General features: G+C 43.7%; 102 protein-coding genes, 3 tRNA genes, 6 pseudogenes and 1 riboswitch. Of the genes and pseudogenes, 61 read left to right on the forward strand and 50 right to left on the reverse strand.

The features are described 5' to 3' along the window. Positions 1 to 458: 458 nt before the first annotated feature. From MiSe_RS01745 to MiSe_RS01755, 3 genes are all read right to left on the reverse strand, one after another. Positions 459 to 833 (reverse strand): DUF1257 domain-containing protein, encoded by a 375-nt coding sequence (locus MiSe_RS01745; RefSeq protein WP_226573508.1) that lies wholly within the window; start codon positions 831 to 833, stop codon positions 459 to 461. A gap of 233 nt (positions 834 to 1,066) precedes the next feature. After that, a complete protein-coding gene (locus MiSe_RS01750; protein ID WP_226573511.1) occupies positions 1,067 to 1,480 on the reverse strand; it encodes a DUF1257 domain-containing protein in 414 nt (137 codons plus the stop codon). Positions 1,481 to 1,682: 202 nt separating this feature from the next. After that, a complete protein-coding gene (locus MiSe_RS01755) occupies positions 1,683 to 3,287 on the reverse strand; it encodes a Ycf46 family AAA ATPase (RefSeq protein ID WP_226573513.1) in 1,605 nt (534 codons plus the stop codon). Positions 3,288 to 3,438: 151 nt separating this feature from the next. On the opposite strand from MiSe_RS01755, the gene MiSe_RS01760 reads away from it, so the two are divergent. The 5 genes from MiSe_RS01760 to MiSe_RS01780 all read left to right on the forward strand — a co-directional run bounded on the left by MiSe_RS01760 (position 3,439) and on the right by MiSe_RS01780 (position 6,912). Next, positions 3,439 to 4,605 carry a cysteine desulfurase family protein gene (locus MiSe_RS01760; RefSeq protein ID WP_226573535.1) on the forward strand — a complete coding sequence of 389 codons (1,167 nt, stop codon included), beginning with the start codon at positions 3,439 to 3,441 and terminating at the stop codon, positions 4,603 to 4,605. A 24-nt stretch (positions 4,606 to 4,629) separates the two neighbouring features. Continuing rightward, positions 4,630 to 5,310, forward strand: a complete 681-nt coding sequence (locus tag MiSe_RS01765) for a Uma2 family endonuclease (RefSeq protein WP_226573538.1) — start codon at positions 4,630 to 4,632, stop codon at positions 5,308 to 5,310. Positions 5,311 to 5,428: 118 nt separating this feature from the next. After that, a complete protein-coding gene (locus MiSe_RS01770) occupies positions 5,429 to 6,172 on the forward strand; it encodes a DUF1995 family protein (protein ID WP_226573541.1) in 744 nt (247 codons plus the stop codon). A gap of 100 nt (positions 6,173 to 6,272) precedes the next feature. Further along, positions 6,273 to 6,500: a hypothetical protein gene (locus MiSe_RS01775; RefSeq protein ID WP_226573544.1), complete on the forward strand. Its 228-nt coding sequence runs from the start codon at positions 6,273 to 6,275 to the stop codon at positions 6,498 to 6,500. Further along, on the forward strand, positions 6,493 to 6,912 hold the full coding sequence (locus tag MiSe_RS01780) for an aspartyl protease family protein (RefSeq protein ID WP_226573547.1): 420 nt from the start codon (positions 6,493 to 6,495) through the stop codon (positions 6,910 to 6,912). The genes MiSe_RS01775 and MiSe_RS01780 overlap by 8 nt, the downstream gene beginning before the upstream one ends. Before the next feature lie 380 nt (positions 6,913 to 7,292). Here MiSe_RS01780 and MiSe_RS01785 read toward each other — a convergent pair whose 3' ends face one another. Beyond that, positions 7,293 to 7,694, reverse strand: a complete 402-nt coding sequence (locus tag MiSe_RS01785) for a helix-turn-helix domain-containing protein (protein WP_226573549.1) — start codon at positions 7,692 to 7,694, stop codon at positions 7,293 to 7,295. A gap of 247 nt (positions 7,695 to 7,941) precedes the next feature. After that, positions 7,942 to 9,342, reverse strand: a complete 1,401-nt coding sequence (gene gor / locus MiSe_RS01790) for a glutathione-disulfide reductase (RefSeq protein WP_226573553.1) — start codon at positions 9,340 to 9,342, stop codon at positions 7,942 to 7,944. Positions 9,343 to 9,525: 183 nt separating this feature from the next. Between gor and MiSe_RS01795 the strand changes: the two genes are divergently transcribed. Continuing rightward, positions 9,526 to 11,013 (forward strand): mechanosensitive ion channel family protein, encoded by a 1,488-nt coding sequence (locus tag MiSe_RS01795; RefSeq protein WP_226573567.1) that lies wholly within the window; start codon positions 9,526 to 9,528, stop codon positions 11,011 to 11,013. A gap of 399 nt (positions 11,014 to 11,412) precedes the next feature. On the opposite strand, the gene MiSe_RS01800 is transcribed toward MiSe_RS01795, so the two are convergent. Continuing rightward, entirely contained in the window at positions 11,413 to 12,669 is a 1,257-nt protein-coding gene (locus MiSe_RS01800) for a cation:proton antiporter (RefSeq protein ID WP_226573570.1), read from the reverse strand. A gap of 139 nt (positions 12,670 to 12,808) precedes the next feature. On the opposite strand from MiSe_RS01800, the gene MiSe_RS01805 reads away from it, so the two are divergent. Together MiSe_RS01805 and MiSe_RS01810 are read left to right on the forward strand one after the other, a co-directional pair. Continuing rightward, the gene (locus tag MiSe_RS01805; protein ID WP_226573966.1) at positions 12,809 to 14,185 is read left to right on the forward strand and encodes a cytochrome P450; all 1,377 of its coding nucleotides are present in this window, start codon (positions 12,809 to 12,811) and stop codon (positions 14,183 to 14,185) included. Positions 14,186 to 14,822: 637 nt separating this feature from the next. After that, entirely contained in the window at positions 14,823 to 15,494 is a 672-nt protein-coding gene (locus tag MiSe_RS01810; protein WP_226573573.1) for a PEP-CTERM sorting domain-containing protein, read from the forward strand. 171 nt (positions 15,495 to 15,665) lie between these two features. Here MiSe_RS01810 and MiSe_RS01815 read toward each other — a convergent pair whose 3' ends face one another. Beyond that, positions 15,666 to 16,487, reverse strand: coding sequence for a Uma2 family endonuclease (locus tag MiSe_RS01815; protein ID WP_226573574.1), 822 nt, complete (start codon positions 16,485 to 16,487; stop codon positions 15,666 to 15,668). 194 nt (positions 16,488 to 16,681) lie between these two features. Between MiSe_RS01815 and MiSe_RS50740 the strand changes: the two genes are divergently transcribed. After that, complete coding sequence (locus MiSe_RS50740; RefSeq protein ID WP_264196277.1) at positions 16,682 to 16,813, forward strand: hypothetical protein; 132 nt, start codon at positions 16,682 to 16,684, stop codon at positions 16,811 to 16,813. Between the two features lie 62 nt (positions 16,814 to 16,875). Here the strand turns inward: MiSe_RS50740 and MiSe_RS01820 are convergent, their stop codons facing one another. From MiSe_RS01820 to MiSe_RS01830, 3 genes are all read right to left on the reverse strand, one after another. Beyond that, positions 16,876 to 18,225, reverse strand: coding sequence for a (Fe-S)-binding protein (locus MiSe_RS01820; protein ID WP_226573577.1), 1,350 nt, complete (start codon positions 18,223 to 18,225; stop codon positions 16,876 to 16,878). A gap of 81 nt (positions 18,226 to 18,306) precedes the next feature. Further along, on the reverse strand, positions 18,307 to 19,620 hold the full coding sequence (locus MiSe_RS01825) for an FAD-binding oxidoreductase (RefSeq protein ID WP_226573579.1): 1,314 nt from the start codon (positions 19,618 to 19,620) through the stop codon (positions 18,307 to 18,309). 2 nt (positions 19,621 to 19,622) lie between these two features. Next, positions 19,623 to 20,276 (reverse strand): HD domain-containing protein, encoded by a 654-nt coding sequence (locus MiSe_RS01830; RefSeq protein WP_226573583.1) that lies wholly within the window; start codon positions 20,274 to 20,276, stop codon positions 19,623 to 19,625. Between the two features lie 64 nt (positions 20,277 to 20,340). Here MiSe_RS01830 and msrA point away from each other — a divergent pair, with 64 nt between their 5' ends. After that, a complete protein-coding gene (msrA, locus tag MiSe_RS01835; protein ID WP_226573586.1) occupies positions 20,341 to 20,811 on the forward strand; it encodes a peptide-methionine (S)-S-oxide reductase MsrA in 471 nt (156 codons plus the stop codon). Positions 20,812 to 20,900: 89 nt separating this feature from the next. Next, on the forward strand, positions 20,901 to 22,088 hold the full coding sequence (locus tag MiSe_RS01840) for an MFS transporter (RefSeq protein ID WP_226573589.1): 1,188 nt from the start codon (positions 20,901 to 20,903) through the stop codon (positions 22,086 to 22,088). Between the two features lie 600 nt (positions 22,089 to 22,688). On the opposite strand, the gene MiSe_RS01845 is transcribed toward MiSe_RS01840, so the two are convergent. The 3 genes and pseudogenes from MiSe_RS01845 to MiSe_RS01855 form a co-directional block, all read right to left on the reverse strand. Continuing rightward, a complete protein-coding gene (locus tag MiSe_RS01845) occupies positions 22,689 to 24,011 on the reverse strand; it encodes an RNA-guided endonuclease InsQ/TnpB family protein (protein ID WP_226573604.1) in 1,323 nt (440 codons plus the stop codon). Then, positions 23,992 to 24,591, reverse strand: a pseudogene (locus tag MiSe_RS01850) (IS607 family transposase). Before MiSe_RS01850 ends, MiSe_RS01845 begins: the two are co-directional and overlap by 20 nt. A 35-nt stretch (positions 24,592 to 24,626) precedes the next feature. After that, positions 24,627 to 24,869 carry a hypothetical protein gene (locus MiSe_RS01855; RefSeq protein WP_226573605.1) on the reverse strand — a complete coding sequence of 81 codons (243 nt, stop codon included), beginning with the start codon at positions 24,867 to 24,869 and terminating at the stop codon, positions 24,627 to 24,629. 225 nt (positions 24,870 to 25,094) lie between these two features. On the opposite strand from MiSe_RS01855, the gene MiSe_RS01860 reads away from it, so the two are divergent. Further along, on the forward strand, positions 25,095 to 25,316 hold the full coding sequence (locus MiSe_RS01860; protein WP_264196279.1) for a helix-turn-helix domain-containing protein: 222 nt from the start codon (positions 25,095 to 25,097) through the stop codon (positions 25,314 to 25,316). A 179-nt stretch (positions 25,317 to 25,495) separates the two neighbouring features. Then, positions 25,496 to 26,104, forward strand: coding sequence for a cytochrome b N-terminal domain-containing protein (locus tag MiSe_RS01865; protein ID WP_226573627.1), 609 nt, complete (start codon positions 25,496 to 25,498; stop codon positions 26,102 to 26,104). Between the two features lie 94 nt (positions 26,105 to 26,198). Here MiSe_RS01865 and MiSe_RS01870 read toward each other — a convergent pair whose 3' ends face one another. Next, a complete protein-coding gene (locus tag MiSe_RS01870; protein WP_226573630.1) occupies positions 26,199 to 26,339 on the reverse strand; it encodes a hypothetical protein in 141 nt (46 codons plus the stop codon). A gap of 37 nt (positions 26,340 to 26,376) precedes the next feature. Further along, a riboswitch (Glutamine riboswitch) is annotated at positions 26,377 to 26,448 on the reverse strand. Positions 26,449 to 26,699: 251 nt separating this feature from the next. Between MiSe_RS01870 and smpB the strand changes: the two genes are divergently transcribed. The 3 genes from smpB (at position 26,700) to MiSe_RS01885 (ending at position 29,327) form a co-directional block, all read left to right on the forward strand. Then, entirely contained in the window at positions 26,700 to 27,167 is a 468-nt protein-coding gene (gene smpB, locus MiSe_RS01875) for an SsrA-binding protein SmpB (RefSeq protein ID WP_226573633.1), read from the forward strand. A gap of 458 nt (positions 27,168 to 27,625) precedes the next feature. Beyond that, complete coding sequence (locus MiSe_RS01880; RefSeq protein ID WP_226573635.1) at positions 27,626 to 28,381, forward strand: PPC domain-containing protein; 756 nt, start codon at positions 27,626 to 27,628, stop codon at positions 28,379 to 28,381. Positions 28,382 to 28,601: 220 nt separating this feature from the next. Then, a complete protein-coding gene (locus MiSe_RS01885; protein ID WP_226573638.1) occupies positions 28,602 to 29,327 on the forward strand; it encodes a peptidylprolyl isomerase in 726 nt (241 codons plus the stop codon). Between the two features lie 336 nt (positions 29,328 to 29,663). Here the strand turns inward: MiSe_RS01885 and MiSe_RS01890 are convergent, their stop codons facing one another. The 4 genes and pseudogenes from MiSe_RS01890 to MiSe_RS01905 all read right to left on the reverse strand — a co-directional run bounded on the left by MiSe_RS01890 (position 29,664) and on the right by MiSe_RS01905 (position 34,125). Then, positions 29,664 to 31,064 (reverse strand): IctB family putative bicarbonate transporter, encoded by a 1,401-nt coding sequence (locus MiSe_RS01890; protein ID WP_226573641.1) that lies wholly within the window; start codon positions 31,062 to 31,064, stop codon positions 29,664 to 29,666. Between the two features lie 146 nt (positions 31,065 to 31,210). Then, positions 31,211 to 32,701, reverse strand: coding sequence for a GAF domain-containing sensor histidine kinase (locus tag MiSe_RS01895; protein ID WP_444980450.1), 1,491 nt, complete (start codon positions 32,699 to 32,701; stop codon positions 31,211 to 31,213). Positions 32,702 to 32,847: 146 nt separating this feature from the next. Next, a pseudogene (locus MiSe_RS01900) lies at positions 32,848 to 33,384 on the reverse strand (GUN4 domain-containing protein); the annotation flags it as partial. Between the two features lie 252 nt (positions 33,385 to 33,636). Next, positions 33,637 to 34,125 carry an adenylyltransferase/cytidyltransferase family protein gene (locus tag MiSe_RS01905; protein ID WP_226573969.1) on the reverse strand — a complete coding sequence of 163 codons (489 nt, stop codon included), beginning with the start codon at positions 34,123 to 34,125 and terminating at the stop codon, positions 33,637 to 33,639. Between the two features lie 190 nt (positions 34,126 to 34,315). Between MiSe_RS01905 and MiSe_RS01910 the strand changes: the two genes are divergently transcribed. After that, complete coding sequence (locus tag MiSe_RS01910; protein ID WP_226573647.1) at positions 34,316 to 35,749, forward strand: NADP-dependent isocitrate dehydrogenase; 1,434 nt, start codon at positions 34,316 to 34,318, stop codon at positions 35,747 to 35,749. A 251-nt stretch (positions 35,750 to 36,000) separates the two neighbouring features. Here MiSe_RS01910 and MiSe_RS01915 read toward each other — a convergent pair. The 6 genes and pseudogenes from MiSe_RS01915 to MiSe_RS01940 all read right to left on the reverse strand — a co-directional run. Continuing rightward, a pseudogene (locus MiSe_RS01915) lies at positions 36,001 to 36,198 on the reverse strand (helix-turn-helix domain-containing protein); the annotation flags it as partial. Positions 36,199 to 36,500: 302 nt separating this feature from the next. Further along, positions 36,501 to 36,857: pseudogene (locus MiSe_RS01920) on the reverse strand (RNA-guided endonuclease InsQ/TnpB family protein); the annotation flags it as partial. Between the two features lie 191 nt (positions 36,858 to 37,048). Continuing rightward, the gene (locus MiSe_RS01925) at positions 37,049 to 38,236 is read right to left on the reverse strand and encodes a hypothetical protein (protein WP_226573653.1); all 1,188 of its coding nucleotides are present in this window, start codon (positions 38,234 to 38,236) and stop codon (positions 37,049 to 37,051) included. 131 nt (positions 38,237 to 38,367) lie between these two features. Continuing rightward, positions 38,368 to 39,540 carry an LptF/LptG family permease gene (locus MiSe_RS01930; RefSeq protein ID WP_226573657.1) on the reverse strand — a complete coding sequence of 391 codons (1,173 nt, stop codon included), beginning with the start codon at positions 39,538 to 39,540 and terminating at the stop codon, positions 38,368 to 38,370. A gap of 27 nt (positions 39,541 to 39,567) precedes the next feature. Beyond that, positions 39,568 to 40,296, reverse strand: coding sequence for an LPS export ABC transporter ATP-binding protein (gene lptB / locus MiSe_RS01935; RefSeq protein ID WP_226573660.1), 729 nt, complete (start codon positions 40,294 to 40,296; stop codon positions 39,568 to 39,570). A gap of 132 nt (positions 40,297 to 40,428) precedes the next feature. Further along, entirely contained in the window at positions 40,429 to 40,929 is a 501-nt protein-coding gene (locus tag MiSe_RS01940) for an LptA/OstA family protein (protein ID WP_226573663.1), read from the reverse strand. Positions 40,930 to 41,324: 395 nt separating this feature from the next. On the opposite strand from MiSe_RS01940, the gene MiSe_RS01945 reads away from it, so the two are divergent. Together MiSe_RS01945 and MiSe_RS01950 are read left to right on the forward strand one after the other, a co-directional pair. Then, positions 41,325 to 41,537, forward strand: coding sequence for a hypothetical protein (locus MiSe_RS01945; RefSeq protein ID WP_226573666.1), 213 nt, complete (start codon positions 41,325 to 41,327; stop codon positions 41,535 to 41,537). Between the two features lie 326 nt (positions 41,538 to 41,863). Then, a complete protein-coding gene (locus tag MiSe_RS01950; protein WP_226573669.1) occupies positions 41,864 to 42,199 on the forward strand; it encodes a hypothetical protein in 336 nt (111 codons plus the stop codon). A gap of 27 nt (positions 42,200 to 42,226) precedes the next feature. Here MiSe_RS01950 and MiSe_RS01955 read toward each other — a convergent pair whose 3' ends face one another. Continuing rightward, positions 42,227 to 42,589, reverse strand: a complete 363-nt coding sequence (locus MiSe_RS01955; protein WP_226573680.1) for a DUF4189 domain-containing protein — start codon at positions 42,587 to 42,589, stop codon at positions 42,227 to 42,229. A gap of 153 nt (positions 42,590 to 42,742) precedes the next feature. Here MiSe_RS01955 and MiSe_RS01960 point away from each other — a divergent pair, with 153 nt between their 5' ends. The 9 genes from MiSe_RS01960 to MiSe_RS02000 all read left to right on the forward strand — a co-directional run bounded on the left by MiSe_RS01960 (position 42,743) and on the right by MiSe_RS02000 (position 48,194). Further along, entirely contained in the window at positions 42,743 to 42,895 is a 153-nt protein-coding gene (locus tag MiSe_RS01960; protein WP_226573683.1) for a hypothetical protein, read from the forward strand. A 198-nt stretch (positions 42,896 to 43,093) separates the two neighbouring features. Beyond that, complete coding sequence (locus MiSe_RS01965) at positions 43,094 to 43,468, forward strand: hypothetical protein (RefSeq protein WP_226573686.1); 375 nt, start codon at positions 43,094 to 43,096, stop codon at positions 43,466 to 43,468. A gap of 102 nt (positions 43,469 to 43,570) precedes the next feature. Next, positions 43,571 to 43,936 carry a hypothetical protein gene (locus MiSe_RS01970; RefSeq protein ID WP_226573690.1) on the forward strand — a complete coding sequence of 122 codons (366 nt, stop codon included), beginning with the start codon at positions 43,571 to 43,573 and terminating at the stop codon, positions 43,934 to 43,936. Between the two features lie 68 nt (positions 43,937 to 44,004). Beyond that, on the forward strand, positions 44,005 to 44,556 hold the full coding sequence (locus MiSe_RS01975) for an RNA 2'-phosphotransferase (RefSeq protein ID WP_226573693.1): 552 nt from the start codon (positions 44,005 to 44,007) through the stop codon (positions 44,554 to 44,556). Positions 44,557 to 44,589: 33 nt separating this feature from the next. Further along, positions 44,590 to 45,795 (forward strand): AAA family ATPase, encoded by a 1,206-nt coding sequence (locus tag MiSe_RS01980; protein WP_226573696.1) that lies wholly within the window; start codon positions 44,590 to 44,592, stop codon positions 45,793 to 45,795. Between the two features lie 36 nt (positions 45,796 to 45,831). Beyond that, a complete protein-coding gene (locus MiSe_RS01985; RefSeq protein ID WP_226573699.1) occupies positions 45,832 to 46,065 on the forward strand; it encodes a hypothetical protein in 234 nt (77 codons plus the stop codon). 4 nt (positions 46,066 to 46,069) lie between these two features. Beyond that, a complete protein-coding gene (locus tag MiSe_RS01990) occupies positions 46,070 to 46,567 on the forward strand; it encodes a GNAT family N-acetyltransferase (RefSeq protein ID WP_226573702.1) in 498 nt (165 codons plus the stop codon). Between the two features lie 43 nt (positions 46,568 to 46,610). After that, positions 46,611 to 47,462, forward strand: coding sequence for a hypothetical protein (locus tag MiSe_RS01995; RefSeq protein ID WP_226573704.1), 852 nt, complete (start codon positions 46,611 to 46,613; stop codon positions 47,460 to 47,462). Positions 47,463 to 47,558: 96 nt separating this feature from the next. Continuing rightward, positions 47,559 to 48,194: a ThiF family adenylyltransferase gene (locus tag MiSe_RS02000; protein WP_226573707.1), complete on the forward strand. Its 636-nt coding sequence runs from the start codon at positions 47,559 to 47,561 to the stop codon at positions 48,192 to 48,194. A 320-nt stretch (positions 48,195 to 48,514) separates the two neighbouring features. On the opposite strand, the gene rbp is transcribed toward MiSe_RS02000, so the two are convergent. Further along, positions 48,515 to 48,823: an RNA-binding regulator gene (gene rbp, locus MiSe_RS02005; RefSeq protein ID WP_226573710.1), complete on the reverse strand. Its 309-nt coding sequence runs from the start codon at positions 48,821 to 48,823 to the stop codon at positions 48,515 to 48,517. Positions 48,824 to 49,459: 636 nt separating this feature from the next. On the opposite strand from rbp, the gene typA reads away from it, so the two are divergent. The 9 genes from typA to MiSe_RS02050 all read left to right on the forward strand — a co-directional run bounded on the left by typA (position 49,460) and on the right by MiSe_RS02050 (position 61,038). Then, a complete protein-coding gene (gene typA / locus MiSe_RS02010; RefSeq protein WP_226573722.1) occupies positions 49,460 to 51,250 on the forward strand; it encodes a translational GTPase TypA in 1,791 nt (596 codons plus the stop codon). Positions 51,251 to 51,622: 372 nt separating this feature from the next. Continuing rightward, positions 51,623 to 52,657 (forward strand): glycosyltransferase family 2 protein, encoded by a 1,035-nt coding sequence (locus MiSe_RS02015; RefSeq protein WP_226573724.1) that lies wholly within the window; start codon positions 51,623 to 51,625, stop codon positions 52,655 to 52,657. A gap of 156 nt (positions 52,658 to 52,813) precedes the next feature. Continuing rightward, positions 52,814 to 54,265, forward strand: a complete 1,452-nt coding sequence (locus MiSe_RS02020; protein ID WP_226573972.1) for an NAD(P)/FAD-dependent oxidoreductase — start codon at positions 52,814 to 52,816, stop codon at positions 54,263 to 54,265. A 99-nt stretch (positions 54,266 to 54,364) separates the two neighbouring features. Next, a complete protein-coding gene (locus MiSe_RS02025; protein WP_226573736.1) occupies positions 54,365 to 55,543 on the forward strand; it encodes a glycosyltransferase family 2 protein in 1,179 nt (392 codons plus the stop codon). Positions 55,544 to 55,582: 39 nt separating this feature from the next. Beyond that, positions 55,583 to 56,407, forward strand: a complete 825-nt coding sequence (locus tag MiSe_RS02030) for an ABC transporter permease (RefSeq protein ID WP_226573739.1) — start codon at positions 55,583 to 55,585, stop codon at positions 56,405 to 56,407. Between the two features lie 14 nt (positions 56,408 to 56,421). Beyond that, positions 56,422 to 57,705, forward strand: coding sequence for an ABC transporter ATP-binding protein (locus tag MiSe_RS02035; protein ID WP_226573742.1), 1,284 nt, complete (start codon positions 56,422 to 56,424; stop codon positions 57,703 to 57,705). Between the two features lie 54 nt (positions 57,706 to 57,759). Then, positions 57,760 to 58,824, forward strand: coding sequence for an NAD-dependent epimerase/dehydratase family protein (locus MiSe_RS02040; RefSeq protein ID WP_226573746.1), 1,065 nt, complete (start codon positions 57,760 to 57,762; stop codon positions 58,822 to 58,824). Positions 58,825 to 58,885: 61 nt separating this feature from the next. Further along, complete coding sequence (locus MiSe_RS02045) at positions 58,886 to 59,302, forward strand: GtrA family protein (RefSeq protein ID WP_226573749.1); 417 nt, start codon at positions 58,886 to 58,888, stop codon at positions 59,300 to 59,302. 62 nt (positions 59,303 to 59,364) lie between these two features. Further along, positions 59,365 to 61,038 (forward strand): glycosyltransferase family protein, encoded by a 1,674-nt coding sequence (locus MiSe_RS02050; RefSeq protein WP_226573752.1) that lies wholly within the window; start codon positions 59,365 to 59,367, stop codon positions 61,036 to 61,038. Between the two features lie 211 nt (positions 61,039 to 61,249). Here MiSe_RS02050 and MiSe_RS02055 read toward each other — a convergent pair whose 3' ends face one another. Then, positions 61,250 to 62,833 carry a hypothetical protein gene (locus MiSe_RS02055; RefSeq protein WP_226573755.1) on the reverse strand — a complete coding sequence of 528 codons (1,584 nt, stop codon included), beginning with the start codon at positions 62,831 to 62,833 and terminating at the stop codon, positions 61,250 to 61,252. A gap of 290 nt (positions 62,834 to 63,123) precedes the next feature. On the opposite strand from MiSe_RS02055, the gene MiSe_RS02060 reads away from it, so the two are divergent. From MiSe_RS02060 to MiSe_RS02155, 20 genes are all read left to right on the forward strand, one after another. Then, positions 63,124 to 64,674 (forward strand): glycosyltransferase, encoded by a 1,551-nt coding sequence (locus MiSe_RS02060; RefSeq protein WP_226573758.1) that lies wholly within the window; start codon positions 63,124 to 63,126, stop codon positions 64,672 to 64,674. A gap of 83 nt (positions 64,675 to 64,757) precedes the next feature. Beyond that, positions 64,758 to 66,344: a glycosyltransferase family protein gene (locus tag MiSe_RS02065; RefSeq protein WP_226573760.1), complete on the forward strand. Its 1,587-nt coding sequence runs from the start codon at positions 64,758 to 64,760 to the stop codon at positions 66,342 to 66,344. 45 nt (positions 66,345 to 66,389) lie between these two features. Beyond that, the gene (locus tag MiSe_RS02070) at positions 66,390 to 67,400 is read left to right on the forward strand and encodes a glycosyltransferase family 2 protein (RefSeq protein ID WP_226573763.1); all 1,011 of its coding nucleotides are present in this window, start codon (positions 66,390 to 66,392) and stop codon (positions 67,398 to 67,400) included. A 42-nt stretch (positions 67,401 to 67,442) separates the two neighbouring features. Continuing rightward, positions 67,443 to 69,071, forward strand: a complete 1,629-nt coding sequence (locus tag MiSe_RS02075) for an ArnT family glycosyltransferase (protein WP_226573765.1) — start codon at positions 67,443 to 67,445, stop codon at positions 69,069 to 69,071. 61 nt (positions 69,072 to 69,132) lie between these two features. Further along, entirely contained in the window at positions 69,133 to 70,854 is a 1,722-nt protein-coding gene (locus MiSe_RS02080) for an ArnT family glycosyltransferase (RefSeq protein WP_226573768.1), read from the forward strand. A gap of 24 nt (positions 70,855 to 70,878) precedes the next feature. After that, on the forward strand, positions 70,879 to 71,910 hold the full coding sequence (locus tag MiSe_RS02085; protein ID WP_226573771.1) for a glycosyltransferase family 2 protein: 1,032 nt from the start codon (positions 70,879 to 70,881) through the stop codon (positions 71,908 to 71,910). Positions 71,911 to 71,926: 16 nt separating this feature from the next. Further along, a complete protein-coding gene (locus MiSe_RS02090; protein ID WP_226573773.1) occupies positions 71,927 to 73,294 on the forward strand; it encodes a glycosyltransferase family 4 protein in 1,368 nt (455 codons plus the stop codon). Between the two features lie 28 nt (positions 73,295 to 73,322). After that, positions 73,323 to 74,939, forward strand: coding sequence for a glycosyltransferase family 39 protein (locus MiSe_RS02095; RefSeq protein ID WP_226573776.1), 1,617 nt, complete (start codon positions 73,323 to 73,325; stop codon positions 74,937 to 74,939). Positions 74,940 to 75,020: 81 nt separating this feature from the next. Continuing rightward, positions 75,021 to 76,646, forward strand: coding sequence for a glycosyltransferase family 39 protein (locus MiSe_RS02100; protein ID WP_226573779.1), 1,626 nt, complete (start codon positions 75,021 to 75,023; stop codon positions 76,644 to 76,646). Positions 76,647 to 76,731: 85 nt separating this feature from the next. After that, positions 76,732 to 77,733, forward strand: a complete 1,002-nt coding sequence (locus MiSe_RS02105; RefSeq protein ID WP_226573782.1) for a glycosyltransferase family 2 protein — start codon at positions 76,732 to 76,734, stop codon at positions 77,731 to 77,733. A 17-nt stretch (positions 77,734 to 77,750) separates the two neighbouring features. Beyond that, the gene (locus MiSe_RS02110) at positions 77,751 to 78,677 is read left to right on the forward strand and encodes a glycosyltransferase family 2 protein (protein WP_226573786.1); all 927 of its coding nucleotides are present in this window, start codon (positions 77,751 to 77,753) and stop codon (positions 78,675 to 78,677) included. 33 nt (positions 78,678 to 78,710) lie between these two features. Next, a complete protein-coding gene (locus tag MiSe_RS02115) occupies positions 78,711 to 79,472 on the forward strand; it encodes a methyltransferase domain-containing protein (protein ID WP_226573789.1) in 762 nt (253 codons plus the stop codon). Beyond that, the gene (locus MiSe_RS02120; RefSeq protein WP_226573792.1) at positions 79,469 to 80,506 is read left to right on the forward strand and encodes a polysaccharide deacetylase family protein; all 1,038 of its coding nucleotides are present in this window, start codon (positions 79,469 to 79,471) and stop codon (positions 80,504 to 80,506) included. The genes MiSe_RS02115 and MiSe_RS02120 overlap by 4 nt, the downstream gene beginning before the upstream one ends. Further along, positions 80,499 to 81,494 (forward strand): glycosyltransferase family 2 protein, encoded by a 996-nt coding sequence (locus MiSe_RS02125; RefSeq protein ID WP_226573816.1) that lies wholly within the window; start codon positions 80,499 to 80,501, stop codon positions 81,492 to 81,494. The genes MiSe_RS02120 and MiSe_RS02125 overlap by 8 nt, the downstream gene beginning before the upstream one ends. Before the next feature lie 110 nt (positions 81,495 to 81,604). Continuing rightward, the gene (locus MiSe_RS02130) at positions 81,605 to 82,450 is read left to right on the forward strand and encodes a glycosyltransferase family 2 protein (protein ID WP_226573819.1); all 846 of its coding nucleotides are present in this window, start codon (positions 81,605 to 81,607) and stop codon (positions 82,448 to 82,450) included. A gap of 121 nt (positions 82,451 to 82,571) precedes the next feature. Beyond that, a complete protein-coding gene (locus MiSe_RS02135) occupies positions 82,572 to 83,789 on the forward strand; it encodes a glycosyltransferase family 4 protein (RefSeq protein ID WP_226573833.1) in 1,218 nt (405 codons plus the stop codon). A 6-nt stretch (positions 83,790 to 83,795) separates the two neighbouring features. Continuing rightward, a complete protein-coding gene (locus tag MiSe_RS02140; protein ID WP_226573836.1) occupies positions 83,796 to 84,914 on the forward strand; it encodes a glycosyltransferase family 2 protein in 1,119 nt (372 codons plus the stop codon). Between the two features lie 41 nt (positions 84,915 to 84,955). Further along, on the forward strand, positions 84,956 to 86,200 hold the full coding sequence (locus MiSe_RS02145) for a glycosyltransferase family 4 protein (protein ID WP_226573839.1): 1,245 nt from the start codon (positions 84,956 to 84,958) through the stop codon (positions 86,198 to 86,200). A gap of 194 nt (positions 86,201 to 86,394) precedes the next feature. Continuing rightward, positions 86,395 to 87,324 (forward strand): NAD-dependent epimerase/dehydratase family protein, encoded by a 930-nt coding sequence (locus MiSe_RS02150; protein WP_226573842.1) that lies wholly within the window; start codon positions 86,395 to 86,397, stop codon positions 87,322 to 87,324. Positions 87,325 to 87,727: 403 nt separating this feature from the next. Then, positions 87,728 to 89,371: a glycosyltransferase gene (locus tag MiSe_RS02155; protein WP_226573844.1), complete on the forward strand. Its 1,644-nt coding sequence runs from the start codon at positions 87,728 to 87,730 to the stop codon at positions 89,369 to 89,371. A 270-nt stretch (positions 89,372 to 89,641) separates the two neighbouring features. Here the strand turns inward: MiSe_RS02155 and MiSe_RS02160 are convergent, their stop codons facing one another. Both MiSe_RS02160 and MiSe_RS02165 read right to left on the reverse strand, forming a co-directional pair. Next, a complete protein-coding gene (locus MiSe_RS02160) occupies positions 89,642 to 91,435 on the reverse strand; it encodes a DUF8201 family protein (RefSeq protein WP_226573848.1) in 1,794 nt (597 codons plus the stop codon). A gap of 201 nt (positions 91,436 to 91,636) precedes the next feature. After that, a complete protein-coding gene (locus MiSe_RS02165) occupies positions 91,637 to 92,860 on the reverse strand; it encodes a type IV pilus twitching motility protein PilT (RefSeq protein WP_373872737.1) in 1,224 nt (407 codons plus the stop codon). Between the two features lie 221 nt (positions 92,861 to 93,081). Between MiSe_RS02165 and MiSe_RS02170 the strand changes: the two genes are divergently transcribed. The 4 genes and pseudogenes from MiSe_RS02170 to MiSe_RS02185 form a co-directional block, all read left to right on the forward strand. Next, complete coding sequence (locus MiSe_RS02170; protein WP_226573859.1) at positions 93,082 to 94,239, forward strand: DUF58 domain-containing protein; 1,158 nt, start codon at positions 93,082 to 93,084, stop codon at positions 94,237 to 94,239. A 266-nt stretch (positions 94,240 to 94,505) separates the two neighbouring features. Further along, positions 94,506 to 94,874: a ferredoxin thioredoxin reductase catalytic beta subunit gene (locus MiSe_RS02175; RefSeq protein ID WP_226573862.1), complete on the forward strand. Its 369-nt coding sequence runs from the start codon at positions 94,506 to 94,508 to the stop codon at positions 94,872 to 94,874. Between the two features lie 100 nt (positions 94,875 to 94,974). Continuing rightward, a complete protein-coding gene (locus MiSe_RS02180; protein WP_226573865.1) occupies positions 94,975 to 95,397 on the forward strand; it encodes a DUF309 domain-containing protein in 423 nt (140 codons plus the stop codon). A gap of 263 nt (positions 95,398 to 95,660) precedes the next feature. Beyond that, positions 95,661 to 95,840 (forward strand): annotated as a pseudogene (locus tag MiSe_RS02185) (IS701 family transposase); the annotation flags it as partial. Between the two features lie 194 nt (positions 95,841 to 96,034). On the opposite strand, the gene MiSe_RS02190 reads toward MiSe_RS02185, so the two are convergent. The 21 genes and pseudogenes from MiSe_RS02190 to MiSe_RS02290 form a co-directional block, all read right to left on the reverse strand. Then, complete coding sequence (locus tag MiSe_RS02190) at positions 96,035 to 96,187, reverse strand: hypothetical protein (RefSeq protein ID WP_226573879.1); 153 nt, start codon at positions 96,185 to 96,187, stop codon at positions 96,035 to 96,037. Between the two features lie 42 nt (positions 96,188 to 96,229). Next, entirely contained in the window at positions 96,230 to 96,628 is a 399-nt protein-coding gene (locus tag MiSe_RS02195; RefSeq protein WP_226573882.1) for a hypothetical protein, read from the reverse strand. Positions 96,629 to 96,667: 39 nt separating this feature from the next. Next, on the reverse strand, positions 96,668 to 97,438 hold the full coding sequence (locus MiSe_RS02200) for a hypothetical protein (RefSeq protein ID WP_226573884.1): 771 nt from the start codon (positions 97,436 to 97,438) through the stop codon (positions 96,668 to 96,670). A gap of 315 nt (positions 97,439 to 97,753) precedes the next feature. After that, entirely contained in the window at positions 97,754 to 98,359 is a 606-nt protein-coding gene (locus MiSe_RS02205; protein ID WP_226573888.1) for a translation elongation factor Ts, read from the reverse strand. A gap of 271 nt (positions 98,360 to 98,630) precedes the next feature. After that, entirely contained in the window at positions 98,631 to 98,882 is a 252-nt protein-coding gene (locus MiSe_RS02210) for a hypothetical protein (RefSeq protein ID WP_226573891.1), read from the reverse strand. After that, positions 98,879 to 99,337, reverse strand: a complete 459-nt coding sequence (locus tag MiSe_RS02215) for a DIP1984 family protein (protein WP_226573906.1) — start codon at positions 99,335 to 99,337, stop codon at positions 98,879 to 98,881. The genes MiSe_RS02210 and MiSe_RS02215 overlap by 4 nt, the downstream gene beginning before the upstream one ends. 189 nt (positions 99,338 to 99,526) lie before the next feature. Beyond that, entirely contained in the window at positions 99,527 to 100,960 is a 1,434-nt protein-coding gene (locus MiSe_RS02220; RefSeq protein ID WP_226573919.1) for a vWA domain-containing protein, read from the reverse strand. A gap of 504 nt (positions 100,961 to 101,464) precedes the next feature. Continuing rightward, positions 101,465 to 102,868, reverse strand: coding sequence for a serine hydrolase domain-containing protein (locus tag MiSe_RS02225; protein ID WP_226573922.1), 1,404 nt, complete (start codon positions 102,866 to 102,868; stop codon positions 101,465 to 101,467). Between the two features lie 229 nt (positions 102,869 to 103,097). After that, on the reverse strand, positions 103,098 to 103,565 hold the full coding sequence (locus MiSe_RS02230) for a hypothetical protein (RefSeq protein ID WP_226573925.1): 468 nt from the start codon (positions 103,563 to 103,565) through the stop codon (positions 103,098 to 103,100). Between the two features lie 21 nt (positions 103,566 to 103,586). Beyond that, positions 103,587 to 103,967 carry a 50S ribosomal protein L7/L12 gene (rplL, locus tag MiSe_RS02235; RefSeq protein ID WP_226573928.1) on the reverse strand — a complete coding sequence of 127 codons (381 nt, stop codon included), beginning with the start codon at positions 103,965 to 103,967 and terminating at the stop codon, positions 103,587 to 103,589. Positions 103,968 to 104,032: 65 nt separating this feature from the next. Further along, positions 104,033 to 104,106: transfer RNA gene (locus MiSe_RS02240), tRNA-Ser, on the reverse strand. A 31-nt stretch (positions 104,107 to 104,137) separates the two neighbouring features. Further along, entirely contained in the window at positions 104,138 to 104,935 is a 798-nt protein-coding gene (locus tag MiSe_RS02245; RefSeq protein WP_226573931.1) for a hypothetical protein, read from the reverse strand. A 234-nt stretch (positions 104,936 to 105,169) separates the two neighbouring features. Next, complete coding sequence (locus MiSe_RS02250) at positions 105,170 to 105,853, reverse strand: hypothetical protein (RefSeq protein WP_226573934.1); 684 nt, start codon at positions 105,851 to 105,853, stop codon at positions 105,170 to 105,172. Between the two features lie 654 nt (positions 105,854 to 106,507). After that, positions 106,508 to 106,579 (reverse strand) — tRNA-Ile (locus MiSe_RS02255). Between the two features lie 194 nt (positions 106,580 to 106,773). Then, positions 106,774 to 106,842: transfer RNA gene (locus MiSe_RS02260), tRNA-Leu, on the reverse strand. 119 nt (positions 106,843 to 106,961) lie between these two features. Beyond that, positions 106,962 to 107,162, reverse strand: coding sequence for a hypothetical protein (locus MiSe_RS02265; RefSeq protein ID WP_226573952.1), 201 nt, complete (start codon positions 107,160 to 107,162; stop codon positions 106,962 to 106,964). Positions 107,163 to 107,259: 97 nt separating this feature from the next. Next, a complete protein-coding gene (locus MiSe_RS02270) occupies positions 107,260 to 107,457 on the reverse strand; it encodes a hypothetical protein (RefSeq protein ID WP_226573955.1) in 198 nt (65 codons plus the stop codon). Positions 107,458 to 107,789: 332 nt separating this feature from the next. After that, on the reverse strand, positions 107,790 to 108,773 hold the full coding sequence (locus MiSe_RS02275) for a GNAT family N-acetyltransferase (RefSeq protein WP_226573958.1): 984 nt from the start codon (positions 108,771 to 108,773) through the stop codon (positions 107,790 to 107,792). 16 nt (positions 108,774 to 108,789) lie between these two features. Beyond that, complete coding sequence (locus MiSe_RS02280) at positions 108,790 to 109,749, reverse strand: GNAT family N-acetyltransferase (RefSeq protein ID WP_226573961.1); 960 nt, start codon at positions 109,747 to 109,749, stop codon at positions 108,790 to 108,792. Between the two features lie 595 nt (positions 109,750 to 110,344). Continuing rightward, positions 110,345 to 111,172, reverse strand: a complete 828-nt coding sequence (locus tag MiSe_RS02285) for a class I SAM-dependent methyltransferase (protein ID WP_226573964.1) — start codon at positions 111,170 to 111,172, stop codon at positions 110,345 to 110,347. 440 nt (positions 111,173 to 111,612) lie between these two features. Next, positions 111,613 to 112,553 (reverse strand): annotated as a pseudogene (locus tag MiSe_RS02290) (hypothetical protein); the annotation flags it as partial.

A 112,553-nucleotide genomic window follows, 5' to 3' on the forward strand; every position in this document is an offset into this window, starting at 1 on the left:
GATAACCTGTTTTGAATCGCACCCATGACAAGGGTGGAATTATTGAGGAGCCGGATGAGGTGAAAGTCTCACGTCCGGTTTTGAAGGAGAGGTAAGAGTGGTAACGCTCCTATCGACTCTAACTGGTCTAGTGACAGTTTCATCGTCTATCATTATCATGACACTCAATGCATTATCATTTGTGGAGGTTCGTGGAACAGTACGGCGGAGAGTTGCCGCAGTGCCTACACGCAACAGAGGGAGAGGGAGTGCTGGCCGATAAGGATGAATTCGGATGATCCCAGAAGCAGTAGTGACGGACTTCGCGTGTGTTTGAGTTCGGATATTTTGCCAACGATATATTAATAAGTTTAGTCTCCTTTAATTGACAGCCCTAGCTGCAATTGAAAATTTCCGATTTTAGATTTCAAATTTAATGCAAAAATTTCTTAAATTTGAAATCTAAAATCTGCAATTCTTTACACCCAACGCCCTACAACTACGCGCACGGTTCCATCTTCTAGGATTTCTTCGTCTTCGACGTTAAACCCCTGTTCTTGTACCGTCGCCATCAATGTTTTGTGAGCATACTTTTGGGAAATTGAATTAATAAATTCTTGCTGATTAATTCTCGCGCCCCAAAAATCTGCGACGATTTCATAGTTTTCACCTCGGCGGCGAAAGCCCAAGTCGTAACCATTTGTCTGACGAATGACATATTCTGCCTCAGTGGTATCGCCTTGATATCCGCGCACGAAGGTATTGCACTCGACTTTATGCCCCAATTCTTTTAAGACTTGGTGCAAGATTTCGCCGTTTTTGATTTGGACTTTAATTGTGGTGAAATGCGACATGGAATTCTCTCCTTAATTTGTTTCAGAAACCCGGTTTTTTGGAAAAACCGGGTTTCTTAATTCAGATCTTGCACCTTTCCACCAACCCGCCCGGAAATCAATTTCAAAGGCTTTTAGCGTAAGTCCATTAAAATGGACTGAAATAATTTACCAGTCCTCTTAAGAGGACTTTAGCTATTAGCCAGAGAATTTATCTCTGGCGGGTAAGCGGTTGGTTCAAGGTTTGAGTTAAACTACACCCAACGTCCTACAACTACCCGAATCGTACCATCTGCTAAAGTTTCTTCTTCTTCAATGGTAAACCCTTGGGCGGGTGCTGTTGCCATCAGCGTGTGATAGCCGTAGCGTTGGGTTAATTCGTTCACCCATTGCTGTCCATAATTGTAGGCGCGATCGTAGGAAGATATCACTGCTTCATAGGTGTCATCTTCTTGCTTTTTAAAGCCGATGTCGTTACTTGCTGCACCCAGGTATTTGCGGCGGATAATTACTTCTGCGGTTTCTGGGCGCAAGTCGTCTTGAAAGCCGTAAAGTCCTTGGGCTGTTTCGTGGATTTCAAGTTTATCTTTGAAGCCGATATCTTCTAGGGCTTTTACCAGGGCATTTAGATCGCGGATTTGGGTTTTGATTGCCGTAAAGTGAGACATAATTTTAATTCTCCTTTGCCACTATTGGTTCAATTGGTATCTTGCCGATCGCCCACAGCCTGAAGGCTGGGGCTACACAAGCGAAGCCTGCCTACGCAGGCTTTTGTAACTGTTAATTTTCCCAGTCCGCGCAGGCGGACTTTGTTTGTGTAGCCACAGCCTTTAGGCTTTTGGCTGTAAACAACAGGTGGAAGATGTGAGTTTAATCTACTTCTAATGGCCCGATTCCTTTTTGAATTGTGTATTGTTTTAATTCCTCCGCTAGGTGGGTATCTTTAGATGCTGTTCGCGCGCCTGCTTCGGCTGCCCATTGTTTCAATTCTTGGATTTGGTGACGCGCGATCGCAGCCAATGGCACTGTCTCTTCTATTGCCCGTAAAATATCCACGGTGCTGAAATCTTGCCTATTATTCCCAAACGCCCGATACATGGCATCGATTATTACCTGTTCAATTTCAGCCCCGCTGAATTCTTTGGCATTTCTGGCTAACAATCCTAATTCAAATTCCCGCAAACGACTGGGGCGCAAGCGCTGCAAGTGTACTTTAAATATATCTTGCCGTTCTGCTTCTGTAGGCAGATTTAAAAAGAATATTTCATCAAATCTCCCCTTTCTTAACAACTCCGCTGGCAATATTCGCACGTTGTTCGCCGTCGCAACAATAAATACCGGGCTATTCTTCTCCTGCATCCAGGTAATCAAACTACCAAAAACTCGGCGAGAAGTTCCCGAATCTCCATCATATCCGGCGGTGATATTTCCGAAGGCTTTATCAATTTCATCGATCCACAAGACACAGGGTGCTGTCGCTTCGCAAATTTGAATTAACTGGCGCACGCGGCTTTCGCTTTCCCCGACAATTCCGCCAAATAATCGCCCGGTATCTAAGCGCAATAAAGGCAACCTCCATTCGTGGGCAATTGTTTTAGCCGAAAGCGATTTCCCCGTGCCTTGAATTCCCACAAGTAACACGCCTTTAGGGTTAGGAATTCCGTACTTTCTCGCTTCTTCGGTAAATGCCTCTTGCCGCATCCGCACCCACTGTTTGAGATTGTCCAATCCACCCACTGTTTTGAGGGATTCTTTGGTGGTGAAAAACTCTAAGATTTCGGTTTGGCGAATCGCTTGCTTTTTCTCTTCCAAGATCAGGGCAATATCCCTATCGTCTACTTGTTGCTTCGCCGCCAAAGCTTTCGCCAAAACTCGACTAATTCTGGCGCGACTTAATCCCTGACATGCTTTAATTAACTGTTCTTTGGCTAACCCGCTAACTTTGAGTTTGCTGGGAACTACCAACAGGTTTATTAAGTAATCAATTTCCCGCACATCTGGTAAGGGGAAATCAATTACCGTCGTTTCTTCTCGCAATTCGGCGGGTAATTCTAAAACGTGCGAAGTGAGGATTAAAGTTTGACGCGAAGTCTTCAACCCCACCATCAAATTCCGCAACTCCCGGACAATCGGAGAATGCTTATCGCTGTAAGGATAATGCATTCTTAAATAAGGATGTAAATCCCGCAGCACAAAAATAGTAGAATCTTGCCCAGCGGCTTTAGCTATTCTCCCCAACGCCGCCATCACCGATCCTTTATCGGCACCGTTATCATCCCACCCGCGTACAATATCCCAAAATAATAATTTGCGCTGCTCCTGCTGTTCGGCAACCTGATACAATACTTCCTCAACCGGGTCTTCTTCCGCCGTCACAACGTACAGCAGCGGATAACGCGCCCGAATCATTAAATCTAGCTGTTGCACTAATGCCTGATGCGGTGTATTTTCAGGTGACTGCTGCTGTTTGTTCATTGTGCCTCTACGCGATCGCTACCCCGTACATCTGTTTTCTAGTATTATATTTATAGCATAATTGTAATATATACCATGGTGTACTATCACAGAGACAAGTAAGAGGGAAGATAGAAGAGGAAAATCCCTAGTCCCTAGCCCCTCAAAACCGATGCAAATTTACTTGGACTATAGCGCGACAACACCAACGCGTGAAGAAGCGATCGCAGCAATGCACGATGTCCTGACCCAACAGTGGGGCAATCCTTCCAGCTTACATGAGTGGGGAGGGCGGGCTGCAACCTTGTTGGAACAAGCGAGAATGCAAGTTGCTGGGTTAATTAACGCCCCCGCCGAGTCGATTATATTCACCTCTGGCGGGACGGAAGCGGATAATCTGGCAATAATGGGCGTGGCGCGATGTTACAGCCAACCCCAACATATAATTATCTCCAGCGTCGAGCATTCCGCCGTATCCGAACCCGCCCGCTTGCTGGAAAAATGGGGATGGCAAGTGACGCGATTACCTGTGGATAATTGGGGACGGGTCAATCCTTGCGATTTAGAAAATGCCTTGCAACCGAATACGGTTCTAGTTTCGATTATTTTTGGTCAAAGCGAAGTTGGAACGCTGCAACCGATTGAAGCGCTTTCAGAGATTGCACGTAGCAGATCGGTGTTATTTCATACCGACGCAGTGCAAGTAGCGGGACGGTTGCCCATCGACGTGCAACAGTTACCCGTGGATTTGCTTTCGCTTTCGAGTCATAAAATCTACGGCCCGCAAGGGTCGGGGGCGCTGTACGTGCGTCCAGGGGTGGAATTGGTGCCGTTGCTGGGTGGTGGGGGACAAGAAATGCGCTCGCGTTCGGGGACGCAAGCGGTGCCGAATATCGTCGGTTTTGGTGTCGCGGCGGAACTGGCGGCGGATATTGTAACAACGGAGACATTGAGGTTGATAGCGTTGCGCGATCGCTTCTTCGATCTCCTCGCCGATACACCCAGATTAATCCCCACGGGACACCGCTTGCACCGCTTACCCCATCACGTGAGTTTTTGCTTGCAAGACGCGGATGGGGAACAACTCAGCGGCAGAACGATTGTGCGTCAGATGAACTTAGCGGGAATTGGTATTAGTGCGGGTGCTGCTTGCAACAGTGGGAAACTCAATCCCAGTCCGATTTTGCTAGCAATGGGATACAATTCCAACGTGGCAAAAGGCGGAATTCGGATAACTTTGGGACGCCATACAGAAGCAGCAGATATTGACTGGACGGCGATGGTATTAAAGCAAGTTTTGGCAAGATTGATGCCAGAACCTGCCTTATCTAAAATTTAATCTAAAAAGCTGGGTAAAATTGCGATGACTACTTTTTACTCTACAGATATTTCCGATCGCCGCTATCCCAATAGGGATGGTAAATTAATGGCAGATAACACAGAACAGTATCGTTGGATTGTCATTATTAAAGAGAACTTGGAGATTCTCTTTGCTAGCGTTCCTAATGCTTTCATCGCCGGGGATTTGCTTTGGTATCCTGTCCGTTCTCAGTTAGTTTCCCCGGTAGCGCCCGATGTGATGGTAGTATTCGGTAGACCAAAAGGAAAACGAGGTTCCTATAAACAATGGCAAGAAGAGAATATCCCACCCCAAGTTGTGTTTGAAATCCTGTCTCCTAGCAACGATGCTGTGGAGATGGAACGCAAGTTAGAGTTTTACGATACCTACGGGGTGGAAGAGTATTATTTATACGATACAGAAAACTTTGAACTGGATGGATGGCAGCGACAAAATGGACATTTAGCTAAACTTTGGCAGTTGAATAATTGGGGTAGTCCTAGACTAGGAATTCGGTTTGATACGAGTGGGGGCGAGTTAGTAATTTATCGTCCCGATGGAGAGAGATTTTTGACTTCGGTGGAATTGGCACAACGGGTAAAAGAGGTTGAGTTGTTATTAGAACAAGAAAGACAAAGGGCAGAACAGATGGCGGCGTACTTGCGATCGCTAGGTGTCGATCCAGACAACTTGCCGTCAAATTGAAAGTTGTAATGTAGGTTGGTTAAAATTGCAAAAATTTACCGATTACCCTCGTGACCACGGTTCTGCCTGGAAACGCCATTACCCATTACCCTTATTAATGTAGACAGATAACAAAACAATGGCTGAATTACCTAAAACCCTAGAAGATGCGATCGCGCAATCGCGCGAAGCGACGAAAGCGGCACTTGCTGATGGATACACCCGTTTGTGCGTTGAATTGGTATTTCCCGAACTCAAAGCGATGCCGATAGCAGAACAATTCCTGCCAACTTTCGAGGGAATGCAACTCAAAGTATTCTTTCCCGATACAGGTGCTGCTGCCCTCGCGCGCCGCGATTGGAAACCTGAATCGTTTAAAATCGACGACATCGGCACTGGTAGAACCCCCATCGCCGAGAAATTGGCACCGGAAGATGAGGTATTCTTGCTAATCGAACCGAGTGCGGTAGAAGTAGGCGAAGTGGAAAAGCTGTGCAACGCCGCCGAAGGACGCCCCGTGGTGATGTTGCTTCCCCGCTTAGAAGATGCGGCAATTGTGGGGATTGGATATGCAGCAAGGCAATTGCGAGAACGGTTCATCAAAACCCTGCAATCTTGTTACTATATCCGCCCATTAGAAGGCGCTGCCGTATATCGCTGCTACCCCTCTCCTTGGCAAGTTTGGTTAGAAGTTGGCGACGATTATAAACTTATTGCCGAAGCGGATAAAAGACCCGCTGGCGAGGAATTAGATCGCATTTTATTCCAAGCAACTTCGCCAACTACCAGCGATACGAATACTAGCACAGGCGACGCACCGCCACCTAAGAAACCCGGAGTTTTCAAGAGTTTGCAGCGATTTTTACGCGCTTTGAGTAGTTGATAATTTGTGTGTGGCATGGTTCATCTGTGCCACGCGCATTTGTAATTATTGTGGTAATATAGTTGCATAGAGTACTGTCATTAAATACCCACATAATTTTATGGTTTTGACGGAATTACTGCCAATCCTGAAAGAACTATCCCGCGAAGATAAGCAGCGGGTTATAGATTTTTTATCCTCTGAAATTGCTGAAGAAGAAACTCTTAAGCAGCTAAAAAATGGAGGAAATTATGAAGTTTGGTCTCCTTATGACGCTTTTGAAGCTGCCCAGGTACTAGAAAAAATGTTGGAAGAACATCAGAAAACTCAGAATCCTAATAATGCTTAATGCACAAAGATTTCCTTTTGTTGAAAGACGCAACGAAGTCGGCGCAACAATCCGCGTACCGTACCTACCGATAACTTTGACCTATCAGAATCGTTCTTTAGAGGTGTCTGGATTGTTGGATACAGGGGCGAGTGTTAGCGTTTTGCCCTATGAAGTTGGGCTGCAATTGGGTGCTATTTGGGAGCAGCAAACAACATCTGTTATCTTAACTGGTAATCTGGCTCAATTTCCGGCGCGTGGGTTGCTTGTATCGGCTAAAGTTGGTGAATTTAATCCGGTTAATTTGGTTTTTGCTTGGTCACAGTCTAATGAAGTTCCATTACTTCTGGGACGGGTAAATTTTTTTTCTGAGTTTGATGTTTGTTTCTATGGATCTCAATTAACTTTTGAAGTTCGTCCCAAGCAAAATTGATCTAAGCAATTATTCCGTATATTTTGTAGCAGTTGGGGGATATGCGATCGCTCTCCCACTGCTCTGATACTTTTCTTTGCCATTAATATTGCACTTTGTTTGTGTATATAGTGCTGGAGAAGTCATTGTATTTCTGATTTCCAAATGCGGCGGTTATTGACCCCAGTATGATGACACAGCGCCATCGCTCCTAAAATCCTAAAAATTACGCAATGTGAAATAATGCTATTAAATACTCAACCAACAAGTAAATTTACGGGTATACAAATAAAACCCGCCTGCACGGGTTAAAAAAGTCCGCGTAGGCGGACTTGGTTTGTATAGCCCCAGGTTTCAAACTGGGGGCATTTTTTGGGTTAATTTACCTTAAGAGATCGCAGCTAAAACCTGGTCGGCGAAATCTGAAAAAACTCCGCTAATTTCCCGATTTCCTCATCAGTAATTTGACGTTCTCCATTGATAATTTCTAACACAATAGATTCACTTTCCCACATGGGTACTAAATCTTTTGGTTGAAGATTCGCTTCCTCTAGCAAAGCTTTGAGTAGTTCTACCCCCTTAAGACTAGGCATCGGTTCGTGTTGTTGTTCGTAATCATAAACAAGAATACCAAGTACCTTTAGATAGTCGCGGTCATCTTGTGTGAGCTTGCCTTTATCTAAAATAAAATTAATCTGGTTCTGGGTAGCAATTAGCTCAGCTTCATTTGTAATTGGACGCGGGGGAAAATTGGTAATTAACTCGATGTAGTAGTTACTAGGTATTTTCAAACCAGTCGTCATTTTTCCAGTTCTCCTTGTCGTATTTTGCATGAGTCAGGAAGGAGCGGATAAAACATTATCATTACTCGCATTTGTAAACCTTTGACTTCCCTGTCATCCCGCCCGGAAATAAATTTCAAAGGCTTTTAGCTAAAGTCGGTTAAAACCGACTAAAAACCTGGAAGAAAATCTTCAGTCCTCTTGAGAGGACTTGAGCTAAAAGCCCTTGGAATTTATTCCCTGGCGGGAAGGTGCATCAAGAGTCAATTTATCGCAAGGTTACAAACTCTTCTGCTGTGGAAGGATGAATTCCCACCGTGGCATCGAAGTCTTTTTTAGTTGCGCCCATTTTGACAGCAATCGCTATCCCTTGAATAATCTCCGCTGCATTATCACCCACCATGTGCGCGCCCAACACCCGGTCGGTATTTTTGTCAATAACTAACTTGACCATCACTTTCTCATCAGACCCCGTTAAACTGTGAAACATCGGACGAAAACGGGCGCGATAAATTTGCACGTCGTCTTCGCCGAATTTTTGTTTTGCTTCCCTTTCCGTCATCCCTACGGTAGCAGCTTCTGGTTGGGAAAACACCGCCGTCGGCACATCTTGGTGACTGAAAATTCGCGAGTTATTGCCAAATTCAGTATCGGCAAATGCGCGACCTTCCCCAATCGCAACCGGAGTTAAATTAATCCGATTTGTGCAATCTCCCACGGCGAAGATATTTGGTTGACTCGTGCGACTGTATTCGTCAACTTTAATCGCGCAGTTAACGCTGTATCCGTGGACCCGTGGCATATCTTCATCTTCGCAATTGACCGTCTCAACCCCCGCATTTTCTAAACCCAATCCGCCTAAAAGAGGGGCGCGACCGATGGCAATTAAAACCGCATCTACTGTTAATGTAGACTCGGTATCTTTGCCAATTTCAGAATATTTCAGCATCAAACCTTCTGGGGTTTTCTCAATGCCTTTAAGGGTCATATTGCAGACAATGTTAATTCCCCGGTGTTTCATGCCATCGAAAATGCCGATGCGGACATCTTCATCAAACCCTTTTAAGAATAGATCGCCGCGAATCAATTGCGTTACCTGGGTTCCCAGTCCGTGCATAATTCCAGCAAATTCGACGGCGATATAACCTGCACCCAAAACTGCGAGACGTTTCGGTTGTTGTTTTAACAGAAACATTTCGCGGGAAGTGAGGGCATATTCCATCCCCGGTAAATTTGGTTTGACGGCTTCACCTCCGACGGCAATTAAAATTTTATCGGCGGTGATTTTACGTCCATCAACTTCGACAGTATGAGGATCGACTAACGTGGCTCGATGGGGGAAGAGTTCGACGCCAGCTTTTTCTAGAAAACTGATATGTAGCTGACTTAAACGGTGGACTTCCTTATCTACCGAGGTTTGCAAATGTTCCCAGTTTAAATGGCTTTGCACTTCACTCCAACCATAGCCGACCGCATCGTGAAAAAGATGGGAGAATTTCGAGGCATAAACCAATAATTTTTTGGGTACGCAACCTCGGATGACGCAGGTACCGCCGACGAGATCTTGTTCAGCGATCGCTACCTTAGCACCATAAGACGCCGCCCGTTTGGAAGCTGCTAGCCCCCCAGAACCGGCACCTATCACAAAAAGGTCATAATCGTATGTCATAGCTGCAATTGCTCCCTTGTAGATTTGTTAGTTGTCAGTTCTAACCACCGATAGGTGACTGCCCAGTGGGGACTATTGTCTAATTCAGATGTTATGAGTTGTTTGAAACTACTTCGGTCACATAGAACTCAAACCATCTGGATCTTTATCCTTAGCTTCATTTTGACTTGCAATGCGAGTCTAATGCCGGTTTGGGCGCAAGCAAATTCTAGCGCTGCGATTACCGTCGATGGAAGAGTGCTGTTTAGAGTCAGCCGTCTGGAAGGTTTTGACGCCCAGCCGCGCGCCGATTATGCTAATGAAATCTTAAATCGGGCGGTACAATCCGGCGAGCCGGTGACGGTGCGGGTGGTGGAAATTAACGAGTTACCCGTCATACAGGTAAACGGGGTTAACTTGCTGACAGTTACGCGCAAAGACGCCCCAGAAGGGATGACGCGGGAAGAACAAGCGCAACAGTGGATCTCGCGCATTGAATTTGCGATTAAGTTAGCACAAGAACAAAGGCGTCCCGAATATATCCGCAAGGCAATTTTGCTTTCCGCTTTTTGCGTGGTGGGAGCGATCGCTCTTAGTTGGGCGAATGGCTGGATCTGGCGTAATTGGTTACCGAGGTTGATTCACTTGCGCCAAACAAACGCGCAACAGCTACTTGAATCGTTTTTGCCCTTAAGTCTTGCAGTTGTGCGCCTCTTTTTGTGGCTTATTACTGTCATCTACATCAGCCACCAATTTGCCCAAACGCGGCTCTGGAGTCGCAGAATAATCGATGTTTTATTTTTCAGTTTTGTTGAGCCGATTATTCCCTTGGGGAACAAGTCTTACTCGGTGATTCAACTCCTGATTTTACTGGGACTATTTGCCGGACTCCTGATTGTTTCTAGAGCGGCTACAAAGCTGCTGCGATCGCGCATTTTACTTTTCACCGGCATCAGTCGAGGCGCTCAAGAAACCATCGCCCTCATTGCTTGCTACACGCTAATTTTTATTGGAACTTTATTGCTGCTGCAACTATGGGGATTAGATTTAAGTTCCTTGAATATTTTTGCGGGTGTTTTGGGGGTAGGGATTGGTTTAGGCTTGCAAGGAATAGCCAAAGAATTCGTCAGCGGTTTAGCGATTATTTTTGAGCGTCACATCGAAGTCGGAGACTTTGTTAATGTAGGCGAATATATGGGAACAGTCGAGCGGATCGGCCTTCGCAGTACGCAAATTCGCACCCTCGATGAAGTTGCCATGATTGTACCAAATTCCCGCTTCTTAGAAAAAGAGTTTGTCAACTGGAATCACGGCAACTACGTATCGCGGATTAGATTACCCGTACCCGTTGCTTTTGGTGAGGATTTGAGTCAGGTAAGGGAGGCGTTGATTGATGCGGCAAAAGATTATCCCCATGTGGTATCGCAACCCGCACCCCGCGTATTTTTTATCGGATATGGTGAAAGTAGTTTAGAGTTTGAATTGCTAGTTTGGATCGCCGATCCGCGCCGACATCCGCAGATTAAGAGCGACTTGTATTTTCGGATTGATGGGATTTTGCGCGATCGCAACATTAAAATCCCTTTTCCCCAGCGAGATTTGCACTTTCGTAGCAGCTTACCAGTAGAACTTTCCCCTCAAACCGAAGCTGAGTTAAAGAACTGGCTCAACAATGGAAAGCGAGAGGGATAAAGATAGGGAAATCGAGCATCTGAATCATTAGTAGCGACACGGCATCCGAAAAACTTTGCGCTGGCGATAAAACTTTCTAAAGCCGTGTCCCTACAACTGGTAATTATATATTTCGATTCCTGTAGGGGTTGACGCAGAAACTCTAAATGTAGGGTGCGTTAGACGAGAGTACGGCACCAGCAATACCACATATATAGTATGGCTGCGTAAGTCCTGCCTAAATATAGCAGTTTGTGACTTGGTGGAATACAGCCCTTGGGGCTGAGTTTGTATAGCGGCAGCATTAATGCTGCCGCTATACAAACTCAGCCCGTCTACACGGGCTATTAACTTATGAAAAATCAAGTGTATTCTATCAAGTCACAATCCGCTATAAACCCGCCCCACCTTGATGCTGAATTATTTAGCCACGACATCAGGTTCAACTAATTTACTTTTCTCCCTCTCGATCAGCTTTTCATACCAATTCACGATCGGAGTAGAACTAATCCCGTGTATAACCACCGAAATCACAATCGTGATGTAGGTAATCCAAGCAATTTGTTCGCCCAATTGGTCTTTTAACCCATTGCCAAATGCATAGCAAAGATAATAGATAGAACCCACACCGCGAATGCCAAACCAACCATATAACCAGCGCGTAACCGGACGCAATCTCGCGCCAATTGTACTAATCCAAGCACCCACCGGGCGGATGACAAAAATTAACAACATAGCGACTAAAAGTGCTTCACCCGCGTGAGCAACAATTGCAGGCCATCGCAGGATCGATCCTAATAGTAAAATTGTCCCAACTTCCAGAAGTTTTTCCAGTTGCTCGATAAATTCAAGCTGAGAATGCCTCTTTTCTGGGTCGCGATAACTGCGCTGCGCCACAATTCCAGCGACAAAAACCGCCAAGAAACCATAGCCGTTGACAATTTCGGTTAAGGAATAAGTTAACAAAATAATACTGAGGGCAACAAAATCCTCCATTAACTCATCGACAGTTTCAATTTTTTGCATTCGCTTGTCAATCCAAACAACCGCCTTTGCTACCACAATTCCCATCACCAAACCTGCGGCGATAGCCCAAATTAAATCAACCGCAACCCATTGTTTAAACCAGTTATCCCAGTTGCTATCTTTGAGCGAGTAAATCCCAAAATAAACAAACGGAAACGCCAGGGCATCATTTAACCCACCTTCCGACGTTAAACCAAAGCGCAACTCATCCCTATCTTCTACATGGGATATCTGAACTTCCGAAGCCAAAACCGGGTCTGTAGGGGCGAGAATAGCGCCCAATAAAATAGCTGTTCCCCAATCCATTCTTAACAGCCAATGGCCCACAGCAGCGATACCAAAAATTGAAATTGGCATCAAAAATCCAATCAGCCGTACCGTAGAACGCCAAGCACCTAAATACAGATTGCGATTCATTTTTAAACCGCAACTGAATAAAGAGATCAGCACTACAAATTCCGTCACTCGCTCCAGAAACTGGGCGTCGGGGCGCAATTGGATCAATTTCACCCCATAAGGCCCCAAGAAAATACCAACCAGCAGATAAATGAGGGCAAAAGATAGCGGTAATCGGGCAATCCAGCCAGAACCTAACGTAACGATGAGCAACAGCAAGCCGATAACCAGCAGGTCAAGAATGTATATATCCATAGCGATTCGTCTTTTTCCTTTGACTTTACTAAGCTTGCCCTCCTCCTCCTACTCCCCTGAAGACAGATTTCTTGACATTCGGATGCATGTAAGCCCTCTTTCTGCTACCTTGGTTAGATAATGCATGAAAAAAAACATTATGCAACGACCTGATGGGCCAAAAACACCGAAATTGCTCAACACTCTCCAAGCAATTGTTCGCCCCCTCGAATCTTTAGAAGCAAATGCTCGCCAATACGGCGACATCTTTGCCAGCAAGTTTATTGGCTTCCAAAACGTTGTAGTAGTAAGCAACCCACAGGCTATCTCTGAAATTTTTACCGCCGATTCAAAACAGTTTGATTCGGGTAAAGGTAACAAAATGTTGCTCCCCCTATTAGGGGAATATTCTATGATTTTGCATGACGGAGATTATCACCAACGTCAGCGACGGCTGTTACTACCCCCATTCCACGGAGAACGAATGCGGGCTTACGGTAATCTAATCTGTGATATAGCCGATCAAGTAATCAGCCAAAAGACGATAGACGAACATTTCTTAGCCCGTCGGGCGATGCAAGAAATTTCCCTGCGAGTTATTTTACGCGCCGTTTTTGGCGTTGATGAAGGCGAGCGTTTTGCACAACTCAAGCAACTGATTGGTTCGCTATTTGATATTTTTAGATATCCTTTGAGTGCCAGCTTTATTTTTTTACCAGCACTGCAACAAGATTTAGGTAAGTGGACTCCCTGGGGACGCTTTGTGGCACAAAAAAAGCAAATTAACGAACTGCTTGACGCCCTGATTCGCGAACGAAAAGCTGAAAATGACTCCTCTAGGGAAGATATTTTAAGCTTAATGTTATCGGCTCGCGATGAAGCAGGCGAACCAATGACCGATGAAGAATTACGCGATGAATTAATGACAACGATCTTTGCCGGACACGAAACGACAGCGACGGCTTTGGCATGGGCATTGTATTGGGTTCACTATTTACCAGAAGTCAAGAAAAAGCTGCTGCAAGAATTAGATACTCTGGATGAAAATACCGATCCGAGCGTTATTGCTAAACTGCCTTATCTCAACGCAGTTTGTTCTGAAACACTGCGAATTTACCCGGTTGGTTTGTTTACATTCGCTCGGATTGCTAAAGAACCCATAAAGATAATGGGCTATGAATTTCAGCCGGGAACGGTGCTATCACCCTGTATTTATTTGACTCACCATCGGGATGATTTATATCCCCAACCGAAGCAGTTTAAACCAGAACGTTTCTTAGAAAGACAATATTCCCCTTATGAGTTTTTCCCCTTTGGTGGCGGAAATCGTCGCTGTCTGGGGATGGCGTTGGCGCTGTTTGAAATGAAGTTGGTACTGGCAACAATTATGTCGCGGTATCAACTAGAACTTGCAGAAAATCGTCCCGTCAAACCTGTGCGTCGAGGCGTAACGATCGCACCTGCTGGCGGCGTGGGAATGGTAATGAAGGGACAGCGCCAAGCGAGTGCAAAAAGTTTGGTGAGTCAAGCGGGTTAACCTCTCCCCCTGGCGGGTGCGGTCACAAACTGTTGGCGATCAAAGCGACTTGGAAGACAAGGAGGGCAAGAGAGCTTTACAAATTCTTTATATAGTTCGTTTGGCCTTAAAATCGATGAAAGGCTTAACGAGTAAAGGATTTAGCCGCTTTAACCCAGGGAGCGGTTCGCCGTGCAATTGTAAATTTTTGATGAAGCTTACGTAAACACTGAAACAAGAGCCAGGTTTTCGTGTGAAAATTTTGCTGTAGGATTATTGAGCTATTAAGAGCGCTAGCGCTCTTAATAAGCTGCTACGGATTTAAATCGAATAAAGAGGCGGGCAAGATGCCCACCCCACCAGAAAAAGGTAAAATTTGGCTCTCAAATTAGGTGCCCAGCAGCTTAGTTTTGGATAAGGCGACACCCAATGTAGGGTATCTTCGCCTTCAAATATACAAAAACGCTCTCCGGTAATTGACGTAAAAGCAAGCTAATTTTTTCTACGTAAAAGTACGTATATGACTTGACGATACATCACAGATCTTGCGCTTAAATGGACGAGGCAAAATGCCCATCCTAGAGGAAATTGTGGGTGGGCGATAGGAACCGCTGCGTCTATTGGTGCAAGATCTGAGTTGATTTTTGCAGGATTTATCATGAAAAAACTCACAGCTTTTGCTTCAATAGCCGCGATCGCCACCATTTTGGGGCTATCCCCATCGGTCAGTGCGGTTAATTTGCTCGACGACCCCGGTTTTGAAGTTGAAGACCCCACTGTTTGGGAAATCAATGGGGGAGTTTACAGGGTTTCCGACTCACTATTCCTCCGTTCTGGCAACTTTGGTGCAGTAATTTCGGCAGATAATGGCAGCATCATACAGAATTTGATTGTTCCTGCTGCCAATCAACTCAAATTCGGTGCTTATGTCCGTTTGTTCACCGGGTATCCTGCTGGCAACTTTGACCAAACTCAGATTACGCTTGGGGTTGCTTCTGCCAACCGATTTCAGACTGCGGGTTTCGATCCAAATGCGCTGATTAATAGTTTTTCCTATAACTCCGATCTGCAACTTTATCAAACTGATTGGATCTTGTTAGAAAGCGTTCTCGATGTTGCCGATCTGGCAGGACAAACTGCCTTACTCAACATCAACTTCCAGAACACCACCGATACCAATACCTTTGTAGCAGTAGATGATGCTTTCGTCGAAACTGTGGAGGAACCTTCCACATCGGTTCCCGAACCCTCTTCGGTGCTGGGTTTGCTGGCGCTGGGTGGTTTTGCTGCTGCGTCCTTGCGTAAACAAAAGCTTGTTACTAAGGAGTAGATAGAAGGCAAAAAAATTGAACAGGGGCGGGCAAGATGCCCACCCCACAAGAGAGTGGTTTTTTTGTTTTAATCTTGAGTGCGATATGCCTCCCAACCGAAAGCGCGAACGCATTTTTTGGGGGGAAGGGATGCGAACGCGAGTGCGTGCCTTTGGCATATCGCTTCATCACTATTCTGCCTCTGGGTCAATCCCCATTGCTCGCAGGCGTTCTGCTAATTGTGCTGCTTTTCGCTCAGCTTGTTCGGCGCGTTGTCGTTCTTGTTCGGCACGTTGTTGTTCTTGTTCAGCGCGTTGTCGTTGTAGTGCAGCTTCTTCTTGACCTGTGAGCAACAAATTTCCTTCTAGATCCCACCAACGTAACCAAAGCTGTTCGGGATTGTTCAAAAATGTTCCTCGCCAAAGTCCTATTTCCACGTCTAGCAGTGGAATTGGATAGTGACCTCGTTCATTTGGTTGGAGTTTATGGTAAGTAAAATCGACCAAATGATAAACCTCTAACTTGTCATTTTTAATTTCATAGATTGCGTAGTAGGGAATGCGAATAATTTGCTGATAGACCCAAAATTTACCCGGTCTACCCCCGGCATTAACCAAAGCGGGAGTCAAAGGCGTAGCATCTCGTTCCTCATCACCATTTCCACTCGCTAATTCAATCGCAATTAACGGGGGCGTGTATTCGCGCCAAAACACATAAGAACGACGAATTTGACCTTCTAATCTAGGTGGTACTCCAGGGACATAAAACCAATCCGGTGCTTCCGCGCCTTTTTCCGGGGGATCGGTTTCTCGCCAATAAATACCGCAGTCCTGACCGATGCAATACTGTCCATCGGGATGCAGACGTTGCAACACTGGCGCAATCGAATCAGTCAGAATGATGCATTGAGGATGTTCTTGGAAATTTTTCACAAAAGTTCCATCCGACTCTGGTAGTTGCGTGTGATCGGGAAATGGAGGGGGTAGGTCGATTTTGGAAATTGTTTCAGTCATACCTTATAATTTCAGCGATTGATACTTACGATCTAATTTTGTCTAAAATTTTAACGATTGGGTGCGCTCGCAGCCAATTTCCCTAACTTCCTCCTAGCTTTAACCAACCAAAAATATCTCCCACAGTTAAATGCAATTGGGATACTATAAAAGTCTTGCGCCAACGTCTAAAACTAGGTTTTCCTTCGCGCCCGATGCCGATTGATACAATTGCTTTATCTCTCTCTGAGTGGTTATCGCAAAATGCTAATATCAAACTTAAAGGTGAAACGCTACAGATGATTCGTAAAACAAATCAACAACTTGCTAGCCCAGAGCCAAAATAATAAGCAGGTAGACATAAGTGAGATGGTGCGTTACGCTACCGCTAACGCACCCTACGATAAAACTACTGAAGCTTTATCCCCCGCATTGAATAATCCAACAATTCCATCGGGTGCATAATCGGAACTTGCCTACCTTGCAATTCCAAATGCTTGGTAATTTGCAACGTACAACCTGGATTTGCAGAGGCAATTAATTCTGCCCCAGTATTCAACAAATTCTCGACTTTCTGCTGTCCCAATTCTTCCGCAACTTCCGGTTGCAGCATGTTATAAACCCCTGCACTCCCACAACATAAAGCCGCATCAATCGGTTCCCTCAACGTCACTCCCGGAATTTGTCGTAACAATTGACGCGGTTGCACGCTAATCTTTTGTCCGTGTAATAAGTGACAAGCATCTTGATAAACCATTGTCAGGGGTTTATCTGATAAAGGCGATAACTTAGCCGTTAATCCCACTAGGGCTAAAAATTCTTGAGCATCTTTAACTTTCGCCGCGAATGCTTTAGCTTTTTCCCGATAATCTGGGTCATCTTCTAAGATGTGACCGTATTCTTTCAAAGTATGACCGCACCCCGCCGCATTGATGATTACGTAATCAACCCCCGTAGCTTCAAAACTATCAATCATCTGCCTAGCTAAAGCTTGAGCTTGTGCTTTTTGTCCTTGGTGTTCCGGCAAAGCAGCACAACAACCTTGCATTTTTGGCACGACAACTTCGCAACCATTCGCCGTTAAAACCCGCACCGTAGCATTATTAACCTTAGAAAAAAACAGCCGCTGCACGCACCCTAAAATTACCCCAACTCGATAGCGTTTCTTCCCTTCTGCCGGGATAACTTCCGGCAAAGGTTCATAAAAAGCATCGAGGGGAATGGTTGGCAGAATCGATTCCATTGCTGCCAACTGGGGAGATATTTTCTTAACTAATCCAGTTGCCCGAACTAACTTAGACAACCCCAACTTTTGATAAATTAACATTGGAGCTAACAAAACGCGCAAGCGATTCGGATAGGGAAACAAAGAAAAGATGAGTTTCCGATAAAACTTCTCCGGTAAACTGCGGGGATAATTCCGTTCAACTTGGGGACGAGTCGCCGCAATTAACTTATCGTACTGCACCCCAGAAGGACAAGTTGTAACACAAGCCAAACACCCCAAACAACTATCAAAATGTGGTGCCGTTCCTTCCCCAAGCGCCGCCTCCCCTTCATTAATTGCATCCATCAAATAAATCCGCCCTCTAGGCGAATCCATTTCCTTCCCAATCACCCGATAACTAGGACAAGTCGCAAGACAAAATCCACAATGAACGCAAGTATCAATCAACTTAGGATCTGGCGGACGATCCCCATCAAACCCACTCAAATTCTTATCCCCAGTAACCTTAACCTCATTCTCTGAAATTTGCATAGTCTCTTTCTTCCTCTTTCTTCGCGTCCTTTGCGTCTACCCTGCGGGAACCCGCTGCGCGTGTATCGCGGTTCAATCTCTCTAAATCCCACCCACAAAACGATGAGGACTAAAAATCCCTTCCGGATCGAATTGCTGCTTAATTTTCCGCATTAAATCCAAAGCATTGCCACTGTAACCCCAGACATCAATTTCCTGCTTAAAAGCAACAGGCGCTTCCAAGACGGTGAGGAAACCGCTGTGGGATTGACAATGCGATCGCATCCGACCCAGCACCTCCCCATCAGGGTTATCCAAGCGCAACACTCCCAACCCACTACCCGCGTGAATGAATGCGATCGCATCCCCAGAGGCAAGACTATCTACTAGGGTCAGAGTTGCGATCGCAGCTGTTGGTAACACTCCTATTTTGCAAGTAATTCTGCCATTTGTAGCAGATCCCTGCATTTGTTCTCCTAACTTCTGCCATAGATTAGACTCATCATTTCCCCCATAGGTACTACCTTTCAACCCCAGATGTTGACCCAGTTCCAAAATTCGGGCAGACTGTTCTTTAACACTCGCCTCTACACTTTGAAACCGAGTCACCAACGCCATTCCCTCACCCATTCCCAAGCGAGTCACTAACCCAGTTGATAGCAGATCAATTGCAGTGGTTGTTAAAGCAGAAGCGAGTAAAGTTTTAGCTGCCTGTGCAATATTATCTGCCGTACCCATTAACACCACCGTCTGCGATGCATCAGGTATAGGATAAACCCGAAACGTGACTTGAGAAATAATTCCCAAAGTGCCATAAGATCCGGTAAATAACTTCATCAAATCGTATCCGGCAACATTTTTTACAACTCGTCCCCCCGCTTTAGCAATTTCACCATCAAACCGCACAAAAGAAATTCCTAAAAGCATATCTCGCACCCCGCCATATCGCTGACGCAAAGAACCAGCATCCGCCGTCGCAACGATGCCGCCAAGGGTCGCATGTTGGGGATAAGCGGGGTCAAGGGCGAGAAATTGTCCTTCTTTGGCTAAAATTGCCTGAAGGTCGCCGAATTTCATCCCCGCTTCTGCGGTAACGGTTAAGTCGCCCACGGCGTGTTCTACCAGTCGGTTTAGTCCCGTGGTACTGACAACGAGATCGATATTCTTGGCGACACCCCCCCAACCTAGTTTGCTACCGTTTCCTGTGGGTAAAATCTGCCAGCGCTTGCGGTAAGCACAGGCGACTACTTGTCCGAGTTCTTCCTGTGCGTCGGGATAGGCGATGCAGTCGGGTTGAGTTTCCGGGGTGACTGCTGTGGTAATCTTTTCTTGCCAATCGGTGTCTAGCTTTGAGATGCCAGAATTGCCGATAATGGGTTCTAGGGTTTGCGCGATCGCTTCGGTTTGCTGTATCACTATTACATTTTCTTAATGTTTACTGCTGATAAAGATTCTATTTCCGTTTGGATATTCTGTCGAGCCTTGATTTCTCTGGTGTCAAATATTTGAGCGGTGAAATATATTCTTTCGCGTTGTATAAATTTCTGCAATACCTGTATTCTGCCCAATCGATACTCTACCTCGGACAGCCAGGAATATTCTTTTCTAATCCCCTGATTATAAATATGATACTCGGACGAAGATGCCCCTAATATAGATAAGTCTGCATCCAAGAATATATGAGTATCAATATCATTGTCTGTTGCTTGATGGGTTTGACTTGCTAATATTATTTTAGTAACTTTCTCTCTAGTTGAAAATGGAATTTTTATGATTTTTAGGATATTAGTTGCATATTCAGCACTTTTTTCTTCATTATCCTTGGCTTTCGGGTCGTAGATAATATCGTGAAACCAGGCAGCAAATTCGAGTGCGGCAGGGTTTTCGGCCTGCGGGCGCATCTCGTCAATTATCTGCAAAACTTGTAAAATATGCGTCAAGTTGTGATAATGTCTGTCAGCGCTGGAATAAGCGGAGGCTATGTCAGTAAATATTTCCTGGCTAATAACTGGATTAACACCGAAAGGTGCGAGTAGGGAATGAAATTTTGTGGATGCGATCGCTGCATACATAACTAATATTGCATTCTTTTTGTCACAGCCATACAATTTGTATTCAGGAAAAACACAGGGCAATATGGAAAAAGCTACCTTTGCTGCGGGTTGTTTTTGGGGTGTGGAAGACACCTTTCGGAAAGTCAAAGGCGTAATTTCGACTTGCGTTGGCTATACAGGCGGACATTGGCCTCATCCATGCTATTTAGATGTATGTGCTAGGGTAACTGGTCATGCCGAGTCGGTGCAAGTGGAATATGACCCTACTTTAGTCAGTTATGAACAACTTTTAGCAGTCTTTTGGAGTTCTCACGACCCGACGCAATTAAATCGACAAGGGCCAGACCGAGGCGAACAATATCGCTCTGTTATCTTTTACCACAATTTGGAGCAAGAGGCGGCTGCTAGAAAATCGAAGCAAACCTTGCAAAAATCAGGAAAATATGATAAGGATATTGTCACAGAAATTAAACCCGCCAACGAGTTCTATTTAGCCGAGGAATATCACCAACAGTATTTTGAAAAGAAACGACGCAAGTCAGAAATGCTGTAAACTGATTTCAAAAACCCGGTTTTTATTCCTGGTAACTCAAATAAACCGGGTTTTTTAGTCTGTTATTTAACCAATCTGCTGACCAAGTTATGAGCCGGACTTTCTGGATTACCCTTTTCATCGCCTTTGCGAATTCGCTCTCGTTTACGATTCTCATCCCGATTCTTTACTTGTATGGTCGGCAGTTTGGATTGAACGATTTCCAAACAAGTCTCTTATTTGCTACCTATGCAGGTTCTCAGTTTTTTGCTACGCCAGTGATTGGCAAGCTTTCCGATCGCTTTGGACGCAAGCCGCTGCTAATTATCAGTTTAACTGGAACTGTTATTGCTAATTTCCTCGCCGGAACCGCTAGCCACGCTAGCATGTTATTTTTTGCCCGCTTTCTTGATGGTATAACGGGTGGAAATATTTCCGTTGCTCAGGCGATTATTTCAGATATTACTCCACCTGAAGGGCGTGCCAGAGCGTTTGGAATGTTTGGTGCAGTAACTTTTGGGTTAGGATTTGTGGTAGGGCCAGCTGTGAGTTTATTAGCGCAGCAGTTTTCCTTGGGAACAGGTTTTTTGGTATCGAGCGCGATCGCATCCATCGCCTTGCTCGCCACTATTACCAACCTTCCCGAAACTTTACGCACAAAAGCCGATAAAGCCAGGAATATATTCGACCTCGGTTTAGGTAATTTGATTACTGGATTGGTAATGCCAAAAGTGGGAATTATGTTAATTATTAACTTCCTCATCGGCACTACTTTTACAATTTTTACCTTCGCCTTTCAGCCGTATTATATCCAAGTACTCGGTCAGAACAGCACCTCGCTGACGCTTTTATTTATCACATTTGGAACCCTATCCGTTGCGATGCAGGTCAAAGGTATTGCTCTATTAACCGACCGGATCAGTTTAGTGAATATTTTATTTTTGGGTTTATCCGTTCGCAGCTTATCGTTTCTATTGATGCCAGCCGTTCCAAACATCGTTTACTTTGCGATCGTGAGCAGTGTTTTTGCCTTATTTAATGCCTTGGTACAACCGATGGTTTCTACGCTAATTTCCCTTAATGCTAAACCAGAAGCTCAAGGAACTGTAATGGGTTTGAATGCTTCCTATCTGAATGTTTCTAACGCTTTTGGCCCGATTATTGCTGGAATTATTGTCAATCAAACCAATCCGATTACCTATAGTTATCCCCTGTATTTGGCGGGGGCGCTGACTTTTTCAGTGTTGTTGTTTGCGATCGCAACTCGCCGTCAGTACGCACCTATCCCGACTTCCTGACGAACGTTGCGATCGCTTATAAGCTGATATGCCTTCAAGTTGCATAATGCAGATTGCCCCAAAGACGCGGTGACGCGGTGACGGGGAGACGCGGTGATGCAAATTAAATGACGATTAGCTTATCAATTCTCTAAAATCTGATCCCCCCTAACCCCCCTTCCAAAGGGGGGAACCGGAATTAAAGTCCCCCTTTACCCCCCTTCCAAAGGGGGGAACCCGTATTAAAGTCCCCCTTGAGAAGGGGGATTTAGGGGGATCTGCTTCGAGTTAAGCGATCTACCCCCCCAATTAAAGTCCCCCTTTGCAAGGGGGATTTAGGGGGATCTGCTTCGAGTTAAGCGATGTACCGCCGCAATTAAAGTCCCCCTTTGCAAGGGGGATTTAGGGGGATCTGCTTCGAGTTAAGCGATCTACCGCCGCAATTAAAGTCCCCCTTTGGAAGGGGGATTTAGGGGGATCTGCTTCCGGTTAAGCGATCTACCGCCGCAATTAAAGTCCCCCTTGAGAAGGGGGATTTAGGGGGATCTGCTTCGAGTTAAGCGATCGCACCAACAGCAATCTACCGGCTGATGTTAATATAGTTCCATTTGGGATAGACAATCATAGACAAGGCGATTGACTTCCTACTTTGGCTAGTAGCAACGCTCGTGCAGAACCATATTGTGATGGGAACACGGGCGTTATCCGCCTCGGATGCACTACCAAGCACCCTCTATCCCTCGCTAACATTGACTTGAGACAGTCGAATGAGGTAGGGATTACTTTTCGTCCGATATTGAATGCTCCATTCACATCGGCATGAATCAGTGAACCATCAGATGCTGTATACCAGCTACGCTTGACCCGCCTGCCTCTGAAGGCGGGTTTTTGTTTTGTGTCAGGTGTATAGGTTGGGATGGTATCCCAATCCAAAAACGAAGACTTGCTGGTGTAGGATTCTTCGCCCACGCTGACGGTGATTCCAACAGCCTCTAATTTATAAGTTAGAATCTCGATGAATCTTGCATGTGGTATTTGTACAAACTTTTGGTTGGTTTTTTTTCCTAAATTAATGCTGGTTTTCCATTGGTCATTTTTGCCAATGGCGACCTGAGTTACCCCTAGAGTAAGAAACTCATTGCAAATCATCCGAGTACATTGGTGTAGATACGAGTCAACGAAGTTGTTTCGATTTCTAACAAGGTTCTGGATTCTTTGTGATGTTCCTGTCTTGATAAATCCTTTAAACTTGGCTACCTGTTTGTTGTAGTACTGGTTAACGCTTTTTAATGGCTTGCCATTAACGGCAATAGGTTGAATCCTGGGGTCGTTAAAGACAATTGTTGCGAGGTTATCCAAGCCAATATCGATAGCGGCTGCCAGTTCAGGATTAAGGCTACAGAAGTATTGACCTCCAGAATGATCTTCATAAACCACCTCAATAACGAAGCACCCTATTTTGGGTACTATTCTCACTTCACAGAGATTGTCGTATTTGAGTCCCTGCTTAACGGGTAGAACAATCGGAGACATAGAAGGGACGAGCCGACATGAGTTAAATTCTCTTTTGCTAATGGCTTGGATATTGAATTTAACCAGATTTCTCCCTTCTATATAATTCGGAATTCTTGGTTTTCCTGTAAACTTCGACGGTTCTTTGTTGTAGGCTTCTAGGGCTTTGAAGTGATTTGTCCATGTATCAGCACACTGCTGTAGAACTAACTGAGCCACCTTAGCTGGCATTGCCTTGTAGCTCTCCGATTTCTGGAACAATTTATCCAGTTTCGATTGATACAAGTAGCCATGTCCGTAGAGATAGCTCTGTCTTTGACTGTACTGTGCTGTATTAAATAGTTTACGAGACCTGTTGGTTATTTCGTCACAGTAATTGAACCATTGGTGGTCTTTCTTGATTATATGCCTTTCAACTCGTTTCGTCGTCATCACCCCCTTGTAATTGCTTGATTATTGTCTCAGTTTTTCGTTTGGCCCTCCTTTGTCCATACAGTCTAGCAGAGAAAGAAGTAATACTTGAAATCAAGTCCTGCATCAATTCATCTCTTCCGTTTTCTGCCTAGTTGACAATTTCTAATGCTACTCCGCAACGATTTAACAGAACATCTAGATAATGTGTTCCAAATCTTGCTAATCTGTCTTTGTGTTCGACAATTAAGATGTCGTAGTCGGATGATATTAGCAAAGTTTCTAGCTTCTTTCGATTGTCATTCAATCCACTACCAACTTCTTTGACGACTCGAACAATTTTGTAACCTTTCGCCATTGCGTACTGTGTTAATCGTTCGGCTTGGCGGTCTAGGTTGCTACGATTCTCGGACGAGGAGACTCTCGCATAAATTGCGGCTTTGTCTTTCCTTGATACAGTTAATGGCGCCAGATTGAAATCGACAATCACCATTCCCGTCTCGGTCTGCCTCGCCGGGTGTGGGAGTTTGCCGCTTTTCCACCAGCGCCATGCTGTTTTGTAACTAATTCCCAGGTGTTTGGCATAGTCAGGTAGTTTCATGCCTGTCATTATACGGTATACCTGGCTATCAATGTCTATAGTTTGAGTGAAGTTTTACCATACCGAGTCAAAATCCGAATTATCTCACCTTGGATCGGAGAGGGTAAGGGTGGACTCCATGCAGCGACTTCTGCAAAACGAACTACATGCAAGTGGTGGACAACGCTATTAACTGCAAAAGGAACACCGCAAGCAAGCAGGCGCACGGGTGTCTTCCCCTCCGGTATTTCCAGAATGGGTGCTTTGAGTAATTCCGCAACCGAACGTTGCTCTATCATAGAGTTACTACCTTTTTTTATGGGTATCTGAGCGATCGCTCTCAAGTTTTCCAGGCTAGAGGGGGCGATCGCTTTGTCATGTCTGCATTCAATCTATTCTGACTACAGTCGTTTGTCTACTCAATACGCTAAATAAATAGCATTCGACGCTAATTAAGGAAAAATATAGATGTGAAGTGATAGCATCGGCCTTGCAGCACTAATGGATATCGATTGAGTACTGGAGTGACGATCCGCTGGAAATTAGCAGTAGTAATGGCTGAACGCAACATTAGTAACAAGGAACTGGCTGCCCTAATTGGGATGCATCCGACCTCTGTTTCTCGGCTAAAGACTCGTCGTACCTTCCCCAAAATTGACGAAGATACCCTGAGTGCGCTTTGCAAAGCGCTAAAGTGTCAGCCAGGAGACTTAATGGTGTACGAAGAAGATCAAGCGGATGGATAGCTGGTAGTTCAAGAAACCCGGTTTTTCTCAAAAACCGGGTTTCTGGGTCAGCAAGAAACCCGGTTTTTCTCAAAAACCGGGTTTCTGAGTCAGGCGATCGCTCAATTGCCCCTTACTTAGAAAAACTTCATATAATTAAGTATAAATACACATTCAACCCAAAAAGGTTGGTGCTAGCCATGCAAAACGTATCGTATGGTTTCGTACTTCGGCGGCTGGCTACTATTTTGTCTGTGGTAGTTCTTTCGCTATGTCTAACAGCAGCCGCCACGGGAATTCTACTATCTTTCTATTACGAACCGACGGCGGGCGGGGCGTATAATTCATTGCAGGCAATCAAATCTGAAATACCCAATGGCTGGTTAATTCAGCGGATGCACGAAATTGCCGGTAATGGTTTAATCGCCGTATCTTTAGTACAAATCGTTGTCATGTTTCTGGGTGAGAAATTTCGCCCCAGTTGGCTCACAGCTTGGATTAGCGGAATTTTGTTAACATTGACAGCGATGGCTTTAAGCTGGACGGCGATGATACTCGACTGGACGCAGCTTGGCTACTGGCGTTTCACCATTGAACTAGGAACGATTGAAGCTATCCCCGTTGTTGGTTCCCTGCTGCGAGACATAATTACAGGTGGTGGCGCAATCAATACCACAACAGTCATGCACCTGTATACCTTGCATAGCTACGTTCTTTCTATGGGTGCTATGGTTCTCGCCTTGATTCACTTAGGCGGGTTACTCCTACAGGAAAAAGAAGACAAACAAGCACTGCTTCAATCCGAGTAATTTACCAAAAGAAACCCGGTTTTTTACAAAAACCGGGTTTCTGCTGGTGGAAGCGCGATCGCTCAACAGCGAATCGCGTTTCAGTTATGTTGGCTTATTGCCCAACTTCTGCCGCCGCACGACTCAACATAGCCTGCTGACGAGTCTTCAGATGCCGTTGATGATTGCTCATCAACAAACGGGCTTTGTCTTGAGTCGATACTTCGGTGTTGACGATGGGATTGGTGGATTGCATAGGTTTCGCCTCTAATGTACTTGTTTGCTCGATCGGAGGCGCGTTCCTTCGGGATAACTCCCTACTTCCGTCTCTCCAAGCCCTCTGTTTTCTTGAAGAGATGAACGATTTCTTTCTGTATCTATTGTTACTTTTTTTCGAGTAAATGTCAAATAGTTAACAAATCTTTACAATTAAGCGCGGTTCTGGAAGCAACCAATCAACCTCCTTTGTCTCGCTTGTCCCACCAGTTGGGAGTTTGAGGAATTTCCTGGAAAAATCGGGTTTCCCCTTCTCTTGCCGATCTTTTGTGGCAGGATGGGTTTAAGGCTGCGTTAAGCTAGTTTCGCGGCTGTTTCTGGTGGTGGATAGAGAGGGTATATGGCTGAAAAACAAGAAGGCATCAAAATCGTTAGCGATAACCGCCAAGCCCGCTTTCTCTACGAAATCCTGGAAACATACGAAGCCGGGATAGAGTTAAAGGGGACAGAGGTAAAGTCGATACGGCAGGGCAAAGCCAACCTGAAAGACGGCTATGGTTTAATTCGCAATGGCGAAGCGTGGCTGCTGAACGTCCATATCTCGCCCTACCAAAGCAGCGGCGAGTATTTTAACCACGACCCCAGGCGCACCCGGAAACTGCTGTTGCACAAGCAAGAAATCCGCAAATTGATTGGCAAGGTAGAACAAAAGGGTTTAACTTTAGTGCCGTTGAAGATGTATTTGAAGAATGGCTTGGTTAAAGTTACCCTGGGTCTGGGCAAAGGTAAAAAGCTACACGATAAGCGCGATGACATCAAAGAACGTCAAGACAAGCGCGATATGGAACGGGCGATGAAGCGATATTAACTCAAGTTGCTAGTTAACTCAGGTTGCTAGTTACGAGGCGCGATCGCCAGGGCAGGCAGAGAGCTAAGCAGAGCGAAGTGTAAAAATATACTGTACTTTGTCATCACTTTATACCAAATCCCGATATTTTTATCGACCGCACGGGCGTCTTCGTTTGTCAAGCGCGCAGCATTAATGCGGCCGCGATCGCATTATTTGCCGTACCTCTGGTTATGCGCCCTACTTCTTATGGCTGCAATCCGCTGTAATAAAGGTTAACAACTCCTCTGAAAATATCGTGACATTTTCTCACATTTTCCCACAGTCGAAAAAAGATTCATTATTTAAATTTGGATTATAGGCTGATTAAGTAAGTCAAGGGTTAATCAAAAAAATGATTACACTTGAGTTTGACTTATTACTTTCACAACCTATCAAAAAAAATTTTTTTCCATTCATAGCTAAAAGGAAAGAAGAAAATGGCAGCAGAATTTAACCTTGGTATACTTCCAGCGAATAGCACTCCAGTAATCGCTAGTAACTTTGTAGGCAGCAACGACACCAGAGACACTTTCAGTTTCAGTCTAGCTAGTTCTGGCAACATCAACCTGGCTCTTACTGGCATGAGCAGTGATGCTGATGTCCGACTATTTCGGGACTTCAACGGCAATGGCATAGTTGATGCTGGTGACACGCAAATTGGCAGTTCAACTCGGGGTGGCAACAGCGATGATTCGATTAACATCGCCAACCAAGTTGCGGGTAACTACGTGGTTCAAGTCGATCGGTTTAGTGGGGATACAAAATACGATCTGAGAGTATCTACCACCGCTTTTCCCTCAGCCAGCAACCTTCTACCGACTGAAACCGAAGTAGGTATCCTGACAGGAACCCAAACCTTTACTGGTCAAGTGAGCAACAACAGCACCGCCGCTAATAATGAATCCCCTGGTGACACCTCTGATGTGTACCATTTTGTCCTGAATGCAGCTGGTAACCACACCTTCACGATTGCTGGTCTGAGCGGTGATGCCGATCTGCGACTGATTCAGGACACTAACAGTAATCTTGTGGTTGATGCAGGGGAAGCGATCGCTACTTCTGCTAATGCTGGCACCACGTCTGACCAAATTACTCGTTTCTTGAATCCAGGTGAATACTTTGTCCAGGTCTATTCATTCGCTGGCCTCCCGAATGATAGCAGCCAAATTAACTACACCCTAACCATGACCTAAGTTTTTCCCGTTATCTTTTTCCTCGTTCCTTGGCTCTACCTGGGAAAGAGAAAAAGAGAAAACGGAAAAACTTAGCGAGAAAAGTCAAGAACATGACTCTGGTATAGTCAACGGCTAAAATCAACCTGCAACAGTGACTAAAAAGCTCCTCAAAATAATAATTTTGACAAGGGCTTTTTAGTCAAATAGTTTCATTTTGGATAATAAAATAGTATTGGATATGACTACAGTTTTACAAATTGGCAACCGCGCGATCCCTGCTGCGGAAGTCATTCCTCTGCTGAGGAGTTACCAAATGCTGCCCCAATTGTTACGGGAGAGCATAATTGACGAAGCGATCGCTCCCATCGACTGCACCCCGGAAGAAATTGCTAGTGCAACCGAGCAGTTTTACCAACAAAATCAGCTCACCTGCGAAACAGAACTACAGTCGTGGCTGAAGCATCAAGGCATGAGCCAAGATTGTTTAGAAAAAGTCTTCATCATCCGGCTGCTGAAAATCGAGAAATTTAAACAAGCGACTTGGGGTCATAAACTAGAATCTTACTTCCTCAAACGCAAGCGGGCGCTGGATCAAGTCGTCTATTCTCTAATTCGGACTCAAGATAAAGGAATTGCCCAAGAACTTTTCTTTCGCATTAAAGAAGGCGAGCAGTCTTTTGCCGAACTCGCTTGTGAGTACTCCCAAGGCTCAGAGGCTCAAACAGGTGGTATCATCGGCCCTGTTGAGTTAGGTAATATCCACCCAAAATTAGCTCAGTTGCTTTCACTGAGCCATCCAGGTCAACTTTGGCCCCCTATGGCTGTGGAAGAATGGCTGCTGATTGTGCGACTGGAAAAATTGATTCCATCACAGTTCAATCAATCAATGCGTCAACGCTTGCTGCGCGAACTTTTTGAAGCTTGGTTGCAAGAGCGGCTAAGTCAATCAATTGCGGGATTTTAGATTTTATATTAACTCAATTTGCTATTTATCTCGGACTTGCAGCTAATGGCTAATGGCTAATGGCTAATGGCTAATGGCTAATGGAAAGAACAACAGTATATTACTGCGCTTTTGATAGCTTCGCGTTCTTAGATTAGCGTTCTTGGATTAGCAAGCTCGCGATTAGCGATTAGCGATTAGCGATTAGCAGCGTCCAACTTTATAACTAGCAACTTGCGTTAGTTATAACTATCATGGGTTTAAAAATAGCTAATCGCCAGCTTGCTAATTGGTAGTGAGAATATTCTCCGGCTCTACGATTAGCCATTAGCTATTAGCCATTAGCCATTAGCAGATCTAGTTAGCAGGTGAGTCTATAGGTGTCAAAGCTTCTGTTTGCTGGGGGAACTGATAGTAACTGGCGATTAAAGCTATCATTAGCCACCACAGGGTATTGACTTCGGGACGGTACAAAACTGTATCGAATGCACCGTGACCTAACATACCCAGTAAAGCAGCGATCGCTCCCATCAACCAATATCCTTCACTACTACCCAATGCACGCAAGCGTTTTAATTGCAACCATCCTTGGTTAAGCGTTACCAACAGCAGCCACAAGAAACAACCCAGTCCAATAAAACCAGTTTCCACCGCCACTTCTAATAAAACAGAATACGCACTCAAAGCGCTGAAGCGGGGACGCATGTAAAGCGGGTAGATTTTATTAAAAGCATTATTGCCAGGACCGATACCCAGGATGGGGCGATCGCGTATCATTTCGATTACAGCCGCCCATACATTAATGCGGAAATTATTGCTGCTATCTTCGCGACCGATAAACATACTCAAAACGCGATCGCGCACTGGCTGCACGAATAATACTGCCACCAATACCACAAAACCCAAACAAAAGAGCAGTAAAGGTAACGACCAAGTGCGCCAGAAGCGAGGTAAGTGGACGCTGAGCCAGAAAAGCAGCAAAATTGAGAATATAAAAACAGCGATCGCAAAACCAATCCAGCCGCCGCGACTGAAGGTTAGCATCAGACAAGCTGTATTGAGCGCTAACATCGTCACGGCTAAAGCTTTGGGAAATAAACCGCGCCAAGCGAAAATAGCTGCCGCCGATAAAGCGATCGCGGGTAGTAGATAACCAGCGAGTAAATTGGGATTACCCAGATAACTATAAACCCGCGTAGTTTTAGCCAAAGGAGATTCTGGATCGACCCAAGTTGCTAGCGCTGCTGCGCCAAAAAACCATTGCCGCAAACCATAAACGCTGACAATTAGGGCTACGTGTAAGTATAGGGCGATCAGCCAACGACGGAGACGAGGCGATCGCAACACCCGCGACATCAGCGCGAACAGTAGCAAATACAACGTTAGCTTTACCCAGCCACTCAAGGCTGCCACCTTCACGGGTGACAGCGCCGTTGCCACCGTCGCGATGCCCCAGTAAAGTAAAACCAGCAAATGAATCGGAGTAGTTTTAGCGCCGGTGTCATCAGATACAGTCACCAGCACCCAAAAGCCAGCGCTGGCGAGCAATAACACCCCAATCAAATCGTTAGATACAAAAGGTGCTAAAGCGAACACCAAACCGATCAACATTGCCCCGATCAGTTCAGCGTGGGGCAATAGCCAGCTACCTTGCCGCCAACTTTGCAGCAGCCCCACTAAACGGTATAAATAACTCGCACTGCGCCACTGATACAGCGGCAGATTAGACAGGGTTAGTTGTTGCCAAACAGCATTCATATGTTAGTTGTCAGCGATCGGTAGGAGTAGATTGCATGAGCGCTCTTTTTGATCGCAACTCGAGATTGATTATCTACGCTCATGCGATCGCCCGTACACTAGCGATGTGTTTTTTCCTTGACCGATGGACCATGACCCATGACCGCTTAGACACTTTCATCGATAGCCATCATATCCGGCAAAGTTAGTACATAGCGATACCCAGATTCTGGCGAGCCTTGAATCGAGACTTGACCGTTGTGCATTTGAGCCAAGTGGCAGCTTAGCAACAGCCCCAGATTGTCGCGGGATTGTGGGAAACCTCGATCGTCAAGCGCATCTGACTTTTGTACAAAACTCAAGCCGTCTGCTTCGAGAGTCATGCGCTTGGATACTGAGACAGAGTTCTCTGGATGTTCTTGCCAATCTTCCAGCGTATCCTCTGGGGATTCATCCTCCGAATAGTGAGATACACCCGGTAACTGTGATTGGTACAAATAAGGTTCCACCTGCTGGAATCCTTCTCCCAGCCAGGGGTGAGACACCCAAACCGCAATATTTAATCCATCACTTTTGCGAGAAACGTGGATGCGAATAATGCTTTCAGCTTCAGCCTTTTGCAGCACGCTCGATACCAGGTGATAGAGCATTTGCCGTACTTTTTCTCGATCCAGCTGCCAGATGCGATTTCCAGGCTCTACCGAGAGGCGAATTTGTTGCTCGCGGCGGTGCGCCATTTCTTCTAAAGAAGCGATCGCTTGCTGGCAGAGCATTTCAATATCCGTCGCCGTCAGGTTCAGTTGGGCGTTTTCCGCATCGAGGGCTCCCAAAGCTAAAATTTCATTCACCAGCGTCAGCAAATACTGACCGCTCGTTTGAATAATTTCCAGGTATTCTTTCTGTTTAGTCGTCAGCGGGCCGTAAATTTCGCGACCCAGAACGCTTGCCATACCCATTACACTTGTCAGCGGCGTCCGTAACTCCTGGGTCAGCGCCGAGAGCAATTTGACTTGAACTTGATTGGTGGTAATTTGGTTGGCAGAAGTACTGCTCAGACGGATGGGTGCGCTGAGATTCACCTGCACTTGGGACTTGGTGCTGTTTTCCAAAAGACGGTTCCGCTCAAATTCGCTCATCGTCCAGCGCGCCATCAGTTCCAAAAACTCAATCTCCTTGGTGGTAAAACTACGCGGTACTTGCTCCATGACCTCAAGCGTACCCAGACATTGTCCGGAAGAAGTAAATAGCGGCACTCCCAAGTAGGCGCGGATGCCATATTGCTGGACTAGCACGCTTTTAGAATAAAGCGGAGCGCTAGCGGTGTTGTTAATTGCCAAAACTTTTTGACTTTCTACCACGTGGGTACAGAAAGATTCCTCGCGGGGTAGCTGACGCGAGGAAGCTAGTTGGTTCATCAGTCCCAGGCGAGATAAACCTACCGCTGACTTGAATACTTGACGGTCTTTATCCATCAAGCCCAAAATGCAGATGGTAACCTCCAAAAAGTGAGCCGCTGTCTGAGTCGCTTCCTCGAACACGGCGATCGTTTCTGCTTCGAGCAAGCGCGACTCTGCCAAAGCTTTGAGGCGTTGCTGTTCCCGCGCTGTTGCTGTCAAATTGTCCAGACTGTAAGAAAGTCTGTTTTCTGGACCTACCATGCCTACTGCCACCTTCATACCTGCTATTTGTGTAATTTCCATCTTGCTGCCATCAAAGGATGATTGACTATTCTTAAGGTTCCCAAGCTCCACCTCTGACAAACAGTTGCTGAGTACAAATTTGCGATTTTTGTTTGGCTGTTAAATTAGCCGCCACTTGGCGTGCTAGACCAAGCTGGGTGATTCAGCAGCGCCGCAATGACTCGCACCCCGCGCAACTGGTTAGACAGGGGTATGTGACCTCTAGGAGCCGAAAGATCCCAAGTAAATTCATTCGGGTAGCGCGTCCAGGTATTTCCGGTTTTCCAGCCGATTTTGAGCCAGAACTTATCCCAGTTTTTCCCGGTTGAGAGCCAAATTTCCCGCTGCACGGAAAAGCCGAACTTGCCTTGGGAGTGAAGCAGCCAGAGGGTATTAATCGTTTGCAGGTCAGCGATCGGGAAGTTTTCTACTTCTGTAAAATACAGCCATTTTCGTTGAACGGCATCTGGCCCTGCCAATTCGCACATTTTTTGCAGGGTGATGCGGTCAGCTGCTTGAAAGTCTTGTTGAGCTAGCAGCTGTTCGAGTGGGGTGTAATCTATGTGGCGATCTGATAGAAGTGGCACGCTACGGGTCGGCAATTGATTTGGAATAAATTCCCTGGCTTGAGATGAGCTGGGGTTAAACAAGGTGTTGTAGGCAGTAGGACTAAAGTTATTGTACCACCAAGCTTTTGAGCGGTTGCAGCCACCTGAATTTTCATGGCAAATCTTGAGGATTGGGGGCCGGTGGGCGAGGGCTCTTGGGCAGGTGGGCGAGGGATCTTGGGCAGGGATGCAGCTGCGATCGCCAGAGAGATGTAAGGAAAGATCGGCGTTTATAGGGGAAAAGCAATTTTTATGCGCTTAAAGCACCTCACCTGCTCACTTGCTCACTCGCTCACCTGCTCACCTCTAGCGGTTATTCTGCAAAATGCGATTGACGATCGCAGTGGTGGAAGTGGGAATTTCTACCTGGACTAATTCGATTTTGCCTCCATAGTCTAGAACCGTTGAGGCTTCGGGTAAGGTTTCTAGGCGATAGTCGCCGCCTTTGACGTAAATATCGGGTTTGAGGATTGCGATCAGATCGGTGGCGGTGGTTTCTGCAAAAATCACCACTGCATCGACGGGTTTTAAGGCGGCGAGTAATTCGGCTCGCTGGGCTTCGGGTACGATGGGGCGGCTGGGGAATCCTGGGAGTGTCGGTTTGATGGTTTGTACCGAGCGATCGCTATTCAATCCTACAACCAGACTTCGCCCCAACGACTTGGCTACTGTTAAATACCTGACGTGTCCGACGTGGAGCAAGTCAAAGCAGCCATTGGTGAATACCAACGGACGCCATTGTGACGGGGAGGAAGCGATCTCACTGTGAAGTTCGCTCAAGTGATAAATGGGCATGGGGGCGAGGGCAGGTGAGCAGAGGGGCAAATCAGAATTCCCATCTATATTCTCACCTGCTCACTAGCTCACCTGCTCACCGGCTTTCGCTCCCTGTTCCCGAAAAGATCATAAAACCCTAAACTCTACTATTTGCCAGGGCTGTAAAATTGCACTGTTTTAACCAGTGCTGCGTAGCGATTAGGAGCTTATGGGTACATACGAAAAGATTACACCGCCCGATACGGGGGAGCGCATCACTTTCTCTAACGGGGAACCCAATGTCCCCGACAATCCAATTATTCCCTTTATTCGCGGCGATGGAACTGGGGTAGATATTTGGCCTGCTGCGGAGAAAGTCTTTGATGCTGCGGTGGCAGCTGCCTATGGTGGCAAGCGGAAAATTAGCTGGTTTAAAGTCTACGCCGGGGACGAAGCCTGCGAAAAGTACGGCACTTACCAATATCTCCCCCAAGACACCCTGGAAGCGATTAAAGAATACGGTATCGCTATCAAGGGGCCCCTGACTACACCCATTGGCGGCGGTATTCGTTCTTTAAACGTGGCGCTGCGGCAAATTTTCGACCTTTATGCCTGTATCCGTCCCTGTCGCTACTATGCAGGCACGCCTTCACCCCATAAAAATCCCGAAAAATTGGATGTGATTGTTTATCGGGAAAATACCGAAGATATTTACTTGGGCATCGAGTGGCGGCAAGGCAGCGAAATTGCTGACAAATTGATTCATTTGCTCAATAATGACTTAATTCCAGCGACGCCGGAACACGGGAACAAACAAATTCCCCTCGATGCCGGAATTGGCATTAAACCTATCAGCAAAACTGGTTCTCAGCGCCTGGTGCGCCGCGCCATGAAACACGCCCTGCGGTTGCCTCCCAACAAGCAGATGGTCACTTTGGTACACAAAGGCAATATCATGAAGTATACCGAAGGAGCCTTCCGCGACTGGGGTTACGAACTAGCAACCACCGAGTTTCGGGCCGAGTGCGTCACCGAACGGGAATCATGGATTCTCAGCAATAAGGAAAGACATCCAGATATTTCCTTAGAAGACAATGCCCGTCAAATCGATCCGGGATATGACAATCTCACCGCCGAAAAGAAAGCTCAAATTTGCGGCGAAGTTGAAAGCGTTCTCAACGCAATTTGGTCAACCCACGGTAACGGTCAGTGGAAAAATAAAGTCATGGTAAATGACCGCATTGCCGATAGTATTTTCCAACAAATTCAGACGCGACCGGATGAATATTCCATCCTGGCGACGATGAACTTGAACGGAGATTATCTATCCGATGCTGCTGCTGCGATTGTCGGTGGATTGGGCATGGGGCCTGGTGCTAATATTGGCGATGAATGCGCTGTTTTTGAAGCAACTCACGGCACGGCACCCAAACACGCCGGTTTGGATCGGATTAATCCCGGATCGGTGATTTTGTCCGGGGTGATGATGCTGGAGTTTATGGGTTGGCAAGACGCGGCGGATTTGATTAAAAAAGGGATTGGGGGAGCGATCGCTAACCGCGAAGTCACCTACGACCTAGCTCGCTTAATGACCCCGCCAGTCGAACCCCCTCTGAAGTGTTCTGAATTTGCCCTAGCCGTCATCAAACACTTCCATAGCTAGCTGTGATAATTGGTAATTGGTAATTGGATGATAGGGGGATGGATTCCTGACAATTACCCTCGTGACCACGGCTCCTGCCTGGGAACGCCATTACCTATTAGCACCGTAGGGGCGGGTTTTACCAGCAATCTGTGGTAATAATCGACAATTACAGCGGATTGCTACGACGAGGCCAGAAACCCGGTTTCTTTGTTGATCTCTGGTTGCCAAACCCACGATTTTTCGTAGAAACCGGGAATATGCGCCTAGGTAAATTTTTCCCAGTCAGTAATTTTATGCCCATTACCAGGCGCTTGATTCGGCAATGCTTGAAAGTCTCCTGTCTCGCGTTGCCGCTTCAGCCATAATCGAATAGTGTTACGACTAATGCTGAATATACCGCTTGCTTCACTAATCTTTAAGCCATCAAGCTTGATGGCACAGATCGCTTTTTGCCGGAGGTCGTAACTTTAGGGTTTGGGCATGGGTTTCCCTCCGGCACAGCCGGAGCAAGATCAAGGTCTGCTATAAGAATGATGAAAAACCACAGAGACACAGAGGACACAGAGTTTTTTGTTAAGCAATTTATGAATTTTCTTTTGATATAAAAGGTAGAATGAAACTCCCATCAAGAATAGATTGATATCAGGTAGCACAAGCAGTTTAGCAAGTATGTATTGCCAGTGCGACATATCCTCATTGCACCATACAGTCATCCAAGTTTCGATTTTAAAGAAATGCCGGATAAAACTGTGCCATAAAACTGATACAAATTATCTGCAACTTTGACATTTTGAGGGTACTGTATTGACTGTTTACCGTGTTTTGATTTGAATTTAGGGTATGAGCTTCTCTTTTCAAAGAAGTTATTAAAAGCTACTCCAAGATTTAAGCAGACTTGTTGTAAACACTGCGAATAGGTCAAAGTCAACCAGTCATGCTCTTTTTTTAACTGTGGAATTAGCTTTTTAACTTCATAACCAGACAACCCTTTCCCAGTCTCTTTATATGTTTGGTTCATTAAATTCAGACAAAAATTCCATAACCAACGACAATTGCCAAAGGATTGCTCTAGCGACTGTTGCTGTTGGGAACTTGGATATAGTCTGACCTTAACGACCTTTAACATTCTTAGAGTGAAATGTATTTGCTATAAAGCATTCTAGCATAATATTTGCTCGTTTCCGACCTGTCCTCCTCCCTTGCTATCGCATTGGTCAGAGGACTGTCGTCAACTCGCCAGTAATTCATCTCATCGCTTCTGCTAGCGCAGTAAGCGAGAGGCTTCTTACTGTTGTAGCTAATCTGACCTTGGCAAATTTATCGTCCTGAAGTGGGACGGCCAACTGAAAAAGGCGAGGTTTGTAATTGAGAAGGTTGCAATTGCGAAGTGCTTAAACTGGATAACCCAGTATTGGGCACCCCGTTTACAGGTGCAGGGTTCTGGTAAGTAGGAACAGAGTAGTTCTCAGGTGTAATAGGTACTACTTGAGGTACGACCGGCTGCACGGCTGGTGTTCCTGGAACTGGAACGGTTTGAGGTAAATTATTGGCATAATTGCCTGAGTTACTGGTATCAGGTGTAACACCGTATCCCTGGTAACTGGGATAGGGGGAGCCTGGTTGAGCCACCTGTACGGGCATATTAGAGTAATTGGTAGTACCGGCGTAGGGTGAGGCGGGTCCGGTCACTTGACCGGGCAGGGCTGAGGAACTAGGAGTACCGGGTTGGGCTACTTGTCCGGGAAGGGCTGAGGAACCAGGAGTACTGGGTTGGGCTACTTGTCCGGGGGCAGTTGCGTTGGGTTGGGTGGGCTGCCCCAAGCTGTTGGTAAATGCTGGCGGCGTCTCGATCGGTGTCTGAGTTTGGACAGAGTTAGTAGGAGAATTATTACCCAAGCGGTCTAATGCTGCTTGTAGCGGGTTTACCGGCGTCGCGGTGGGAGTTGGAAGGGTTGAACCAGCAAGGTTACTACCACTAACACTGGAATTCTGTGGTGCGGCTTGGTTGCCCATCGTTGATACACCACCAATATAAGGAGATGAATAATCAGATGGCGCTTGTGTCTCAACCCCCAAGGGATCGTAAGCGCTTATCGGCGCTGTAGGTTGCTGCGTTGCTTTTTGTGCGTCATCGGATATTTTTTCGGCATCAGCTGCCTGCTGTTTGAGGAATTCATCCAGAAAACTCTGTATTTGCGGTTGTTGATTTAACTTTAAGGCAGCTATGCTGACATCAGCTTGAGCCAACTCTTGCATCAGTACCGGCAAGCTATCAATGTCAGCTGCAACAGCACTTTCTTCTTTTGACAGCGTGGTATCGGCGATGGGGGTTTCATTCTCCGGGTTCTTAAACAGCGACTCCGGGTGCTGCCAAGCTTCCCATATAAAAAGAACGATCAGGGATAGTACTGATAGACATCCCCAAAAAGCGGGTCGCGTAAAGGGACGCAACTTTGCTCTCAAATAATAGCGAACCGATGCAGGGACTTGAGGACGAATCGGCATGGTTAGGGTGCTGGCTGTCCTAGCACAGAATGCTGTAGTTTCTACTGTCAGGATAACTTTTACAGTGCTGAAATGGTTGTTACTTTAACAAATTTTGTTGACAAGCCTCAGTGCATCGATATAGGAGGATGTCACCGATTGAGTCGGAACAACAGCCATATACCTACTCCCACACCGAATACGTTCGGTAGCCAAGCTGCCAACTCGGGAGGCATAACACCGCTTAATCCTAAAGCATCCCCCATTGACATCAATAAATAGTAAGCAAAAATTACCAAAACGCTGATGCCAAAACCCGTGGCCTTGTTGGTGCGCTGGGGTCTGATTCCCAAAGCCGAACCGACCAAACCGAAGACGACGCAAGCAAAAGGTAAGGCGATTTTTTGATGAATTCGGATTACCAGTTTGCGAATTTTCCGTTTATTACCGCTCGGTCGCAATAACTGCAATTCTTCTTGGGCTTGAATGAGGTTCATTTCTTGGAATTCTCGCCCTTTTTCAGCCAAATCTAAGGGAGCGCGGGGAAGTTGCAATTGGTGGTGGTCGAACCGCAAAATGCTGCGGTAGGAACTATCGGGAGATACAACGTAAATTGTGCCGTTGAAAAAATCCCAGGTGTTTTCGACAGGATTCCACTTGGCTTTTTCTGAGGTGACAATTTGGTTTAGCCCCGACTGGGAACGATCTAAAATGGTCAAACCTTTCATTTCTTGACCATCAAATTGCTCGGCATAAAACAAGCGGGTGAGGACGTTTGCTTTATTGCCGTCTGGTTGTTTTATATCGCGGAATTCGGGATAGATAATGTTACTTTCTTCAAAGTCAGATCGGTCTTCTTTTAAAGCTGAATCTAGCGTCTGCCTGGCTTCGTAATTAGCGGCGGGTACGACGAATTCGTTTAATGTAAACGCGATCGCAGTCACGATCAAACTCATCACTATGGCAGGCACTAGCAGCCGATAGATACTAACGCCACAACTCCGCAAGGCGATCAGTTCGCTGTCGGAAGAAAGCCGACTGTAGGCGATCAAGGCGGCTAGCAGCATCCCCATCGGCAAGGCAAAAAAGACGTAATAGGGCATCTGCAACAGGGATACTTTGGTGGCGATCGCCATCGGTAAGCCGGATTCGGTTACCCTCCGTACTAGGTAAAATACCGACCCGATGGCTATCCCCAACGAAGAAAAAGCCCCGACGCCGAACAAAAAAGGGCCAAATAACTCGCTAACAATGTAGCGATCCATGACCGATACCCCAGGAACCAGCCAGCCAGATGGATTAAAAGATTTGCTAAGTATTTTCATAACCAAAGAGTCAATACCGACTAATAACTAGATCTGGAAATTGTCGCCCAGGTAGTACTGACGCACGAGGGGGTTGTTATAAAGTTCTTCAGCATTGCCAGAGGCTAGGATTTGTCCGTCGCGCATGATGTAAGCTCGGTCTGTGATGGCTAGGGTTTCGCGCACGTTGTGGTCGGTGATTAAAATACCTATTTCGCGATCGCGTAATTCTGCCACAATTTGCTGAATTTCCGCCACGGCTATCGGGTCAACGCCAGCAAACGGTTCGTCCAAAAACAAAAACTTTGGCCCTTCTCGCCCCGCCGCCAATGCCCTCGCCAGTTCTGTCCGCCGCCTTTCGCCCCCAGATACCTGAATTCCTTTAGTATGGGCAACTTTTTCCAAGCGAAATTCTCGCAGTAACGACTCTAAACGCTGCTTTTGTTCCCTACGAGGCACTTTAGTTTGCTCTAGCACCAAAAGAATATTTTCCCGAACGCTCAGGTAACGAAAGATACTCGCTTCCTGCGCTAAATAACCAATACCCAACTTGGCGCGAGCGTGCATTGGCAATGCGGTGATATCTTGGTCGTTGAGCCAAACTGTGCCTTGATCGGGTTTTTCTAACCCAGTGGCGATGTAAAACGTTGTGGTTTTTCCGGCACCATTGGGGCCAAGTAGTCCAACCACTTTCCCTTGCTCCACGGAAAGATTAACGCGATTTACGATTGTGCGTTTCCCGTATGATTTGTGAATGTTTTGCAGAATAATTCTCACACCGTTTACCCCACAAAGTTAATTGTCAGTTGTGTAGGGGCGGGTTTTACCAATCATCTATGCAATAATCGACAGTTTATTTAAACCCGCCCCCGCAGTTGTACTCCACCGATCCTTGACCAGTGACCAATCTTAGCGGGGGCGACCCTGGGGCGTTCTAAAGTTTGGCGTTGCGGGTGCTGGGGTTGGAGGTTGTTCGGCACTGGGGGGAACGATGTAGATCGATTCGACTTGCCGATTCTGTTGGGGGACAGCTTGAAATAGCCCTTCATCAATCAGATAGACGATGGTTTCGCCTCGGATGCTGTTGCCCTGCTGCAAAACAAATACGTTGCCGCTGAGAACGATGCGGCGTTCGCGGCTAAAATACTGTGCTTGCGCTGCGGTGGCTTGAATTTGACGGGCGGGGTAGGACATTCTGACGTTGCCGATCGCGGTGACAATGCCGGTGCGGGCATCGTAAAATTGCTGATCGGACAGTACCCGCAGGGCGCGGGAGGCTTCCTCTGTTTGAGCGATCGCTCGATTGGAGACGTTGGGCATGGCGATCGCACCCGTTAAGGCAGCCGGAATTATCAAGGCTATACCCAGGCGACGCAACCAGTTTTTGGGCAATCTACCATATGGCATCATGGATCGTACTAGCCTAAGAACAAAGAGCTTTAAGCAGGATAATAGCTTAGACTGCAAACTTCAATAATTTGTTCTGGTAGAGTGTTATAACTTGACAAAATACTTAGTTTGTGTATCCGAGTGATAGATCCCATCTCCCAGAAACCGGGTGGCTCTCCCGTATTTGAAGTGATAATAAATTGAACCTGTTGAAGCGGTCAGGTTTTAACTTCAGACACTTTGATAACTTTGAGCTAAGGACTTTGCTTTACTGGAACTTTTCTCAGTAGCAGGACTTACGCTTGGGCGTTCCTATCACCTTTGTTTCAAGCTACGATCTCTGGTGACAAAGCAACGATTTTTCATAGAAACAGGACTTACGCTATCTCCCAGAAGCGGAGGAATTTCTAGATTTATTGGCTCAAACTCTGCCGAACGATATTGCCATTATTCGGGGAATCATGGCTTATTCAGTGCTGAATCGTTCTTTAACCAGTAGCGAACGCTCTTTTGCTTGGTTTTGGCGGTTCTTAGATCAGAAACGGCAGGGATTGCCGTCCAGCATCATCAGTTTTTTAATTAACATCCACAATATGTTATATCATGTCCGGTTGAACACTTATAATTAGGGCTGACGCCCAGACGGGGCGACGCGGCGACGGGTCGAAGTTTTTATTGCAAGTAATTAAGCGGACATGATATTAATTGTGTCGGTTTCGGCGGATTTGCCCTATGGCCCGATTTACAATCGGGGTATTGCACAAGTGATGTACGAAAGTTTAATTAATCACCGCTATATACCTCGCAGCAGTATACCTGTTACTTTAATTGGCTTTAGTGGGGGCGGACAAATTGCAATGGGTTGGGCAGCTTTCCTTAAAGAGGCACTAGATGCCCCCATTGATATTATTTCCTTGGGGGGATTTTTTGGCGGCAGAAACCCGATTTTAAGGCTTTGGCACGCTACCGCATCGGAGACAGCACGGGTGCAACTTACGTTGGCTCTGCTCATAACTGCGCTCAAGATTCTGATCAAGCTTTATATGCTGCGCTGCGTCAGATGCAACGCTGGGCCCAGAATGTTCCCAGATTGCAGCAATGGTTAGCGGCTCATCCCCAGATTACCAATCAACTCAACCAGTTACGCAAGGTGGGACAAGCCTTACGACGAGAGCTTTTACCCTTTGGAATTGCCCGTGCAGACTGGCGCAGCGGTGAGGAAAGTTTGGGAAGCAGCCTGGAAAATGACCCGATTGAGCAGTTACTCACAGGGTTGGTAAAAGCTGTATAGACGCGACCCATCGCGCCTCTAGACAAATTATCGATCGGTGCAAGCCCAGGTAGCGACCTTGCAGGCTCCAGTCCCGCATTCGGCAACAGCGTTTGCTTCGGCTTCTTCGCGGCTTTCAGCCCATGCCCAACCGAGGTTTGTGCCATCTTTCGCGACAGCCCCGCAAGCATTCTTAAACCATACTTGAATTTCGCAACCAGCATCCCCACATTCTTCTAAAGCAGCTCTTTCAGCCTGTGCGCGGGTGGGGTAGTTGTAGCCATAACCCCAAGCACCTGAGTCGGATGTAGCGATCGCGCCATAGTTATCAAGAGCAGCGAAAGCAGCACCCCCTGTTAACCCTTCAGCCAAAACCAGAGCGAGGGCAAAAATTCCTAGACGTTTCTTCATATTTAACCAACTCTTTTGCGGTGATTTGCTTGATTCTTAGCAGTTTTGGCACATTTTTTCAGCGGGGGTCATCTGTAGATCTATCCATCAATTTGATGTGGTGAAACTGAGTTACCGTAAATTTACTATTGTATTGGTTAGAGAGGTGGTGTTATGAGCGAACTGAAAGAAGTTTACAAAGCGATCGCGCCAGCATTCCAACAGCAACTATCCCAAGAATATCCCGCTGAAAAAACCTACGTATCGGCGCAAGAAATAGCAGATAAAATCCAAACCAAAAACCAGCAAAAGCCGGATAAAACATAAAATAACTCTGGCAAAAATAACTGGGGCAGGCAGGATGCCCACCCCACAAAAATAGAAAATTTCTTGTGGGGTGGGCGTCCCGCCCCCCCTTGAATAGAAAATTTCTTGTGGGGTGGGCGTCCCGCCCGCCCTTCAAACGATCTGAACAGAACTTTTGCCAGAGGTCTAAAAATTAAAGAGGTAAACGCCATAAACGACATGCAAAACGCTGACAAAGTAGCCGCAACAGCCGTGCGCCAACGGTTCGCAGAACAACATCCAGATGATTGGCAAATACTTAACAAAATTGGCAAAGATGAAGTTGCAGTTTACTTTGGTAGCTGCGACCGAGTAGAAGATATTCTGCACTGTCTGGATGTACCAGTAACTATGAACCCGGATGCCAAGAAACTAGAAGCAAAAATTATTTTTGTAAACTGCTTTGGTTCCTACCACCAAGATTTAATTTCCCATCTGGCGCGACAGGTGGAAGCTTCAAAGTGGCTGGTAAGTTCCGACTGGGCTAATGGTCACTTGATGGCGAAGGCGTTTCCCAACAAGGTGCAGTGGACCTGGCGTTCCACAGGCGATTAAGTTATCGCTGTAGAACCAAGTTTAAATAGCCTGTGGTCGGAAGTCGTCGTACTGGGTGCAGAACCCCAATGGTGGTTAGAAAGCAGCAGCCATCCCATCGAAGTGCTGAACTTTGAGAAAGTACGGATAGAAGCAGCCAGTCACGAGCTATTGGTACGCTACAACGCGCCCGTCGTTGCGGTAAGCTTTGATGGGGGCAAAGGGCATGTGTTCCACGTCATTAGCCACTTTTGGTGCAAGCGAAGTCGCACCCCCACACCCCGCCACCAAGCCTCCTGCACCGACTTCCTCAAAACTGGCATGAAATTAAGCGATGAAGGCGTCGAAAAAGTTCTGCATCAAGCAGGCATCAAGCCAGATACGCTAAACTTTGCTCAGAGCCAAAGTGCAGCCACCTCGACAGAATTAGTAGCCCAACTCTGTGTCCGTGCAGTCACCCATCAGAAATCTGTCGCCCATCACCTGTAGTATAATATAAAACAACGACTGGCGTGTAACTTGCACGCCAGCGTTCAATAAACTATAAAAATTAGCTTGTGAACGATACTCGTTTAGTTAAAATCAGCAAATATCTCAGCAAACATCTACGGCACACACCGGATCGAATTGGTCTTAAACTTGCTGAAGGTGGCTGGGTTAGAGTGGATGAACTTTTAGATGCTTGTAAAAAACACAATTTTCCCATTACCCGCGACCAATTAAATGAAGTTGTTGCACGCAATGATAAAAAACGCTTTTCATTCGACACGACAGGGGATCGAATTCGCGCTAACCAAGGGCATAGTGTAGAAATTGATTTACAATTGGAACCCGCGATTCCTCCAGATGTGCTATACCACGGTACAGGAGAGGGTGCAGTTGAATCGATTCTTAACACGGGTCTTAACAAAATGTCGCGACACCACGTACATCTGTCTAAAGATATAAATACGGCGCGAACAGTAGGCAAAAGACATGGTCGTCCGGTGGTTTTTGCTGTTAATGCAGCAGCGATGCACGAGGCGGGTTATACGTTTTACTGTTCGGAAAACGGGGTGTGGCTAGTGGATATGGTATCACCGGAATATTTAGCGATCGCTTCCTCATAACAACCACCACAGCAAGCATAACTAAAATAAATTATGTTCTCAGCATTTGGCAACAACGACGACAATTCAGCAAAAAACAACCCGCAAAACCGAGGCTTATTGGGCGCTGGTTGGCGACCTTTAAACCGAGAACTTAACTGGGAATATTTGTTCCACCTCGCCACTAACGATACTTGGGAACTCTCCCATAAAGCCCTCGATTTAATCAGCGATATTGGCGATGCTTTGGGGCGCAACCAATATTCTTGGTGGGCTAATATACTCAATGTCTTTTCTGACGATACCCGCTACCACATTGATGAATTTTGGAATTTCATTACCCCCGAACCACCAATCCCAGATTATCGCTACAGAGACGTTCTGTGTACCGAAACGCCTATAGTTCAATTAGTCAGCCGCGACAGCATTCCCATTGATTACGTACTCAACAAATTGCGGGAAATTACAGTACTCAAAGTATTGGAATTATTAGGGCGTCCGGATTTAATTACTCAGTCTTGTTTGGAGCGACATTTTTACTATCCCGTCGAGCGGTTTGTTAGCTGGAATCGTCTCGAAACATTAGGCACGGTTTATGCCTATTGGTCAAAATATCAAGTTTGGCTGCAAATCGAAACCTACGAAAAAGGACGCCGCTGGTATAGCCTAATTTCCCAGGATTTAGCCCCGCTGATTAACAAAGCGACTTACAATATGGCAGTTATTCTCAGCGGTTACAAATGCCGTGTCGGACAGGTTAACAGTCAATATCCAATTCGGTCATTTCCCGATGAAATTCAAAGCTTTACCGACAAAGTTCAACAAGCAATTTTAGACCAAAATCAGCTAGCCGTTTTAGTACATGGAGAACCCGGAACTGGTAAAACAGCCTGGACGCAAGCTGTAGCTAAAGAAATTTTAGTACCGCTGGGATTTGTGATTTTTATCCTCGATCACGATGCAGTGCAAAACTTTGTTCCACCAACTTACTTGCAGCGGGTTTGCATCATTATCAACGAAGCCGATAACTTAGCTCAAAACCGAGCCAGCGAAGCCGCTCAATACAGTAACAAAACCGAACATATTTTGAGTTTGTTAGATGGAACCGTGTACCAAAGCGTAATTGAAGAAGGAGGGATTCAAGAACAGCAAAAATTCGTCGTGTTGATGACTTGCAACACAACTGAACGATTAGATCCGGCAGTTTTACGAAAAGGTAGAGTTGATTTTATATGCGAATTTAATCATAAATTTGTTTAAGGAAAAGTCATTTCCCAACAATAAAATAATGGAGGTATGGTAAGAACGTACAAATATGTAGGCGCGGATGACATTCAACTGAAAGTAGCGGGTTTCCCAGTCGGTACGCGAATTAAGTCAGTTCGCGACCTTGAAACTTGGCTCGCTCAAACCAAGCAAAAATCAAACAATTGGGGAATAATTGCAGCAACTTTCGTAATAGATGAAGAAGGTTATCTTCGCATCGCAGACCGCCACTCTGAGGATGAGCGACAAAATTATGTAAATTAATCTTATGCTCCCACTCGACATCCGACCCATACAACCAACTGATGTTCCCTTTCTTTGGGAAATGTTGTATTTATGTATTTACATACCTGAAGGGGCAGTTCCACCTTCAAAATATGAAATACTGAATAATCCTGACATTGCCAAGTATGTCAAAGAATGGGGACGCTCGGAAGATAAAGGATATATTGCTGTCGATTCTAAAAAAGGTGTTTCAATTGGATGCGCTTGGTTTAGACTGTTTAATAGTGCCAATAAAGGCTATGGATATATTAACGACACAACACCTGAGTTGAGCATAGCAGTTTTACCAGAATATAGAAACCAAGGGATAGGCAATCAATTAATCATCTGCTTATTAGAAGAAGCAAAGGTTAGTGGTTATGCAGCAATCTCGCTCAGTGTTGACTCGCATAATCCCGCTGTTTGTCTTTATCAAAGACTTGGATTTAAGCAAGTCGGTATTTCAGGAACGTCATGGACTATGAAAGTCGATTTAACTTAAGAACAATTAAGTTACGTTGATATTGATTAAATCAGGAGATGTTGTGACAGATATCCGCAAGCTAATAAATCAAATCGCTGCACAAGAAGCGCAGCTTCATCATACTCAGTTCCTCGCGCCTTGCGTGCGCAGCGGTTTTGTCCGCACCAAAGTATCTGGAATTATCTGCACTTTTACACCCAAACCCCGCAACTTTGAAGGCTGGGGAATCTTTCAACCTATCAGCGTTCCCAGCCAGAGTCAAGGAACGAGTATTGCTGAATTAGTTGATGAACCCAACTTGCCGCAATTGGCAGAATATCTCAAGTTACTTCCGGCAATGCGCTTGCGATTAGCTTATAGTTTGCAAGGCAAAACTTGGCTGGCTTATCCTATTAATGAATCTGATGCTAAACAGCGCATAGGTATTGCTAAGCCAGTTGCGGTAAATTTAGTGACGGAAGGAGTAGCATTTGAGTGCGCGATCGCGCGCTACGATGGACACACCTTCTGGTTTGAAGAACTCGACCGTCGCGCCGATCCAATCGTAGCCGAAAACCTGCGCCAAGCATTCAAAAAACAAACCCCGACGCCAGAATTACGCTTCAAAGGCATTACCCCAGAAATGCGTACCGCCTACGATTTGGCAACGCAACGGATAGCAAACTGGCAGCAAAAACGTGACGAGAAGCGCCTAGCAGCCGCCTTAAAGCAAGGTGGCGGCAATTTAGAAAAATTTAGCGATCGCACCGACCACTGGCTAGTAGAATGGACAACCGCTAACGGCGAACATCACACTTCTGCCATTACTAAAAATGACCTCACAGTCATCAGTTCTGGTATTTGTTTAAGCGGACGCGATCGCGACTTCGACTTGCAATCTCTAGTCGGCGTCATTGAGAATTTCAGATTTTAGATTGCAGATTGCAAATTTGAAATCTAAAATCTGCAATCTGCAATCAAATTAATTCCTTCAATCTCAAATCGGCAATCTGAAATCTGCAATCAAATTATGTCCATCTTCTTCCACGAACAACTTTATCGCACATCTGAAGTGATGGCGAAAATAAAAGACTTCCCAGTAACGGTATGCGGTGCGGGTGCATTAGGCGCGAATATCACCGAAAGTCTCGCCAGATCTGGCTTTGGGAAACTTAAAGTAATTGACCGCGATCGCATCGAAGAACGCAACCTTTCTACCCAACCTTACTATCGCTCAGATATCGGTGCAATGAAAGCCAAAATGCTGGCAAATTCCCTCTACCGCGCCTTGGGAGTTAATATAGACGCACAATCGAAAGAACTAACCGTCGCCAATTCCTCACAACTGCTGCACGATAGTTGTTTAATTATCGACACTTTTGATAACAGCGTTGCCCGACTGGCTGTAAAAGATTATTGCGAAACTGCCAACCTGCCTTGCTTGCACGTTGGATTAGCCCCTGACTACGCTGAAGTAATCTGGAATCAAGTTTATCGCGTCCCTTCACCCGCCAACGATGATGTCTGCGACTATCCCCTCGCACGCAACTTGGTAACCCTAACCGTCGCCGTTGCTTGTGAAGTTACTATCGCCTTTGTTTCTTCCAAACAGCAACAAAGTTACACCATAACCCTAGCCGACTTGGCGATCAAGTCATTCACCTAGCTATTCTTGTCAGACTGGCAAGCTAGCCATTAGCCATTAGCCATTAGCCATTAGCCATTAACCATTAGCCATTAGCCATTAGCCATTAGCCATTAGCCATTAGCCCGATCTATAGCTTCTCCCTCTCCCTCCGAGAGACTAAAAACCCTGTAGTATGCATGGCAACTACAGGGGTAAAATGACTGCTTTCGTTGTTATCTCAAGTTGGTTTAATGACCTTTCGCTAAAAGTGTTTAGCTTCACCAGGGTTTTCCGCTGAGAAACTTCAGTTTTGGCTACAGGGAGGGAATTTAACTCGAAATAGGGAAGCTGTTACGATTTTAGTAACGAGGTTGACGGGCACCCCGGTTATTGTTACCCCAGCTACCAGAAGGTTGCCTTCTGTCTTCGCGGGGCTTAGCTTTATTAACTTTAAGCTCTCGGCCCATCCACTCGGCTCCATCAAGCGCTTCAATCGCGGCTGTTTCTTCAGCATCGGATCCCATTTCCACAAAACCAAAGCCGCGAGAGCGACCTGTTTCGCGGTCTGTGGGGATCTGGACCCGTTTCACGGTTCCGTACTCTGAAAAAACGTCGCTTAAATCTTGTTGGGAAACCTTATATGACAGGTTGCCTACGTAAATCGACATTGACTCTCTCCAAATCAGACGGACATGTGAATAATTTTGATTCGGAGAGCCGCCTTTCCATACCAACTGTCAAGACTGAAAAAAACACTGCACCGAAATCAAAAACTGATTAGTAGTTTAGCACAGAATCTCTTGGTTAGGGCAAATCTTTTATAGCAAATTTCTATTTTGATCATAAACCCAACGGTAGATTTCTTTTGATCCCGTTAAAAATTTCTGGCTTAGCTATGTCTACAATAAGGCTTGAGGGAGAAAAATATCAATACAGATGGGCTAAAAACCTTTTAACGCAAGGTATAGAGCGTTTTTTGGCTGGGGGCGATTGCAGGAGTTTGCCTACGCGCCCCACTGCCACAAAAGCCCTTGCCCTAAGTTGCAAAATAATTGCTTCTATGTGGTTAAACTTCTGCCTTACCAAGTCGAGTAAATGCCACCTGGTAAATATTCCCATTAAAGTTAAGTTCTGGTTAATCAAGAGAAATTTTGTTATGACTCTATAAATCTACCTTTTGGGGGATGACGATCGATCTGTCATGTGTTCTTCACATAATTTGACCGTGGCGACGCAAAATCAGCTAAGATTATTAAAGAATTATTACACATAAACTGACCCATTCCTTGCCCTTAAAAGGTTCTATGACCCTCCCCATTCGCAACGTCGCCATCATCGCCCACGTCGATCACGGCAAAACAACCCTCGTTGACGCCTTACTCAAACAATCCGGCATCTTCCGCGAAGGGGAAGAAGTCCCAACCTGCGTCATGGACTCAAACGCCATTGAGCGGGAACGCGGCATTACAATTTTGGCTAAGAACACAGCAGTCAAGTACAAAGAAACCCTAATTAATATTGTAGACACTCCCGGTCACGCCGATTTTGGCGGCGAAGTCGAACGAGTGTTAGGCATGGTCGATGGCTGTATCTTAATTGTCGATGCCAACGAAGGCCCCATGCCCCAAACCCGGTTTGTACTGAAAAAAGCCCTAGAAAAAGGACTGCGCCCCATTGTCGTCGTTAATAAAATCGACCGACCCCAAGCCGACCCCTACGGCGCTATCGATAAAGTATTAGATTTGTTCCTAGAATTAGGCGCAGACGACGACCAGTGCGAATTTCCCTATCTATTTGCGTCCGGTTTATCAGGTTACGCCAAAGACAAGCTAGACGACGAAGGCAAAGACATGCAGCCTTTGTTTGAAGCGATTCTGCGCCACGTACCGCCGCCAGTAGGGGATGTCAATAAACTGCTGCAACTGCAAGTCACGACCTTAGACTATTCCGACTACTTGGGTCGGATTATTATCGGTCGCATCCACAACGGTACGATCAAAATGGGTCAACAAGCCGCGTTGGTTAAAGAAACCGGCGAAATCGTCAAAGCCAAAGTCACCAAATTAATGGGCTTTGAAGGGTTAAAGCGAATTGAACTCGCAGAAGCGACGGCGGGAAATATCGTCGCAGTAGCTGGTTTTGCCGATGCGAATATCGGGGAAACCATCACCTGTCCCGACGAACCGCAAGCGTTACCGCTGATTAAAGTCGATGAACCGACCTTGCAAATGACCTTCTCGGTAAACGATTCGCCGTTTTCAGGACAGGAAGGGCAATTTGTCACCTCGCGACAACTGCGCGATCGCCTAATGCGAGAATTAGAAACCAACGTCGCCCTCCGCGTCGAAGAAACCGACTCCCCCGATAAATTCCTCGTCTCCGGACGCGGCGAATTGCACCTGGGTATCTTAATCGAAAACATGCGCCGCGAAGGCTACGAGTTCCAAGTCTCCCAACCCCAAGTTATCTACCGCGAAGTCAACGGACAACCCTGCGAACCGTTTGAGTTTCTGGTATTAGACGTACCCGAAGACAGCGTCGGCGGATGCATCGAACGCCTGGGACAGCGCAAAGGCGAAATGCAAGACATGCAAGTCGGCGGTAACGGACGCACCCAGCTAGAATTTGTCATCCCCGCCCGTGGTTTAATTGGTTTCCGGGGCGAATTCATGCGCCTGACCCGCGGCGAAGGCATCATGAACCACAGCTTCCTCGACTATCGCCCCCTCTCTGGCGAAGTCGAACTGCGTCGCAACGGCGTGTTAATCGCTTTTGAAGAAGGAGTTTCCACCTTCTACGCCATGAAAAACGCCGAAGACCGAGGCGTATTCTTCATCACTCCCGGTACTAAAGTTTACAAGGGCATGATCGTTGGAGAAAACAATCGCCCCCAAGACCTAGACCTCAACATTTGCAAAACCAAGCAGCTAACCAACCACCGCGCCTCCAGCGGCGAAGAATTGGTGCAGTTGCAAGCCCCAGTAGAAATGAGCCTAGAGCGTGCTTTGGAATACATCGGATCCGATGAATTAGTCGAAGTAACGCCCAAGTCCATCCGCTTGCGGAAAATGGCGAAAAAGTTAGCGAAGCGCTAAACGCGAATTTTATAGCGGTTTGCACCCCTATGAGGTACACCGAAAGAATGCAATAGCGGCAGCATTAATGCTGCCGCTATTGCATTCGAGAGCCACTGTGGCTCTGCTTCACTCGAAAAGCAATCCGCTGTAACCAGGGTGGGCAACGCCCTTGGGCCCCCGCAACCTGCTTCAGGTTAGCGGGGGCTTCGTACTATAAAAGCATTTAAAAATCTGTATCCTAGATAACAATTTTCAAAACTTTGCATAAAAGCCGCAAAATAGCCGGAGAGTATTAAAGATTGAGTGAAAACAGTGTTTCCCTCATAGCAACAGGAGCGAACTCTTAATTAGTATAGACAAGAAATTAGCTAGCGACGGTAGGGAAGTAAGTTGAAAATTTCTGTAATTATACCAGTTTACAATGGCGGTGCAAGCTTCTATAGATGTCTTTCCAGACTAGCAGAAGCCGTCCCCCAACCAACTGAAATCATCGTCGTAGCCGATGGAGATACGGATGGTTCGAGCCAACTCGCTAAGGAATTTGGTGCGCGGGTATTTAGACTCCCCGTATCGCAAGGGCCAGCCAAGGCGAGGAATATAGGAGCGCGTGCCGCCACAGGCGATATCCTGTTTTTTGTCGATGCTGATGTGGAAATCGCTCCCGATACCATAGACCAAGTAGCAAAGATTTTCGATAGCAATCCGGATGTAGCCGCTTTGATTGGCTCTTACGATGATAAACCCGGTGCAGCAAATTTTCTATCCCAGTATAGAAATTTGTTTCACCACTACACTCACCAGACAGCTTCCGAGGAAGCATCTACCTTTTGGGGGGCTTGCGGGGCAATTCGTCGCGATATTTTCCTCAAAATGGGTGGATTCGACGAGAATTATCGCTATCCTTCGGTTGAAGATATTGAATTGGGCTATCGGTTAAAAAAGGCAGGATATAAAATTCGGCTGTGCAAGACAGTGCAAGTCAAGCACTTAAAGCGCTGGGGCGCGGTTTCGATGTTGAAAGCCGACTTCTTTTATCGGGCGCTGCCGTGGACTGAATTAATTATGCGCGATCGCAACCCGATGAATGACCTCAACCTGAAAGTGGAGAGTCGCATCAGCGTCATGTTAGCTTACGGGGTAGCGCTCGCTGGTATGATTTCAGCATGGTGGTGGGGAGCAGGAGCGATCGCTGCTGTACTAGCCTTATTGCTATTAGCACTCAACGCGCCAGTTTATCGTTTCTTTTATCACAAGCGCGGTAAAAAATTTGCCCTAAAAACCATCCCTTGGCACTGGCTTTACTACCTCTACAGCGGACTAGCATTTGCTATCGGCACAGTCCGCCACCTGTTCGACCAGTTCAGAGCGCGTCAAGTGACTCCCTCCCTAGCCAAAAAATACCGATTAGGCAGCAGGGGAACCTAAGTTCCACGTATAAGGTGGTTGACTGAAAAAAAAAGGAATACGCGTTACAAGTCCAGGGAGCATATCAGTGTTTTTAGCATTATGTTTCACTTAGAACCTAGATTAGATTGGGCGGAGAAACGGTTGGACAAGACAAGCGACTTAGAGGAAGCTGCTGTGGAACGTTATCCTGCGATTATTATAGGGGCTGGGCCTGCTGGTTTAACCGCTGCTTATGAGCTGGTCAAGCAAGACATTCATCCCATCGTTTTAGAAAAAGCAGACAAAGTGGGTGGAATCTCCCGCACCGAAACATACAAAGGCTATCGTTTCGACATAGGAGGTCACCGCTTTTACACCAAAGTAGAAGCCGTGCAGCAGCTGTGGCAAGAGGTGTTGGGTAAAGACTTCATCAAAGTACCCCGTCAATCGCGCATTTACTATCGAGGGCGATTTTTTAATTACCCCCTCGATGTTTATAATACTCTATCCAACCTGGGTTTCCTGGAGAGTTTACAGATTCTCTTAAGTTATTTCAAAGCCAAATTGTGGCCTTTACCCGAAGAAGAAAACTTAGAACAATGGGTGACTAATCGTTTCGGCGAACGTCTTTTCAAAACGTTCTTCAAAACATACACCGAAAAAGTTTGGGGAATACCTTGCGACAAAATTCAAGCAGATTGGGCAGCACAACGCATCAAAGGACTTTCTTTAAAAGCTGCAATCCTCAACGCTCTCTTCAAAACCAATAACACCAAAACCTTAATCAAAGAATTTGACTACCCGGTTCTGGGACCGGGGATGATGTGGGAGCGGTGTCAGGAATTAGTAGAGAGCAAAGGCGGGAAAGTGCAACTCGATACCAAAGTCGTTCGCATCGAGCGTCAGGGTAATCGGATTAGCAGTATCACCATACAACACGACGGTAGAAACCGTCAGATTTATGGAGACCATTTCATTTCCACAATGCCAGTTAGCGCACTGATTCATCGCCTCGATCCGCTCCCACCCGACGAGGTAGTGCAGGCGGCAAATAGCCTCAATTATCGGGCATTTATGATTGTGTCGCTAATGGTTAATCGACCCCATCTATTTACCGACAATTGGATTTACATCCACAGTCCAGAAGTAAAAGTGGGACGCATCCAGAACTTCAAAAACTGGAGTCCTGCAATGGTTCCAGAGCCAAATAAAACCTGCTTGGGAATGGAGTATTTCTGTACCGAAGGCGATGAGCTTTGGAAATTATCCGATGTAGAACTGATAGATTTAGCTACTCGCGAACTGGCTAGATTGGGTCTGGCGGCGGAGAGCGATGTAGAAGACGGTGTTGTGATTCGCCAACCCAAAGCTTACCCAGTTTACGACAGCGAATATCGTCAACATCTGAAAACAATTCAAAGTTTTCTCAGTAGGATTGAAAACCTGCAAACCGTCGGTCGCAACGGGATGCATCGCTATAACAATCAGGATCATTCCATGCTGACAGCGATGCTAGCAGTCAGAAACATTTTGGGAGAAAACCACGATTTGTGGGAGGTGAATACCGAACGGTCTTACTACGAGGAGTTTACGACAGACCCCTCGAAAAAGAAAAGTAAGACATATCTAAGCTCGAATTCGGGCTAAAAATTTAGAAATTCAAGGGACTTCCTGCCTAAAAAATTTAATTTCGGCAGGAGGTCATTCTAAACCCAGCGGATTCAATTAAAACAATCATCAGGATTTATGGATAATGTAGTCAATCTCACTCAGCCTTTAGTTTCAGTCATTATTCCGGCTTACAATGCTGAAAGGTTTATCGAAAGAACATTAAAATCAGTCCTTTCTCAGACTTATAAAAATATTGAAGTTTTGGTTGTGGATGATGGTTCGCAAGATCGAACGGCGGAAATTGTCAAATCAATCGCCGCACAAGACCAGCGGGTTATCTTGTTGCAACAATCCAATTCAGGGGTAGCAACAGCTCGAAATTTAGCAATTCAAAAGTCTAAGGGAGAATTTATTGCTCCGATTGATGCTGACGATATCTGGTATCCCCAAAATATTGAAAAGCAAGTGCAGTGTATCCTAAAGTCGGAATCGTCAGTTGGATTAGTTTACTCTTGGTCAGTAGATATTGATGAAGCAGACTCACCAAATGGAGAGTTTCGTGCTTCTAAAATCGAGGGAGAAGTCTATACAACTCTGTTGTGCCATGATTTTATAGCGAACGCCAGTTCGGTTCTAATTCGTCGGTCTTGCTTCGATAAAGTTCGTGGTTACGACCGCAGCTTGAAAGAACAGAATGGTCAGGGGTGTGAAGATTGGGATCTTTACCTGCGAATCGCGGAACATTACCAGTTTCGAGTTGTACCAGAGTTTCTAGTTGGTTATCGTAAGCTGCCTAACAGCATGTCTTGCGACTACACTTCAATGGCAAAGTCTCGTGAGTTGATCTGGCAATCTATCAGACAAAAATATCCAAATATTCCTCCTTCTATTTATCGATTGTCTACCAGTAGTTTTTATATGAACCTGGCACGTCAAAGTAGTCTTCACGGTAGACACAAGACTACTCTATTTTGGCTATACAAATCTTTGGAAAAAGAATTTTTTACGCCTTTTTTACGTCTTGGGTTTTATATATTGCTAATTAAAAGCCTGTTAAAACTTATGGCTCAGCCAGTAACAGCCTTAATTTGGACAGATCATAATGCTTGGGTAAATTTCAAGCAAAGATTTAAATCTAATAAGCAAGCAATTACAATTACCGATCTCAACAATCGACTATTGAATACAAACTTTAAAGTTTTAGCGGAAAGCACCTTGCATCGATTGGCTCCTATGATATTTGGCACTCCAAAAACCTGGTTAACAATTCTTAAAAAAGAAAACGGGATTTGTCAACCTATTAATGAACTTTAATCTGGTAGAATAATATAGTTTGTTGTCATTAGAGGAGAAATGAATACAAAAAAAATTATACTTAAGGCGGGTAATACAAGTAGCCAGTATTGGCAAGATTTGTGGCGTTATCGGGAATTATTCTACTTTTTGGCATGGCGTGACATTCTGGTGCGCTATAAGCAGACTGCCATCGGCATTGCTTGGGCGCTGCTGCGACCTTTTGTAACAATGGTTGTGTTTACTGTAGTATTCAGCAATATAGCAAAATTGCCCTCAGAGGGGACGCCGTATCCAATTTTAGTATTTGCGGCTATGCTACCGTGGCAATTTTTTGCCAATGCGCTGATGGATTGCAGCAACAGCTTAATTAACGACTCTAATTTGATTTCTAAAGTTTATTTTCCGCGCATGATTGTTCCTGCCAGTGCTGTGATTGTCAGTTTTGTGGATTTTTTAATCGCTGGCATGATTTTGTTGGCGTTGATGGCTTGGTATAACTTTGTACCCGATTGGCGTATCCTGACATTACCGTTTTTTATCCTGATTGCTTTTGCTCTCGCTATGGGGGCAGGGCTTTGGTTTGCCGCACTGAATGTAAAATACCGAGACTTCCGCTATGTTGTACCTTTTGTTGTGCAGTTTGGCTTGTATATTTCACCTGTAGGTTTTAGCAGTAGCGTTGTGCCAGAACAGTGGCGATTACTATATTCTTTAAACCCAATGGTGGGAGTGATTGATGGGTTTCGTTGGGCGATTTTAGGAGGGGAAGCAAAACTTTATGGTTCAGGATTTTTATTATCAGTTGCTTTAGTGGTTCTAGTCCTTGCTACTGGCATCTGGTACTTCCGAAGGATGGAGCGTAAATTTGCTGATGTGATTTGAGCGGGGACTTGGAGATGTCTGAAACTGTGATTAGCGTCGAAAACCTGGGAAAAAAATATATTATTGGACACCAGATGCAGGGAGAATATGCAACCTTGCGAGATCAGCTGACCAATGGAGCTAAGTTTCTGGGTCGTAAATTGCTCAGATTTTCCAGCAACAGAAAGCTCGAATCTACCCAAGAAGAGTTTTGGGCGTTGAAGGATGTGTCTTTTGAGATAAAACAGGGAGATAGGGTTGGCATTATTGGTCGTAATGGAGCTGGGAAATCAACTTTATTAAAGATTTTGAGCAGAATTACAGAACCTACTACGGGTGAAGTTGCCATTAATGGACGAGTAGCAAGCCTTTTGGAAGTAGGCACGGGTTTTCACCCAGAACTCACGGGTAGAGAAAATATTTATCTCAACGGTGCTATTTTGGGCATGAGTAAAGTTGAGATTAAAAGAAAGTTTGATGAAATTGTTGAGTTTGCAGAAGTAGAAAAGTTTTTAGATACACCCGTTAAACGTTATTCCTCTGGAATGTATGTGCGACTGGCGTTTGCAGTTGCTGCTCACTTGGAACCAGAAATTTTAATTGTGGATGAGGTGCTAGCAGTCGGTGACATACAGTTCCAGAAAAAATGTCTTGGAAAGATGCAGGATGTCTCGAAGAGTCAGGGGCGGACAGTGTTGTTCGTCAGTCATAATATGGAAGCCATCCAAAGGTTATGCTCCCAGTGTTTAATGCTTGAACGCGGACAGTTAACCGCGCAAGGTGATACTGCGAGTACTGTTGAAAGATATATAGCCAACAATTTTTATCAAACCTCCCCTAATAATTGGATTAATGTATCAGACCTGATCCGAACTGGGACGGGAGAGGCTCGCTTCGCGGAAGTTCAATACAGCAGTCTGAATGAATCAATTGGGTTTCAACCATATTCAAATGGCTCGCTTGAATTTTTATTAGCGATTGATTCAGACTCATCTAGATATGTTGGCAGTCTTGCCGTTATTATATATAACAAATCTGGAACCAAGTTAGTTAATGCCGATACGCTATCAATTGGTAAAGTTATATCTTTGCAAAAGAAACGTAATATAGTGAGGCTAAGACTCAAAGAATTACACCTCAAGCCTGATATTTATATACTTGGATTTTGGCTTGCCGATCCTTTAGGAGGTGAGGTGTTTGATTTTATCGAATATGCATGTGAAATTGAGGTAGTTAATCTGGAAGCAGAAGGGTTTGGCATGAGACCGCCCTTTGATGGTTGCGTGACATGTGATTTTGAGATTTTGTCAGTCACTTAGTTAGTTGAGTCTGATGGATTTAGAGCAGGTAAAACATTTAGGAAGCATGAAACTATGAGCATTGTTTTAGTGACAGGATCGGCAGGATTAATTGGGTCAGAATCAGTGCGATTTTTTGGCGATCGCGGCTTTACCGTTGTAGGCATTGACAACAACATGCGCCAGGTTTTCTTTGGTGCAGATGCTTCGACCGAATGGAATCGCGATCGCTTGCTCCAGGATTATGGCGATCGCTATATTCATCATACAGCTGACATTCGCGATCAAGAGGCAATTTCCCAAATATTTAAGACCTATAGCAAGGACATTAGTCTAATTATTCACACAGCAGCTCAACCATCTCATGACTGGGCAGCTAGCGATCCTTACACTGATTTTACTGTCAATGCGAACGGCACTCTAGTATTACTAGAAAATACCCGCCAACATTGTCCCGAAGCGGTCTTTATTTTTTGCTCCACCAACAAAGTCTATGGAGACACTCCCAATTTATTGCCACTCGTTGAACAAGAATTGCGTTGGGAAATTGAAGAGACACATCCCTACTACCAAGGGATTGATGAAACAATGAGTATCGATAACTGCAAACACTCTTTGTTTGGTGCTTCTAAAGTTGCCGCTGATGTGTTGGTGCAGGAGTACGGTCGTTATTTTGACATGAAAACGGCTAGCTTCCGAGGTGGATGTTTAACGGGACCGAGTCATTCTGGTACTCAGTTACATGGGTTTCTTTCTTATTTAATGAAATGCACGATGACTGGGAAACCTTATCAAATCTATGGCTATAAAGGCAAGCAGGTTCGCGATAACATCCACAGCTACGATTTGGTAAATGCTTTCTACCATTTTTATCTACAGCCGCGTGTAGCTGAAGTTTACAACATTGGCGGCAGTCGGTTTAGTAATTGTTCGATGTTAGAAGCGATTCAACATTGCGAAGCCATTACGGACAAAAAGCTTAACTGGAGTTATGCAGAATCCAATCGAATTGGCGATCACATTTGGTGGATTGGTGATGTCCAGAAGTTCAAAAATCACTATCCCGCGTGGGATCTAACCTACAAGGTTACGGATATCTTAAAAGAAATTTATACCCAAAATGTCGAGCGATGGGTATAGAGGCGGATTAAGTTTTTAGACTCTGATTTTCTGTCATTTTTGTTTTAATAGTTTCCCAAACATGTTAACCAAATTATCCCAAAATCGAATAGTCCGATTCCTCATCTGCGGAGGTGTTGCAGCAGCCTTCAATATTTTACTCCTCGCGATCATCATCGAGTCTTTCAATCTCGATCAACCTGTACTTCGTAACATTGCTAATGTTGTATCAATTGAGGTGTCCCTGCTGTTTAGTTTTTTCGTCTATCGGACTTGGGTTTGGTCAAAAAGTGCCTGGAAATTGAAAGAAGTTTTGTGGCGAGAGATTCCTCTTTACCACTTATCCTGTGGTTCTGTTGTTGCAATGCGAAGTTTAATTTTGTTTCCTGTTTTAGACTGGTTAGGTGTTAATTACTCCATTAACAGCCTAGTGGGAATAGTAATTGGCTCTGCTATGAACTATGTGATGAGCGATCAATTGGTGTTTAAAAGTAAGTAGAAATTGTTATCAAGGAATACGACTTAACTCATTTTAAGTAGCAACACAGAGGAGTAATTAGAATGAATATAGATCGGGATGATTCAAAACCAAATCGCTGTGAATATATACTGCCAGCACTGGCTATTATCTCATTAATTGCTTCATGCATTATCGTTTCTTATAAAAAATTATTTTGGAATGATGAACTCTTTTCTTACTACTTGATTGCTGACCCTTCTTTCGCTCATATGATGAGTGCTTTTAGTGACAAAATAAATGCTACGCCACCTTTATATTTTATTCTCGGATGGTTTTGGGCTAAACTATTTGGTTCCACAGAATTATCACTTCGCTTATTCTCTTCTTTGGGCATTTGCATAGCCTGTGCGACTGTATGGATAATGTTACGCCGCACTTATAATTTCTGGTCAGCTTCTATTGGAACTCTAGGTGTATTTTGTACCTCAGATATGATTTTGTATCAGAATGCTGAAACTCGAATGTATGGCTTACTTCTTGCTGTTTGTTCGTTAGCCTTGCTTAATTTTGATATTCTTAATAAGAAATCAAAATGCTCGTGGAATTTAATTATATCAAATATTTTTATTCATGCTGCTATCGTTCAAACACATATTTTTGGTATATTGTATAGCGCAGCAATTCTTTTTACTTTCATACTTCGAGATAAATACTTCAATGTTTTTCGACCGAAGATTTATCTATCTATAGGTTTAAGTTGGCTTTCTCTGATTTTATATATTCCTGCGTTTCTGAACCAAGCTGATGCTGGTAAACCCCGTACATGGTATGCTATTCCCGAACTCGCAGATCTTCTCATTAATTTAATCGGTGTTTCTTCATCATCTTATCTACTTTTTATATTTTTCTCTTTGATTTTAATTTCTGGATGTCAATTTATGTTCGATCCCGATCCTAGCGCTCGTCATGAATTTAAGACATCCAGACAAAATCTTCAATATTCAAATGAATTTTCTTTGTTAATATTCGCATTTGTTTTTTTGGCAGTTCCTGTTTTTGTCTGGATTATTTCACTCACTATCAAACCCATCTACTGGTACAGATATATGATACCTAGTACCCTAAGTTGGTCAATTTTAATAGCTTACTTAGCTTCATGCATAATTTCTCCAGGTGTAAGAGTTAGACTCAATATTTTTAATTGGGAAATATTTAGATTTTTGTTTACCAAAAAAACATCAATCCTATTGTTAACTCTAGCTACAATCCTTCTAGTCAATCCCATCCTCTACGGTAAAAATTTATCAAAGGAAGAGCTACCCGGATCAAATGATGATAAGTATGGATACAAAGAGCTACCTATTGTTACACAAATTTCTCATGATTTTATCAAACGCATTCATTACTCTCCTAACCGCTCTAGATATTTCTTTATATTAGATTGGCAGTCTGCTGTAGATAACTCAAGTGGACGGTTTACGCCTGGAGAATACAAAAATCTGGATGCGCTAAAAAGAAACTATCCTGAAGTATTCCAAAATAACATTATATTAAGCCAGGATTTCCTTAAGATGTATAATCGGTTTTTAGTACTAGATTATTTGAATTACAACCAAAAATGTACGTTGGAAGATTTTTTCTGTCCAAGATGGTTAGAAATGAGAATTTTAAATAATTCTAGTTATAAAGTTACATCTATTGGAGATATTAAAGTGACAACTATTCCAGGAGATATTCAAGATAGAAAATTATTATTAATAGATAAAATAAAGTAAGTATTACCAAATACATTGATTTTAATCCCACATTCCGCACCCTCAACTGTCACATTGAAGCTTGGGAGAATCAAACTCTGTGGTTGAGGGGGGAAAGGGAGCGCTGCTCCCCTTTACCCCCTCAAGATTGATTATCATTATCATAAACTGAGCAGAGAAAATCCAATTACTGCGGTAACCTTCAATCCCGATAATTCTAGGGCATAAGATTCTAGGGCATAAGATTTACCTTCATCCGTATAATTTCTCTGACAAAATTTACCTCCTCCCTTAGCAAATCGACTACCCACGGCTTAAAAGACCAATCCCAAAAATGACTGTGATGTGGAATTTTTAACACAAAAAGTGTGAAAATAATGACGACAAAGTAAATTACATAAAATCGTTGCAATAAGTGCCATTTGCAAAACCAATTTGTAATTTTAAAATAACTATAATAAATAGAAAACAAAAACTTCAATGGACACTTATTCCAACCATTCCACTTATTCTGAGAATTGCCAACTATTTCAATAAGAATTAAGCTAGGGCTTAAGAGGCAGATAGTATAACTAGTAGAAGTCATAAAAAACCATCTACCCCAATCCTGTGCGATTATATAGAGTACAGAAGAAAACATGAAAGGTATAAAAGCATATTTAAAGCTAAAACTTGAAATTACATGAACTGGATCGATCGCAGAGGAGAATTCTAGAGATCTATTATCCTGATTTTGTATTTTAATTTTTGGTTTGATTTTTTCCACAGAATTGATCAATATTCTTGATGATGTACGCATTAAGATAATAGTACATAGTAAAAAAGCAGATATCCATTTAAGAAACACTAAACCATTATTACTATAAATATTGTTTGTCCAAACTTCCATGACGAAATATCGAATTGGAAGTCCGATGTACTGTAACACCAATGGTACATTATCGGTTAAGGTGATCGTTCGCTTAGCAGGTAGATACCCTGGATCGCAATTTATTGATTTGTATTGGTTAATATATTCTTGCCAAGATTGGCAAATCACTACTGGGGTTAAGTCATTTCCTTGAAAAATCAAACATAAAAAAGTCACAAAAATGGTAGGGAAATAAATTATTAGAGTCCGCCATAAAACTTTTTTAATGGGAAATTTTAAGCCAATCAAGCTCGACGTAATTATCATGTTTAAAGGAAGGGCTAGAAAAATTATTGACTCGTGGCTAAGCGCAGTGGGAATAGATAGTAAATTATAGCAAATAAATAAACTACGAGAATACTGATTAATGGCATTTGTTAGATATTGTTCTTCATATTCAAGATCTTGAGCTATATGTAAATTTATAATTTTAATGGCTTTTTTAAGCAAAAATAAATTAACAAATAACCCAAAGAAAAAAAGAAACTCTTTTCTTCCTATTGCGTTAGGGTCATGTAAAGGGAATAGAATCAGAGATGGCAAGAACAGAACAACTATTAATGATTCCAAATCTAATACTTTTTTAGACTGTCTCACCTTAAAAAGGTATATACTATAGACAAGCAAAAATGTGATATAAGAAAACAATTTAATGAGCTTAAAAATATCTAAATTTAAATTAGTTAATAGCAAAAGGATTGCTCCGGGCAACCCTCTTCTTACAAATCCTTGGCTGTAATTAATTAGCCACTCTTCATAAACATAAGAAAATAAATAATTATTTATTAAAAAAATAGTTATAAAAAAGCCTATAGATATAATCAAGAAAAAAAATAAAACGATGCTTTTTATTAAATTTATTGAAATGCAATTATATTGATAGAAAAAAATTTTTTTATTGCTCATACTTAGATAACTCAGAAAGAAAATAGAATAGATCCGAGGTAACTATTACGGTGACTTGGTGAGCCAACATCCATAATAGAAAATTCATGTCGTAATTCATATAAAACTATATCTCACTTCAATCTAATTTGTCAAGAGAATTAAGAAAATTTATTGAAAAAGTTCATTAAAAGAAACATAAGTAAACCTCTGGCAGAATTACTTTTATGTTATAAGTAGGTAGGAACTAGCTTGAATTACGGAAGAGTCGAAATTTTCCCAGGATCGTGAATGATGGAGCAATAACGACCATGAGCAAACAAGTTGTAATTACGGAACAGAATACTCAAACAACCAACATTCTGGGAATTCGGGAACAGTACCGCGATCGCTATTGGAAAAAACGCGATCCAATTATTAACGATCGCTTGCTTTGGAGAGCGCAGACATTCCGTCATATGGTTCACCTGCTGCCGAACCAAAGTATTTTAGAGCTAGGTTGCGGTCAGGGTCTTTTTACTCGACAACTCTTCCACGTTTCTCGTGGGGAAAATCCTATTACTGCGGTAACCTTCAATCCCGATAATTCTAGACCAGAGGATTTGCCTTCATCTGTAGAGTTTCTCCACGCTGACTCGATTCCGGGGCCATTAGACGGGAGAACTTTTGACTTTATCATCGCGATGGATCTTTTAGACCAGCGTAATTGTGCTTGGGTTCTCCAAAATGTTTACGAATTGCTCAAGCCAGGTGGGCAAGTTATTTTTTATGAAAGCAACCCCTGGAATATAGTACTTAGAATCCGTCGATTCATTTCGCAAATTTTTGGAAAAAAAGATCCCCGGAAACTGCTGAATCGTCCTCAGCTTTATGAGTTAATTTCGGAAATTGGCTTGATTAGGGTGTTTGCAGTTTACAACGATTTTGTCTACGCACCGCTCACCCGACAGTTGATATGGTTGCTGCGAAACCTTTCAATTCTGCTAGAAAATACGCCGGTTATTCAAACCTTGGCTGGAGCAATTCTGCTCCACGCTCAGAAACCTCCCCGTATCGTGGAACGCCCCCAAATTTCCTTATGCGAACACGAGCAATTACGGGGGGCTATTTCTGTTGTGATTCCTTGTCACAACGAGGAAATGAATATCGAACCTTTGATTACTCGATTGAAGGGATTTTTTGGCGAATATCTCCACGAAATTATCCCGGTTGATGACAATAGCCGCGACAGCACTCGCGAGGTGATTCAAAGATTAGCAGATCAAGATCCGATAATTAAGCCAGTATTTCGGACGCCGCCAAATGGTGTAGGTAGAGCGATCGCAGATGGCTATCGAGTTGCTACAGGTAAATACATATTGTCAATGGATTGCGACTTCCAGCACCTCTTACCAGAAATACGGGATTTGTTTGATGCGGCAGCAGAGGGGTATGATGTTGTTGTTGGCAGCCGTTTTTCTCGCCATAGCGTGTTGCTCAACTATCCATTGCCAAAAATCGTCGTTAATCGCGGATTTCATGCCTTGGCTCAAATTCTGTTTCTTCGTTCTTTTCGAGACTTGACGAATAACCTGAAGCTCATGCGTCGAGAGGTGGTGGAGAATCTTCAATTAACACAACCCGGTTTTGCCGTCAATGCCGAAACCGGACTTCAGCCGCTTTTGATGGGTTATTCGGTAAAAGAAGTACCGATATCTTGGATCAATCGAACTCCAGATATGGGGGTGTCTTCGTTTCGTTTAGTTAAAGTTGGGGGTGGCTACTGGCAAGTTTTATTTCGACTGTGGCTCAAGACTGTCTTTAGGATTGGATACTACGCGAAAGGCAAAAAATACTTAGCATCACAGAAAAATTATTCATAAGAGAGGACATTTATTTGTTGCAAACATTTACTTTGTTGAACCAAACAATGAGTTATATCTACTTATAAGGTGATTATCTATTTATGAATCTCGAAAATCAGGTTTCAAGATTGAATAAGTGGGAATATATAGTTCCCCTACTGGCTAGTTTATCACTCCTTATTAGCTGCGCGATCGCTTCTCCCAAAAAATACTTTTGGAACGATGAACTATTATCCTATTACTTACTTACCGATCCATCTTTACCACACCTGATGAATGCTTGGGGCGATACCTTCAATCAATCGCCTCCTTTATACTTCATACTTGGATGGTTCTGGGCTAAAGTTTTTGGTAACACGGACTTGTCACTACGCCTGTTCTCTAGCTTGGCGATATGCGTGACGTTGACACTTGTTTGGATCGTCCTACGCCGTACCTATAACTTCTGGTTAGCTTCCATTGCAACTTTAAGTGTATTTGGGTTTTCAGATCTGATTTTATATCACAATGTTGAAGTCCGAATGTATGGGTTATTCTCCGCTGTTTGCGCCTTGGGATTGCTAGTATTTGATACTATCAACAGACAGGAAAAATGCTCGCGGAAGCTTCTTGTTACAAACAGCTTGATTCATGGCGTTATTGTTGTGACCCATCTCTATGGGCTTTTCTACAGTGGAGCTATTCTTGCTGCTTTTATAATCCGTGACAGATACTTTAATCTATTCCGAAAAAATGTTTATTTTTCTACGATCTCAGGTTGGCTATTTTTGCTTCTTTTGCTTCCTATTCTGATTAATCAATCAAATAATCACGCCAAATGGTTCTCTGCTATCGATGTCATAACTTTCATTAATTATTTTGTGGTCTCAACCAAATTCTCATTTTTTATTTTCGCTTTGCTATTACTTTCAGTACTTCTCTATATCAGTCAAGGCTCACATCAAAAAACTTTTGCTACATCCGAGCGTAATTCCTCCAATTTAGTTGCTGAAATTTCTCTTCTGATATTAGCTGGTACTTTTATAGCAGTTCCTGTTTTAGCTTGGATTATTACTCTGACTATAAAGCCTATGCTAAATGATAGGTATATTATCCCTACTATTGCAATCAGTTGGCCCATTCTATTAGCTTATTTATCCTCTCGGCTGTTCGCAGATTTCACTTCAATAAAGTTAAGCTGGAATAATTTACTGATAAATAAACAAAAAATATTTTTTTTAATGCTAACTATAATTCTGATTTTTCACCCAATTTACCATGCCAAAAAATTAGGATATTCTTCTCCAAAGCCTGGAATTAATGATGCGCGCTATGGATATACTGAATTACCGATTGCTATGGAAGCTGGACATGATTTCTTACCACGTTTTTACTATTCTCCCAAACCCAGCAGATATTTTCACATCTTAGATTGGGAGACTGCCTTAAAGAATACAGACAGTGCATTTGCAACGGGTGATTACACGCATCTGTCAGCGCTCAAACGTCAGTATCCTTTGATTAATAGTATTCAGAGCCAAGAGTTTATTAAAAAATACGATCGTTTCTTAGTCTTGAATGAAAAGGATCAAAAATGGTTTGAATGGAGAATTCAAAATCACCCTAAATATGAAGTGAAATCCTTGGGAATTGCCGATCTAGGTGCATGGAGTCCCCTAGAATTATTTCTTGTAAAGCGCAAAAAATAAGTCGATCGGGCATTTACCTTAATCTTGAAGAGGCTTAAAATCATTATGCTGTCAATCGTCATCCCAGTTTTCAATGAAGAAGAAAATCTTCCCAAGCTCTATGAGCGTCTTGTTGCTGCTTCCCCTACTTGGGATGCCCCTTTTGAAGTTATCCTTGTAGACGATGGTAGTACTGACAGAACTCTCTCTCTTTTACGAGAGTTGCATCAAAAAGACTCTCGTTTCAAGTTCATTAGCTTTTCCCGTAATTTTGGTCATCAGACGGCTGTCAGTGCAGGTCTTCGCTATGTATCAGGTGATGTGGTAGCCGTGATGGATGCCGATTTGCAAGACCCTCCTGAGGAACTTCATCGCTTCCTCGATAAATGGCGTCAAGGTTATCAGGTAGTTTATGGCGTCCGTACTAAGAGAAAAGAAAATATCTTTAAACGAGCTGGGTACTATTTCTTTTATCGCCTATTAGCATGGTGTTCATCAATTGATATTCCCCTAGATTCAGGAGATTTTTGTGTCATGGATAGAACGATAGTAGATTATTTAAATGCTATGCCTGAACGGAATCGTTTTGTCAGGGGATTGCGTTCTTGGATAGGTTATCGGCAAATTGGCATTCCTTATGAACGAGATCGGCGCTTGGCTGGAGATGTTAAGTATACGTTCAGAAAACTTTTACGCCTTGCCTTTGATGGTATTATTAACTTTTCGTACCGACCCTTACAACTGACTGGAGCTTTTGGCCTAATTGTCTGTTTCTTATCCTTTGCAGGCATTGTGTTTTATCTAGTTCACCGGATTTTAGATCGGAAGATTTTTGGTCTTGCTCCTCAAGATGTGCCTGGATTTACTACCTTAATTCTGGCAATTTTATTTATTGGTGGAGTTCAACTTTTCACCTTGGGAGTTTTTGGTGAGTATTTAGGGCGAATTTTTGATGAGGTTAAACAGCGTCCATTATATATTGTCAAGGATCAAGAAGGTTTTGAGGACCCCAATGGATTGAACAACACTAAAACTAATAAAACTAAGTTGCCAGGAGATACTCCTAGAATATATTAAATAATTAAACTAATCAATATTAAATATTTTCAGGTAATAAATATGACTAAGATCGAGAGCAGCCCAAAATTTATAAATGCTTTAAACAGCCTATATATTTACAGATATGCGGTTGCTTTATTCATTCTTATTGTCCTATGTTATCTTGTATTCTTTTTTCGATTGGGTGCAGGCCCTGTGCGACAATGGGATGAATCAAGCTTAGCCGTAAATGCTCTAGAAATGACCCTCAATGGAAACTTGCTGGTTAAATATCTTGATGGAAAACCAGACTTAATTAATACTAAACCACCCTTAGCAATTTGGTTAATTGCAGCCTGTATGAAATATTTGGGATATCACGAATTTTCTCTGCGATTACCCTCTGCAATTTCGGCTAGTATAACTGCGATCGCTATCTATATTTTTTCTAAGCAATACTTACAGGATTTTAAAGCAAGTTTAATCGCTGTTTTGGTTTTAATAACTAGCATTGGATTTACTGGAGAACATGTAGCTAGAACAGGTGACTATGATGCAATGCTTGTACTTTGGATAACTATTTATTCCCTGGCCTACTTTATATACTTGCACTCAGAAACATCTAAGAAACCTTTCTATCTTGCAGTCATCACAGTTGCATTAGTTTTTGCTGTGTGGACTAAAGGTATAGCTGGTCTTCTAGCTTTACCTGGCCTTTTGATCTATACAGCATGGCAAAAAAAAGTGAGAAAATTGCTACTCTCACCTCAAGTTTATTGCTCAGGTATTATTTTTCTAATTTTAGCTCTCGGTTATTACCTGCTAACAGAACAATATAACCCAGGTTATCTGCAAGCGATCGCGGCTAATGAACTTACAGGTAGATATGGGGATTTAGTTCCAGGTGGAACACCTAGAGGATTTTTTTACTATTTAGCTAATATCATATCCTATAGATTTGTTCCCTGGATTTATGTGCTTCCTTTTTGTTTGATGATTGTTAGCCTTAGCGAAAAAAAGATATTCAAAGATTTTATTTTTTTTAGCTCTATATATCTAACCAGCTACTTTTTAATCATCTCTTATTCAAAAACTAAATTTAATTGGTATGATGCTCCCCTCTATCCTATTGCTTCTTTAATTATAGGCTTAGGGTTTTCTATCGGGTTCAAGCTGATTGCAGATTATTGTTGTAGTCATAATTTATTTAACTCTATAAAAGCGGAAACTCTGTTCAAACGTCGGTTGATTTATGTGGTTTTGATATCGAGTATTTTCTTGATGCCATTTTTTAATAACTTCTATACAGAAATAGATCTAAGTAATGTACCTTTTCGTGAAAACGATTGGACTATTTCCGGTTTAGCATTTAAGTACAGAGAATACTTTACTAAGCTGGCAACGGCAAAGCTTGATATTAAGACGAATAAGTTGCAAGTAGTGAATATTAATAGATACAATCTTCCATTACTTTTTTACACTCAAGCTGCCAATTTAACCAGTCCATATCTACTGGAAGTCAAATGGGAAAACCCATCTGAAAAAATTTTTATTACTGGTGAAACTATCGTCAACTGCGATGCAAATACTCAGGAAGATTTGAATCGTCGATATAGGATGAGAGTCTTACACTCTGACAGTCCTTGTGGAACATTTTTGATAGAAAATACAAGTTCAAAAATAAAAGCTGACCGAACTCCTCAAAAGTGAAGTAAGCTTTTAGCTTTTGTTCGTATTTATGAAGTTACTAAAATCTGGAAACCTACAACTTATGAATAAAAAATTACTGTCACAGTTCTTGAAAAATGAGATTAAAAAACCTGACACTATTAATATTATAATACTGCTCGCCATCTGGATTGCGATGGTAATTCTAGTAAATCCAATCGGTGATTTTCCTCTCAATGACGATTGGGCATATGGGCGTTCTGTACAATCTGTGATTGAAAAAGGTGATTTTCAAATTTCAGATTGGACTGCGACAAATCTATTTTCTCAGGTTTTGTGGGGAGCATTGTTTTGCTGGCCTTTTGGGTTTTCGTTCACCGCACTGCGATTTTCTACCCTGATTTTGGGATTAATCGGTGTGGTAACAACTTATGGACTGCTTAGAGAAATCAATACAAGTTATAAATTTTCTATATTGGGAGCTTTGCTGGTTGCCATCAATCCCATTTATTTTGAACTGTCTAACACTTTCATGAACGATGTTCCTTTTTTTGCTTTTACGGCTGTATCTTTATATTTTTTATTGCGGGGTATTAAATATGAATCAAAAATTGCAATTACTTTTGGGTTTTTGATGGCTGGTGTTGCCATCCTATCTCGTCAAGCGGGACTAGCAATTCCCTTGGCATTTGGATGTGCATACATCATGAAAAAAGGATTTGTAATCTCAAACTTTGTTAAGGGTTTTTCACCAACTTTAGTAGGTATTGCTATCCAAGTAGGTTATCAAAAATGGTTACAGTTAACTATGCGATCGCCCCAGTCTTACGGTGACCAAATAAATACTTTAGTTAAAGAAGTTTCTCTAGGATTATCCAACGTATTTTTCAATTATAGCCAGATAACATTATTCTCTCTCATCTATTTAGGACTGTTTATCTTGCCATTGCTGATATTATCGGCTTGCCAAAATTTCAAGACTTATTCAAATCGACAAAAAACGTTATTACTGATAGCAACATCATTCTTTTTTGTGGTAGCGCTAAATAGATTAATCTCCAGAAATCTAATCATGCCGTTTGTGGGAAATATCTTGGTGGATTTTGGGCTTGGCCCTGTGGGATTGATTAACAGTTACCTGCCGCAAGCACCCAGAATTTGGATAGCCGCAACAGCGATAGGATTAGTTGGCGCTGCTTTATTACTTCAGTATTTATTTTTGGCTATAGGTCAAATTTTGGCTAGGAATTCAAGTCCTGAAACCTTAGAAAAAAAGTGGGGAACGACCTTAATTCTTTCTTTCGTAGTTATCTATTTCTTTCCTCTGGGATTGCTCGGATTAACCTGGCAGGGTTTTTATGACCGATATTTGATCGCTTTGTTGCCGTTTTTGATGATGATGGCTTTGCTTTGCAGACCAAACAATGGGAAAAATCTAAAAAATCTAATAAATTCCAAGCTCATGCCTCTAATCTTGATAATGCTCTTAATCGGTGGTGGATTCACGATTGCAGCAACCCATGATTATTTATCATCAAACCGAGTATTGTGGCAAGCCTTAAATAATTTGATGCAAACATCTCAGATTGCTCCTGAGCGGATTAACGGGGGATTTGAATTTAGGGGCTGGTATTTATGCAATAAAAAACTGCGTAATAGTCCTGATAAATCTATAAATTTTTCTTGCTTGTGGGAGACGGGAAAAGAGGAATATGTTATGGCATTTAAACCGATCGACGGCTATCAGGAAATCAAGCGATATCCTTTTAGTAGCTGGATGCCTTTCACGCAAAAAAACGTTTTGGTATTGCAAAAAATCAAATAGCGATTCTGTTACCGGCTAAGTTTTATGAATGAAGATCATCCCTATCGCGCTACCATTCCACTCGTTCCAGAGGAAGTATCCCGCCCTTTGTGGTCGGTGATGATTCCCACTTACAATTGTGCTGATTATCTGCGCGAGACATTGAATAGCGTATTAGCTCAAGATCCTGGCGCTGATATGATGCAAATTCAGGTAGTTGACGATCGCTCGACCCTAGACGATCCAAGAGCGGTGGTGGAAGAATTGGGACGGGGACGGGTGGAGTTCTATCAACAACCCCAGAATGTAGGCTATATCAAGAATTTTGCCACTTGCTTGCAGCGATCGCGCGGACACCTAATCCACCTTCTCCACGGTGACGATTGCGTCATGGATGGTTTCTATCGGAAAATGCAAGCGCTGTTTGAGCAATACCCAGAAATCAGCGCCGGTTTTTGCCGCCAGGTGATTATCGACGATTGGGGACATTGGCAGCGTTTCATTCCCCTGGAACAAACCCAAAGCGGCATTCTCAATCGTTGGTTGGAGCGAATTGCTACCGAACTAACGCTGCAAACCCCGGCGATGGTTGTCCGGCGCGAGGTTTACGAACAACTCGGTGGATTTGACTCTCGGATGAAAAGCTGCGGGGAGGATTGGGAAATGTGGGTTCGCATTGCCTCCCAATACTCCATCGGTTACGAAGTCGAGCCATTAGTACTTTACCGCGATCGCTCCAATTCTATAACCAAACGCTCCATCCGCACGGGTCAAAATATTCGCGATGTTCGCATGGCAACGCAGATTACTCGCGCTTATTTACCCCCACAGATTGCTGGAAAACTATCCCGTAAAGCCGGATCGAGTTGGGCTGATTGGGCTTTTTACATCGCTGGACAGATGATTGACAAAGGCGATATTGTGGCAGCGATCGCTCAGATTCGCGAAGGACTTTTGTGCAGCCATCATCCGGCAGAAATTGGATTAGCAGTTTGGTTAATGCTCAGGGTAAGTAAAAAGTGGCTGCGACAAACGGTGGAAGCATCGTTATTCAAATCCCAAAAAAATTTTGCATAAAAAGAAATGAGATGCCATGATGCTAATTGAGTCCGACTTGCAGGGGGAACTGCGCCCTATGGCTGGCAAAATGGAACCAGCGATCGCTCTTTTACCTTGGGGCGATGTGTGGGAAGACTTTTTAGACAGCATCGGCGTTTCTCTGGAAACTTTCTGCACCGAAGGCCCAGGCGGCTGGATGCTTGGTTACATGGATGGCTTGCGGCGAGTCGGCGTGCGAACCGTACTAATCTTAATCTCGGCTCGCGTCGATGCACCAGTGCGCTATCAACACGCCCCCACGGGGGCGACAATAACCGTCCTGCCGGTACCCAAGGGTTACCGCGCCATTCGCCGCCAGATGCTCAACCCCAATCCCTATTTATCCTCTGGGAGTTTTGAAGAGGTTTTCGGCGAATTGCGGGGGATTCGCCGCGTCTGGTCGCAAATTCTCTATCATCTGGCCCCCTATCTTGCCACGCCCCTGGGGCTGCTAGCTGAAGAACTGCGGCGCGAGAATTGCCGTGCTATTTTTTGCCAGGATTACGAGTCGGCACGCTTTGATGCTTGCGTATTGTTGGGACGACTGATGGGTTTGCCCGTATTTGCCACCTTCCAGAGCGGTTCTTACGATCCGAACCCGTTGGGGCGGCGGCTGCGACGATTGACGATGCAAGCTTGTGGGGGTTTAGCGATTGGGCCTGAAACTGAAATTCAGCGAGTTTGCCAAGTCTATCATCTGCCACCCGACAAAATCGCACAAATCTTCAACCCCATAGACTTGGGTCTATGGAATGGCACTGACCGCGACGAGGCGCGGTACAAGTTAGGTATTCCAACTGACGCTCAGGTAGTAGTGTGGCACGGGCGAGTTGAATTTCATACAAAACGTCTGGATGTTTTGTTAGATGCTTGGGAGCAGATTTGTCGCGAACGGACAGAGCGAGATCTAAGGTTGCATTTAATGGGAACGGGTCAAGACGCAGAAAAATTGCGCGATCGCATCGAGGCGCTGCCCATAAAGAATGTGTTATGGCTGGATAAGTACGTCACAGACCGCGCCGAAATCCAACGTTTTCTCTGTGCTGGCGATGTTTATGCCTTCCCATCGATTTATGAAGGTTTTCCAGTCGCACCGATTGAAGCAATGGCTTGTGGCTTGCCTTTAGTTGCCGCCGCCGCCTCTGGAGTTCCCGATATCTTAAAGGACGGCGAAGCTTCAGGCGGGCTGCTGGTGCCGCGCTCCGATCTGGCAGCGTTTACACTGGCTTTGGGTCGTATCCTAGACGACCCGGATTGGGGGCGCGAGTTGGGCAAACATGCCCGACGGCGAGTAGAGGAATACTTTTCACTGGAGGTTGTTGGGGGGCAATTACGGGACTTAATCTTTAAATCGGGCGGATAATGTAACTTTGGAGGCAGCAACAAGATCGATGAAAATATCTTCCCGAACCCAATCTTATCTGCTGATAGCAATCCTGATTGTTGCAGCAATTTTGCGCTTCAATCAGATTAACCAACCCTTCATTGATGCTACCAGCTGGCGACAAGCCAGCACTGCGATGATGGCGGATAACTTCTACCGTCGGAACTGGAATATCTTTTATCCGCAAATTAGCTGGGATGGCCCAGGCCCTAGTTACAACGGACGTGAGTTTCAAACTGTCAGCTATCTTGCTGCATTACTTTATGTTGTTGTAGGTCAACATGACTGGGTTGGGCGTTCTGTAGCGGTAATCTTTGGTTTGTGGGGTATTTTTGCCCTTTATAAACTCATCAGTTGTGTTTGGGATCAAGAACATGCATTGATGGGGGCGGCAGTGATGGCGCTGCTACCTGGTAGTATCTATATCGAACGGGAATTTCTGCCCGATCCCGCGATGGTTGCTTTGGTTACAACTAGCTGCTGGCTTCTAGTTGCCTACTGCAAAACGGAACGCCTGCGCTATTTGTTACTTGCTAGTTTGATCGGTATGTGGGGTTTCTTAACGAAGATAACAGGCTTAATTGTTGGGTTCCCAATGATTTATGCAATGTTTGCAATTGTTGGTTACAAGCGAATCCTGCAACCGAAGAAGTTTTTGACAATCGGTATTGGCGTAATATTCACCCTCACACCTGTAATTGCCTATTACCTGTGGGCAAGACATCTTGGTCTTAACTATCCACCCTATCACTTTGCTGGTGAAAATACAGGAAATTGGCTTTGGAATTCGGATTTGGGCGATTGGTGGAGTCAAAAATATGGCATTGCCAAAATGTATCAAATTTTCAAGAGTTGGCTGTGGACAAAACCTGTAATTGTGCTTGTGCTATTTGGCCTGTTTCACCTTCCACTTCAGCTTAAATTTAATTTAAAGCTTAGAGCTGAACGAGAGTTAGAGGAAAGTAATTTTCCAGCACCTTGGTTATTTCACTGGTGGATGTTGGGAGGCGCTGTTTATTACCTAATTGGAGTTGGACATCTGCTTGGTAATCCCTACAATTTTCATATTATCAACCCTGCTGCTGCTGCGCTGGCAGGACACGCCATTATTGTCATAGCATCTTTCGCCCATCGGATCGCGCGATCGCCTGCTGCGATCGCCACCATCTTAGCCATCCTGCTGATTATCGGTAGATCTGGACATAATAATCTGTGGGTAATGTACTATCCCTGGGCTGAGCAAGGCTACAAACTGGGACTGGCACTGCGGCAAATCTCTAAACCGGGCGACCTTGTCCTCACCATCACAAAGGATGTTGGCGATCCGATTGCCATCTACTACAGCCAACGGCATGGGTGGAATTTCTATCTTCCAGGAGACTTATGGGCAAATGTGGGCGATATTGACGGAAAACCGCCAATTTCTCAATTGGATCGATACCGCGCCAAAGGTGCGGACTGGCTAGCAATTATTAACGAGCAAAAAAATAAAATTTGGAAAAACAATCCCCTATTTGTCGCCCACATCAAGCGCACCTGTGAACTGAAACAAGAAAGCGTTGATGGAGTAATTTATCGTATCCTCTCCCCAGAAGAACTTTCAAAAATTCACAAACCAAGATAATTAGAAAATATTTATTATTGCCAAAGTCGCCGTTTCCAAAAAAGGACAATTCAGCTTATGGATTCTAACAAAAATAATTGATTGATTTATCTTTCACAACCAAACATTTTAAGCGATAAAATCAAGTTGCCTGGGTTAATAATTTTATTGTTGATAGGTTTATTTATGGTTACAGGTTTAATCGGAATAAATTTTGGAGAACAATGGGATGAGTATATTCATTATTACACAGTTCAATGTTCGCTCAAGTCAAAAATTTTGCTGCCATGTAGTAACGTTCCCGAACTGGTGGAATATTATGGCAATGCTTATTATAACTATCCCTCATTTACTTATTTACTCAGTTTAATCTCATACGTAGTAGGTAACGTATTAAAGAATATTTTTTTAGATCCACAAACACCATTGTCATTCGAGCATTTTAGAATTGTGGCTCGCTCTTTATTTTTGGCATTATCTTGTTGCAGTGGCTTGTGGTTATACTTCTCTCTTTCAAAAACCAGTAAAGTTGCCGGAATAATAGCTGCTTCTATACAGCTACTATCTTGGGAATTTGCTTACCATTCAAGATGGATTGCGCCTGATGCATTGACGGCTCAATTCTGTGCCCTCTGGTTGATGGCGCTAGCAAGATCTGAAAATTCTGTTTATCGGCAGCGGTGGATCGCTTTTGCAGCTATAGCCGCTGGTCTTGCAACTGCCACAAAATACACCGCCGGTGCATTACTACCTGCTACTATCTTTTTTGTCTGGTTTACTGAATCTCAAAATTTAAAGCTCAGAGATTTTCCGATTAAAAGTGTTATTAAATTAATAATTTTATTTGTAAAATATTTTATTATAATTACTCCTGGCATGATTTTGCAGCCATTAGAGTTTATCAGCGATCTGAGATATGAGATGCAACATTATGCTTCTGGTCACAATAGTCATTATGGTGTTGCTGTATATGATATCCATGATGGGCCATTGGTATTTGCGGCTAGGTTATGGGAGTACATTAGTTTTGCCTTAATTTCTCCTATACCGTTACTTTCATTTATACTTTTGCTAACTTCATTAGTTGGCGCGCTCCATCTATTTAGAACTAACAGGCGAGCTTTGGTTATAACTATAGCTGGTGTTATCCTTTTTTATACTTGCTTTTTCTCCGGCATAACCGTAGTTTTCTTGGTGCGAAACTATATATTTATTCTGCCTTTCCTTGCTTTTTTAATTGCCAATGGTATTGAAAGGATGTTGCAATATAATAAATCAATACGTTCATTAGTAATTGGTTTAACGATCGCCGCAACAACCCTAAATTATTATAATCTTATTGACTCTGCTTTTAGCATTAATCCTGGCTATAATGAAAATAAACTACAAGCTTTACTCGTTCAACATATTAGAACCCATCCAGGCGAAAAATTTGCAGTTTCAAAAAGTTTACGGAAGTCTATAAACTATGAGAATTTATCCAACGTAGTTAAACCAAAAGAAGAAGCTGACACTTTCGCTTACCGTCATGACGATCTTCGTAGACAGAAGAATATAAAGTTAAAAGATTATCCTTCCAATAGGCATAATACTTTTAAATGGTTAGGATCTCGTGAAGTAAATTATAATTACTATGTTAGTTGGATCGGTCGAGATAGAATTTTACTTGTTCCTATGAAAGAGGCTGATAGAATGGGCTTAACAAGCGCTATAGGCGAAAATTCTTAGTTCAGACTAGAGCCACCGATCAGCTCATCACTGGCTTATTTGACCTCCGGGAATCTACTAACAAAGTCATCATTATGATGAAGCAATGAACGAACAACATCCTTATCGCGCAACGCTTCCACCCGTCCCAGAGGGGGTATCCCGCCCCCTGTGGTCGGTGATGATTCCGACCTATAATTGTGCCAAGTATCTGCGCGAAACACTGGCTAGCGTTCTCGCCCAAGATCCTGGTGCTGAAGTGATGCAAATTGAGGTGGTTGACGATCGTTCTACCCAGGACGATCCAGCGGCGGTGGTTGAAGAACTGGGACGTGGGCGCGTGGGGTTTTATCAGCAACCACAAAATGTCGGTCATGTCAAGAATTTTCAAACTTGCTTAGAGCGATCGCGCGGACACCTAATCCACCTTCTCCACGGTGACGATTGCGTCCGCCCTGGCTTTTACCGTAAGCTGCAATCAGCCTTAGAGCAAAAGCCAGAAATAGGCGCTGCCTTCTGTCGTCAGATTTTGATGGATGAGCAGGGTCATTGGCAACAACTCACCTGGTTGGAGCAACCAGAAAGTGGTGTTCTCAGTAATTGGTTAGAGCGAATTGCGGTTGAACAGCGAATTCAAACCCCTTCAATTGTTGTGCGGCGCGAGGTATACGAAAAGCTTGGTGGGTTTAATAGTCGTTTATCCTGGAGTGAGGATTGGGAAATGTGGGTACGCATCGCCGCCAAATACCCAGTTTGGTACGAAGTCGAGCCGCTAGCAATATACCGAATGCATTCCAATTCCAGTAGCGGACGTCACATGCGTACAGGTGAAAACATGCGGGACGTGCGTCGGGCAATTGAGATTTTTCAATCCTATCTGCCCCAAACAAATGCTAGCCAACTCGTCAATCAAGCGAGAGAAAACTGGGCATTAGACGCCCTTACATACACCGTCCCCGAAATGCTTGATCGAGGAGATTTAGCTGCGGCAACCATTCAAATTCAAGAAGCCCTAAAGTGTCGTGTTTCCTTAAACGTGATTCGGAGTTTGCTCCCCCTGATTTTGCGGATGGGGAAACGATTAATACTTCGGTCAATAAAGAGCTAATGAGTAAGGATGCCCTGATGAACAAACCCCTAGTTTCTTGTATCATTATCTTCTTCAATGCTGAGAAATTTTTTGAGGAAGCCATTGAAAGCGTATTCGCCCAAACCTATGACAACTGGGAACTCTTACTAGCCGATGATGGCTCAAGCGATCGCAGTACCGCCATTGCTCAAGCCTATGCTCAAAAATACCCCGACAAAGTGCTATATCTTGAACACGAAAACCATCAAAATCGAGGCATGAGTGCGACCCGCAACTTAGGCATTCGTAACGCCAAAGGTCAATACATCGCTTTTCTAGATGCAGATGATGTCTGGTTGCCCTCCAAATTAGACCAACAGGTGGAAATCATGGAATCCCAGCCTGATGTGGCGATGGTTTATGGGCGCAGTCAATATTGGTTAAGCTGGACAGGTCACCCTGATGATATTCAAAAAGACTACATTCCCGATGCCTATCTTCCAGCGCAAATCTATCACCCGCCAACGCTTTTAACGCAATGCTATCCATTGGGACATGCGACGCCCCCACCACCTTCTGATATTATCTTACGGCGGGAAACTATAGAACGTCTTGGCGGATTTGAGGCGGGCTTCCAGGGAATCTACCAGTTATACGAAGATCAAGCTTTTTTTGCTAAGCTTTATCTTCAATATCCAGTTTTTGTTTCAGGTGAGTGTTGGGATAAATATCGGTTACACCCAGATTCTTGCGGTTCAGTTGTCAACAAATCTGGAAAATACCAGATTGTTCGTCAGTTTTTTTTGAACTGGCTAGAAAATTATTTATCTGCTCATAAAATCCAAGACGCTCAAGTCTGGAAGGCACTTAAAAACGCATTATTGGCCTATCGCAATCCCACATTGTTTAAGCTCAAAAAACTGACTGAGCGTTGGCTCGGGCGAATAGGAGGGTTAGTGAAATCTTTGACAACAAAATATTAGGGTGAATCAGCTAATTATGAGGAGATTTTTGGCGTGAATAAAGAACAATTAGACCGAATAGCAAAGCAGACATTGCCAGACACTGCCTACCAATGGCTAAAAAATAAATTGCACGCTTATAGCCTCCGCCCGCCTTTGGGAATGGTGCGATGGGGGGATTTGCGACGCACAACACCGATCAGTTCAAATTGGGGTTTAGATCGCGGAGTGCCGATAGATCGCTACTACATCGAGAACTTTTTGTTGCGCCATTCTCAGGATGTTCGCGGGCGCGTGCTGGCAATTGGCGACTCTTACTACACCTACAAATTTGGCGGCGCAAATGTAACTCAAAGCGATGTGCTTCACGTCGAAGAAGGGAACCCAGAAGCAACGATTGTGGGGGATCTAACCGATGCTCCCCAGATTCCCTCCGATACTTTTGACTGCTTTCTCCTGGTACAAACTCTTCAGCTAATCTACGAAGTTCGACTAGCCATCAAAACCGCATATCGAGTTTTGAAACCCGGTGGTGTTTTGCTCGTCACTATTCCTGGTATCACCTCATTAAACGATCGTGAGTGGAGTAAATGTTGGTGCTGGAATTTCACAACTCTATCAGCAAAACGACTTTTTGAGGAAGTCTTTCCACCCGAAAACATTGAAATTGAAAGCTTTGGGAATGTCTTGTCAGCCACAGCATTTCTTCAGGGAATGAGTAACCAAGAAATACGAACTGATGAGTTAGATTATCGCGACCCTAGTTATCCAGTGGCAATCACCATTCGGGCAGTGAAACCAGAGGCATTAACATGAATCCCTTTAAGATTGCTTGGTTAAATGATGCTGTTTACAAAATCCAAAAGCGATTCTCAGCCCAAAAAGCACTGATCTTGATGTATCACAGAATCGCCAAAGTAGATTTTGATCCGTGGTGTCTGTGTGTAACACCAGAACACTTCGCTGAACAACTAGAAGTTTTAACTAAATATGCCCACCCCATTAGTCTTAGGCAATTCGTTCAAGCGCATCAGGATGGCAACATACCAGAAAGAGCAGTAGTTGTCACCTTTGACGACGGTTATGCAGATAATCTCCATCATGCCAAACCAATACTAGAGTCCTATGGTATACCAGCAACTATCTTTGTCACGACTGGCTATATCGGAGGGGAGCGTGAGTTTTGGTGGGATGAATTAGAGCGTTTGCTGCTACAACCGACGAATTTACCAGAAAAACTAAGTCTTAGTATTAATGGCCAGATTCATCAATGGGACGTAGGTCAAGCTACTAATTATAGTCAAACTTACTATCAACGAGATAGTAAGTTTGATCCTTGGAAAGCAAAACCAGACTCTCGACTATTTTTCTTTTACTCTGTTTGGGATAAGTTGCGATCGCTATCGGAAACCCAACAGTTCCGCATCCTCAAAGATATCCAATCCTGGAACAACTGTGAACAGAATTCATACCCATCCTATCGCCCTATGTCTCCTGAAGAATTAATTGCTCTAGGAGCAGACAATCTCATAGAAATTGGCGCTCACACAGTTACACATCCCTGTCTCTCTGAACATTCAGAAACTGTTCAAAGAAATGAGATTCAAAACAGCAAAGTTTTCTTGGAAAACTTGCTCAATTATCCCATAACGAGTTTTTCTTATCCTTTTGGAAATCGCTCTGCCCAAACAGTTGAACTAGCCCGAACTCTTGGGTTTGACTGTGCCTGTTCTACTGTTGAGGATAGTGCTTGGCAACAAAGCGACCCTTTTCAATTGCCTCGCTTTGGCGTAAAAAACTGGAATGGGGAGAAATTTGCGAAACAACTATTGAGGTGGTTTTATGCCTGAACATACAAATAAAAAACCGCTAGTCTCTTGCATTATCATATTTTTCAATGCAGGTGAAAAATTTTTCATTGAGGCTATAGAAAGTATATTCGCTCAAACTTATGTTGACTGGGAACTTTTTCTTGTAGACGATGGCTCAACAGATGAAAGCACTTCGGTAGCCTTACAATATGCCCAGAAGCATCCCCAAAAAGTTTATTATCTAGAGCATGAACAACATCAAAATCGGGGTATGAGCGCGACTCGTAATTTAGGTATTCGCCATGCCAAAGGAGAATACATTGCTTTTCTCGATGCTGATGATGTTTGGCTTCCACATAAATTGGAACAGCAAATAAACATTATTGAGAAATATCCAGAAGCTGCTATGCTATACGGTAGAACTCAGTTTTGGTTCAGTTGGACTACTGATAATCCCTGCCGTTCGATATTTTATTTGGCGGAAAATGATGTTGATCCAATGACAATAACTAGCATTAAATTTAATAAACTTATTGATCCGCCTACACAGCTCATTCTCTATTTGCAAGATAGAGATATCTATCCTTGTTCATGCAGTATTATAGTCCGCAGTTCTACATTTAAAGATCTTGGAGGGTTTGAAGAGGACTTCAGAAACGCCAATGAGGATATGGTTTTCCACTCCAAGGTTTTTCTTAAATATCCTGTATACGTTTCTAGCGAGTGTTGGGATCGATACCGAATGCATCCGAATAGTTACTGGCGAACTGCATGGAGGGAAGGAAAAGGGCGTGAAGCAGAACAGGTTGGACGATTCAAATACCTAAGTTGGTTAGAAAAATATTTGGTTGAGCAAGACGTAAAAAATCCTATGGTTTGGAAAAAACTTAACCAAGCATTTTTTCCCTATAGACATCCAAGATTATTCCGATTACTGAAAACTATTCAATATCCTTTCGTGCTATCGAGGGACATATATAGAAAGGTGAAGAAAATTATGCACTCGGCTTTGGTTGAGATTCGTTAAAACTTTGACAATTTCTTGAATTCATACTATATTATTGCTAATCTGGGTTCAAGTTAACAAGTGTAACAACATCGAAAACATTACCTAAACTGAGTTTTATAGCTAGAACCATGAAAGTTTCTATCCTAATCAGGACAAAGAATGAGGAAGCCGCGATCGCTAAGACTCTTAATATTATCAGTAGTCAGAGTCTTCAACCCTATGAGGTTATTGTGGTTGACTCTGGCTCTACTGATAAAACAGTAGAACTTGTGCGCCAATGGAAAAACATTAACTTGATCCAAATTTCTAGCGAAGATTTCACTTATGGAAAAGCTTTAAACATTGGCTTCGACGCAGCCAAAGGAGATGTTGTTATTTCTCTAAGTGCTCATGCATTTCCCAAAGATACGGATTGGCTGGAGATGCTGGTAAAACCATTTAACGATCCGAATGTGGCAGCTACCTATGGCAAACAGCTACCACATTTAGATGCTTGGCCACCAGTACAGAGAGACTACCTATCATACTATGGCGAGAGCATTCGAGTTCAAAATGATGTAAACGATCCTGCGAACTTCTGCTTTTCTAACTCCAACTCAGCAGTACGTCGGAGTATATGGGAAATCCAACCATTTCATGAAACTATATCCTATGCTGAGGATCAGGAATGGGCTGCTAATGTACTTCGCCTTGGATATAAAATTATCTATGAACCGCAAGCAACTGTTTACCATTCGCATAATGAATCTTTTTCAAAAGTTTATTTACGGTCTTATAACGAACATCGAGCTTACAAAGAGCTTTACGGTGGCGAGAAAGATCTTATTAATGCTGCGATGGGATGGTATTATTTAGTAAAGGAAGATATCAAATTTATCTTGAAAAGCAAGAGTGGTTTTGAGTGGATCGTTTTAAGTCCAGTGTATCGACTTTTTTATATACTTGGAAAGCTTAAGGCTTTTTATTCAATATAATCTATATGCCATACCCATCAGATTCTCAAGCTAGTATTGCTCAAAATAATTGCGTTTTGGATTTGAATTATCAAGATCTTTCTCAATCGGCAATGCCACTTTTTATTCAATATTTAACTACATGAAAGCATTAATAATTATTCCCTCAACTAAACGTGGTGGAGTCGAAGAATATAGCTTAAAAATTGCCAAAACTGCTACTCAAGCTAAATGGGAAGTTAATGTAGCGTTTCCTCCAACTGAAGGTATAAATTCTTTGATTGGAGATTTAACTCAAGCTGGAATTAGTTATTACCCTTTAAGTATTGCAGAAACAGATATTCCTGGTTTTTTGGAAATCAGTAACAAGCATCAGTCTTTAATGCCGATTTTGAAAGAGTTAATTATTCCTCGTGTCAAATTTGATTTAAGTAAAATACCTCATTTTTTCACAACTCTACTTTTGTTAATTAAGCTTAAACCCAATGTTGTTATGATTAATCTTCCCTGGCCTGATTTTGGCTTAGGGAGTATTCTCGCTTGTGGTTTTTTACAAATTCCAACAGTTGTCGTTTTTCAGTTAGTACCTTATCCCCTAGCATTAAGTCCAATTAAATTAAAATTATATCATTGGGCGCATCAGAGAAAGCAGCAATGGGTTGGAGTTTCTCTGAGTAATTGTAAGTCTATTAGTCAATCATTTCAAATTCCTAAAGACCAAGTATATTGTATTTATAATGGTGCTGAAATTAAAGCAGAATTAGCTGAAGATATTAGTCATTTACGCTATCAAGTTAGAAAGGAATTGCAATTATCTGAACAGACTAAAATTGCTCTCACCGTTGCTCGTTTAAGCAAGCAAAAAGGACATGATTTTTTAATTCCGGCTATTCCTCATTTAACGCAAGAATTTCCCGATCTAAAATTTGTTTGGGTAGGAGATGGTGAAGAAAAACAATCCTTGCTTAATTTACTCAAAGAATATAAAATTACAGAACAGGTTTTATGCTTGGGTTATCGGTCGGATATTCCGAGATTATTACAAGCGGCTGACTTATTTGTGTTTCCTACTTATTATGAAGGACAACCATTTGCATTACTGGAAGCAATGGCTTATGGCTTACCTGTGATTACGACTGCTACTGATGGTATTCCCGAAGTAATTGAACATCAAGTTCACGGTTTATTGATTCGTAAGGGAGATAGTTGCGATCTACTAGAAGCAATCCGTTGGGCTTTACACAATTATAATCTAATGCAAATAATGGCTGAAAATGCCCAATTAAGAGTCAAATATTTTTCAGAGGATAAAATGCTTAAACAAACCTTAGATTTATTACAAAACTTAAGCTATACTTAAATAATTATGGCTAATTATCTCGCAAATGATAATGATCATTTAGTCTCAGTAATTATCCCTGCTTACAATGCTGAGAGATTTATTGAGAGAACTTTAAAATCAGTTCTGGCTCAAACTTATCATAATCTTGAAGTAATAGTAGTTGATGATGGCTCTCAAGATCGAACTGCACAGATAGTTCAGTCAATTGCTCAAGAAGATCGGCGAGTTAGGCTGTTGCAACAGCCTAATGCTGGAGTAGCAGCAGCGCGTAACTTAGGAATTCAAAAGTCTAGAGGAGAATTTGTTGCGCCAATTGATGCAGATGATATTTGGTATCCTCAGAATATAGAAAAACAGGTAAAATGTATAATTGAATCTGATTCTTCAGTGGGTCTTGTATATTCTTGGTCAGTTGATATTAATGAAGATGATTTTCTGACTGGCGGGTTTCATGCTTCTGAACAGAAAGGAAAAGTTTATCTACCATTATTATGCCGTAATTTTATAGGTAATGGTAGTGCTGTTTTAATCCGCCGTACTTGTTTAGAAAAAGTGGGTGGCTATAATAATGAACAGTTAAAAGATGAACATTCTCATGGTTCTGAAGACTGGGAACTTTACCTGCGTATTGCTGAATCTTATCAATTTGGAGTAGTACCAGAATTTCTTATTGGATATCGTAAAACTTCTTTGAGTACATCTTATAAGGATGCATCTATGGTCAAATTTTATGAGTTACTGATGCAGATGGTTCGGCAAAAACATCCAGAAATTCCTGAGCAAATTTATCATTGGTCTGGTAGTAACTTTTATCTTTATTTAGCTTATCAAAGTTTTCACTCCAGCAAACATTCCAATAGTTTAGCTTGGTTGTATAAATCTTTACAGCTAGATTTAAGCATGACTCTTTTACGTCACGATATCTATATTCTAACTCTGAAAAATTTATATCAAATTTTTATACAATATATAAAATCTGGTTTTTTATCTAAACATTTTTATCATGATGAAATAGAAAGCAGTTATACAAAAAAAACTATAAATCTTACTTTAAATGATATGTATAAACTGGTCAAATTCAGGGAATTAGTTCCTTACAAGCTGTATGAAAAATACCGCTTCCAAAAATTGGATAAAAACTAATAATTGTTAAAATTTCGCAGCAAATTACTTTGACTTTATCTATGACTATTCCTAAAATTCGGACTCTTTTTATTACAAAAATGACATATCCGCCATTAGGTGGTGTGCCGATGCGTAATTGGCAAAATATTAATATAATGATGAATTTTGGCCCGGTTGCGGTATTTTCAGTGTATAATGAGGACTCTAGCAATGAAGCGATTGAAGGTGTAACTATCTGGCATCATTATAATGTTGCTAAACATCCTTCACTTTGGCTAAGGTTACAACGTGGTATTTGGTGGTTACGCCTACTAGGATTAAATGATTACTGGGCATATCTCCAGCCTGCGGCAGCACAATTAAATGAGATAATGAAAAGCTTTCAGCCTGATGTAGTCATCATTGAGGAATTATGGCTATATCACTATTTATCAGTTGTGCAAAAATATCAATGTCAAATAATTTTTGATGAACATAATGTGGAAGCGTCTCTTTTTGAAACAATTAGATGTTCTGTTTCCAGTGTCAGAAGTTGGGCTAGAAAAAAACTGCATCTCCCGCAAATCAAGTTTACAGAAAATGATTTAATTAGAAAATCCGCTCAAGTATGGGTTTGCAGCAAGCAAGATAAAAATTCGTTAGAAAAATTATATGGTGCAATTCCTCATAGTTATTTAGTGCCTAATGGGATTAATTTAAAATATTATGATTGTGTAGGTTTGGGTGAATGTGAACCATCCATTGGATTAGAAAAAAGTCAATTAAATATCCTATTTACTGGTCATTTTGGCTATGTTCCAAATAGCGAAGCTGCTGAGTTATTAATTAACCAAATCTATCCAAAACTTCTCGAAGTCTATCCAGATAGTCGCATGCTATTAGTAGGACGTGGTGCAACTCAATTTATGTATGATGCAGCGCAACAAAATTCTAATATTATCGTCACAGGAGAGGTGGAAGATATTCGACCTTATCTAGCTGGTGCAAGTGTCATGGTTGTGCCTCTTTATAAAGGAGGGGGAACAAGGTTTAAAATTTTAGAAGCCTTTGCCGCAGGTTGTCCGGTAGTCAGTACCACTAAAGGCGCTGAAGGTTTAAACGCTGAAAATGGTGTGCATTTATTACTCGGAGATGATGTGGACAGTATGACTAAGGCTATTGTCAAACTGTGGTTAGATCGTGCCTTACAGGAAAAATTGGCAAATAATGCTTATGATTTAGTACAATCAAAATATTCTTGGGAAGCGGTAGCTGAAAATATTAAATTCGCTATGGCTGATTTAAGCAAACATAAACAATTTTAAATTATTTATGTTTGCTTAAATCAGCCCAACAAGTTATTATATTCCTTGTTGATGTAATTAATTATATTTTTAATATAGTGGGAATTGAAGTAATTATTATCTTGGGCAATATTCACAGAAATGAAGTAAAAAATAGTATAATTAAATTAAGAAATCACAAATAACAGTCAACTAGAGTTTATCAGTATAGAATTATGCACTTTATTGTCACTGGCGGAGCGGGTTTTATTGGATCTCACGTTACCGAACAGCTTTTATCAGAAGGCTACAGCGTCACAGTCGTTGATAATCTGACGACAGGTCGGCTACAAAATTTAACCAAACATCCTCGGAGCAAATTCCTCAAAAAAGACGTTTCTGCCTGTAAACCGGAAGATTTTCCAGAGCAAATTGATGGTATTGCCCATTTAGCTGCGACTCCCTCGGTAACAGAATCTTGGTTGCATCCCCTAGAGGCTCATCATAACAATATTTCTGCAACGATTTCTGTAATTCAGCTAATTCAGGCTTTAAAGATTCCTCGTCTCGTTTTTGCCAGTTCTGCTGCTGTTTACGGTAACCCTATTCAAGTGCCGATCTCAGAAGATCATCCTACTTCCCCGCTTTCTCCCTACGGCTTGCAAAAACTGGTGTGCGAACAGTATGCCAATTTGTTTGCAAAATCCTTTGATTTTTCCTTTGTAGGGTTACGCATGTTTAACGTGTTTGGTCCCCGCCAAGTTCCTAACTCGCCCTACTCTGGAGTGATTTCGATTTTTGTCTCAGCTATGCAGCAGAATTTACCGATTAGTATCTATGGGGATGGGACGCAAACGCGGGATTTTGTGTATGTTAAGGATGTGGCGATCGCATTTACCAAAGCCTTAACCCTCTCCCTTGCTCCTGGTTCGTGCTTAAGTTGTAATTTAGGCACCGGAAAAGCAGTAACTCTGCTTCAGCTTGTTGATATTTTAAAAGGTCACTTTCCTGACTGGAAATCACCAGTTAGATTTGCCCCTGCACGTTTAGGTGACATCCAACATTCACTCGCTGATATTTCCAAAATATCTTCTGTTCTCAACTTTGTTCCTCAGTGGTCTTTAGAGTCAGCTATGCCATTTTTAATCGCCTCATTTTCGGAATAATTATTGGCTTGACTGTAATTAAAACGAGCAATTTACTAATTAACTCAAGTTGCTAGTTACATCCCTTGGCAAATCAACCCGGTTTCAAGGAATTATCGGGGGTTTGACGCTAAAGAAACCCGGTTTCAAGGAATTATCGGGGGTTTGACGCTAAAGAAACCCGGTTTCAAGGAATTATCGTGGGTTTGACAGCGAGAAATTAACTCTGAAACCGGGTTTCTGACGCCAAATCACCTTTGTTTCTGACTGGGGTAATGGGTAATTGTCAAGAGTAGACTGCCAATCAATCCAATTACCAATTACCAATTACCAATTACCAATGTCACAACTTATAACTAGCAACTTGAGTTAATTAATGTGTAGGTTAGGTTAAGCTACAGTAGAAATAAAAGGTAACAGGATCGTGAGTAACAAGCCATTAGTCTCTGTCATCACTATATTCTGGAATGAAGAGAAGTTTATCGAGGAAGCAATTGAGAGCGTATTTGCCCAAACCTATGACAACTGGGAACTCTTGCTTGTAGACGATGCCTCTACCGATGGGAGTGCTGCAATCGCTCGTCGCTATGCAGACCAACACTCGGAGAAGGTATACTATCTCGAGCATGAGGGTCGCCAAAATCGAGGCATGAGTGCTTCGCGCAACTTAGGTGTTCGTCATGCTAAGGGTAAGTATATCGCTTTCTTAGACGGTGATGATGTTTGGTTGCCCAATAAACTTGAACAGCAGGTAGCAATCCTGGAATCCAACCCTGAGGCTGCGATGCTCTATGGGCGTACTCAATTTTGGTACAGTTGGACGGGGGATGCTGAAAGCCTCAAAAAAGGCGACCATTTAACCCGATTGGGGATCAAATCCAATACACTGGTGAAGCCGCCAAATCTGCTCAAACTCTTTTTACAAGATGAAAGCACCAAAGCATCTAGCTCTAGTGTCCTGATAAAGCGCGAAGTATTTGAAAAGATCGGTGAATTTGAAGAGACTTTCCGCGACCTGTACTCAGACATGGTTTTTTATACCAAAGTCTATCTTCAAGAACCTGTATTTGTGGCAGGTAGTTGTTGGGACAGGTCTCGACATCACTCAAAGAATAGCTCGATTATCTCAGTAAAAACAGGGAAAATCTATTCAGATCGTCATAATTTCCTCAAATGGCTAGAACAGTATTTGTTAGAACGCGATGCCAAAGATACTGCGGTCTGGCAGGCTCTCCAAAGTCAGCTGTGGGCTTGCCAACATCCGATACTATTTCGTTTGTTACAACTTGTCCGAGATCCCATCAAGTTTATCAAATGGTTAGAGAGACAAATAGAAACGCCGAGACAGCTAGTCCCCCTCCTGCTTTGGCTAAAAACTCAAAAACAGACTTATAAACATTGGCCAGCAGTGGGTTGGGTGAATTTGGGCAGCTTGCAACGCTTGACCCCCATCAGCTCAGTTTTTGGCATCGACCGAGGACAGCCGATTGACCGATACTATATTGAGAACTTTCTTGCTAGTCATGCGGATGACATTCGAGGTCGCGTGCTGGAGATTGGAGATCCCTACTACACAATGAAATTTGGGGGTCAGCGTGTCATCCGCAGCGACGTTCTGCACGCCGTAGAAGGTAACCCCTATGCAACTATTGTCGGCGATTTAGCTGAGGCAGACTCTATTTTATCCGATACCTTTGACTGCCTGATCCTGACACAAACGCTTCAATTTATTTACGATTTGCGAACTACTTTGAAGACGATCTATCGCATCCTGAAACCAGGGGGAGTTGCGCTAGTAACTCTTCCAAGCATTACCCAACTCTGCGATTCTCAATGGAATAATTGCTGGCACTGGGGTTTCACAAGTGTATCTGCACAGCGGCTGTTTGAAGAAGTTTTTCCCAAGGATAACGTTCAGGTGGAAACTTATGGAAATGTGCTGGCAGCTACTGCCTTTTTGCAAGGACTGGCAGCTCAGGAACTGAAAAAACAAGCGTTGGATTACCGCGACCCTAGTTACCAAGTTTCAATCGTAGTTAGAGCTGTCAAATCAGAAATAACACGATGAAGATACTTGGAAGTAGCCTGCATAGAGCCGTTGGGCGGATACAAAAATGATTTGTGTCATCTAACCCACATTCCGCACCCTCAACTGTCACAATCGGTTTTTTCGGAATTATAGGCAAGAACCGCGTAACTTTTGAGACTGTTTAACCTAGAAAATATTCTTCCTGTTGCCTGTTGCCAGATGAGCTTTTGCCTAAAAATCTGTAGTATGACACTTGAGGGTGCGGAATTTAAGTTTTAATTGCTTCTTTTTCACGTAATTCCTGTCGGTTCAATTCTCGTTTTTCCGCACAAACCCGGCTTTAATTCCCCGCTCTGGATCGCGCAGTTTTACATAATCTTCAATCTTAAACCCACAAGGTAATTCTGATCTCCAACATAGACTCCCAGGCTTGGGAGAAAAATAGGTTATACCGTTTACTTGTTTTCGTAATAATTCTCCTTTGGGTAGCTGAGGTGGTAAAAGAAGTTGCGATTGAGTTGCTTTATTAAACAATAAAATGCTAGTCAGGGTCGCTAAAGAAAGAGTAACTCCCAGAAAAACTTTCCTAAAATCTCTGCTTTGATAATAAGAAGTAAATCTCTCGGCAATTTGATGCCAAATCTGACCCAACTTTTTTCGGCAATAGATAGCCATTGATAAAGCAGGCAGAATAATTAAATACCCCAGTGCAAATCTGAAAAAAGGCGCTGTGAACATTAAAAATGTAATTCCTGAAGCGGCTAATGCTATTAACCAAAGTTGTCCCCGACTTTGATGATTTGCGCTTCGCACGATGTGGATAGAACATAGAATTGAGATGATAATTAGCAAAGCCATGACTTGGTGTAATTTGGCATCATTAAACCACTGCCACAACAACCAGAAAATAGAATTTTTTTCTGGTTGTTGTGATGCATACCAGGTTGTCCACTCATGAGTACCTTTGGCAGCACCCTTGGCTGCTTTTGCTGTTAAAGACCAAGGTAAATCGACGCACAAAAAAGTTGAGGGAAAAACCGGGCATCCAGAGGTAATAATTCCGAAACTAAACATGGGTAAAAGCAGCAAAACAGTTAGAGCAACACCCATCAAAATTCGTCGGAAATTCAATCCTTTGCCGACAACATAAAAAATCCCTGATATAAATAATAAAGGTAGGGCAGTTGGCTTCATTGTCACTGCCCCAACCGAAAGAATTATTGGTATCGTTTTAGCATCTAAAATATTTTTCACTTCCTGTAATGGCAACGTTCTGGGATGGGAAATTATCAAAATTGCCCAAGCTATAACTAGAGTGAAAAAAAGGATAGGTAAATCGGGGGACGGCGATACCAAAATCACCGCCATCAGATTATTTTTAGCGACGAATGGTAAAATAATAACCGCATATATTAATCCGAACCAATCGCTTATTTGTGCTTGATTTGTGAAAGTTTGCGCTAGACAAATTAGGAAATGCAATAAAGCGATTAAAAAGACAAAACCATTGGCGAGCGCACTGACGCGAGAATCGAAAATATCAGCATTCCAAGGGGCTGAAAATGCAAACCAGGATGAGGTAAAACCCAGGTTGCTATGAACCAGCGCTAACCCTGGAACAGCGCCAAATTGAGCTAACCATTTAATCGCACCATAATGGTAAAGACCCGTGTCAATCCACGTTACCTGTCGAGTGGTTAAAGCAGCGACACCGAGGGCTGAAATCAAATATCCGAAAATTAACCGGGGAGATAGGTTGGATATAAGCGCAAAAAGTTCATTCCAGGTTTTTTGTAATAAAAAAGACCCTAAAATAAGAGACAAAATAATAATTCCCCCCACCGAGGGAGATAAGGGAAGGACTAGGGATGTTGCCAGCAGGGAAATTGCCAGGATAACTACTCCCAGCCAAACTGAAATTGTAAAGCGATCGCCTACTCGCTCAAAACAATCTGCTCGCAACAAATTTAGCAAAGCCGTTCCAATCGAACAGCAAGCAATAATCAGTAAGGTCCAAGCAAAAATAAAGTAGAGCATTGGGGATTGGGGATGGATGAATATAGGATTATATTGCCCAATCTGGGGCGCGAAAATTAACATCATATCAAATCCGGTTGCATCGGAATGATCGGCCTTTCTTGGTAATTGCTAATTGCTAATTGCTAATTGGGAAAAAGCCCCTACAGGTCGTAATTCCTTAGCAACCGCAAACGATATCATTTGGGATCATCTCAAAATTTACGCCCCACCCGATGCCCAAGGATCGGATGGGGTCTAAATTTGGTCAAGAACACAGGACACTGACTATCTAGGTCTGTAACCAGTATCCTGAATATAATCGCGACTGGCGCGCGCCGGATCGACCCCTTCGTTGCGAACCCGACGCCGCAAGTCACCGATATCTGGAGATGCTTTCACCGCTTCATCGCCGCTAATCTTGCCCATTAGCACCAAATCGCACAGTGCTTGGTTGAGAACTTGCATTCCCTCATCGGAACCATTTTCGATTAAGTGGAAAGCTTCTTCATCGTTACCCTTAGCGAGGAAATCTTGCATCGCCGGGGTATTGATTAAGATTTCGTGCGCCGCACAGCGCCGACCATCGGTTGTCTGAAGCAAGATTTGGGCAACGACTGCTATCAACGCCTCGGCAATCATGATCCGCTTCGATTGCTGTTCATCTGGATTATAGACGTTGAGCAAACGATTAACGGTATTGATGGCGCTGTTGGTGTGCAGGGTTCCGAATACCAAGTGACCTGTTTGGGCAGCTTTGAGCGCGGTGTCAATCGTAATCCGATCGCGCATTTCCCCAATCAATATCACATCCGGGTCTTCCCGCAACACCGCCCGCAGCGCATCGTGGAAATCGTGGGTGTGCAAACCTACTTCCCGCTGCGATATCAGGCACTTTTGCGACGTGTGTACAAACTCGATCGGGTCTTCAATTGTAACGATGTGTTTACTCATCGTCTCGTTCATGTAGCGAATCATCGCCGCAATCGAAGTTGATTTCCCCGAACCCGTCGGTCCCGTTACCAGAATCAGTCCCTGGGGGCGCTGTACGATATCCTTCATCACCAAGGGCAATCCCAAGCTATCAATCGAAGGTACATCCAACGGGATTAACCGCAGCACCAGCGCGCCACCCAACAGCGCTTCAAAACAGTTCACCCGACAGCGCACCAAACCGGGGTAGTAAATCGCCGTATCCAGTTCGTGGGTGTCGGCAAAGGTTTGCCGTTGCTTAGGCGTCAAAATTTCAGCTAGATACTGTTCAAACAACTCTGGCGTCACTTTATCGTGATTTCCCAGCGGCATCATCTGACCCCGTATCCGATATCGAGGCACTTCTCCCACCCGGATGTGAATGTCAGAAGCTTGCTGACTAGCTGCGTGCCTCACCATCCGTTCAATAGATGGTACCATCTGGCGCTGGCGGGGTGGTTGTGGCTGTGCTTGAGCAGGAGGCACTGGTGGTGGCTCAGATTCGTTAAACCGGGTGCGAGGTGTTGTTGAACCGTTCATCGTCTTTTTGTTTTGGCTAGCATGTAAACTGAAACTGGTAGACCTGCCTGGAGGAGCTATAAAAACGGTAATGCTGACTAAAAAGTTCAAGCACCAATGCACAGGCCAGTCGTAGCTCTATTCAAATTCTATTCAGTGTAAACACGGTTGTGGTATTTTCTTTTGCATTTTATTCAAAATTTTTGTTACAAAAATTACAGATTTATATCTGATTATCTGCTATGAAAATCGTTGCTCGGATGGCAGACTGGTTAGAAACCCGCTGGGTGAACCCCGCTTACAACGGTTGGGTGTTTTTAGGGTTCGCGCTGAGCTTCTTTGGTTCTGCGATCAATACAATGGCTGGATGGCTTTATGTGATCAGCGGGATTAGTTTTGCGCTGTTGATAATGGCGGCGGTGTTACCCGCGCGATCGCTCAAAGGCATCTCTATCCAACGATATCCCATCCCACCCATCAGCGCTGGCGACCACCTCAACATTGAATTAGAAATCAAAAATCAGAGTAACCAACCGAAAACCCTGCTGCAAGTCCAAGATACAATCCCTTTTATCCTGGGTCAGCCGGTACAACAAGTCATCGAAACCATAGCACCCCAAGAAAGTTACCGCTGGGTTTACCATTACCCTACCACCCGCCGGGGCGTATATCACTGGCATACAGTACAGTTAAGAACTGCAACGCCTTTAGGTTTATTTTGGTGTCGGCGACAGCGCCAAGTTGCAGCGACGGCAATCGTTTATCCTACCGTATTGTCCTTGACGAGCTGTCCGCTGATGGATGAAATGGGACAACAAGAAACGCCACAATATTACAGCCGCGATCGCCGCTCTAAATCTACCACCGAAGACTTGACGCGATCGCTCAGACCCTACCGTTGGGGCGACCCCATCCGCCTCGTCCACTGGAAAACCAGCGCCCGTTACGGCGAATTGCGGGTGCGCGAATTAGAAGTCTTTACTGGCGGACAAGAACCCCTGATTTGTCTCGATAGTGCATTCGCTTGGCAGAAAGAAGACTTTGAAAGCGCCGTCATCGCCGCCGCTTCGCTTTACTTCTACGCCAGTCGCTGTCAGTTAAACGCTAAACTCTGGACAGCAGGAACTGGTTTAGTACATGGCAACCGCGTTGTTTTAGAAGCGTTGGCATCTGTGGAAGCACCAGAAGAAGCAACGGCAAATAATTTACCCAATCAACCCTTAATTTGGCTGACGCAAAACCCGCAAACCCTTAAAACTCTTCCCGCCGGGAGTCGATACATCCAGTGGCCTTCACGAGTATTAACTCAGGAGAAAAGTAGCTTCCATCAAGACCGATCCGGCTACATAATCAATCCAGAACAATCGCTGCAACTGCAATTGCAATCCCCTCTAAGGTAGATTGTTCGTAGCAATCGCTTGATCGCTAATTCGTTGCTAATTGCTAATTGCTAATTGCTCATGGAAATATTCTCCAGCTTTACCATTAGCCATTAGCAATGAACAAATGCATAAAGCATTTACATTTGTCAAGTCCCAAAAAATAGGTATATTTTATCATTTGGCTAATTTTATTGAATTGTTACTGGCTGGACAAAGCTTAGAGAGATCTCTATGGACTAGAAGCACTACGATAGAATTCAAGATATCGAGAGAGCGCGATCGCCATGAACACTGCCGAAACCGAAAGCAACGTATCAACGGACAAAAATCTAGAAGCAATGCGGAAATTCTCCGAACAGTACGCCAAAAGTACCGGAACTTATTTCTGCGTTGACCCCGCCGTCACAGCGGTGGTAATTGAAGGACTGGCGAAGCACAAAGACGAACTTGGGTCACCCCTTTGTCCCTGTCGTCACTACGAAGACAAAGAAGCCGAAGTCAAAGCCGCCTTCTGGAACTGTCCTTGCGTTCCCATGCGCGAACGCAAAGAATGTCACTGCATGTTATTCCTCACTCCAGACAACGACTTCGCTGGTCAAACCCAGGAAATTTCCATCGCAACAATCAAAGAAGTAAGAGGCAGCATGGGATAAACTTGAAATAATTTTAGATTTTAGATTTTAGATTTTGGATTGAATAAATTGAGCCAATTTTAAATCTGAAATCTTCAATCTTAAATCTGAAATTTTCATTATGAGCGAAACCGTGCCGCAACAATTCTCCGAAGGCGTAGAACAATTTAACCAAGGAGAATTCTACGCCTGTCACGATACACTTGAGGCTCTGTGGATGGAATCTACAGAGCCAGATAAAACCTTTTATCAGGGCATCTTGCAAATAGCAGTTGCCCTCTATCATTTAGGTAACAAAAACTGGCGGGGAGCCGCAATTTTATTAGGAGAAGGTATTAATAGATTGCGGTATTACCAGCCAATTTATGCTGATATAAATGTAGAAGAATTAATTGTACAAAGTAGCGATTTATTAATAGCTTTACAACAAAGCGGCTCCGAAAATATCGGTGAATTTGTCGAATATTTCCAAAAAAATGGCACTTATAGGGGCAGCGATGGAGATTTGCCAGTGCCAAAAATACTGAAAGTAATGCCGGGTTAAATTAGTTCTCTTTGTTAGGTGTCAAGTTTTCTATGGCGATTGTTGTTGGTGTGCTTGATGCAATTCCAGGAATTGGAGCCACGTTGGGCGTAATTATCGCTCTTCTGTCACTCTGATGAGAGTATAATTAGGGAAAACAGCTTATGGATAAGCCACGTCCAGCTCGACAAACCCTCAATTTTGTAGATGTATATGGCGCTGACATCTGAAATCTGTTTTCAGATGTCAGAAGTTTTGAGGCTTTTAAACATCTGCATATAGGGATGATATCTGAGCAAATGGGATTTGAAATAGAATTGATACTAGCAGATAGTTTGTCCGGAGAAAGTGAAACGACTTTTTTAGGATGCTTAGAAGAATTAAAACTGAATTTTATTGTAGCTATTAGAAGTAACCATGGTGTCTGGTTGCCTCATGAACAGAAGGTTGGACAGAACCGTTGGCGCACGGCTGTTGCGGCTAATTTGTAAGCGGTTTGCATGTCGATCATGGCGTTCACCTCCTTAATTTTTAGACCTCTGGCAAAAGTTCTGTTCAGATCGTTTGAAGGGCGGGCGGGACGCCCACCCCACAAGAAATTTTCTATTTTTGTGGGGTGGGCATCCTGCCTGCCCCAGTTATTTTTGCCAGAGTTATTTTATGTTTTATCCGGCTTTTGCTGGTTTTTGGTTTGGATTTTTTTTGCTATTTCTTGGGGCGATACGTAGGTTTTTTCAGCGGGATATTCTTGGGCGAGTTGCTGTTGGACTGCTTGCGCGATCGCTTGATAAACTTCTTTCAGTTCGCTCATAACATTACCTCCAAATTGATTGGCGTTTCCGTGGGAAAAGCTTTATGCTAGTTTGATGGTTGTCGGTAAATTTGTTTCTGGATCTATCTCCCCCTGAAAATTCTCGCCGTAATAAGCGGCTGCAATTGTAATTTTACCAATGATGTGACGGTTAAACTCTGCCAATTCTTCAGCAGGAACCCACAATTCCTGATGAATTCGGCTACCAACAGTTTGAACTTCAAACCTGTTTGCGTAATTGTCTTCGACTTCAAACTTAGTCACGAAGCCAGCAAAACTATTAGTTTTTGTATTCCAGTTTCGTGCAATCTGTTCGGCATATTCAAAATTGAGTACTGGATAAAAAATCGGCTGTTCGGGAAGACGAGGGGGAAATGCTTTAAAGTCGGATTGAGCGATTAGTTCGAGTTCTTTTAATCCGACAGGACGGTAGAGTATCATTTGGTATTAATCGCTAAAACACAGCTACAAGCTTTGAATCTATCTTTTGTGCTTTGAAAGAATGCTTATAAATTCATTTACTACAGCTTGTGGTTGGTTGTAGCAATTGTCAGCAGGGTAGTGTTCAATACATAGAATTCCTGATTTTTTAAACCAAGCATCCTTTTGCTTATCTTGCTCATACCTATTTTGGTGAAAAGAAATCTCCAAGATTCCAAATGTTCCATCTAAACACACTAAAAAGTCTACTTCTCTATGGTCTTCATAAATATTTCCCGTTTCATGCCTGACAGCTAGAGGTAGCGGAAAGAACAATACTCCACAAGCTTCTAACTCTTGTGCAATCCTAATTTCTGATTGGGAGGCAAACTTCATTTCGTTATAAACAATAGGTTCTTTGCCTTTTCGGGCAAAAACCTTCTCAGTTACAAGCGCTTGGTTCAAATCTTTTGACTTTGCAATTAGAAATTTAATAGTTTTCTGCCAGTTCTCTTCTACCTCCAGCAAATTAACTCTGTAGTTAACGGGAAAATCAGTCATATCGTCCCAAACATAACCTTGAGCAATGGAAAAAAAATACTGTTTGATAACTTTTTGCATGTCCTCATCCCTTGTAACTATTAAGTGGAAACTAAGTGGTAAATAGATTGAAAGACCTGAAATATACGGACGATTTAAGTATTCATCCCATGATTCCTCGAAAGATAATTCAGCATCAACAATAATTGCTGCACAGTCGTTCCAGCCGCCCTCAATTAAGGCTTGAACCCAAGTTCGGTGTAATTTTTCTAAAAATTCTGAATCTGACATCAAAAATTGCTTCCAGAAGGTTGTAGGGTGGGCAGTGCCCATCGGCTTTACTGATGAGCATTACCACATTCTAACCCTACTTATCATCCCGCACGGGTAGCGGTGTATCCAGAATTTCCATCAGCAATTCTAGTCACGATGGACGAGATAGCATTGGGACGAGGTTCGGTAGCGAGTAGTAGATTGGTGCTAGTTTATTAAGTAGGGTGCGTTAACGAAGTGTAACGCACCATTTAGGTTGGTGCGTTACGGCGCGGATTTTCATTTTTTGCCCAAGTATCAACATTAAATGCCGCGCCTAACGCACCCTACTTTTTACTCAATATCTTCGCCTAGTACAAAGCGGACAAAGCGACGAACTTGGATGTTTTCGCCGAATTGAACTTGAGCTTGCTTCACCAGATCTTCTACTGTCATACTTTGATCGCGAATGTATGGCTGATCCATCAAAGACATTTCTTTGAGACGTTTTTCAATTCGCCCTTGAACAATTTTTTCTTTGATGTTTTCTGGTTTGTTCTTTAAGTCATCCCGTCCCATTTCGATTTGTTTTTCTTTTTCGACAACTTCTGGTGGGATGTTTGCTACTTTAACGTACTCGACGTTTGTACAAGCTGCAACTTGCATGGCGATGTTTCGCACTAAAGTTTGAAACTCGTCGCTGCGCGCTACAAAGTCAGTTTCGCAGTTGACTTCTATCAGCACGCCGACTGTATTACCAGTATGAATGTAGTAGCCAATCATTCCTTCTGTTGCAGAGGAAAGTTTTGTAGGAGTGAAGCCCATGTTGTTTTGCCGCATCCATTCAATCGCTTTGGTAATATTACCATTGGTTTGTTTAAGCGCTTTTTTGCAATTCATCATGCCTGCACCAGTTTTTTGACGCAGTTCTTTGACGAGTTTTACTGATATTTCCGTCATTTTGTTTTTCTTTACTTGATTGACAATTTTTATCGCTAAGTGATAGGTAACGAGTATTGCACGGGAGCCGGGGCGGGTTTATAGCGGTTTGCAGCCGTATAAGGTACGGCTTTGTTTGTGTAGCGGCAGCGTTAACGCTGCCGCTACACAAACAAAGCCATTTGGCTTTCCCTCACCCCATTGCAATCCGCTATATCTAATATGTCTGTTTGAGCCACATATTGTTTGTAAAACCCGCCCCTACACCAACCCTTAATATACGATGTCGAATCTAGCGCGCATCATATAACCGATGACTAATTTGATTGAGCAATAACCCCTTTCCCACCCTCACCAATATCAATAAACCAGTACGCGGTAGTAACTTTAACAATGCCCTGTACGCTTGTAACAATACTGGGCTTAACTTGTGACGACGGGGATCGAACCCGCTAGGCATTACCCCTAATGCCCACCAATTACCAACTGATACCAGTTGGCGGGTTGTACTCGCTTCTATTGCATTGGCTACCAACTTGCTCAATCGATTAGTTCAGTATTCCAATTAGCTGTTTGAATTCTAGTATCTAACTCGCGGCACTGTCTAGAGAGTTGATCCATTTGCCTTTGCAGTTCGGCAATATTGACCGTACTTAAGGTTTTGATTTCAGCGGCACTATAGCGAGCTTGTTTAGCTGCGGCTGCATTAATTAGAGAATCATATACACTCCGTTTTAGCAAGAGCGTATCTCGCTGTGCCAAACTATCTGATAACGTCATGCCATCGGCTAGAGTTGTCTGTGAATTGGTTTTGTTGATTCGCTTAATCAAGTCGTTGAGTTCATTGACTGCTGCCTCTAATTCGGCAATCAAAGCTTGGGGATTTTCTGGGGGTTGTTCTCCGTCTTGAACTTGAGCGCTTCTAACCAGTCTTTGCCTTAATTGCTCAATTCTTTTTTGACAATCTGCTCTCAATATTAAAGCTTCTGCTAGTTTCATAGTCTTGGATTTGATAAAAGCAACTAGGGGGGGGCGGGTTTATCTAAATTGTCTGTAACAAGCACGCATTATCTGTAAAACCCGCCCCTACACCCATCAAAATATACAATAACTCTTCAAGCGGACATGATATTAGCTAGGATTGAGAATCCCGGTAACTTTCGCGAAACCGGGATTCTAGAGTTCAATCTACTTATCTTCCCGCACGGGTAGCGGCGTATCCAGAATTTCCATCAGCAATTCTAGGCGCGATGGACGAGATAGCATTGGAACGAGGTTCGGTAGCGAGTAGTAATCACCTGCGAAGGTGAAGGTATCTACTTGCACTTGCTTTTGCTTTAACTGGTTTTCGACGTAATTGCTGGTGCTACCTACCTTAACAATTACCACGTTGGGCATTACTGCCAAATCGCGACAGTAATTGTCGTAAACGTTAGCAAAATAAGGTGCAGAGTTTTCGCCTTCATCTGTTACTAAAATGATTTGTTCTACCCACTGCTTTTTGAGACGCATTGCTTCCAAAGCACAACCGATGCTAGTACCGCCTCCTGCTTTGATATGCTCGAAAGCACGCTCCCAATCGCTTAATTCAGTACCGTTTGCTGTTACTGGATAAGGTACGGTGTCGAAGGCGTAGACGAACAATCCTGCTTCGGTAATGCCGGAAATTAAAGCAGAGAGTCGCTTACCAATTTCAATGGCATTTTCCATCGAACCCGATTTGTCTATTAGCAAACCCGTTGCTTTGGCAATTTTACCGCGCTTTTTAATTTGCTCGTCGGTGACTTTTTCTAGTTTGGCGGCGGTTTGTGCATCCAATTCGGTGACGTTGGCGGCGACTTTTGCTTTGTAGGCGGAGATGCGATCGCTCTTCTGTGCCTCTTCCAGTTTGCCATCAATCAGCGCCTTCACCTCTGGATGTTCCATTGCACCCCGATCTTTGAGCGACTTGAGGTTATTGATCGCCTCTTGCGGCGACATCGAGTTAATCAGCGCTACCAATACCGTCGGCGTCACTTGCTTTACCGCACCGATGGCGATGGTGTAAGGAATATTATGCTCGACGATTAGATTTGCTTGTTCTGCGGGTGTCGCCGCCTTCGCTAGCTGCTTGAGAACAAACGCGAGACTATCTTCTGGCGGTGCATCTTTGAACAGAACCGCATCTGCACGCACATTGGGCTTAATGTGCAATGTCGCGTATAGGTGCTTCATCGCCTTGCGTCCCCGCAGTGCGGCGCGGTCAAAAAATGCCGGGTTCTTTTCCCGTTCTTTGAGATAGCGCGTTACCGCTGTGCGTGCAGAACGAGGCATTTTGTTGCGATGCTGCTTCATGAAGTCTACAATCCGCGATACTTCATAAGGCGGGAACTGTTGCAACATGACAAAACCTGCATCGCGATGTTCGGTTAAATTGCTGGTGAGCAAGTTACCGACGAACACTTCTTTGTGGTCGCGCACGTCGCCGTTGTGCTGATACCAAACTGCTAAATGTCCGTAAAAAATTGGGTCTAGTTCTACTATTAATTTGTGAATTTCTGCGACTTGCTCTAACTTGCGGTGGGGTGTGGTGAGCAAGCTATTTAGCATTTCTAAACGCAGGTCGCGTTCTGCTGTATTCATGGCTACCTCCTGAAATGATTGCAGATTTCAGATTTTAGATTTCAGATTTAGAATTTGAAATCTAAAATTGACTGGAGATAGTTGTCGCACGCTTGCGAGTGAAAGGTCACCGCGCAAGTTAAAAGAGCTTTTTTTGCTAAATAAACTGACAAACCAGTCTATCCTGTATGTATGCTCTATCAGTTGGGGCGCGGCGACAACTACCATTGTAGATTCAGCTTTTGCTTTAAAAGCGGCCATCTTTTGGTTTAAGTCACATTGCTCGTGGACAGCTTATGCTTCTACTTTGTCCAGCTTATGGTTCAAGTAACAACCGTTGGATGGAAGGCTGAGTGTAAAGATGTTTCCATTCAATTAGTTTCCCCAGCGAGTGGGGACTCCAACTCCTGAAAATTCCGAGTGATTTTGATGCTGTTTTGTTTCCATTCAATTAGTTTCCCCAGCGAGTGGGGACACAATCACAATTAGAAGCGACTACGCAAGTTTTTCGTTGATGGCTGCTTTTTACTCCGGTTGAATTTGAATTCCGGCGATTTTATCATCTTTTGTCAATCCGACGGTGAGCAGTAAAACATTATCTTGATAATTACGATACGTCACTCGGTAACGATAAAGTCTAACTTCGCCTTGTTCAGTGCGTTCAACCAGTTGCAGGTCAACAAATGTGCCGAGCGATTTAAGAAAATCTCCGGCTTGTTTGTTTCTGTCGGGAAACAGAGCAGTAGCGGCTTCGGGTGTGAAAAGCTCTCGTGAAACAGTTCCGTCAACTGTTTTTTGCAAAACTTCTTTGACAAACGCGGTTACTTTCGGCTCTTTGTCTTCAATCGAAGAAAGTGCGGGCAGTGCAACGGCGGGGCTATAAATCGCGGCGACACCGCGAGCCAGTTTTTCTTCGCTTGCCTCAATCAAATTAGCAAAAATTACTACTGTCAGCTTCTCGTCAGGATAGCGCACAATAAAAGATTTAAAGCCCTGCCACGCGCCGCCGTGTTCGATGATTCGCTTGCCATTGGCTTCGCCCAGCCCCCACCCAAAGCCGTAAGGATGAGTTTTTCCATTGTTTAATTTAACGGGTGTCCACATTTGTTCGAGAGTTGTTTTCTTAAGCAGTTTCTCGCCGTAAAGCGCGGCATCCCATTTCGCCATATCGTAAACGGTGAGATAAAGCGCACCGTCGGCGGTGGTATTAACAGACGGCGAAACCCATTGCTGATTTTTGAGTTCGCCTTTGACCAACATATAACCTGCGGCGCGGTTCGGAATAATATCGTCTTCGTTGATAATTCGCGCAGTCGTCATACCGAGCGGCTTAAAAACACGCTCTTGCAGGAAATCGCCGTAAAACTTGCCTGAAACTTTGTTGATTAAAATGCCAAGCGTGACATATCCCATATTGCTGTAATCCCAGTTCTCGCCGGGTTGAAATGCGAGCGGCGCAGCTTTAATCTTTTTATAGAATTCGTCTTCCGTGTAATCGGCGCGGTAATCAAAATCTTTCGGGTAATCGCCCATTCCAGAAGTGTGCGTCAAGAGATGGCGCACGGCGATGTTTTTCCAGCTTTCAGGCGCATCCGTAAAATATTTATTGATTTTATCGTCAAGGCTAATCTTTCCTTCTTCAACCAATATCATCACGGCTGTCGCGGTAAATTGTTTACCAATCGAACCGCTCTGAAAGATTGTTTCGGGCTTAACCGGGACTTGATGCTCAACATTTGCCAGCCCGTAGCCTTTGGCATAGACAATTTGCCCGTCTCGAAGCACCGCAAGCGAAACGCCGGGAATTTTCTGTTTCTGCATTTCGTCTTTAACAAATTTGTCAACTTTAGCTGTCATATCGTTTTGTGCAAAGCAAGACGCGGCAAAAATTAAGAGCAAAAAAGCGATTGCGGCAAGAAATTGGTTCATAATTTTTGGCTCGTAAATTCTAAAATTGTGATGGGGCAACGACGGCATGAATTAACGCCTCTGGATTTAACTAATGCTTACCGGCAACGATTTGATATGGAGCATATGCTTGCTGGTGACAGGTCACCGCGCAAGTTAAAAGAGCTTTTTTTTCAACCAAGCTGAAAAAGCCAGCCAAGCAGTATGTATGCTCTATCAGTTAGGGCGCGGCGACAACTACCATTATAGATTAATTGGGAAACGGTTTCAAGTCAGGTTCTACCCAGTGTTTACGAGCTTCCCAGGACATCAGTAACTGGCGGCTGTAGTACTCAAAGGGTAGATTTTTGTCTCCATAACCTAGTAGCAGATAATTTGCCAAATGTACCAGGGGAAAGTTTACACCTTCAGCGGCAAGAAAGTTGCGAACTATCTGTATCCAAAATAAAGTGATGGTTTCGTGATAGCCGCTGTATTGAGTGGTTTTGATACCCTGCGCTGCGTTGTATTTTTTGATGCGTTCGCGAAGCGTGCCTTCAGGCGTATCGCGTATCAATTCCACCACTTCTGTTTCCGGATAACGAGTGAGATACCACAGCGCAACAATTAAATGCGCCTGATGCGTCCATTCTTTACGCGGTAAGGTGCATTTCTCAAATGAGCGGACTAGGTTTTCTATCTCATTGAGAGTGCGGTATGAGGTGGTGTTGTGAGTCATGCGTTCGCTCTCCAAAATCCTTTATTTTAGGGAAACTTTAGCACCGACTGATTCTAGGTGTTGCTTGATTTCTTGGGCGTCAGTGAGTGCGATCGCTTCCTTCACCACCTGGGGTGCAGACTCAACAAAGTCTTTCGCTTCTTTCAAACCCAAACCTGTCAAAGTTCGTACCACTTTAAGAACGGCAATTTTCTTATCAGCGGGAACTTCTTCCAGAATTACGTCGAACTCAGTTTGTGCAGGTTCAGGCGGTTTAGGCTCGTCTTTTTCAGGGTTAATGATAACTTGAAGAGGAGAAGCATCTACACCGAAGGTAGCTTCGATTTGCTTAACCAGTTGAGCTGTTTCCAGGATAGTCAGGGATTTTATTTGTTCTAAAATTGCAAAATTTTTATCAGACATGGCTACCTCCGATGAATATTAAGTTGTGAAATTTAGCACCCCGCGCAAGTTGAAAAAGCTGTTTGTTTCATACGCAGGATTTGAACCTGCATAATCTTGATTTCAAGTCAAGCGCCTTTTCCGTTTGGCTAGTATGTAAGCTTTTTACGTTAGGGCGCGGAGTGAAAGCTTTAATTTAAATTCAGTTGCTTCATAATGTATTTAATTTGTTGCTTGTTACATTGGCGTTTGCTGACAGCGACTTTTGTCGCTTTCCAACCACTTTTCGGATTTTTTTCGTATTCTACCCATAAAAAATTCATAGCTTCCTCATTGGGTGGAATATCTTGGAACGTGACTAAATACCACAAATCGTTCAATTTGCAATATTTGTGGTATTTGTCGATAACTAGGCGATCATCCTCTTTAGCAGGTTTAGGTTCTCTAGGCGGTTTTTCGACAAAACAGAGAATTCCTGTATCGGGGTGGACGTAAACTTGCTTTCTTAGCCGCCTCCACCGTCCATTAGCGAAATGATATTCGCGATTGCTTTTTGAGTAAAGTACGCCATCAATTAGCACCACATCTCGTTCAACCAAATCCCAGACATGAGAGAAAAGACGTTGACCAGTTGTTGTCCGCTTATCGATACGCTGACACAATTCACTGTAGATATCATCCCAATGTTGCCCTACTTTAGAAAACAGCCAGCGACGCAGTGGCGCTAGATTTTTTGAGAAATCTTGCTTGCCCACACAATTATGTGCATGACTTTGCCAAGGACGACGCATAGATTCGTATTGATTCGATTCATATAGCTGTCTGGCATTTCTTGCTTGCTGACGGCTGAGTTCTTCAAGTTCAGCCATGTCTGCCCTCAAGTCATCGTCGCTCTTTTGGATATTTTTCTTGTAGCCTGGAGGATATTTGAATCTCGTCCTTTCCCGAGGACGTTCAAACACGATTTTGTCTAAGCGATGTTCGCTCATAAATCAATCTTAAGCTATGTTGTGTTGAGTGCTGCAATTATTGGTGACAAAATCGTTTTATAGCGTGAATTAACAGCATCTTTTTTCCTTTAATTTGGAGGTAATATTGTCACATTTCGCACAAGTCGATAAAGCTTTTGTGCTTTAGGGAGCGGAGTGAAAAATTTAATTTTTTTATTTCAAACCGCGTAGGCCGTCTTTGTTTGTACAGCCGCGATTTCAATCGTTCGGCTACTAATTTTTTGCCAGGTACTTCATGATGTGCTTAATTTCCTTCTTGTTACACTGGCGCTTGCTGACAGCATAGCCTCGATGCCAATATGTTTTTTGCACAGGTTCAATACCTTTAACTTCTATCTCTGGTGGATAATCTTGAAATGTTACTAAAAACCACAGATCGTTCAGTTTGCGGTATTCGTGGTAATTATCGATAATTAGGCGATCGCTAGCTTTTTGCTCAGGTTTCTTTTTCTCTCGTTCTGCTTGACAAAGAATCCCCGTTTCAGGATGAACGTAAAGTGCTTCACCTCTCCAGCCAAAGTATCTGTATCCATTTTTCCTGTAAGGTACTCCATCAATTAGATCAACGTCTCTTTCTACGAATTGCCATACATGAAAAATCAGATGTTGTCCGCATAGAGTTTTTGTATCAATCTGCTGACAGAGTTCGTTGTAGACAATATCCCAAGGTTGTCCTACCTTAGAACGCAACCAACGACGAATTGGCCCCAAATGGTCAGAGAAATACTTTGTTTTCCCCCTCATCTTGATTAAATAAGGAGAAAGCAATCCATCTGTGCTGGCAATTTCAGTAATTTCTTGCAGAGTTTTCCTGTGACCTTTGATTTTCCTAGAACTTAGCCTCAATCCGCCACGAGGACGTTCAATGACAATTCTATCCAAGCGATGTTCGCTCATAAATTAAGCTTGTTGCGCTATTTCGATTGCTGTTTTGATTCGGATTATTTGTAAATAGATTGGAATGATATCGGTGAAGTAAAAGCATTTTTCTCTCCTTTGAATTACACAAGTTAATAAAATGGCTTCGCACAAGTCGAAAAAGCCGTATTACAAGTTGCAATTATCAGGTTTGATCCTAATAATTACCGCCGTTCTTACCAGGTTTTATCCCGGCAGTGGACGCGCAAACCTTATCTAACGAGAGATTTGGAATGCTTCGCTAGTCGGTCGCCCGAACATCGCTACCTTAGGGCCGTTATAGTTACGTCAAGTATGTAGGCTTTTTCTGTTAGGGTGCGAAGCGAAAAAGAATTGCATATTTTAGATTTTAGATTGCAGATTTAAGTTGATAAAATCTGCAATCTAAAATCTGCAATCTGAAATTTTTAATGCCCCGCACAAGTTTGTAAAGCTTTTGACAACTCCGATCGTTCTACTACTGAACTACAGCCGCATCATTCACGCGGCTGGTAGGATTCGCACCTACGACTTATCAGTTGGATTATGTGTGTAGGCTTTACAAGTTAGGGCGCGGGACAGTTTAAAAGGTTCGGTATAAATGATTCGGTATAGTGTCGAGTAAAACAGTGCGCGCAAGTTAAGAAAGCTGTTTGGTTATACGTGGGATTTGAACCCACTACCAATCGATTATAGGTCGATCGCTCTACCAAATGAGCTAGTATGTAAGCTTTCTAAATTAGGGCGCGCATTGCTTTCCCTCAACGATTAACATAATCGGGAATTACGCAAAGAAACCGGGTTTATATGCAAAATCTTCGACTTGGAACTAGAGATATAAGCAGAAACAAAGGTGATATGAGTGTCTGTTTGTTTTTTACAAGTTGGTCACTACGCGCAAGTCAAAAAAGCCGTTTGTTCATACGCAGGGATCGAACCTGCATAGACTTGAACCTAAATCAAGCGCCTTACCATTTGGCTAGTATGTAAGCTTTTTCTGTTAGGGCGCGTAGTGTTCCAGCGAGTACGAGGGAGAATTTCAGATTTAAGATTGCAGATTGCAGATTTGAAGAAATCTGCAATCTTAAATCTCAAATCTGAAATTGTTTTAGCCGTAAACGGCTTCTGGGCGGATAATTAAGTCGCCGCTGGGACGCCGATCGACTACGTAGAGTTGGAAGCGATCGCTCGCAACATCAAAGTGCTGCGCTAGTCTTTCTTTGATGGCTGTATCGTTCATTACAGCGGTGACGCCCAGTTGATTTTCTGCTAGGTCGTAGGAACGTCCTTCAAATCGAATATGTACCATTGTCAGCACCTCCTTTGATAATTTTAGATTGAAGAATTGTAGATTTTAGATTGAAGAGAAGTCTATCAAGGGAGAACTGCTAACACTTGAATGATTCTTACAACAAGAAACGCCGCTCTAGGTGATAGACTTGCTGGATTTGACGGAGTTCTTCAGTGAGTTTTGTTTGTCTGAAGTAGTCAGAACCTTGGGGTTCTAATTCCGTCTCGGATGGGTTGGAGTTAAACTGTGGTTGGATTTTCCACTTAAATGAAGTCGGCAGCCAACCAAACAGTTTTGTGTAAAGTAACAACATGGATGGTTTTCGTCTCTATTACGAGACGCCTCCATAAACGTCCGTTGGAATTCCCAATGTTTTATTCAGTTTTCAAGGTGCAGATTCAGCGCGGGGTAGAGGTTTTGACCTCTCCTTTGGCTGCACTGTAATTTTATACTACTTAAGTACTACAAAGTTGTCAAGGGGCTAGAAAAAGTTTTTTTGTGCGTCTCCTGGCTCCTCTATTCCTCTCGTTCCCTGGCTGAGCCAGGGAACGCAGGGGTAGAGGCTCTGCCTCACCCCAGAGGCAGAGCCTCTAGGGTGGCGTTACCAGGCGGGAGCCTGGTAACGAGGTGGCTAGGTGGAGCGTGCTAGACATCTTTGTAGTACGAAATATTGGTGTGAAGTTTGCGGAAACCAACTGACTCGTAAAGCTGCAAGGCACCGTTGGGATTATCCGCATCGACACCCAATTTTGCTGTATCCATTCCAGCTGCTTTTAACTGATGCATTCCAGCGAGTAACATGGCTCGTCCCAATCCAATTTTGCGGAAGCCGCGTCGCGTTCCCAGGTCGGCGATCCAGCCTTCTTTGCGAGCGAAATGTTCATTTTCTTCTGGGTTGATATAGCAGAAACAGAAGGCGGCAAAAGTTCCATCGGGCGCGATCGCAACCAAATCAAACTCTGGTTGGTAATTGGGGTCAGTGAACCAGTGCTTGTGACTCTCAACCGTTAAAGGGTGATGATTCCAGTGGTCGATAAAGGTTTGGTTGAACATTTCTACCCACGCTTCGACTTCCTGTTCGCCTTGTAGTTGGCGGAGGGTGAAACCTTCTGGCAATTTAGGTTCTGGAAGTGGTTCAACAAGGGATCGCTCCATTGTGAAAAAGTAGCGATCGGGTGTAAAACCGCTGCTTTCTAATATAGCCATGCGTTCGCGAAGCGTCTCCGAAGGAGAATCGCTATTATCATCGCGGCTACCCGCACGCAACCGCACGCACACCCCGCGATCGGTTGCAACTTCGCGCATCCGTTGTTCCCCCCAAGCGATCGCTTGCTTCTCCAGATAGCCGCCACGGGATTGGGGGTGAACGTTAAACCACAGAAAGCCATCATTGTTGTCACCGGATGGCGGAATCCACATTTGACCAAAGCCAATTAGCTTGCCATCTGCATCTTCCCAAAGGCGGATATCTTGTTGTTTGTCTATGGATGGATCGTCAAATTCCAACCGCAACTCGGAAACCGATATCCAATCATCCTGGCGCTCAAATGCTGCACAGGTGTTTAGGAGGTGCGCGATCGCTTCTAAATCCGCTTCACCCCCGTAGGGGCGCATTGTTAGCGTTAGCATAAAGGTGATTTTGCTCTCAAACGTACTTGAAATAAGAGATATTGGTGTGAACTTTACGGAAACCAACCGTCTCGTAAAGCTGCAAAGCACCATTGGGATTATCCGCATCCACGCCCAATTTTGCTGTATCCATTCCTGCGACTTTCAACTGATGCAAACCAGCGAGTAACATGGCGCGTCCCAATCCCATTCTGCGAAAGCCGCGCCGCGTACCAAGCATGTTAATCCAGCCATCTTTGCGTCCGATTTGCTGATTTTCTTCTGGGTTGATATGGCAGTAACAAAAAGCAGCAAATCCTCCATTGGTTGCAACGGCAATCAAATCCAGTTCTGGTTTGTAATTGGGGTCAGTTAAGAACTGCCGATACCGCTCAACCTGCCAAACGTGATAATTCCAATGATCGATAAACGACTGGTTTCGCATTTCTGTCCACGCTTCGCTATCCTGTTCTCCTTTGGAATTACGCAGCGTGAAATTTTCTGGAAACTGAGGTTCTGAAAAGGTAGCAAGTAGCGACCTTTCCATCTCAAATATGAATCGCTCAGATGTGAAACCGCAACTTTCTAGTAACGCGATGCGAAGTTTATTATCATCGCGACTACTGCAAAGCAACTTCAACCGCACCCCAGGTTTGGGATCAACTTCGCGCATCCGCTGTTCACCCCAAGCAATAATTTTCCTCCCCAATTCGCTTCTAGAGGCGTTAGGATGAACGCGAAACCAAAACGAGCCATCGATTTCCTCGCCTGACTCTAGGATTCCGATCCCGCCGAAGCCAATTAAGTTGCCCTCCCCATCTTCCCAAAGGCGTATATCTCGCGTCGGATCGAACGATGGCATCTCCAACGCCAACCGGACTTCGTTAACTGATATCCACCGCTCGACGCGATCAAATGCTGCACAGGTGTTGAACAGGTGCGCGATCGCTTCTAAATCCGCTTCACCCCGGTAGGGGCGCATCGTTAAAGTCAACATATCCAGCGTAATACCATGCCTACTTCATCGTACTACACAACCGGATAAATCGTGTCTCACTCAATCGGGTGATATCATGTCCGCTTGCTTCGGCATCGCATGGGGGGGCGGGTTTATCAATACAATTCGATTAAGTAGGTGAGTATAAATAAACTGAACACAGGGCAGGCGGGACGCCCACCCCACAAGAGATCTGAAATTCTTGTGGGGTGGGCAGAATGCCCGCCCTATGCTTAGATAACTATTTTCACTTTATTTACCTGCACCTACTTACTGGTAAAACCCGCCCCTACAAAACTACAGGACTTACGCGCCACCAGGTCATCACCTTTGTTTCGACCTAGATCTCTAGTTCCCTTTCCCAAGGATTTTTGATAGAAACTTTGGTGTTTGCGTAAGTCCTGAAACTATTAACTGTACGATTCCGATACGAAGGGACGTGATATGAGACAAGCTAAAAATGCTCAGGTTGTGTATAGTTTTTGATTCCAACCGGACATGATATTACGCTCATATTCCGGGTTTCTATGAAAAATCCTCTAAACTAGCTCCCCGACTTCTTGAAGAAGTCGGGGAGCTGGGTAAAATCTGCAATTTAATTTAGTTTTCGGGCAATGTGAAAAGCGGAAAGATATGAGAATTGAAGATTTTCTCCAAAGTTACGCTCTATCTTTTCCCTCAAACCTTCAAATAAAGAAGCCCTAATCTGCGGATCTAATTCTAGATAGGGCGAGTAAGTGCTTAAAAGCATCAAATAATCATTATTGCTATAAGTAACTTCACTCGTAACCTGTTCGGACACTAAGTCTTTGAATCGACCAGAGTCTAGGACACTCTGCCCAAAACTTTTCAGACTTTCTTGCTGAGTTTCTCTCGATTCATATCGCGCCAGCAAAGAGGGTGCGTATATTTGATAGACTTCCCGCAACACTTGGTACACTTCATCTTGGGGCTGAAGTTCGCAGTTCCACAACAAAATTAGAGAGCCATTTTCTTGTAATGCATCTGCCGCTTTCTGATATCTAATTTCTGGTGCTATCCAATGGATAGAAGTTGCTGCTAAAACTGCATTAAACTTCTCAGGTTCTAGTGAGTATTCTTCAAATGTGGTATTTTGAATTTCTACATTTGGATACTGGGCGCAATTGATTTTTGCGAACTGACAAGCTGCTTTACTTGGCTCAAGACAAACCATCGAGAAACCAAGTTTCGCGAATGCTACGGTGGCATTTCCTGGGCCACATCCTAGCTCAAGAATAGTTGCTTTAGATGGAAGTTGGGTTAACTCCAAAACCCGATGAATCAGATTCTTAGGATAGCGGGGTCTTACCTTGTTGTAGGCATCTGCTACAGGGGAATACCATTGTTTTTTCTGTGACAAATCTTTAGCATACCAGGTTTTTATTTTTTCTGAATCTGTCATAATTTATGAATGCGATCCCAATAATTTAAAATCGTTCCCAGGTTCAACCTGGGAACGATATCCGGTGGGCTGCTGCCTCCCTTGGTGCGAGAGCGAAGCTACGCTGACCCTTCAGCAGGACGATTTTAAAACCGGGGTTTGTAATTAACTCAAGTTGCTAGTTATCTCATGTTTTGGGGCTGGCGCATTTGCCTAGAAATATTTCTTGTTTGCCGACAAGATAACAGCGCAAATGCGCCAGCCCCTACTAATAACGAAATCAGGAAAAATTCTGACTTTTATCCAGCGCTATTAGCAATTAGCTATTAACGCAAGTTGCTAGTTATAAACAAGCGCGTTGCTAATTGCTAATTGCTAATTGCTAATAAAGGATTTTTACTGACATTAGCCATTAGCCATTAGCCATTAGCCGCTCTGAGAGATATAACTAGCAACTTGAGTTACTTAGCAACACGGTTTTCCAATTGTTCAATGCGTTGCTGCTGCTCGCGGATAGTGTTGTCCTGATGGATGAGATAAAGGGTCAACTCTTCCAGCTTTTGCAACAGGTTCATCGCAAATTCTGGGATGTTGATGCCAGAATTTTTCATCTGTTCGCCCGACTGAATATTAGGAAGATGTCCATGCTTGCGGATGAACCCCTGCACATCACTGAGGGTTGGTAGATCGTAGTTGGCTGCAAAGACGAAGTCGGCTGGCTTTAGTGAAGCGCCTCCCACCAGGATGTCACCCGTTCCGCCATCAATGTGAACCATGACTTGACCAGCACTATTGAGCAAACGAATGTCCCCATTGTGACCATTACCACCCATGGTGATGTTGCCATTACCACCATCAATGTGAACACTCTGTTTGCCTTCTGGATCCAGCAGTGTGGCATCCCCTTGGGAACCATTCCCACCCAGGGTGATGTTGCCATTTCCACCATCCAAGTGGACAGTCTGTGTGCCATCTGGTTTTAGCAGTGTGACATCCCCTTGGGAACCATTCCCACCCAGGGTGATGTTGCCATTTCCACCATCTATGTGGACAGTCTGTTTGCCATCTGGTTTTAGCAGTGTGACATCGCCTTCGGACCCATTTCCACCCAGGGTGATGTTGCCATTTCCACCATCTATGTGGACAGTCTGTGTGCCATCTGGTTTTAGCAGTGTGACATCGCCTTCGGACCCATTTCCACCCAGGGTGATGTTGCCATTTCCACCATCTATGTGGACAGTCTGTGTGCCATCTGGTTTTAGCAGTGTGACATCCCCTTCGGACCCATTTCCACCCAGGGTGATGTTGCCATTTCCACCATCTATGTGGACAGTCTGTGTGCCATCTGGTTTTAGCAGTGTGACATCCCCTTCGGACCCATTTCCACCCAGGGTGATGTTGC

The organism is Microseira wollei NIES-4236 (genome assembly GCF_020521235.1).
GTDB lineage: Bacteria > Cyanobacteriota > Cyanobacteriia > Cyanobacteriales > Aerosakkonemataceae > Microseira > Microseira wollei.

What these genes read in the sequence shown, in the direction of transcription:
- MiSe_RS01745 (WP_226573508.1), bottom strand. Translation starts at nt 833, where the DNA reads ATGTCGCATTTCACCACAATTAAAGTCCAAATCAAAAACGGCGAAATC.
- MiSe_RS01750 (WP_226573511.1), bottom strand. Translation starts at nt 1,480, where the DNA reads ATGTCTCACTTTACGGCAATCAAAACCCAAATCCGCGATCTAAATGCC.
- MiSe_RS01755 (WP_226573513.1), bottom strand. Translation starts at nt 3,287, where the DNA reads ATGAACAAACAGCAGCAGTCACCTGAAAATACACCGCATCAGGCATTA.
- MiSe_RS01760 (WP_226573535.1), top strand. Translation starts at nt 3,439, where the DNA reads ATGCAAATTTACTTGGACTATAGCGCGACAACACCAACGCGTGAAGAA.
- MiSe_RS01765 (WP_226573538.1), top strand. Translation starts at nt 4,630, where the DNA reads ATGACTACTTTTTACTCTACAGATATTTCCGATCGCCGCTATCCCAAT.
- MiSe_RS01770 (WP_226573541.1), top strand. Translation starts at nt 5,429, where the DNA reads ATGGCTGAATTACCTAAAACCCTAGAAGATGCGATCGCGCAATCGCGC.
- MiSe_RS01775 (WP_226573544.1), top strand. Translation starts at nt 6,273, where the DNA reads ATGGTTTTGACGGAATTACTGCCAATCCTGAAAGAACTATCCCGCGAA.
- MiSe_RS01780 (WP_226573547.1), top strand. Translation starts at nt 6,493, where the DNA reads ATGCTTAATGCACAAAGATTTCCTTTTGTTGAAAGACGCAACGAAGTC.
- MiSe_RS01785 (WP_226573549.1), bottom strand. Translation starts at nt 7,694, where the DNA reads ATGACGACTGGTTTGAAAATACCTAGTAACTACTACATCGAGTTAATT.
- gor (WP_226573553.1), bottom strand. Translation starts at nt 9,342, where the DNA reads ATGACATACGATTATGACCTTTTTGTGATAGGTGCCGGTTCTGGGGGG.
- MiSe_RS01795 (WP_226573567.1), top strand. Translation starts at nt 9,526, where the DNA reads ATGCCGGTTTGGGCGCAAGCAAATTCTAGCGCTGCGATTACCGTCGAT.
- MiSe_RS01800 (WP_226573570.1), bottom strand. Translation starts at nt 12,669, where the DNA reads ATGGATATATACATTCTTGACCTGCTGGTTATCGGCTTGCTGTTGCTC.
- MiSe_RS01805 (WP_226573966.1), top strand. Translation starts at nt 12,809, where the DNA reads ATGCAACGACCTGATGGGCCAAAAACACCGAAATTGCTCAACACTCTC.
- MiSe_RS01810 (WP_226573573.1), top strand. Translation starts at nt 14,823, where the DNA reads ATGAAAAAACTCACAGCTTTTGCTTCAATAGCCGCGATCGCCACCATT.
- MiSe_RS01815 (WP_226573574.1), bottom strand. Translation starts at nt 16,487, where the DNA reads ATGACTGAAACAATTTCCAAAATCGACCTACCCCCTCCATTTCCCGAT.
- MiSe_RS50740 (WP_264196277.1), top strand. Translation starts at nt 16,682, where the DNA reads ATGCCGATTGATACAATTGCTTTATCTCTCTCTGAGTGGTTATCGCAA.
- MiSe_RS01820 (WP_226573577.1), bottom strand. Translation starts at nt 18,225, where the DNA reads ATGCAAATTTCAGAGAATGAGGTTAAGGTTACTGGGGATAAGAATTTG.
- MiSe_RS01830 (WP_226573583.1), bottom strand. Translation starts at nt 20,276, where the DNA reads ATGTATGCAGCGATCGCATCCACAAAATTTCATTCCCTACTCGCACCT.
- msrA (WP_226573586.1), top strand. Translation starts at nt 20,341, where the DNA reads ATGGAAAAAGCTACCTTTGCTGCGGGTTGTTTTTGGGGTGTGGAAGAC.
- MiSe_RS01840 (WP_226573589.1), top strand. Translation starts at nt 20,901, where the DNA reads ATGAGCCGGACTTTCTGGATTACCCTTTTCATCGCCTTTGCGAATTCG.
- MiSe_RS01845 (WP_226573604.1), bottom strand. Translation starts at nt 24,011, where the DNA reads ATGACGACGAAACGAGTTGAAAGGCATATAATCAAGAAAGACCACCAA.
- MiSe_RS01855 (WP_226573605.1), bottom strand. Translation starts at nt 24,869, where the DNA reads ATGATAGAGCAACGTTCGGTTGCGGAATTACTCAAAGCACCCATTCTG.
- MiSe_RS01865 (WP_226573627.1), top strand. Translation starts at nt 25,496, where the DNA reads ATGCAAAACGTATCGTATGGTTTCGTACTTCGGCGGCTGGCTACTATT.
- MiSe_RS01870 (WP_226573630.1), bottom strand. Translation starts at nt 26,339, where the DNA reads ATGCAATCCACCAATCCCATCGTCAACACCGAAGTATCGACTCAAGAC.
- smpB (WP_226573633.1), top strand. Translation starts at nt 26,700, where the DNA reads ATGGCTGAAAAACAAGAAGGCATCAAAATCGTTAGCGATAACCGCCAA.
- MiSe_RS01880 (WP_226573635.1), top strand. Translation starts at nt 27,626, where the DNA reads ATGGCAGCAGAATTTAACCTTGGTATACTTCCAGCGAATAGCACTCCA.
- MiSe_RS01885 (WP_226573638.1), top strand. Translation starts at nt 28,602, where the DNA reads ATGACTACAGTTTTACAAATTGGCAACCGCGCGATCCCTGCTGCGGAA.
- MiSe_RS01890 (WP_226573641.1), bottom strand. Translation starts at nt 31,064, where the DNA reads ATGAATGCTGTTTGGCAACAACTAACCCTGTCTAATCTGCCGCTGTAT.
- MiSe_RS01895 (WP_444980450.1), bottom strand. Translation starts at nt 32,701, where the DNA reads ATGGTAGGTCCAGAAAACAGACTTTCTTACAGTCTGGACAATTTGACA.
- MiSe_RS01905 (WP_226573969.1), bottom strand. Translation starts at nt 34,125, where the DNA reads ATGCCCATTTATCACTTGAGCGAACTTCACAGTGAGATCGCTTCCTCC.
- MiSe_RS01910 (WP_226573647.1), top strand. Translation starts at nt 34,316, where the DNA reads ATGGGTACATACGAAAAGATTACACCGCCCGATACGGGGGAGCGCATC.
- MiSe_RS01925 (WP_226573653.1), bottom strand. Translation starts at nt 38,236, where the DNA reads ATGCCGATTCGTCCTCAAGTCCCTGCATCGGTTCGCTATTATTTGAGA.
- MiSe_RS01930 (WP_226573657.1), bottom strand. Translation starts at nt 39,540, where the DNA reads ATGAAAATACTTAGCAAATCTTTTAATCCATCTGGCTGGCTGGTTCCT.
- MiSe_RS01940 (WP_226573663.1), bottom strand. Translation starts at nt 40,929, where the DNA reads ATGATGCCATATGGTAGATTGCCCAAAAACTGGTTGCGTCGCCTGGGT.
- MiSe_RS01955 (WP_226573680.1), bottom strand. Translation starts at nt 42,589, where the DNA reads ATGAAGAAACGTCTAGGAATTTTTGCCCTCGCTCTGGTTTTGGCTGAA.
- MiSe_RS01960 (WP_226573683.1), top strand. Translation starts at nt 42,743, where the DNA reads ATGAGCGAACTGAAAGAAGTTTACAAAGCGATCGCGCCAGCATTCCAA.
- MiSe_RS01965 (WP_226573686.1), top strand. Translation starts at nt 43,094, where the DNA reads ATGCAAAACGCTGACAAAGTAGCCGCAACAGCCGTGCGCCAACGGTTC.
- MiSe_RS01980 (WP_226573696.1), top strand. Translation starts at nt 44,590, where the DNA reads ATGTTCTCAGCATTTGGCAACAACGACGACAATTCAGCAAAAAACAAC.
- MiSe_RS01985 (WP_226573699.1), top strand. Translation starts at nt 45,832, where the DNA reads ATGGTAAGAACGTACAAATATGTAGGCGCGGATGACATTCAACTGAAA.
- MiSe_RS01990 (WP_226573702.1), top strand. Translation starts at nt 46,070, where the DNA reads ATGCTCCCACTCGACATCCGACCCATACAACCAACTGATGTTCCCTTT.
- MiSe_RS02000 (WP_226573707.1), top strand. Translation starts at nt 47,559, where the DNA reads ATGTCCATCTTCTTCCACGAACAACTTTATCGCACATCTGAAGTGATG.
- rbp (WP_226573710.1), bottom strand. Translation starts at nt 48,823, where the DNA reads ATGTCGATTTACGTAGGCAACCTGTCATATAAGGTTTCCCAACAAGAT.
- typA (WP_226573722.1), top strand. Translation starts at nt 49,460, where the DNA reads ATGACCCTCCCCATTCGCAACGTCGCCATCATCGCCCACGTCGATCAC.
- MiSe_RS02025 (WP_226573736.1), top strand. Translation starts at nt 54,365, where the DNA reads ATGGATAATGTAGTCAATCTCACTCAGCCTTTAGTTTCAGTCATTATT.
- MiSe_RS02030 (WP_226573739.1), top strand. Translation starts at nt 55,583, where the DNA reads ATGAATACAAAAAAAATTATACTTAAGGCGGGTAATACAAGTAGCCAG.
- MiSe_RS02035 (WP_226573742.1), top strand. Translation starts at nt 56,422, where the DNA reads ATGTCTGAAACTGTGATTAGCGTCGAAAACCTGGGAAAAAAATATATT.
- MiSe_RS02040 (WP_226573746.1), top strand. Translation starts at nt 57,760, where the DNA reads ATGAGCATTGTTTTAGTGACAGGATCGGCAGGATTAATTGGGTCAGAA.
- MiSe_RS02045 (WP_226573749.1), top strand. Translation starts at nt 58,886, where the DNA reads ATGTTAACCAAATTATCCCAAAATCGAATAGTCCGATTCCTCATCTGC.
- MiSe_RS02050 (WP_226573752.1), top strand. Translation starts at nt 59,365, where the DNA reads ATGAATATAGATCGGGATGATTCAAAACCAAATCGCTGTGAATATATA.
- MiSe_RS02055 (WP_226573755.1), bottom strand. Translation starts at nt 62,833, where the DNA reads ATGAGCAATAAAAAAATTTTTTTCTATCAATATAATTGCATTTCAATA.
- MiSe_RS02060 (WP_226573758.1), top strand. Translation starts at nt 63,124, where the DNA reads ATGAGCAAACAAGTTGTAATTACGGAACAGAATACTCAAACAACCAAC.
- MiSe_RS02065 (WP_226573760.1), top strand. Translation starts at nt 64,758, where the DNA reads ATGAATCTCGAAAATCAGGTTTCAAGATTGAATAAGTGGGAATATATA.
- MiSe_RS02070 (WP_226573763.1), top strand. Translation starts at nt 66,390, where the DNA reads ATGCTGTCAATCGTCATCCCAGTTTTCAATGAAGAAGAAAATCTTCCC.
- MiSe_RS02075 (WP_226573765.1), top strand. Translation starts at nt 67,443, where the DNA reads ATGACTAAGATCGAGAGCAGCCCAAAATTTATAAATGCTTTAAACAGC.
- MiSe_RS02080 (WP_226573768.1), top strand. Translation starts at nt 69,133, where the DNA reads ATGAATAAAAAATTACTGTCACAGTTCTTGAAAAATGAGATTAAAAAA.
- MiSe_RS02085 (WP_226573771.1), top strand. Translation starts at nt 70,879, where the DNA reads ATGAATGAAGATCATCCCTATCGCGCTACCATTCCACTCGTTCCAGAG.
- MiSe_RS02090 (WP_226573773.1), top strand. Translation starts at nt 71,927, where the DNA reads ATGATGCTAATTGAGTCCGACTTGCAGGGGGAACTGCGCCCTATGGCT.
- MiSe_RS02095 (WP_226573776.1), top strand. Translation starts at nt 73,323, where the DNA reads ATGAAAATATCTTCCCGAACCCAATCTTATCTGCTGATAGCAATCCTG.
- MiSe_RS02105 (WP_226573782.1), top strand. Translation starts at nt 76,732, where the DNA reads ATGAACGAACAACATCCTTATCGCGCAACGCTTCCACCCGTCCCAGAG.
- MiSe_RS02110 (WP_226573786.1), top strand. Translation starts at nt 77,751, where the DNA reads ATGAACAAACCCCTAGTTTCTTGTATCATTATCTTCTTCAATGCTGAG.
- MiSe_RS02120 (WP_226573792.1), top strand. Translation starts at nt 79,469, where the DNA reads ATGAATCCCTTTAAGATTGCTTGGTTAAATGATGCTGTTTACAAAATC.
- MiSe_RS02125 (WP_226573816.1), top strand. Translation starts at nt 80,499, where the DNA reads ATGCCTGAACATACAAATAAAAAACCGCTAGTCTCTTGCATTATCATA.
- MiSe_RS02130 (WP_226573819.1), top strand. Translation starts at nt 81,605, where the DNA reads ATGAAAGTTTCTATCCTAATCAGGACAAAGAATGAGGAAGCCGCGATC.
- MiSe_RS02135 (WP_226573833.1), top strand. Translation starts at nt 82,572, where the DNA reads ATGAAAGCATTAATAATTATTCCCTCAACTAAACGTGGTGGAGTCGAA.
- MiSe_RS02140 (WP_226573836.1), top strand. Translation starts at nt 83,796, where the DNA reads ATGGCTAATTATCTCGCAAATGATAATGATCATTTAGTCTCAGTAATT.
- MiSe_RS02145 (WP_226573839.1), top strand. Translation starts at nt 84,956, where the DNA reads ATGACTATTCCTAAAATTCGGACTCTTTTTATTACAAAAATGACATAT.
- MiSe_RS02150 (WP_226573842.1), top strand. Translation starts at nt 86,395, where the DNA reads ATGCACTTTATTGTCACTGGCGGAGCGGGTTTTATTGGATCTCACGTT.
- MiSe_RS02160 (WP_226573848.1), bottom strand. Translation starts at nt 91,435, where the DNA reads ATGATGTTAATTTTCGCGCCCCAGATTGGGCAATATAATCCTATATTC.
- MiSe_RS02165 (WP_373872737.1), bottom strand. Translation starts at nt 92,860, where the DNA reads ATGAACGGTTCAACAACACCTCGCACCCGGTTTAACGAATCTGAGCCA.
- MiSe_RS02170 (WP_226573859.1), top strand. Translation starts at nt 93,082, where the DNA reads ATGAAAATCGTTGCTCGGATGGCAGACTGGTTAGAAACCCGCTGGGTG.
- MiSe_RS02175 (WP_226573862.1), top strand. Translation starts at nt 94,506, where the DNA reads ATGAACACTGCCGAAACCGAAAGCAACGTATCAACGGACAAAAATCTA.
- MiSe_RS02180 (WP_226573865.1), top strand. Translation starts at nt 94,975, where the DNA reads ATGAGCGAAACCGTGCCGCAACAATTCTCCGAAGGCGTAGAACAATTT.
- MiSe_RS02190 (WP_226573879.1), bottom strand. Translation starts at nt 96,187, where the DNA reads ATGAGCGAACTGAAAGAAGTTTATCAAGCGATCGCGCAAGCAGTCCAA.
- MiSe_RS02195 (WP_226573882.1), bottom strand. Translation starts at nt 96,628, where the DNA reads ATGATACTCTACCGTCCTGTCGGATTAAAAGAACTCGAACTAATCGCT.
- MiSe_RS02200 (WP_226573884.1), bottom strand. Translation starts at nt 97,438, where the DNA reads ATGTCAGATTCAGAATTTTTAGAAAAATTACACCGAACTTGGGTTCAA.
- MiSe_RS02205 (WP_226573888.1), bottom strand. Translation starts at nt 98,359, where the DNA reads ATGACGGAAATATCAGTAAAACTCGTCAAAGAACTGCGTCAAAAAACT.
- MiSe_RS02215 (WP_226573906.1), bottom strand. Translation starts at nt 99,337, where the DNA reads ATGAAACTAGCAGAAGCTTTAATATTGAGAGCAGATTGTCAAAAAAGA.
- MiSe_RS02220 (WP_226573919.1), bottom strand. Translation starts at nt 100,960, where the DNA reads ATGAATACAGCAGAACGCGACCTGCGTTTAGAAATGCTAAATAGCTTG.
- MiSe_RS02225 (WP_226573922.1), bottom strand. Translation starts at nt 102,868, where the DNA reads ATGAACCAATTTCTTGCCGCAATCGCTTTTTTGCTCTTAATTTTTGCC.
- MiSe_RS02230 (WP_226573925.1), bottom strand. Translation starts at nt 103,565, where the DNA reads ATGACTCACAACACCACCTCATACCGCACTCTCAATGAGATAGAAAAC.
- rplL (WP_226573928.1), bottom strand. Translation starts at nt 103,967, where the DNA reads ATGTCTGATAAAAATTTTGCAATTTTAGAACAAATAAAATCCCTGACT.
- MiSe_RS02245 (WP_226573931.1), bottom strand. Translation starts at nt 104,935, where the DNA reads ATGAGCGAACATCGCTTAGACAAAATCGTGTTTGAACGTCCTCGGGAA.
- MiSe_RS02250 (WP_226573934.1), bottom strand. Translation starts at nt 105,853, where the DNA reads ATGAGCGAACATCGCTTGGATAGAATTGTCATTGAACGTCCTCGTGGC.
- MiSe_RS02265 (WP_226573952.1), bottom strand. Translation starts at nt 107,162, where the DNA reads ATGGTACATATTCGATTTGAAGGACGTTCCTACGACCTAGCAGAAAAT.
- MiSe_RS02270 (WP_226573955.1), bottom strand. Translation starts at nt 107,457, where the DNA reads ATGTTGTTACTTTACACAAAACTGTTTGGTTGGCTGCCGACTTCATTT.
- MiSe_RS02275 (WP_226573958.1), bottom strand. Translation starts at nt 108,773, where the DNA reads ATGCTAACGCTAACAATGCGCCCCTACGGGGGTGAAGCGGATTTAGAA.
- MiSe_RS02280 (WP_226573961.1), bottom strand. Translation starts at nt 109,749, where the DNA reads ATGTTGACTTTAACGATGCGCCCCTACCGGGGTGAAGCGGATTTAGAA.
- MiSe_RS02285 (WP_226573964.1), bottom strand. Translation starts at nt 111,172, where the DNA reads ATGACAGATTCAGAAAAAATAAAAACCTGGTATGCTAAAGATTTGTCA.